Source organism: Microbacterium sp. RURRCA19A, from assembly GCF_900156455.1.
In the GTDB taxonomy this organism is placed as follows: Bacteria; Actinomycetota; Actinomycetes; order Actinomycetales; family Microbacteriaceae; genus Microbacterium.
In genome coordinates, this window is the sequence record NZ_FTNQ01000004.1 from 113,560 (window position 1) to 227,380 (window position 113,821).

109 protein-coding genes, 1 tRNA gene, 1 other RNA gene and 1 pseudogene (1 of these 112 cut by a window edge) are annotated in these 113,821 nt (G+C 71.8%); 71 read left to right on the plus strand and 41 right to left on the minus strand.

Features of this window, described 5'->3' with window-relative positions:
* The first annotated feature begins 55 nt into the window (after nt 1-55).
* The 4 genes from BW982_RS14835 to BW982_RS14850 all read left to right on the plus strand — a co-directional run bounded on the left by BW982_RS14835 (nt 56) and on the right by BW982_RS14850 (nt 3,099).
* A complete protein-coding gene (locus BW982_RS14835; protein WP_076494561.1) occupies nt 56-448 on the plus strand; it encodes a TOBE domain-containing protein in 393 nt (130 codons plus the stop codon).
* Nucleotides 449-527: 79 nt separating this feature from the next.
* A complete protein-coding gene (gene modA, locus BW982_RS14840) occupies nt 528-1,289 on the plus strand; it encodes a molybdate ABC transporter substrate-binding protein (RefSeq protein WP_076494563.1) in 762 nt (253 codons plus the stop codon).
* Nucleotides 1,286-2,068 carry a molybdate ABC transporter permease subunit gene (gene modB / locus BW982_RS14845; RefSeq protein ID WP_076494565.1) on the plus strand — a complete coding sequence of 261 codons (783 nt, stop codon included), beginning with the start codon at nt 1,286-1,288 and terminating at the stop codon, nt 2,066-2,068. Before modA ends, modB begins: the two co-directional genes overlap by 4 nt.
* A complete protein-coding gene (locus tag BW982_RS14850; protein WP_254845615.1) occupies nt 2,065-3,099 on the plus strand; it encodes an ABC transporter ATP-binding protein in 1,035 nt (344 codons plus the stop codon). The genes modB and BW982_RS14850 overlap by 4 nt, the downstream gene beginning before the upstream one ends.
* Before the next feature lie 6 nt (nt 3,100-3,105).
* Here BW982_RS14850 and cydC read toward each other — a convergent pair whose 3' ends face one another.
* From cydC to BW982_RS14870, 4 genes are read right to left on the minus strand one after another with little or no spacing between them, the layout of a single operon-like run.
* Nucleotides 3,106-4,770, minus strand: coding sequence for a thiol reductant ABC exporter subunit CydC (cydC, locus tag BW982_RS14855; RefSeq protein ID WP_076494810.1), 1,665 nt, complete (start codon nt 4,768-4,770; stop codon nt 3,106-3,108).
* Nucleotides 4,771-4,802: 32 nt separating this feature from the next.
* Nucleotides 4,803-6,428: a thiol reductant ABC exporter subunit CydD gene (gene cydD, locus BW982_RS14860; protein ID WP_076494567.1), complete on the minus strand. Its 1,626-nt coding sequence runs from the start codon at nt 6,426-6,428 to the stop codon at nt 4,803-4,805.
* Nucleotides 6,425-7,456: a cytochrome d ubiquinol oxidase subunit II gene (cydB, locus tag BW982_RS14865; protein ID WP_076494569.1), complete on the minus strand. Its 1,032-nt coding sequence runs from the start codon at nt 7,454-7,456 to the stop codon at nt 6,425-6,427. The genes cydD and cydB overlap by 4 nt, the downstream gene beginning before the upstream one ends.
* 10 nt (nt 7,457-7,466) lie before the next feature.
* Nucleotides 7,467-8,909, minus strand: a complete 1,443-nt coding sequence (locus BW982_RS14870) for a cytochrome ubiquinol oxidase subunit I (protein WP_076494570.1) — start codon at nt 8,907-8,909, stop codon at nt 7,467-7,469.
* A gap of 133 nt (nt 8,910-9,042) precedes the next feature.
* Here BW982_RS14870 and BW982_RS14875 point away from each other — a divergent pair, with 133 nt between their 5' ends.
* The 3 genes from BW982_RS14875 (at nt 9,043) to BW982_RS14885 (ending at nt 10,462) form a co-directional block, all read left to right on the plus strand.
* Entirely contained in the window at nt 9,043-9,594 is a 552-nt protein-coding gene (locus BW982_RS14875; RefSeq protein WP_076494572.1) for a PadR family transcriptional regulator, read from the plus strand.
* Nucleotides 9,595-9,693: 99 nt separating this feature from the next.
* Complete coding sequence (locus tag BW982_RS14880) at nt 9,694-9,933, plus strand: hypothetical protein (RefSeq protein WP_139327486.1); 240 nt, start codon at nt 9,694-9,696, stop codon at nt 9,931-9,933.
* Nucleotides 9,934-10,102: 169 nt separating this feature from the next.
* Nucleotides 10,103-10,462: a hypothetical protein gene (locus BW982_RS14885; RefSeq protein ID WP_254845616.1), complete on the plus strand. Its 360-nt coding sequence runs from the start codon at nt 10,103-10,105 to the stop codon at nt 10,460-10,462.
* On the opposite strand, the gene BW982_RS14890 is transcribed toward BW982_RS14885, so the two are convergent.
* Nucleotides 10,443-11,150, minus strand: a complete 708-nt coding sequence (locus BW982_RS14890) for an ABC transporter ATP-binding protein (protein ID WP_076494576.1) — start codon at nt 11,148-11,150, stop codon at nt 10,443-10,445. The two genes, BW982_RS14885 and BW982_RS14890, sit on opposite strands and share 20 nt — an antisense overlap.
* Complete coding sequence (locus BW982_RS14895) at nt 11,147-12,223, minus strand: ABC transporter permease (protein ID WP_076494812.1); 1,077 nt, start codon at nt 12,221-12,223, stop codon at nt 11,147-11,149. The genes BW982_RS14890 and BW982_RS14895 overlap by 4 nt, the downstream gene beginning before the upstream one ends.
* Before the next feature lie 144 nt (nt 12,224-12,367).
* On the opposite strand from BW982_RS14895, the gene BW982_RS14900 reads away from it, so the two are divergent.
* The 5 genes from BW982_RS14900 (at nt 12,368) to BW982_RS14920 (ending at nt 16,420) form a co-directional block, all read left to right on the plus strand.
* Complete coding sequence (locus BW982_RS14900) at nt 12,368-13,531, plus strand: sensor histidine kinase (RefSeq protein ID WP_076494577.1); 1,164 nt, start codon at nt 12,368-12,370, stop codon at nt 13,529-13,531.
* Nucleotides 13,528-14,148, plus strand: a complete 621-nt coding sequence (locus BW982_RS14905; protein WP_076494579.1) for a response regulator — start codon at nt 13,528-13,530, stop codon at nt 14,146-14,148. Before BW982_RS14900 ends, BW982_RS14905 begins: the two co-directional genes overlap by 4 nt.
* 22 nt (nt 14,149-14,170) lie before the next feature.
* Complete coding sequence (locus BW982_RS14910) at nt 14,171-14,674, plus strand: bifunctional nuclease family protein (protein ID WP_076494580.1); 504 nt, start codon at nt 14,171-14,173, stop codon at nt 14,672-14,674.
* A gap of 77 nt (nt 14,675-14,751) precedes the next feature.
* Nucleotides 14,752-15,813, plus strand: coding sequence for a phosphogluconate dehydrogenase (NAD(+)-dependent, decarboxylating) (gene gnd / locus BW982_RS14915; protein ID WP_076494582.1), 1,062 nt, complete (start codon nt 14,752-14,754; stop codon nt 15,811-15,813).
* Nucleotides 15,814-15,856: 43 nt separating this feature from the next.
* Nucleotides 15,857-16,420: a ribonuclease H family protein gene (locus BW982_RS14920; RefSeq protein WP_076494583.1), complete on the plus strand. Its 564-nt coding sequence runs from the start codon at nt 15,857-15,859 to the stop codon at nt 16,418-16,420.
* Nucleotides 16,421-16,459: 39 nt separating this feature from the next.
* On the opposite strand, the gene BW982_RS14925 is transcribed toward BW982_RS14920, so the two are convergent.
* On the minus strand, nt 16,460-17,767 hold the full coding sequence (locus BW982_RS14925) for an HNH endonuclease signature motif containing protein (RefSeq protein WP_076494584.1): 1,308 nt from the start codon (nt 17,765-17,767) through the stop codon (nt 16,460-16,462).
* Nucleotides 17,768-17,857: 90 nt separating this feature from the next.
* On the opposite strand from BW982_RS14925, the gene BW982_RS14930 reads away from it, so the two are divergent.
* Entirely contained in the window at nt 17,858-18,382 is a 525-nt protein-coding gene (locus tag BW982_RS14930) for a hypothetical protein (protein ID WP_076494585.1), read from the plus strand.
* 63 nt (nt 18,383-18,445) lie between these two features.
* On the opposite strand, the gene BW982_RS14935 is transcribed toward BW982_RS14930, so the two are convergent.
* From BW982_RS14935 to BW982_RS14950, 4 genes are all read right to left on the minus strand, one after another.
* Entirely contained in the window at nt 18,446-19,174 is a 729-nt protein-coding gene (locus BW982_RS14935; RefSeq protein ID WP_076494587.1) for a hypothetical protein, read from the minus strand.
* Nucleotides 19,171-20,067: an ABC transporter ATP-binding protein gene (locus tag BW982_RS14940; RefSeq protein ID WP_076494589.1), complete on the minus strand. Its 897-nt coding sequence runs from the start codon at nt 20,065-20,067 to the stop codon at nt 19,171-19,173. Before BW982_RS14940 ends, BW982_RS14935 begins: the two co-directional genes overlap by 4 nt.
* Nucleotides 20,064-20,426: a GntR family transcriptional regulator gene (locus BW982_RS14945; RefSeq protein ID WP_076494591.1), complete on the minus strand. Its 363-nt coding sequence runs from the start codon at nt 20,424-20,426 to the stop codon at nt 20,064-20,066. The genes BW982_RS14940 and BW982_RS14945 overlap by 4 nt, the downstream gene beginning before the upstream one ends.
* 72 nt (nt 20,427-20,498) lie before the next feature.
* On the minus strand, nt 20,499-21,170 hold the full coding sequence (locus BW982_RS14950; RefSeq protein WP_175611120.1) for a nucleoside/nucleotide kinase family protein: 672 nt from the start codon (nt 21,168-21,170) through the stop codon (nt 20,499-20,501).
* A 149-nt stretch (nt 21,171-21,319) separates the two neighbouring features.
* Between BW982_RS14950 and yiaA the strand changes: the two genes are divergently transcribed.
* Complete coding sequence (gene yiaA, locus BW982_RS14955; RefSeq protein ID WP_076494595.1) at nt 21,320-21,784, plus strand: inner membrane protein YiaA; 465 nt, start codon at nt 21,320-21,322, stop codon at nt 21,782-21,784.
* Nucleotides 21,785-21,845: 61 nt separating this feature from the next.
* Here the strand turns inward: yiaA and BW982_RS14960 are convergent, their stop codons facing one another.
* Nucleotides 21,846-22,880 (minus strand): LLM class flavin-dependent oxidoreductase, encoded by a 1,035-nt coding sequence (locus tag BW982_RS14960; RefSeq protein WP_076494597.1) that lies wholly within the window; start codon nt 22,878-22,880, stop codon nt 21,846-21,848.
* Between the two features lie 87 nt (nt 22,881-22,967).
* On the opposite strand from BW982_RS14960, the gene BW982_RS14965 reads away from it, so the two are divergent.
* The 3 genes from BW982_RS14965 (at nt 22,968) to BW982_RS14975 (ending at nt 26,756) form a co-directional block, all read left to right on the plus strand.
* On the plus strand, nt 22,968-23,732 hold the full coding sequence (locus tag BW982_RS14965; protein ID WP_076494600.1) for a hypothetical protein: 765 nt from the start codon (nt 22,968-22,970) through the stop codon (nt 23,730-23,732).
* Between the two features lie 44 nt (nt 23,733-23,776).
* On the plus strand, nt 23,777-26,308 hold the full coding sequence (locus BW982_RS14970) for a DEAD/DEAH box helicase (protein WP_076494602.1): 2,532 nt from the start codon (nt 23,777-23,779) through the stop codon (nt 26,306-26,308).
* A 115-nt stretch (nt 26,309-26,423) separates the two neighbouring features.
* The gene (locus tag BW982_RS14975; protein WP_139327487.1) at nt 26,424-26,756 is read left to right on the plus strand and encodes a hypothetical protein; all 333 of its coding nucleotides are present in this window, start codon (nt 26,424-26,426) and stop codon (nt 26,754-26,756) included.
* Between the two features lie 63 nt (nt 26,757-26,819).
* Here the strand turns inward: BW982_RS14975 and BW982_RS14980 are convergent, their stop codons facing one another.
* Nucleotides 26,820-27,380: a Dps family protein gene (locus tag BW982_RS14980; RefSeq protein ID WP_076494606.1), complete on the minus strand. Its 561-nt coding sequence runs from the start codon at nt 27,378-27,380 to the stop codon at nt 26,820-26,822.
* Between the two features lie 165 nt (nt 27,381-27,545).
* Here BW982_RS14980 and BW982_RS14985 point away from each other — a divergent pair, with 165 nt between their 5' ends.
* Nucleotides 27,546-29,369, plus strand: coding sequence for a glycoside hydrolase family 15 protein (locus BW982_RS14985; protein ID WP_076494608.1), 1,824 nt, complete (start codon nt 27,546-27,548; stop codon nt 29,367-29,369).
* 53 nt (nt 29,370-29,422) lie between these two features.
* Nucleotides 29,423-30,316 carry an SDR family oxidoreductase gene (locus BW982_RS14990; protein ID WP_076494610.1) on the plus strand — a complete coding sequence of 298 codons (894 nt, stop codon included), beginning with the start codon at nt 29,423-29,425 and terminating at the stop codon, nt 30,314-30,316.
* A 101-nt stretch (nt 30,317-30,417) separates the two neighbouring features.
* On the opposite strand, the gene BW982_RS14995 is transcribed toward BW982_RS14990, so the two are convergent.
* Nucleotides 30,418-30,879 carry a GNAT family N-acetyltransferase gene (locus BW982_RS14995; RefSeq protein WP_076494612.1) on the minus strand — a complete coding sequence of 154 codons (462 nt, stop codon included), beginning with the start codon at nt 30,877-30,879 and terminating at the stop codon, nt 30,418-30,420.
* A gap of 119 nt (nt 30,880-30,998) precedes the next feature.
* On the opposite strand from BW982_RS14995, the gene BW982_RS15000 reads away from it, so the two are divergent.
* Together BW982_RS15000 and BW982_RS15005 are read left to right on the plus strand one after the other, a co-directional pair.
* On the plus strand, nt 30,999-31,400 hold the full coding sequence (locus tag BW982_RS15000; RefSeq protein ID WP_076494614.1) for a hypothetical protein: 402 nt from the start codon (nt 30,999-31,001) through the stop codon (nt 31,398-31,400).
* Nucleotides 31,401-31,436: 36 nt separating this feature from the next.
* A complete protein-coding gene (locus BW982_RS15005) occupies nt 31,437-31,931 on the plus strand; it encodes a helix-turn-helix domain-containing protein (protein ID WP_139327488.1) in 495 nt (164 codons plus the stop codon).
* A gap of 1 nt (nt 31,932) precedes the next feature.
* On the opposite strand, the gene BW982_RS15010 is transcribed toward BW982_RS15005, so the two are convergent.
* A complete protein-coding gene (locus BW982_RS15010) occupies nt 31,933-32,193 on the minus strand; it encodes a hypothetical protein (RefSeq protein ID WP_076494618.1) in 261 nt (86 codons plus the stop codon).
* A gap of 141 nt (nt 32,194-32,334) precedes the next feature.
* On the opposite strand from BW982_RS15010, the gene BW982_RS18300 reads away from it, so the two are divergent.
* Complete coding sequence (locus BW982_RS18300) at nt 32,335-32,493, plus strand: hypothetical protein (RefSeq protein WP_139340730.1); 159 nt, start codon at nt 32,335-32,337, stop codon at nt 32,491-32,493.
* Nucleotides 32,494-32,507: 14 nt separating this feature from the next.
* On the opposite strand, the gene BW982_RS15015 is transcribed toward BW982_RS18300, so the two are convergent.
* Complete coding sequence (locus tag BW982_RS15015) at nt 32,508-33,527, minus strand: epimerase (protein ID WP_076494620.1); 1,020 nt, start codon at nt 33,525-33,527, stop codon at nt 32,508-32,510.
* A gap of 54 nt (nt 33,528-33,581) precedes the next feature.
* Here BW982_RS15015 and BW982_RS15020 point away from each other — a divergent pair, with 54 nt between their 5' ends.
* From BW982_RS15020 to BW982_RS15045, 6 genes are all read left to right on the plus strand, one after another.
* Nucleotides 33,582-34,178: a hypothetical protein gene (locus tag BW982_RS15020; protein ID WP_076494622.1), complete on the plus strand. Its 597-nt coding sequence runs from the start codon at nt 33,582-33,584 to the stop codon at nt 34,176-34,178.
* Nucleotides 34,179-34,429: 251 nt separating this feature from the next.
* A complete protein-coding gene (locus BW982_RS15025; RefSeq protein ID WP_076494623.1) occupies nt 34,430-34,987 on the plus strand; it encodes a copper resistance CopC family protein in 558 nt (185 codons plus the stop codon).
* A gap of 10 nt (nt 34,988-34,997) precedes the next feature.
* Complete coding sequence (locus BW982_RS15030) at nt 34,998-35,531, plus strand: copper chaperone PCu(A)C (protein ID WP_076494625.1); 534 nt, start codon at nt 34,998-35,000, stop codon at nt 35,529-35,531.
* Complete coding sequence (locus BW982_RS15035) at nt 35,531-36,754, plus strand: Dyp-type peroxidase (RefSeq protein WP_076494627.1); 1,224 nt, start codon at nt 35,531-35,533, stop codon at nt 36,752-36,754. The genes BW982_RS15030 and BW982_RS15035 overlap by 1 nt, the downstream gene beginning before the upstream one ends.
* A complete protein-coding gene (locus tag BW982_RS15040) occupies nt 36,751-38,175 on the plus strand; it encodes a PepSY-associated TM helix domain-containing protein (RefSeq protein ID WP_076494629.1) in 1,425 nt (474 codons plus the stop codon). Before BW982_RS15035 ends, BW982_RS15040 begins: the two co-directional genes overlap by 4 nt.
* Nucleotides 38,176-38,261: 86 nt before the next feature.
* Nucleotides 38,262-39,254: an aldo/keto reductase gene (locus BW982_RS15045; RefSeq protein ID WP_076494631.1), complete on the plus strand. Its 993-nt coding sequence runs from the start codon at nt 38,262-38,264 to the stop codon at nt 39,252-39,254.
* Between the two features lie 69 nt (nt 39,255-39,323).
* On the opposite strand, the gene BW982_RS15050 is transcribed toward BW982_RS15045, so the two are convergent.
* From BW982_RS15050 to BW982_RS15065, 4 genes and pseudogenes are all read right to left on the minus strand, one after another.
* The gene (locus tag BW982_RS15050; protein ID WP_076494633.1) at nt 39,324-39,776 is read right to left on the minus strand and encodes an SRPBCC family protein; all 453 of its coding nucleotides are present in this window, start codon (nt 39,774-39,776) and stop codon (nt 39,324-39,326) included.
* Nucleotides 39,777-39,877: 101 nt separating this feature from the next.
* Nucleotides 39,878-41,083, minus strand: a complete 1,206-nt coding sequence (locus tag BW982_RS15055; protein WP_076494635.1) for an NAD(P)/FAD-dependent oxidoreductase — start codon at nt 41,081-41,083, stop codon at nt 39,878-39,880.
* Between the two features lie 67 nt (nt 41,084-41,150).
* Nucleotides 41,151-41,477: a DUF7882 family protein gene (locus BW982_RS15060; RefSeq protein ID WP_076494637.1), complete on the minus strand. Its 327-nt coding sequence runs from the start codon at nt 41,475-41,477 to the stop codon at nt 41,151-41,153.
* 124 nt (nt 41,478-41,601) lie between these two features.
* Nucleotides 41,602-41,760: pseudogene (locus BW982_RS15065) on the minus strand (helix-turn-helix domain-containing protein); the annotation flags it as partial.
* 288 nt (nt 41,761-42,048) lie between these two features.
* Here BW982_RS15065 and BW982_RS15070 point away from each other — a divergent pair.
* Genes BW982_RS15070 through BW982_RS15080 form a run of 3 tightly spaced genes read left to right on the plus strand, consistent with a single transcriptional unit; the run spans nt 42,049 to nt 43,814 of the window.
* Nucleotides 42,049-42,396 carry a sugar ABC transporter ATPase gene (locus tag BW982_RS15070; RefSeq protein WP_076494639.1) on the plus strand — a complete coding sequence of 116 codons (348 nt, stop codon included), beginning with the start codon at nt 42,049-42,051 and terminating at the stop codon, nt 42,394-42,396.
* Between the two features lie 52 nt (nt 42,397-42,448).
* Nucleotides 42,449-43,258, plus strand: coding sequence for an alpha/beta fold hydrolase (locus BW982_RS15075; protein WP_076494641.1), 810 nt, complete (start codon nt 42,449-42,451; stop codon nt 43,256-43,258).
* Complete coding sequence (locus BW982_RS15080) at nt 43,239-43,814, plus strand: TetR/AcrR family transcriptional regulator (RefSeq protein ID WP_076494643.1); 576 nt, start codon at nt 43,239-43,241, stop codon at nt 43,812-43,814. The genes BW982_RS15075 and BW982_RS15080 overlap by 20 nt, the downstream gene beginning before the upstream one ends.
* Nucleotides 43,815-43,861: 47 nt before the next feature.
* Here BW982_RS15080 and BW982_RS15085 read toward each other — a convergent pair whose 3' ends face one another.
* Complete coding sequence (locus BW982_RS15085) at nt 43,862-44,317, minus strand: Hsp20/alpha crystallin family protein (RefSeq protein WP_076494646.1); 456 nt, start codon at nt 44,315-44,317, stop codon at nt 43,862-43,864.
* A 167-nt stretch (nt 44,318-44,484) separates the two neighbouring features.
* Here BW982_RS15085 and BW982_RS15090 point away from each other — a divergent pair, with 167 nt between their 5' ends.
* Entirely contained in the window at nt 44,485-45,312 is an 828-nt protein-coding gene (locus BW982_RS15090; RefSeq protein ID WP_083696736.1) for a UbiA family prenyltransferase, read from the plus strand.
* Here BW982_RS15090 and BW982_RS15095 read toward each other — a convergent pair.
* The 4 genes from BW982_RS15095 to BW982_RS15110 form a co-directional block, all read right to left on the minus strand.
* Complete coding sequence (locus BW982_RS15095; RefSeq protein WP_076494648.1) at nt 45,305-46,438, minus strand: FAD-dependent oxidoreductase; 1,134 nt, start codon at nt 46,436-46,438, stop codon at nt 45,305-45,307. The two genes, BW982_RS15090 and BW982_RS15095, sit on opposite strands and share 8 nt — an antisense overlap.
* Nucleotides 46,431-47,150: a methyltransferase domain-containing protein gene (locus BW982_RS15100; RefSeq protein ID WP_076494650.1), complete on the minus strand. Its 720-nt coding sequence runs from the start codon at nt 47,148-47,150 to the stop codon at nt 46,431-46,433. Before BW982_RS15100 ends, BW982_RS15095 begins: the two co-directional genes overlap by 8 nt.
* Nucleotides 47,147-48,241 (minus strand): type III polyketide synthase, encoded by a 1,095-nt coding sequence (locus BW982_RS15105; RefSeq protein ID WP_076494652.1) that lies wholly within the window; start codon nt 48,239-48,241, stop codon nt 47,147-47,149. Before BW982_RS15105 ends, BW982_RS15100 begins: the two co-directional genes overlap by 4 nt.
* Before the next feature lie 134 nt (nt 48,242-48,375).
* The gene (locus BW982_RS15110; protein WP_076494654.1) at nt 48,376-49,572 is read right to left on the minus strand and encodes a glycosyltransferase; all 1,197 of its coding nucleotides are present in this window, start codon (nt 49,570-49,572) and stop codon (nt 48,376-48,378) included.
* 204 nt (nt 49,573-49,776) lie between these two features.
* Between BW982_RS15110 and BW982_RS15115 the strand changes: the two genes are divergently transcribed.
* Nucleotides 49,777-50,223: a MarR family transcriptional regulator gene (locus BW982_RS15115; RefSeq protein ID WP_076494657.1), complete on the plus strand. Its 447-nt coding sequence runs from the start codon at nt 49,777-49,779 to the stop codon at nt 50,221-50,223.
* 39 nt (nt 50,224-50,262) lie between these two features.
* On the opposite strand, the gene BW982_RS15120 is transcribed toward BW982_RS15115, so the two are convergent.
* Nucleotides 50,263-50,607: a hypothetical protein gene (locus BW982_RS15120; protein WP_076494660.1), complete on the minus strand. Its 345-nt coding sequence runs from the start codon at nt 50,605-50,607 to the stop codon at nt 50,263-50,265.
* 165 nt (nt 50,608-50,772) lie between these two features.
* Here BW982_RS15120 and BW982_RS15125 point away from each other — a divergent pair, with 165 nt between their 5' ends.
* Nucleotides 50,773-51,708, plus strand: a complete 936-nt coding sequence (locus tag BW982_RS15125) for a helix-turn-helix transcriptional regulator (RefSeq protein ID WP_139327489.1) — start codon at nt 50,773-50,775, stop codon at nt 51,706-51,708.
* A 12-nt stretch (nt 51,709-51,720) separates the two neighbouring features.
* On the opposite strand, the gene BW982_RS15130 is transcribed toward BW982_RS15125, so the two are convergent.
* Entirely contained in the window at nt 51,721-53,211 is a 1,491-nt protein-coding gene (locus tag BW982_RS15130; protein WP_076494665.1) for a SulP family inorganic anion transporter, read from the minus strand.
* Between the two features lie 93 nt (nt 53,212-53,304).
* Here BW982_RS15130 and BW982_RS15135 point away from each other — a divergent pair, with 93 nt between their 5' ends.
* Entirely contained in the window at nt 53,305-53,676 is a 372-nt protein-coding gene (locus BW982_RS15135; protein ID WP_076494668.1) for a MerR family transcriptional regulator, read from the plus strand.
* A gap of 73 nt (nt 53,677-53,749) precedes the next feature.
* The gene (locus BW982_RS15140; RefSeq protein WP_076494670.1) at nt 53,750-53,989 is read left to right on the plus strand and encodes a GNAT family N-acetyltransferase; all 240 of its coding nucleotides are present in this window, start codon (nt 53,750-53,752) and stop codon (nt 53,987-53,989) included.
* Between the two features lie 134 nt (nt 53,990-54,123).
* Here the strand turns inward: BW982_RS15140 and BW982_RS15145 are convergent, their stop codons facing one another.
* On the minus strand, nt 54,124-54,888 hold the full coding sequence (locus BW982_RS15145) for a FadR/GntR family transcriptional regulator (RefSeq protein ID WP_083696738.1): 765 nt from the start codon (nt 54,886-54,888) through the stop codon (nt 54,124-54,126).
* A 56-nt stretch (nt 54,889-54,944) separates the two neighbouring features.
* Between BW982_RS15145 and BW982_RS15150 the strand changes: the two genes are divergently transcribed.
* The 5 genes from BW982_RS15150 (at nt 54,945) to BW982_RS15170 (ending at nt 58,796) form a co-directional block, all read left to right on the plus strand.
* Nucleotides 54,945-55,835 carry a proline iminopeptidase-family hydrolase gene (locus tag BW982_RS15150; protein ID WP_076494672.1) on the plus strand — a complete coding sequence of 297 codons (891 nt, stop codon included), beginning with the start codon at nt 54,945-54,947 and terminating at the stop codon, nt 55,833-55,835.
* Nucleotides 55,836-55,880: 45 nt separating this feature from the next.
* A complete protein-coding gene (locus BW982_RS15155; protein WP_076494674.1) occupies nt 55,881-57,305 on the plus strand; it encodes an APC family permease in 1,425 nt (474 codons plus the stop codon).
* Complete coding sequence (locus tag BW982_RS15160) at nt 57,302-58,270, plus strand: acetamidase/formamidase family protein (RefSeq protein WP_076494676.1); 969 nt, start codon at nt 57,302-57,304, stop codon at nt 58,268-58,270. The genes BW982_RS15155 and BW982_RS15160 overlap by 4 nt, the downstream gene beginning before the upstream one ends.
* An 11-nt stretch (nt 58,271-58,281) precedes the next feature.
* A tRNA-Ser gene (locus tag BW982_RS15165) sits at nt 58,282-58,373 on the plus strand.
* Between the two features lie 63 nt (nt 58,374-58,436).
* The gene (locus BW982_RS15170) at nt 58,437-58,796 is read left to right on the plus strand and encodes a hypothetical protein (protein ID WP_139327490.1); all 360 of its coding nucleotides are present in this window, start codon (nt 58,437-58,439) and stop codon (nt 58,794-58,796) included.
* A gap of 13 nt (nt 58,797-58,809) precedes the next feature.
* Here the strand turns inward: BW982_RS15170 and BW982_RS15175 are convergent, their stop codons facing one another.
* Genes BW982_RS15175 through BW982_RS15185 form a run of 3 tightly spaced genes read right to left on the minus strand, consistent with a single transcriptional unit; the run spans nt 58,810 to nt 63,272 of the window.
* A complete protein-coding gene (locus tag BW982_RS15175) occupies nt 58,810-61,116 on the minus strand; it encodes a transglutaminase TgpA family protein (RefSeq protein WP_076494681.1) in 2,307 nt (768 codons plus the stop codon).
* Nucleotides 61,103-62,350 carry a DUF58 domain-containing protein gene (locus tag BW982_RS15180; RefSeq protein WP_076494820.1) on the minus strand — a complete coding sequence of 416 codons (1,248 nt, stop codon included), beginning with the start codon at nt 62,348-62,350 and terminating at the stop codon, nt 61,103-61,105. The genes BW982_RS15175 and BW982_RS15180 overlap by 14 nt, the downstream gene beginning before the upstream one ends.
* Nucleotides 62,351-62,357: 7 nt before the next feature.
* Nucleotides 62,358-63,272, minus strand: a complete 915-nt coding sequence (locus BW982_RS15185) for an AAA family ATPase (protein WP_254845622.1) — start codon at nt 63,270-63,272, stop codon at nt 62,358-62,360.
* A 345-nt stretch (nt 63,273-63,617) separates the two neighbouring features.
* Between BW982_RS15185 and BW982_RS15190 the strand changes: the two genes are divergently transcribed.
* The 6 genes from BW982_RS15190 to BW982_RS15215 all read left to right on the plus strand — a co-directional run bounded on the left by BW982_RS15190 (nt 63,618) and on the right by BW982_RS15215 (nt 72,252).
* Nucleotides 63,618-64,526, plus strand: a complete 909-nt coding sequence (locus BW982_RS15190) for an ROK family protein (protein ID WP_076494683.1) — start codon at nt 63,618-63,620, stop codon at nt 64,524-64,526.
* A 60-nt stretch (nt 64,527-64,586) separates the two neighbouring features.
* Complete coding sequence (locus tag BW982_RS15195; protein ID WP_366515020.1) at nt 64,587-65,810, plus strand: ROK family transcriptional regulator; 1,224 nt, start codon at nt 64,587-64,589, stop codon at nt 65,808-65,810.
* 127 nt (nt 65,811-65,937) lie between these two features.
* Nucleotides 65,938-67,299: an extracellular solute-binding protein gene (locus tag BW982_RS15200; protein WP_076494687.1), complete on the plus strand. Its 1,362-nt coding sequence runs from the start codon at nt 65,938-65,940 to the stop codon at nt 67,297-67,299.
* A gap of 2 nt (nt 67,300-67,301) precedes the next feature.
* Entirely contained in the window at nt 67,302-68,234 is a 933-nt protein-coding gene (locus BW982_RS15205) for a carbohydrate ABC transporter permease (RefSeq protein ID WP_076494689.1), read from the plus strand.
* A gap of 61 nt (nt 68,235-68,295) precedes the next feature.
* Nucleotides 68,296-69,198, plus strand: coding sequence for a carbohydrate ABC transporter permease (locus tag BW982_RS15210; RefSeq protein WP_076494691.1), 903 nt, complete (start codon nt 68,296-68,298; stop codon nt 69,196-69,198).
* Nucleotides 69,199-69,225: 27 nt separating this feature from the next.
* Nucleotides 69,226-72,252 carry an alpha-mannosidase gene (locus tag BW982_RS15215; protein ID WP_076494693.1) on the plus strand — a complete coding sequence of 1,009 codons (3,027 nt, stop codon included), beginning with the start codon at nt 69,226-69,228 and terminating at the stop codon, nt 72,250-72,252.
* A gap of 123 nt (nt 72,253-72,375) precedes the next feature.
* Here BW982_RS15215 and BW982_RS15220 read toward each other — a convergent pair whose 3' ends face one another.
* Genes BW982_RS15220 through BW982_RS15230 form a run of 3 tightly spaced genes read right to left on the minus strand, consistent with a single transcriptional unit; the run spans nt 72,376 to nt 76,392 of the window.
* A complete protein-coding gene (locus BW982_RS15220) occupies nt 72,376-72,870 on the minus strand; it encodes a hypothetical protein (protein WP_139327491.1) in 495 nt (164 codons plus the stop codon).
* Between the two features lie 4 nt (nt 72,871-72,874).
* On the minus strand, nt 72,875-74,881 hold the full coding sequence (locus tag BW982_RS15225; protein WP_076494697.1) for a primary-amine oxidase: 2,007 nt from the start codon (nt 74,879-74,881) through the stop codon (nt 72,875-72,877).
* Between the two features lie 35 nt (nt 74,882-74,916).
* Nucleotides 74,917-76,392, minus strand: coding sequence for an APC family permease (locus tag BW982_RS15230; RefSeq protein ID WP_076494699.1), 1,476 nt, complete (start codon nt 76,390-76,392; stop codon nt 74,917-74,919).
* 204 nt (nt 76,393-76,596) lie between these two features.
* On the opposite strand from BW982_RS15230, the gene BW982_RS15235 reads away from it, so the two are divergent.
* Complete coding sequence (locus BW982_RS15235) at nt 76,597-78,081, plus strand: APC family permease (protein ID WP_076494701.1); 1,485 nt, start codon at nt 76,597-76,599, stop codon at nt 78,079-78,081.
* The gene (locus tag BW982_RS15240) at nt 78,074-78,763 is read left to right on the plus strand and encodes a helix-turn-helix domain-containing protein (protein WP_076494703.1); all 690 of its coding nucleotides are present in this window, start codon (nt 78,074-78,076) and stop codon (nt 78,761-78,763) included. Before BW982_RS15235 ends, BW982_RS15240 begins: the two co-directional genes overlap by 8 nt.
* A gap of 6 nt (nt 78,764-78,769) precedes the next feature.
* On the opposite strand, the gene BW982_RS15245 is transcribed toward BW982_RS15240, so the two are convergent.
* Nucleotides 78,770-79,753 (minus strand): PDR/VanB family oxidoreductase, encoded by a 984-nt coding sequence (locus BW982_RS15245; RefSeq protein ID WP_076494705.1) that lies wholly within the window; start codon nt 79,751-79,753, stop codon nt 78,770-78,772.
* Nucleotides 79,753-80,832 (minus strand): aromatic ring-hydroxylating dioxygenase subunit alpha, encoded by a 1,080-nt coding sequence (locus BW982_RS15250; RefSeq protein WP_076494824.1) that lies wholly within the window; start codon nt 80,830-80,832, stop codon nt 79,753-79,755. Before BW982_RS15250 ends, BW982_RS15245 begins: the two co-directional genes overlap by 1 nt.
* A gap of 101 nt (nt 80,833-80,933) precedes the next feature.
* On the opposite strand from BW982_RS15250, the gene BW982_RS15255 reads away from it, so the two are divergent.
* Entirely contained in the window at nt 80,934-81,530 is a 597-nt protein-coding gene (locus BW982_RS15255; protein ID WP_076494707.1) for a PadR family transcriptional regulator, read from the plus strand.
* Here BW982_RS15255 and BW982_RS15260 read toward each other — a convergent pair.
* The 4 genes from BW982_RS15260 to BW982_RS15275 form a co-directional block, all read right to left on the minus strand.
* Nucleotides 81,527-83,059, minus strand: a complete 1,533-nt coding sequence (locus BW982_RS15260; RefSeq protein ID WP_076494709.1) for an acyl-CoA synthetase — start codon at nt 83,057-83,059, stop codon at nt 81,527-81,529. The two genes, BW982_RS15255 and BW982_RS15260, sit on opposite strands and share 4 nt — an antisense overlap.
* Before the next feature lie 106 nt (nt 83,060-83,165).
* Nucleotides 83,166-83,618 carry a MaoC family dehydratase gene (locus BW982_RS15265; RefSeq protein WP_076494711.1) on the minus strand — a complete coding sequence of 151 codons (453 nt, stop codon included), beginning with the start codon at nt 83,616-83,618 and terminating at the stop codon, nt 83,166-83,168.
* Nucleotides 83,619-83,651: 33 nt separating this feature from the next.
* Complete coding sequence (locus tag BW982_RS15270) at nt 83,652-84,530, minus strand: amidohydrolase family protein (RefSeq protein ID WP_076494713.1); 879 nt, start codon at nt 84,528-84,530, stop codon at nt 83,652-83,654.
* 4 nt (nt 84,531-84,534) lie between these two features.
* Entirely contained in the window at nt 84,535-85,473 is a 939-nt protein-coding gene (locus BW982_RS15275; RefSeq protein ID WP_076494715.1) for an SDR family NAD(P)-dependent oxidoreductase, read from the minus strand.
* Between the two features lie 75 nt (nt 85,474-85,548).
* Here BW982_RS15275 and BW982_RS15280 point away from each other — a divergent pair, with 75 nt between their 5' ends.
* Both BW982_RS15280 and ffs read left to right on the plus strand, forming a co-directional pair.
* The gene (locus BW982_RS15280; RefSeq protein ID WP_076494717.1) at nt 85,549-85,995 is read left to right on the plus strand and encodes a MarR family winged helix-turn-helix transcriptional regulator; all 447 of its coding nucleotides are present in this window, start codon (nt 85,549-85,551) and stop codon (nt 85,993-85,995) included.
* Nucleotides 85,996-86,048: 53 nt separating this feature from the next.
* An RNA gene (gene ffs / locus BW982_RS15285) (signal recognition particle sRNA small type) lies at nt 86,049-86,145 on the plus strand.
* 26 nt (nt 86,146-86,171) lie between these two features.
* Here the strand turns inward: ffs and BW982_RS15290 are convergent.
* Nucleotides 86,172-86,846 (minus strand): NUDIX domain-containing protein, encoded by a 675-nt coding sequence (locus BW982_RS15290; protein WP_076494719.1) that lies wholly within the window; start codon nt 86,844-86,846, stop codon nt 86,172-86,174.
* Between the two features lie 85 nt (nt 86,847-86,931).
* Here BW982_RS15290 and pta point away from each other — a divergent pair, with 85 nt between their 5' ends.
* The 19 genes from pta to BW982_RS15390 all read left to right on the plus strand — a co-directional run.
* Complete coding sequence (gene pta, locus BW982_RS15295; protein WP_076494721.1) at nt 86,932-89,067, plus strand: phosphate acetyltransferase; 2,136 nt, start codon at nt 86,932-86,934, stop codon at nt 89,065-89,067.
* Entirely contained in the window at nt 89,064-90,296 is a 1,233-nt protein-coding gene (locus BW982_RS15300) for an acetate/propionate family kinase (RefSeq protein WP_076494723.1), read from the plus strand. Before pta ends, BW982_RS15300 begins: the two co-directional genes overlap by 4 nt.
* A gap of 86 nt (nt 90,297-90,382) precedes the next feature.
* Nucleotides 90,383-91,117, plus strand: coding sequence for an HAD family hydrolase (locus BW982_RS15305; RefSeq protein WP_076494725.1), 735 nt, complete (start codon nt 90,383-90,385; stop codon nt 91,115-91,117).
* A 55-nt stretch (nt 91,118-91,172) separates the two neighbouring features.
* A complete protein-coding gene (locus tag BW982_RS15310) occupies nt 91,173-93,701 on the plus strand; it encodes a glycoside hydrolase family 65 protein (protein WP_076494727.1) in 2,529 nt (842 codons plus the stop codon).
* A 240-nt stretch (nt 93,702-93,941) separates the two neighbouring features.
* Complete coding sequence (locus tag BW982_RS15320; RefSeq protein WP_076494731.1) at nt 93,942-96,683, plus strand: DNA polymerase III subunit gamma and tau; 2,742 nt, start codon at nt 93,942-93,944, stop codon at nt 96,681-96,683.
* The gene (gene recR / locus BW982_RS15325; RefSeq protein ID WP_076494733.1) at nt 96,683-97,276 is read left to right on the plus strand and encodes a recombination mediator RecR; all 594 of its coding nucleotides are present in this window, start codon (nt 96,683-96,685) and stop codon (nt 97,274-97,276) included. Before BW982_RS15320 ends, recR begins: the two co-directional genes overlap by 1 nt.
* Nucleotides 97,277-97,460: 184 nt before the next feature.
* Nucleotides 97,461-97,997: a hypothetical protein gene (locus tag BW982_RS15330; protein WP_139327492.1), complete on the plus strand. Its 537-nt coding sequence runs from the start codon at nt 97,461-97,463 to the stop codon at nt 97,995-97,997.
* Complete coding sequence (locus BW982_RS15335; protein WP_076494737.1) at nt 97,994-99,634, plus strand: protein kinase domain-containing protein; 1,641 nt, start codon at nt 97,994-97,996, stop codon at nt 99,632-99,634. Before BW982_RS15330 ends, BW982_RS15335 begins: the two co-directional genes overlap by 4 nt.
* A gap of 241 nt (nt 99,635-99,875) precedes the next feature.
* A complete protein-coding gene (gene pstC / locus BW982_RS15340; RefSeq protein WP_076494739.1) occupies nt 99,876-100,895 on the plus strand; it encodes a phosphate ABC transporter permease subunit PstC in 1,020 nt (339 codons plus the stop codon).
* Nucleotides 100,895-102,235 carry a phosphate ABC transporter permease PstA gene (gene pstA / locus BW982_RS15345; protein ID WP_076494741.1) on the plus strand — a complete coding sequence of 447 codons (1,341 nt, stop codon included), beginning with the start codon at nt 100,895-100,897 and terminating at the stop codon, nt 102,233-102,235. Before pstC ends, pstA begins: the two co-directional genes overlap by 1 nt.
* A complete protein-coding gene (gene pstS / locus BW982_RS15350; protein ID WP_076494743.1) occupies nt 102,232-103,839 on the plus strand; it encodes a phosphate ABC transporter substrate-binding protein PstS in 1,608 nt (535 codons plus the stop codon). The genes pstA and pstS overlap by 4 nt, the downstream gene beginning before the upstream one ends.
* A gap of 137 nt (nt 103,840-103,976) precedes the next feature.
* Nucleotides 103,977-106,607 (plus strand): hypothetical protein, encoded by a 2,631-nt coding sequence (locus tag BW982_RS15355; protein WP_076494745.1) that lies wholly within the window; start codon nt 103,977-103,979, stop codon nt 106,605-106,607.
* Nucleotides 106,608-106,669: 62 nt separating this feature from the next.
* Nucleotides 106,670-107,836, plus strand: coding sequence for a hypothetical protein (locus tag BW982_RS15360; protein WP_076494747.1), 1,167 nt, complete (start codon nt 106,670-106,672; stop codon nt 107,834-107,836).
* 32 nt (nt 107,837-107,868) lie between these two features.
* On the plus strand, nt 107,869-109,464 hold the full coding sequence (locus BW982_RS15365; RefSeq protein ID WP_076494749.1) for an Ig domain-containing protein: 1,596 nt from the start codon (nt 107,869-107,871) through the stop codon (nt 109,462-109,464).
* Between the two features lie 170 nt (nt 109,465-109,634).
* Complete coding sequence (locus tag BW982_RS15370) at nt 109,635-110,741, plus strand: hypothetical protein (protein ID WP_076494751.1); 1,107 nt, start codon at nt 109,635-109,637, stop codon at nt 110,739-110,741.
* Nucleotides 110,738-111,511, plus strand: coding sequence for a hypothetical protein (locus tag BW982_RS15375; RefSeq protein ID WP_139327493.1), 774 nt, complete (start codon nt 110,738-110,740; stop codon nt 111,509-111,511). Before BW982_RS15370 ends, BW982_RS15375 begins: the two co-directional genes overlap by 4 nt.
* The gene (locus tag BW982_RS15380; protein WP_254845618.1) at nt 111,508-112,464 is read left to right on the plus strand and encodes a sortase; all 957 of its coding nucleotides are present in this window, start codon (nt 111,508-111,510) and stop codon (nt 112,462-112,464) included. The genes BW982_RS15375 and BW982_RS15380 overlap by 4 nt, the downstream gene beginning before the upstream one ends.
* Nucleotides 112,465-112,946: 482 nt before the next feature.
* Nucleotides 112,947-113,711: a phosphate ABC transporter ATP-binding protein gene (locus BW982_RS15385; RefSeq protein WP_303046690.1), complete on the plus strand. Its 765-nt coding sequence runs from the start codon at nt 112,947-112,949 to the stop codon at nt 113,709-113,711.
* A gap of 10 nt (nt 113,712-113,721) precedes the next feature.
* Nucleotides 113,722-113,821 carry the 5' end (the start) of an LmeA family phospholipid-binding protein gene (locus BW982_RS15390; RefSeq protein ID WP_076494755.1) on the plus strand. The gene runs 722 nt beyond the window's last position, so the window shows 100 of its 822 coding nt (coding positions 1-100); it begins with the start codon at nt 113,722-113,724; the stop codon falls past the right edge of the window.

The window sequence follows — 113,821 nt, forward strand, 5'->3', positions numbered from 1 at the left end:
AGCCTAGGCGAGCGGGGAGTGGGGTGGGCCGCCGCCGGGGCGCTAGCGTCGAGCCATGACCACCACCTTCCGGATCGCGCAGGCCGCGGGGCTGCTCGGCGTCAGCGACGACACCGTGCGGCGCTGGATCGACCAGGGCCTCTTGCCCACGACGGGGGCGTCGCCGGTCGAGATCCCGGGCGCGGCGCTCGCGGAGCGCGCCGTCGCGCTCGCCGCCGAACCCGACGATCCGACCGGGGTCGCGTCGAGCGCGCGCAATCGCTTCGTCGGCATCGTGACGCGGGTGCGCATCGACGGCGTCATGGCGCAGGTCGACCTCCAGTGCGGTCCGCACCGGGTCGTGTCGCTCATGTCGGCGGAGGCCGCCGAAGACCTCGCGCTCGAGCCGGGTGCGCTCGCCGTGGCGTCCGTGAAGGCGACGGTGGTCACCGTCGATACTCCGCGCTAGCGACACCGTGGCCTCCCGTGATCCGCAGATGCGGAATACTGGATGCCGCGGGCCGTCGGTTCCGCGGAAAGGACCCCCGATGCGTCGTCCCCTCGCTGTGCTCGCACTCCTGTCCGCCGTGAGCCTGGCCGCGGCCGGGTGCGCCTCGTCCGCGCCGACCCCCGCGGCATCCGAGGACCCCGTCTCGGGAAGCATCGAGGTCTACGCCGCGGCGTCGCTGCAGCGCTCGTTCGACGAGATCGCCACCGCGTTCGAGGCCGCGCATCCCGGTGTCACCGTGCAGGCCGTGTACGACGGGTCCAGTACGCTCGCCACCCAGATCGGCGAGGGCGCGCCCGCGGACGTGTTCGCCTCGGCCGACGAGAAGAACATGGCGAAGGTGGCCGCGCAGGCACCGGACCCGCAGATCTTCGCGGGGAACACCCTCGTCATCGCGGTACCGGCCGGTAATCCCGGAAAGGTTCAGGGGCTCGCGGACCTCGCCCGGGTGACCACCGTGCTGTGCGCCCCCGAGGTCCCGTGCGGCGCGGCATCGGCGACGCTCCTGTCGAACGCGGGTGTCTCCGTGACCCCCGCCAGCTCTGAGCAGAACGTCACCGCGGTGCTGACCAAGGTCGCCGCGGGGGAGGCGGATGCCGGTCTCGTCTACGCCACCGACGCGGTGGGTCGCGACGACGTGGAGTCGGTCGTCCCCGTCGGCGCCGACGCGGTGGTCAACCGCTACCCGATCGCGGCGCTCACGGACGCTCCGAATCCCGCCGCGGCCGCCGCGTTCGTCGCCTTCGTGCTCTCGGCGGACGGGCAGAAGATCCTCGCCGACGCGGGATTCCGGGCTCCGTGAGAGGGGCGGGCTATGTTCCCCGCTGGCTGATCGTGCCGGCGGTGGTCGGGTTGCTCTTCCTCCTCGTGCCGCTCACCGCGCTCGTCGCGCGGGTGGAGTGGTCCACGCTCCTCACCGACGTCACCTCGCCCGCGGCGCTGCAGGCGCTCGGCCTGTCGCTGGCGACCGGTGCGGCGGCCACCGTGGCCTGCGCGGTGGCCGGCATCCCCCTGGCCCTGGTGATCGCGCGCGCCTCGCCGCGGACCGCGGCGCTGCTCCGCGCGCTCGTGACGGTTCCGCTCGTGCTCCCGCCGATGGTCGGCGGCGTCGCGCTGCTGTACCTCTTCGGCCGCAACGGCTGGTTGGGCGGTCTCGGTCTGCCGTTCACGACGGCCGCCGTCGTGCTGGCGCAGGTCTTCGTGGCGCTGCCGTTCCTCGTCCTCGCCGTGGAGGGGGCGCTGCGCAGCACCGGCGTCGATCTCGAACGGACCGCGGCCTCCCTCGGAGCCGGCCGGGCGACCATCCTCCGCCGCATCACCCTGCCGCTCGCCGCGCCCGGCATCGTCGCCGGCGTCGTGCTGTGCTTCGCCCGCGCGATCGGCGAGTTCGGCGCCACCGCGCTGTTCGCCGGCAACCGGCCCGGCGTCACGCAGACGATGCCGCTCGCCATCTACACGGCGTTCAACGGCGGCGGTGTCGCGCAGGGCACGGCCGTGGCGCTGGCTCTGCTCCTCCTGGTGACGGCGATCGCGGTGCTGCTGCTCGTCCGCGGGTGGCGACCGGCCGTGGGGGCGGCGTGAGCGCGGCGCTGTCGGCGCACATCGTCGTGCGGCGACGGGCGTTCCTCGTGGACGTCGCGTTCGATCTCGCCCCGGGTGAGACGCTCGCGATCATGGGCCGCAGCGGCGCGGGGAAATCCACCGTGCTCGAGGCCCTCGCGGGACTCCAGCCGCTCGACGGCGGTGAGATCTCGCTCGACGATCGGGTGATCGACCGCGCCGCGCGCCCGCGCGTGCGCACCGATCCGATGCACCGCGGTCTCGTGCTGCTGGGCCAGGACGCACGGCTCTTCCCCCACCTCTCAGTGCGGGAGAACGTGGCCTTCGGCCCCCGCGCGGCCGGCGTCGACGCCGTCGACGCCCGATCCGAGGCCGACGCGTGGCTCCGGCGCGTGGGGCTCCCGGGGGTCGGCGACCGTCGGCCGTCCGAGCTCTCCGGTGGTGAGCAGCAGCGTGTGGCGGTGGCCCGCGCGCTCGCCGCCCGGCCGCGCGCGGTCCTGCTGGACGAGCCTCTCGTCGCGTTGGACGCCGTGACCGCGGCCGAGATCCGCGCGATGCTGCGCGAGGCGTTGGACGGCGTGACGGCCGTCGCCGTGACCCACGACGCCGTCGACGCCGCGGTCCTCGCGGACCGTCTGCTGATCGTGGAGGCGGGCCGGGCGACGCAACGCGGACCCGTCCGCGAAGTGCTCGAGGCGCCGGCGACCGATCTGGCCGCCCGCATCGCCGGGCTCGAGCGGGTCGTGGGCGTCGCGTCGCGCGGTCACTGGCAGTCGGACGGGTGGTGTCTGCGATCGACCGAGCCGTTCGACGGCCCCGACGGCTCCGCGCTCGCGGCGGTCTTCCGCGCGGCGCACGTGCGGCTCGGCGACGGTCCGAACGGGTGGGATGCGGTCGTGCGGCACCACGAGGCGACGGCGACGGGCGTCCGCGTCGTCACCGACCGCGGAGCGGCGGAGGTTCCGACCGCCGACGCGGCGCGGCTCCTGCCGGGCGCACCCGTCCGGCTGTCCGTCGAGCCCGGGCACGTGCGGTTCGTCGCGGCGTCCTGAACCGGGTCAGCCCGCGACGACCCGCCCGCTCTCCAGCCGCACGGTGCGGTCGACGAGCTCGTCCGGAACGTCGACGTGCGACACGAGCACGACGGCCCGCCCGCGGTCGCGCTCGCCGCCGACAGCGCCGAGCAGGTCGCGCAGCAGCGCGTCGGATGCCGCCGGGTCGACGCCCGCGGTCGGCTCATCGAGCACGAGCACCGGGAAGCCGCGCAACAGCGCGCGCGCCAGGGCGAGCCTCTGCGCCTGGCCGCCCGAGACGAGCCCGCCGCGGTCGCCGACGGGGGCGTCGAGGCCGCCCCGCTCGCGCACCCAGGCGTCGAGACCGACGCGGCTGAGCACCTCGGTCAGGTCGTCGTCGCCGGCATCCTCGCGCGCGAACAGCAGGTTCTGACGCACCGATTCGTCGAAGAGGTACGGCGTCTGCTCGACCAGCCCGATGGTGCGACGGAGGTCGTCGCCCGCGAGGGTCCGCGCCTCGACGCCGCCGATCGTGAATTCGCCGTCGTAGTCGAGGAAGCGCGCGAGGACGTGCGCCAGCGTCGTCTTCCCCGCGCCGCTCGGACCCGTGACGAGGACGCGTTCGCCGGCTGCGACGCGGAGCGTGACGTCGGTGATGCGCCCGGTGTCGTCGAGGCCCGCGTCGGATCTCGCCGGCCAGTGCGCCCGCACGTCGCGCAGCTCGATGCCGTCGCCGAGCGCGGGCGCTGTGCCCGTCGCGACGGGTTCGTCGCGGGGGAGTCCTTCGGGGATCTCCGCCGGGACGGCGTCGGCGATGCGCTCGGCCGCCGCGCGCACCTGACGCCAGGAGGCCAGGGCCAGCGGCACCGGTCCGAACACCTCGAACACCGCCATCGGCAGCAGCACCACCACGGCGAGGCCGGGGCCGGAGAGCGTTCCGGCCGCGACACCGGGCGCGGCGACCGCGAGCGCGCACAGGGACGCGAGGCCCGCGAGCACCGACACGGTCCCCGACGTGAGTCCCTGGGCGGCTCCGCGGCGAACGACCGCGCGGCGCAGGGCCCGGTCGGCGTCGCGCACCCGCGCCTGCGCGGCGTCCAGCGCGCCGTACGCGGTGAGCACGTCGAGGTTGGTCAGGAGGTCGTGGACCGCGTCGGCGAGGACGGCACGCAGCGGCGCGATCGCCCGCTCCGCGCGGGCGCCGGCCGCCCATCCCGCGGCCACCGACACCGCGAACGCCGCGACCAGGCAGGCCAGCAGGACCAGCGCCGCGGGCCACGACACGAACGCCGTGAACACGACGGCCGCGAGCGAGGTGAGCGCGGCGACCGAGAGCGGCAGCACGACGCGCAGCGGGAGGTTCTGCAGCTCTTCGACGTCGTCGACGACGCTGGAGAGCAGCCCGCCCCGCCGCGCGCGGCCCAGCCCGTCGGGCGCCAGCGGCACGAGTTCGCGCACCAGATCCGCGCGGACGACCGCGAGTCGCTCGAGGGCGGCGTCGTGGCCGGTGAGGCGTTCGAGATAGCGGAACACGCCCCGCGAGAGGGCGAACGCGCGTACACCGACGACCGCGACCGAGAGGTACATGACGAGAGGCTGCTCCGCGGCCCGGGCGATGAGCCACGCGCTCGTCGCCAGCAGGGCCACGGCGCTTCCCGCGGTACCGAACCCCGACAGGACCGCCGGGGCGAACCGCCGCCGCGAGGGCATCGCGGAGGCGAGGATGCCGCGGACCCGCCCGTTCACGCGAGCACCCCCAGGTCGACCACGCGGTCGGCGATCTCCCGCGCGGACGGCCGGTGCGACACCAGCAGCACGCCGGCGCCGGCGTCTGCCTCGGCGCGGAGGGTCTGCCACACGCGTGCTTCGGTATCGGCATCCAGTGCGCTCGAGGGTTCGTCGAGGACGAGGATCCGCGCCCCGGCGGTGCGGGAGCGGTAGAGCGCGCGCGCGACGGCGACGCGCTGCGCCTGCCCACCCGACAGCCCCGCCCCTCCCGCGCCGAGCGGCGTCGCGGGGTCGAGGTCGGCGGCTCCGGCGTCGACGAGGGCCTCCGCGATCGCGAGGGGGTCGGCGTCGGATCCGAGCGCGACGTTCTCCGCCACGGTTCCCGAGACGAGTCCGGGCCGTTGTCCGGCCCACGCGACCGCGGCGCGGGCGTGATGCACCGCGCGTCCGTCCAGGAGCACCTCCCCGTCGTGATCGGCGTAGCCGAGGATCGCGGCGACCACGCTCGATTTCCCCACCCCGCTCGGGCCCGTCATCAGCACGACCGCGCCCGGCTCCACGCGCAGCGAGACGCTCGGCATCCGGTGGACGCCGCGCTCCACGCGGACATCGCGCAGCTCGAGCGTCGTTCCCATCCGGGCGGCGGTGCCCTCGGACACCGGCGCGGTGCGGGCGGCATCCAGGGCGTCGAAGATCTCCTCGGTGGCGGCGACGCCCTCCGACGCGGCGTGGAACTGCACGCCGACCTGGCGCAGCGGCAGGTACGCCTCGGGCGCGAGCAGCAGCACGAACAGGCCCACGAGCAGAGTCAGGTCGCCGGAGAGGAGGCGGAAGCCGATCGTCACCGCGATGATCGCGACCGAGATGGATGCCAGGAACTCCAGCGCGAAACCGGACAGGAACGACACGCGCAGCACGGTCATCGTCTCGCGCTTGTAGTCGCGCGTCACCCGTTCGACCGTGTCCGCGGCACGGTGCTCGCGGCCGAAGGCCTTGAGCGTCCCGAGGCCTTCGACGGTGTCGGCGAACCGGGCGGCGAGACGCCCGAGGGTGCCGTACTGCTTCTTCTGCACGCTGCGGGTCGCCAGACCGATCAGCACCATGAACAGGGGGATGAGGGGGATCGTCAGCACGACCGTGAGACCCGACAGGGGGTCGGCGAGCGTGATCGCGCCGATGAGGATCGGGGTCGTGATCGCGGTGGCGACCAACTGCGGGAGGTAGCGGCCGAAGTACGCGTCGAGCGCTTCGAGACCGTGCCCGGCGGTCACCGACAGCGACGCGGCGTTGCGGCGGGCGAGCCACCCCGGCCCGAGCGTCGCGACGGCGGCGACGAGGCGTTCGCGCAGCTGGAGCGAGGCGGCCGCGGCGCCCCGGGCGGACACCCGCTCGGATGCCGCGATCAGGAGGCCCCGCACGACCACGAGGGCGACGGCCGCGGCGACGTACCCGGTCAGCTCGCCGAACGGGCGACCGTCGACGGCGCCGACGAGGGCCGACGTGAGCGACCAGGCGAAGCCGACGACGACCCCCGTCTGGGCGAGGACGATCGCCGCGCTCACCGCGAAGAAGCCGCGGGAGGCGGACGCGTATCGCACCAGTCGGGGGTCGACCGGGCGCACCCGGGTCGTGTCGGTCAATGCGCCACCAGGGCTGCCTTCTCGATGCGGGCGCGGGTGACGCGCTTGCGGAACACCCAGTAGGTCCACCCCTGGTAGGCCAGGACGAGGGGAAGGAAGATCAGCGCCGCCCAGCTCATGATCGTCAGGGTGTAGTCGGTGCTGGAGGCGTTCTCGATCGTCAGGCCCGACCCCGGCTCGAGGGTCGAGGGCATGACGTTCGGGAAGAGGGCGAAGAACAGCGCCCCCACGGCGGTGACGATCGTGATCGCGCCGAGCGTGAAGGCCGTTCCCTCACGGTCGCGCAGGTTCGCCACCCACGAGCCGATGAGCGCGAGCGCGGCGATCCCGGAGAGGGCGACGACGCCGAGGAGCAACGGGGCCTGGTTGTTCGCGGCCTGGATGATCGTCCAGACCAGGAACAGGGCGGCGGCGACGATCGTGGCGAGCCCGGACTTCTTCGCGAGGGAGCGAGCGTCCGTGCGCACCTGACCGTCGGTCTTCAGCGCCACGAAGTAGACGCCGTGCGTGAAGAACAGCAGCAGCGTGACGACACCGCCCAGGAGGCCGTACGGGTTCAGCAGCGTCAACAGGGTGCCCACGTACTCGTGGTCGGCATCCAGCGGAACCCCCTGAACGATGTTCGCGAACGCCACGCCCCAGAGGAACGCGGGGACGGCCGAGCCGATCACGATCATCCGGTCGAAGCCGCGCTTCCACTTCAGCGAGTCGCGCTGGTGGCGGTACTCGAACGAGACTCCGCGGGCGATGAGCGCCAGCAGGATCAGCAGCAGCGGCAGGTAGAACCCGCTGAACAGCGTGGCGTACCACTCGGGGAACGAGGCGAACAGTGCGGCGCCCGCCACGATCACCCAGGTCTCGTTGAGGTCCCACACGGGGCCGATGGTGTTGATGATCTGCCGTCGGGCGATGTCGTCCTTGCCGAGGAACGGAAGCGACATGCCGACGCCGAAGTCGAACCCGTCGAGGACGAAGTACCCGATGAAGAGGAATCCGACGATCCAGAACCAGAGGTATGCGAGGTCCATGACTGTGCTCCTAGTAGACGGTCGTCGGGGTGTTCTCGACGGTGTCGGGTTCGTTCGGGGCGTTCGGGTCGGGCAGCGGGTCCGGACCCTTCTGCGCGTACTTCTTGATGAGTCCGAACTCGACGACCGCGAGGGAGGCGTAGACCACGGTGAAGGCCACGAGCGAGATCAGCACGCTCCAGCCGGGGACGCTGGGGGAGACGCCGTCCTGCGTGAGCATCAGGCCGAACACGATCCAGGGCTGGCGGCCCATCTCGGTGAAGACCCAGCCGACGAGGCTGCCGAGCATCGGCAGCGGCGCCGCCCAGATCGCCACGCGCCACATCCACTGGGCGACGGGGCGCTTGGCCTTCTTCCGCGTGACCCAGAGGCCGACGACGCTGATGAGGGTCGCGAGACCGCCGAGGGCGATCATCCAGCGGAAGGCCCAGTAGGTCACCCACAGGACGGGGGCGAAGTTGCCGTCGACCTGGTCGGCGAACTGCGGGAACATCTGCTGGCTGTACATCGTGTTCAGGTCGTTGATGCCCTCGACGCAGCCGTCCAGCGAGTGCGTGGACAGGATGCTGAGGAGGAACGGCACCCGGATGGAGAACAGCTCGCTCGTTCCGTCCGGCGTTCCGAGCGTGAAGATCGAGAACGAGGCGTTCGCGCCGCACACGGTGTTGAAGGTCGCCTCCGCCGCGGCCATCTTCATGGGCTGCGTGGCCACCATCACCAGGCTCAGCTGGTCGCCTGCGATGGCGACGAGGACGAACGACACGACGGTCGACCAGAGGCCGAAGCGCAGGGGGGCGCGCATCATCTCGACGTTGCGGCCGCGGGCGAGGTGCCAGGCGGACACCGACACGACGATCATGGCGGCGAACATCCAGCCCGAGAAGATCGTGTGGGGGAAGGCCGCGAGCGCCACCGGGTTGGTCAGGAGCTTGCCGAAGTCGACGAGCTCGGCCCGGTTGCCGTCCGCGGACATCTGGTACCCGACCGGGTTCTGCATGAACGCGTTCGCGGCGATGATGAAGTAGGCCGACAGGGTCGCGCCGAGCGTCGCCAGCCAGATGCTGGCCAGGTGCAGGCCGCGCGGGAGCTTGTCCCACCCGAAGATCCACAGACCGATGAAGGTCGCCTCGAGGAAGAAGGCGAGCAGTCCCTCGAACGCGAGCGGGGCGCCGAAGACGTCGCCCACGAACCGGGAGTAGGCCGACCAGTTCATTCCGAACTGGAACTCCTGCACGATTCCGGTCACGACGCCCATGGCGAAGTTGATCAGGAAGATCTTGCCGAAGAACCGGGTCAGGTGCAGCCACTTCACGTCGCCCGTGCGGTACCAGACGGTCTGGAAGATCGCCACGACCAGCGACATCCCGAGCGTCAGCGGCACGAAGAGGAAGTGGTACAGAGTGGTCAGTCCGAACTGCCACCGAGCGAGCATGAGGGGGTCGAGCCACTCCACGGGATGTCTCCGATCGACGATCTTCTCTGTGGTCTGACCACAGGCTACTCCCGCGTCACGACGCGGAAAACCGGGTGATTCGGTATCGAACGATATACTCGGAACAGCATTTCGCGGTGGGTCGGAGGTCCCTATGACGGTGCGCCAGAGCCTGCTAGTGATCCTCGATCGCGGTGACTGCTACGGCTCGCAGCTGCGCGCGGAGTACCTGCGTCGCACCGGTGTCGCGGTGAACGTCGGCCAGGTGTACACGACCCTCGAACGGCTCGAGCGCGACGGCCTCGTCGAGCACCGCGGCGCCGACGACGACGGCCGCGTGCTGTGGGGCACGACCGCCGCCGGCCGTTCCGAGGCGCGGGCATGGCTGCGAACCGCGACGATCGCCGAGCGACGCGACGAGGTCGTCCTGCGCATCGCGCTCGCGCTCACCCTCCCCGGCGCCGACGTCGCCGGCATCATCGACGCCCAGCGCGCCGCCGTGCGCGAGGCGCTGTCGAGCGCCGAACCCGAGGACGAGAACCTGGATGCCGTGACCCGGGCGATCGTGTCGGCCGCGCGTCGATCGCGGCTCGAGGCCGATCTGCGCTTCCTGGACGAGGCCGAACGTCTGGCATCCGCGGCCGCCCCGTTCGATCTTTCGCACGAGCGCCCGCGTCGCGGACGACCCGTCCGCAGCGCGCCCTGACCGGTATCGCCGCCGCGTCGATTGTCAACCCCGGAACGGGGTCGCGCCGTTCGACGCAGTCTGGGAGCACCCCGCTAGGCGCAAGGAGCTCTCATGGTCATGGATATTCCACTCAGTCGTCCGGGGCAGCCGAAGGCGGCCACCGAGATCCCGTGGACACGCATCGATCTCGACCTGTACGAGGTCGCGTGCGACGGTCTGATCGTCGGATACGTAGAAGTCGTCGGCGCGATCTTCGTCGCTCTCCGGGGCACGAGGTACGACCGTGCGGTGGAGGTCGCGCAGCACGTGACCTTCCACGCGGCGGTCGACACCGTCCTCCGCGGAGCCGGTCGATGATCCCCCGCGGATAGCACCGTCGTCGGAAGAGTCAACCCCCTCGGCCGCGGGCGACATCTGACACACGGTGAGGTGACCATGACCGACGACCCCCTCCCCACCGGACCGCACCGTCCCGTGCGCATCGCGTCCCTGCCCCCGCTGCGCGCGCAGGGACGAGAATCGAAGGGTGACGCGAACACTGGCCGCTCTGCCCGGCGCGGCTCGGCGGTTGTGCCTGAGCCGCCGAAAGGGCGAGATCTGCACGCGTGAGAAGGGGCACCGCGGCCTCCACCACCGCCGCGGCGGCTCGCTGCTGTGGAACGACCTGCAGGCCGACCCGCCGGAGTGCCCCGGCACCGGATCGGCGGCCGAGGCGGCTCCGACGTTGGAGGACGGGTTTCCCGACGGGCGCGCGGTGTGCCCCGTCTGCTGGGTCTTCGTCCCCCTCGACGACGGGGCGCTGACTCCGCACGACACCTGGCGCGGCGACCCGACGCGCGCGGAGGCCGACCGGCGCCGGGAGTGGTTCAACGCGTTCGGCTGGTGACGTCGGACTCGAGAACCCTGGCGCGACCGTCGATCACCTCGACGGTCTCGTCGAGCGCGTCGCTGTGGACGAGGTCGTGGGTGACCAGCAGCGTCGCCGTCTGCCGCTCGCGCGTGAGCCGCGACAGGAGATCCATGATCGCCGCCCCGCGCTCCCGGTCCAGCGCGCTCGTCGGCTCGTCGACGAGCAGCACGCGCGGCTCGTGCACGAGCGCGCGGGCGATCGCGACGCGCTGTCGCTGACCGCCGGAGAGCTGCGCCGGCCGACGGTCCGCCTGGGCGCCGAGGCCGACGGCATCCAGCAGTTCGTCCACCCGGGAGCGCACCGCCGCCCGGCGGGACCGCGACCCACGTCCGCCGAGTTCGCCCATCACGCGCAACTGCTCGCGGGCGGTCAGGGCCGGCAACAGCTGCGGCTGCTGGAACACGATCCCGATCCGCTCGCGCCGGAGCGCGGTCGCCTCGGCGCGCGTGAGTGCCGTGGCATCCGTTCCGTCGATGACCACGCGCCCCGAGTCGGGCCGGATCAGCGTCGCGGCGAGGGCGAGCAGGCTCGACTTCCCCGAGCCGGAGGGGCCCGTGATGCCGGTCACGAGGCCGGGCCGCCCGTGCAGGGAGACGTGGTCGACCGCGGTGACGCGGCTGTCGCCGTCAGGATAGGTGAGGGTGACGTCGTCGAGCAGGATCATCGTGTGCTCCCGAGAGCGGTGAGAGGGTCGGACTTCGTGACGGTGCGCAGCGACACGGCCGCGCCGAGGAGGCCCAGGGCGATCATCGCGAGGGCGGGAGCGAGTGTCGTGAGCGGGTTCAGGACGAAGGGGAGCGCGCCGCCGGCCAGCGCGCCGAGGGCGGCCGTGAGACCGATCCCGACGCCGACCCCCACGACGAGCACGACGATCGCCTGACCCAGCGCGTCCCGCACGAGGGCGCCCGTTCCGGCTCCCAGAGCCTTCAGCACCGCGATGTCGCCCGCCCGCTGCATCGTCCAGACCGTGAAGAAGGCGCCGACGACCAGCGCGGAGACCCCGAAGAGCATCGCGATCATCAGGGCCAGCGACCCGATCTCGGAGCGGAACGTCGGCAGCGCCGTCAGGCTCGCGAGCGGGATCGTCGCCGTCGTGCGCGTCTCCGCGGCGACCGCCGACCAGTCGGGGGTGCCGGTCACGGCGAGCACGGTGGGGTCCCCCGACCCGCCGAGCTTGGCATCCAGTGCCGTCCATGCGGATGCCGTGAGCACCACCACCGGCGTGTGGCTGTACCAGGAGTCTGCGCCGACGGAGGCCACGCGGTACATCGACCCGGCCACCGTGATCTCATCGCCGGTCGTGGCTCCGAGGGCGCTCGCCGCGCCCGCCGACAGCCCGATGCCGCTGTCGTCCGGCGGTGCGAGGTCGGTGAGGGCGGTCGACCCGGCGCCGGCGTCGAGCCCGAGCACCGCGACGCCGTCGCTGCCGCTCGGTCCCTCGGCGCGTCCCTGCACGATGCCGATCGGTGTGACGTGATCCACCCCGGATGCCGTGCGCCACGCGGCGATCGTGACGTCGTCGAAGGCGGAGTCCGCGAACGTGGGCGCCGCGGTCCCGTCGGCGTGCAGGACGAGCCGGTCGCCGGGGAGCTGCAGGACCGCGGACACGTTCTGCGCCGCCAGACCTCCGGTGAGGCCCGAGAGGAACCCGACCAGCAGGGTGATGAGCGCCACGACCGCCCCGATGAGGGCGAATCGCCCGCGGGCGAACCGCAGATCCCGCCATGCGACGTACACGTCGCCTCCTTCCGTCCGGCGGATCTCGCCGGTGTCTCCACCCTCCTCGGAACGCGTCGGCCGGTCATCGGCGGCGAGGGCGAACTCCCTCTCCACCTTTCGGATGATCCGCGGGGGGCACGGCGTCCGTACGCTGGAACGGACATGCCGCACCGCACCTTGGCCCCCGTGTTCACCGGGCTGCGCGCGGGAGTCCACGCGCTCTTCGCCGGGCTCCTCGCGCTCGTCGTCGTCCGCGTCGTCTGGACGGGGGGCTCGCCGTGGGCCCTCGCGCTCGTCGCGCTGCTGGCCGCGGTGTACCTCGCGGGGCTGTGGCTGGCGCGCCGCGGGCGGTCGGCCGGCGGCATCGCCTGGGTGTGCGCGTTGACGCTCGTGTGGGCGCCGTTGATGTGGCTCGTGCCCGAGGCCGCGTACCTCGTCTTCCCGTTGTTCTTCCTCTATCTGCATCTGCTCCCGCGGTGGGTCGGGCCTGCGGCGGTGATCGCTGCGACCGGGCTGGCGATCGCGGCGTTCGCGGTCCACGGCGGCCTGACGGTCGGCGGTGTGGTCGGCCCGGTCGTCGGAGCCGGAGTGGCCCTGCTCATCGGTCTGGGGTACGGCGCGCTCCAGCGCCGCAGCGTCGAGAGGGAGGCGCTCGTGGCCGAACTCCTCGCGACGCGCGACCGCCTCGCCGCGACCGAGCGCGAACAGGGAGTCCTGGCCGAGCGGGCACGCCTCGCGCGCGAGATCCACGACACCGTGGCCCAGGGGCTGTCGAGCATCCAGATGCTCCTGCACGCAGCGGAACGGGCGGATGCCACGGGCCCCGGCATCGCGCACATCCGGCTGGCGCGACAGACCGCCGCCGACGGCCTCGCCGAGACGCGCCGGTTCATCCGCGAGCTCGCGCCGCCGACGCTGGATCGGGGACTGGGCCCCGCTCTGCAGCGGTGGGCCGAGGGGTGGGCGCAGCGCGAGGGCGTCGACGTCGAGATCTCGACCCCGGGCGATGTGTCGCTGCCCATGGACGCGCAGGCGGCGCTGCTGCGCATCGCGCAGGGCGCCCTGGCCAACGTCTCTCAGCACGCCGACGCGACGCGCGTCCGCGTCGACCTCGCGCAAGACGGCGGCGACGTCCGGCTGACGATCGCCGACGACGGCCGCGGGTTCGACCCGGCGCGCGCCGAGGAGACGGCCTCCGGGACGGACTCGTTCGGGTTGCGCGCGATGCGCGAGCGCGTCGAACAGCTCGAGGGGGATCTGTCGGTCGTCAGCGCCGCGGGTGCCGGCACGGTGGTCGCGGTCACCCTGCGGGGGACCGCCTCATGATCCGGGTCGTGATCGCCGACGATCATCCGGTGGTCCGCGCCGGGGTCCGGGCGCTGCTCGAGGCCGAGGCGGACATCGAGGTCGTCGGGGAGGCATCCACTCCCGACGCGGCGGTCGCCCTGGCCGCCGACCTCTCGCCGGAGCTGGTGCTCATGGACCTGCAGTTCGGTGAACGGGCCGCCGGGGCCGAGGCCACGCGCCGCGTCCGCGCCCTGGCGGCGCCGCCCTACGTCCTCGTGCTCACCAACTACGACACCGACGGCGACATCCTCGGCGCCGTCGAGGCCGGAGCCAGCGGGTACCTCCTGAAAGACGCGCCGCCGCACGAGCTGCTCGCGGGCGTCCGCGCCGCCGCCGCCGGGCAGAGCGCCCTGGCCCCCGCGATCGCCGGACGCCTGCTGGCACGACTGCGCGAGCCCCGGGTGAGCCTGTCGGCACGGGAGATCGAGGTGCTGCGGCTCGTCGCCCGCGGAGCGTCCAACGCCGACGTCGCGGCGCGCCTCCACATCACCGACGCGACGGTGAAGTCGCATCTGGCCCACGTGTTCTCCAAGCTCGGGGTGTCCTCGCGCACCGCGGCGGTGTCGGCCGCCCGCGCCCTGGGGATCGTGCGCTGACCCCGCCGGGTACCCTGGCGTCATGGTCCCGGTTCGCGTGCTCGGCGTGGCCCTGGATTCCGCCCAGCAGCACGTCATACTCCTCGCGCCGCTCCCCGGTGCCGGAACCGAGGAGGGGATCGTCCTGCCGGTGTGGATCGGGCCGCAGGAGGCGATGTCGATCCTCGTCGCGACGGAGGGGGCCGTGACGCCCCGCCCGCTCTCGCACGATCTGATGGTCGTGATGCTGCGGGGGCTGTCGGCATCCGTCGATCGGATCGCGGTGACGCGCCTGTTCGAGGGCACGTTCTACGCCGAGATCCACCTCCGGACGCCGCGGGGCCCGCTCGTCATCGACGCGAGACCGTCGGATGCCATCGCCCTCGCCGCCCGCACCGACGCGCCCATCGCGGTCGCCGAGGCGGTTCTCGCCGAGGCGGGCGTGCCCGAGGGGGCGGTCGAGTTCGACGCGCGCGGCGACGACGACCGCGTCGAGGAGTTCCGGAAGTTCCTCGACGACGTCGACCCCGACGACTTCCAGGGCTGAGCCGGCCACGTCGGTCGCGCACGCTCCTAGACTCGAAGTGCCGCCCGTCGCGGCGGATTCAGACGAATGGGGTACGGATGCAACTCGCCATGGTCGGACTCGGACGGATGGGCGCCAACATCGTCCGCAGACTCATGAAGGACGGCCACGACTGCGTGGTCTACGACGTGAACCAGGATGCCGTGGCGGCGCTGGCCGCGGAGGGCGCGACCGGGGCGACGAGCATCGCCGACCTCGCCTCGAAGCTGCAGAAGCCCCGCGCCGTGTGGCTGATGATCCCCGCCGGCCTCACCGGCTCCGTCGTGGACCAGGTCGCCGAGGTGCTCGAAGCGGGCGACATCATCATCGACGGCGGCAACTCGAACTACCGCGACGACGTCCGCCGGGCCGCGAAGCTCCAGGACACCGGCATCCACTACGTCGACATCGGCACGTCGGGTGGCGTCTTCGGCCTCGAGCGCGGCTACTGCCTCATGGTCGGCGGACACGACGAGGCCGTCGCCCACCTCGAGCCCGTTCTGCGCACGATCGCCCCCGGACCCGGTGACATCGAGCGCACGCCCGGCCGCACGGGGGACTACACCCCCGAGGAGCGCGGCTATCTGCACTGCGGCCCGTCGGGTGCCGGGCACTTCGTGAAGATGGTCCACAACGGCATCGAGTACGGCATCATGGCCGCGCTCGCCGAGGGACTCAACGTCCTCAACAACGCCGACGCGGGGCTCAAACAGGGCGAGCACTCCGCCGAGGTCGCCCCGCTGGAAGAGCCGGAGTTCTACCAGTTCGACATCGACACGGCCAAGGTGTCCGAGCTGTGGCGCCGCGGATCGGTGATCTCGTCGTGGCTGCTCGACCTCACGGCCGCGGCGCTCGCGCAGAACCCGACGCTGGACGGTCTCGCCGGCCGCGTCTCCGACTCGGGTGAGGGACGCTGGACCGTCAAGGCCGCCGTCGACACCGGCGTGCCGGTGCCCGTGCTCGCCTCCTCGCTGTTCGAGCGCTTCGCCTCGCGCGGTGAGGACCACTTCGCGAACCAGGTGCTCTCCGCGATGCGCCTGCAGTTCGGCGGGCACCAGGAACTCCCCGCGGGCGACGTGCTCGAAGCGGGCGGGAAGAAGGCCGACAGCAGCGCGAGCTGACGCGTGCGCCGGTCGGGGGTCCGCGGTCGGGGAGACTAGAGGGATGAGTTCTCCCGCGCCCGCGTCCTCCGATCGGTATGTCGTCGCCACCGACGGCGCGTGCAAGGGCAATCCCGGTCCCGCCGGGTGGGCCTGGGTCGGTGAGGACGGGCACTGGGCGGCCGGGTCCATCCCCGAGGGCACCAACAACATCGGCGAACTGCTGGGGCTGCTGCACGCGATCACGGATCACGCTGACGTCCGCGAACTCGTCGTGCAGGCCGACTCGAAGTACGCGATCGACACGTACTCGTCGTGGATGGACGGGCACCGCCGCCGCGGCTGGGTGACCTCGGCCAAGAAGCCGGTCGCCAACCGCGGCATCCTCGAGGCGCTCATCGCCGCCCGTGACGCGCGGCGCGCCGCCGGGCTTCCCGACGTCGTGCTCGAGCACGTCCGCGGACACAGTGGCCACGTGCTGAACTCGTGGGCCGACGAGCGCGCCGTGCGGGCGTCGCAGCACGCGGCGAAGGGCGAGGAGCTCATCTGGACGTCGCTGCGCGGCCTGGACCGCCTCGAGGTGGCGTCGGCCCCGCCGCGCTCGGCCGCGGACCGCAACGGGCGCTGACCCCGACGGGCGCTGACCCGTTCCGAGGGAGGGCGCCGATCAGAACGGCGGGGGATCTGGTTCGGGGACGAAGGCGACGTATCTCTCCGGGCGGTCGCTGACGGTGCGCCCGAGCGGACTCGTCCATTCGATGCTCCCGTCGGGACCCTGTCGGGCGGTCCACGCGGTCTCGGTCTTCAGCGTGTGATGGCGGGTGCACAGGCAGGCGAGGTTGGTGCGGGCGGTCGGCCCGCCCCGGGCATGGTCCTCGCTGTGGTCGATCTCGCACGCGCGCGCCGGCCGCCGGCATCCGGGAAACCGGCAGTGCACGTCGCGCGCCCGAACGAAGCGCTGGATCGCGGGGGAGGGGCGGTAGCGGTCGACCGCGAGCACGGCGCCCGTGACGGGGTGGGTGATGACCCGGTCCCACGCGGGCGGAGCCCCCGCGAGAAGGCGGCGTGCGGTGTCGGCGTCGATCGGGCTCTGCCCGTCGATCGAGGCCCCGCGGTCGCTCGCCCCGGCGGCGGTGAGGGCCGGGACGACGACCGAGACGTGCGCCCGGATCGCGCCGAGGCCGCCCGCGAGAGTCTCGGCGGTGGGGTCGATCGCGGGCTGCCCGGTGAGGACGAGGTCGCACAGCAGGTCGGCGCGGATCTGGTCGGTCGTGCGACGGTCGTCCACGTCATCTGGCCCGTCGCCCGCGCTCTCCAGCTGAGGAACGGAGCGGATCGCCCGCGCCTGCCGCGTGAGGCGGTCGTACATCGCGCGGACCTTCGCCGCCCCGTCGAGCACGCCGAGCCGGGCCATGCCGTCGACGTCGTCGTCGATCCAGACGCGGCGCTGCTGCTCGGCGTGCGCGAACCGCTCGCTGATCGACACCGGATGGAGCTCCTCGGCCACGGCGCGGGCGAAGGCCCGGGTGCCCGCCACCGTGTCGGTCGCTGCCCGCTCGATCACGCGGGACTCGAACGCCTCCCGCGCGACCGGGTCGTCGAGCTCGACGCCCACGTCGCGGATGACGGCGGCATGCCGCGCGCTGATCCGTGCCTCGGTCAGCGCCTGCAGCGTCGCGGGGAAGTCGTCGACCAGCTGCAGGGCCTCGCCGAGACGGCGTTGGACGGTGCGGTCGTTCCAGCGGAGGGCCACGCCGATCTCGGCCGCGATCGACCGCAGTGCCATCTCGCGTTCCTGCACCGCGCGCGGGCGGTGCTTCGATCGCTCGAGCGCGACCCGCATCGCCGCGGCGAACTGCACGGTGCGGGCGGCCTCGAGCTCGGCCAGCGCCCGTTCGCTCTCGACGAGCGCGGCGACGGCGTCGGTGAGGACGGCATCCTCCCGATCGTCGAAGACGGGCGGTCGATCTGGCATGCACACATGCTGCCACGAACCTCCGACATCGCGCGGCGACTATCCACAGGCGATCGCCTACCGTGGAGGCATCCCCCACGGAAGGCCCCCATGAGTGAGACCCGACCGGAATTCGCCCTCGTCGCGGCGGTCGCCCGCGCGCACGAGCGGGGGTTCGACGGCATCCGGATCGTCGCGAACTTCTACGCCACCGGGCACTGGCGGTGTCGCGTCACCGTGCCGGAACCCGGTCAGGACGACGAACAGAACGTCCTCGTCGCCTACTCCAGCGCCGGCGGGTGGGACCTGTTCGGCGACGGCCGCACCGACGAGACCGTGGATGCCATCGCCGATCGCCTCATCGATCTCGCGCGACCGTTCCCCTCGGCATCCGTCCCCGACCCCGCGTACGCGGACTGGCTGCGGGAGCTGCGCCGTCGCACGGGCGGGGGAGCGTTCGTCATGTTCGAAGACGCGTACACGCGGGAGCACATGTGGCGGCAGCGCGGTCTCGTGAAGCTGATCTACGCGGATGCGGATGCGGCGCGTCACGACAGGGAACGCCCGGGGGTGGGCGCCGTCGACGAGAACGGCTGGACGCTCGACGGCACCATGCCCGTGCCGCCGCCGCGCTGAGCGCCGTTACGCGCGTTCCCCCGGCCGCGGCCGAGACCGCGCGGGCGGGGGAACGCGACACGTTCAGCGCACCGACGCGCGGCGGAGGAACAGGTACTGCGCGAGGACGGCGAGCACGATCACGACGCCCGCCGCCAGGGCGATCCACCACGGCTGGAAGAGGGCGGCGAGGGGGATCAGGAAGATCGCGACGATGCCGAGGGAGATCACGCTGACCGCGGCGAGGGTCATCGGCCCGAGTGCCCCGAACCGCACCCACGACGCGGCGAAGGCGCCACCGACGGACAGGACGAACAGTGTCCCGAGGAAAGCGGTCACGGCGAGCTGGAGCGGGTTCCCGGCTCCCAGGATCCAGACGTCGGTCATGTAGATGTCGAAGAACCAGTGCCCCGTCGCCAGCTCGATCGCGAGCAGCACCAGCAGCATCGCGGTGACGTACAGCGACAGCACGACGTGGGTCAGCACCGTTCCCGCGACGAACGCGCGACGCGTGCTCCCCAGCGACAGCGCGAGGGGGAACGTGAGTGACACGGTCTGCACGCCCAACCAGCCGAAGAAACCGGGGAGGGCCCAGAAGATCGCGGCGTTGCTCCGGCTGTTCTGCACCCACTCGTCGCTGCCGGGCACGGATCCGACGCGCCAGAAGATGATCGCGATGATCACCGTCAGCGCGAACACGACGAGCATGATGCCGGGCGGCGTGCGCAGCAGCAGTGCGCGCTGCGAGAAGTGCAGACGGAGGACGTCGGTCGGTGCGGCGCCCCGTCGGGGAGCAGTGGTGAGGGCGGTCATGCGAGTGTTCCTTCCCGGGAGTCGCGCTCGACGCCGTAGGCGGCCACGAGGTCTTGCAGAGTGGCGGGGCTGAGCTGTGCGCCGGCGCGCGCCGCGCGGGTGCGCAGCTCTTCGTCGGCGCGCGTCTCGAGCACCAGCGACGACAGGCCGCCGACCACGCGCCGCTGCAGCACGGAGTGACCCGCGGCGATCTCGTCGACCGCCGCCGTCGTGCCGCTGAGGGTGACGGCGCTGCCGCGGAGATCATCGGCCGTAGCGGTGCGCACCAGGCGTCCCTCGTCGACGATGACGACGTGTTCGAGGAGCGGCTCCATCTCGTCGATGAGGTGGGTCGACACGAGGATGGTCCGCGGGTGCTCGAGGTAGTCCTGCATGAGGGTGTCGTAGAAGAAGCGGCGGGCCGTGGCATCCAATCCGAGATACGGCTCGTCGAAGATCGTCAGCGGTGCGCGGGACGAGAGCCCCAGCACGATGCCGAGCGAGGAGGCCTGTCCGCGCGACAGCTTCTTGATGGCGGTCTTGCGCGGCAGGCGGAAGCCGTGGACGAGGTGCTCGGCGACGCCGGCGTCCCACCCAGCGTGGAAGTGCGGGGCCACTTCGAGCACCTGCCGCAGAGTGAAGTCGTCGGGGTAGCGCTGGTTGTCGCGGACGAAGCTGATCGAGGACATCGTGGCGGCGTCCTCGAACGGATCGGTGCCGAAGACCTGCACCGAGCCGGTCGAGGGTCGGTCGTGGCCCGCGATGATCGACATGAGGGTCGTCTTCCCGGCGCCGTTGCGGCCGAGGAGTCCCGTGATGGCGTTCGCGGGGATGTCGAGAGTGACGTCGTCCAGGGCCTGTGCGCGCCGGAAGCGGCGCGACACCCCCGAGAGGCGGACGGCGGGCTGCGTCATGAGGACGCCCCTTCCTGGTCGATGATGCGGTGGATGTCGGTGAGGTCGAGGCCGAGGGAACGTGCTTCGGCGAGGAGAGGCGCGACGAAGTCGGCCCGGAAAGCCGTGGTCCGCTCGTCGCGGAGGCGCTGGTGGGCGCCCTCGCTGACGAACATGCCGAGTCCGCGACGCTTGTGCAGGATGCCGCGGTCGACGAGGAGGCCGAGACCTTTGCCGACGGTGGCGGGGTTGATGCGGTGGAACGCCGCCAACTCGTTCGTGGACGGTACTTGCGTGCCCTCCGGGTAGCTGCCGGCCAGTACGCCGTCGGCGATGGACTCGGCGATCTGGATGAAGATCGGCTTGCCGTCGTCGAGCATCGGGCTCCTTTGGTTCGTTACTTGAGTAATGAACCTAGGGGGTGGCGTTGCTCCTGTCAAGCCGACAGCGACTCAGTCGACGACGGCCCCCGTCTCGCCCGACACCACCAGCGCCGCCCGCTCGCGGGTCGCCTCGATCAGCGCGGCGTTGGCCCCGTCGACGCCGCGCGCCCAGTCCATCGCCACAGCGAGGCTGCGCCCGTGCCGCGTATGGCGGTGCACGAGCCGGGTCTCGCGGACCGCGCTCGGTGCCGCGCAGAACCACACCTCATCGAGCGCGCCGCGCACGCGCGCCCACGGGCCGTCGTCGACCAGCAGATAGTTGCCCTCCACGACGACGATGCGCGTCGCGGGCTCCACGGCGATCTCGCCGGCCACGCCCTCGTCGACCTCGCGCCGGAAGCCCGGGGCGAACACCGTGTGCTCCGTCTCGGTGCGGATCCGGTCCAGGAGTGCGAGGAACCCCCAGCCGTCGAACGTGTCGATCGCTCCCTTGCGATCGCGTCGGCCGAGGCGGTCGAGCGTGGCGTTGGCCAGGTGGAAGCCGTCCATGGGCACGGCCGACGCCGTCCCGGGATGCCGGGCATTCAGCTCCGCGACGATCGCCGTCGCCAATGTGGTCTTTCCGCTTCCCGGGCTCCCGGCGATCCCGAGCAGGAATCGGGGCGAATCGGATGCCGCCCCCTCGACGCGGTCAGCGAGCGCGACGATGGCCGCGGAGGGAGGTGAATCGGAGGCGGTCACCAGCCGAACCTAGCGGGCCGCGGGCGAAAACCGGATGCCCCGTGACGACGTCGAGCGGATATATGAAGTGAATCGCATGCGACTGCCGCTACCTTCCTCCACACGCATATGCCTCGTCCGCGGGGCTCGAGAGGAAGGTTGGACCAAAGATGGATCAGCAGACGCACCTCGAGATCGGTCGGCCGACGGCCGCGTTCGTCGGGGCTTCGTGGGTCGCTCTCGGACTGGGCGCATCCGTGTACTTCATCGGTCTGTGGAACGCGCAGATGCAGCTCGCCGAGAAGGGTTACTTCCTCGCGATCTTCCTCCTCGGACTGTTCGCCGCCATCTCCGTGCAGAAGGCCGTTCGCGATCGCGCCGAAGACGTTCCCGTGACCGGAGCGTACCTGGGCGTCGCATGGGGCATGCTGCTCGCGTCGCTCGCGCTGATGGCGGTCGGCCTGTGGAACGCCGATCTCCTGCTGTCGGAGAAGGGCTTCTACGGCATCGGCTTCGCCATGAGCCTGTTCGCCGTCGTGGCCGTGCAGAAGAACGTCCGCGACGTCGCGGCGTATCGGACGCTGCATCCCGACCCTCCGCTGCCGATCGAACGCAGCGGTTTCGTCGGCGGCTGAGCGGCCCGACGGACCACGGAGCCCCGGATGCCTGGCATCCGGGGCTCCGTGGTCGAAATGGTCAGACGGTCGCGAGGGTCGACTGCCAGCCGAGGGCCGGCGCGACGTGCTGCGCGAAGTTCTCGACCAGGCGCAGGTTGAACTCGACACCCATCTGCGAAGGGATCGTGAGCATCAGCGTGTCGGCGCTCATCACCGCGGCGTCGTTCTGCAGCTGTTCGATGAGCACGTCCGGCTCTGCCGCGTACGTCTTGCCGAAGGTCGAGCGCATGCCGTCGATCACACCGATCTGATCGGAGCCGGCCGAGCCGCCGAAGTACAGGCGGTCCTCGTCGCTGACGATGGGGAAGATGCTGCGGCTCACCGACGTCCGCGGCTCGCCCGCGTGGCCGGCGTCCTTCCACGCGGCCCGGAACGCGTCGAGCTGTCGAGCCTGCAGGATGTCGAACGGCGTCCCGTCCGCCTCGGTGAGCAGCGTCGACGACATCAGGTTCACGCCCGTACGTCCGGCCCACTCGGCGGTCGCGGTCGTGCCGGCACCCCACCAGATGCGCGTGCGCAGCCCCGGGGAGTGCGGCTCGATGCGCTGAAGACCGGTGCCGCCGCCGAAGGGACTCATCGGGTCGCGCTCGGCGAGTCCTTCCCCGTCGATCGCGCGCAGGAACAGGTCGAAGTGGTCACGCGCGATGTCGGCGCCGCGCGGATCCTCGGACCCGATGTAGCCGAACGCCTCGTACCCGCGCAGGACGGTCTCGGGTGACCCGCGGCTCACGCCGAGGGCGAGTCGGTTCCCACTGATGAGATCGACGGATGCCGCCTCCTCGGCGAGCATGAGCGGGTTCTCGTAGCGCATGTCGATCACACCGGTGCCCACCTCGATGCGCGATGTACGTGCGGCGATGGCGGCGAGCAGCGGCATCGGGGCCGCCTGCTGCCGGGCGAAGTGGTGGACGCGGAACGAGACGCCGTTCACGCCGAGATCGTCCATGCCCTGGGCGAGGTCGATCGCCTGCAGCATCGAATCGCCGGCGGAGAGGTGGTGGCCGCCGCCGAGGGGGCCGTAATGCCCGAAGGAGAGGGTGCCGAAGGAACGCATGACGTGTGCAACGCGGCATCCCCGTGTCTATTCCCGCGAATGGAGAATCCGGCCCCGGCCCGTCCGGGCTGTGGCACGATGCAGGGCATGGATGCCGAGCTGCGGGGGGAGCTGGCGGAACTGCGCGCGCGGGCGTACGGGCCGGACGCCGATCTCTCCGCCGATCCTGCCGCCCTGGGGCGTCTGCAGGAGCTCGAGGACCTCGAGCGCCGCGATCGAGGGGAGTCCTCGACGCCGGTGGTGCCGATGAACCCGCCGACGGCCCCATCCGACGATCCGCTCGTCGCCGAGGAGGGGGAACCCGACCTCGACGAGCCGACGGAGCGTGCGACCCGTCGCCCGGTCGTGCGGCGCGCGCGCACGCTGTGGCTGTGGGCGGGCTCGCTCGCCGCCGTGGCCGCCATCGCCAGCGCCGCGTCGATCGCGGCGACGACCTTCGTGCCCGTCGCGCGGACCGCGGGCGTTGCGCAGGTGGCCACGCTCCAGGCCGACCCGGCCGCCGACACCGCGCCGGTCCGGAGCATGGGTTTCGCATCCGACGACGTGTCGGCCTACGCCGACTTCTACGGCCTCACCACGTACGTGGGTCCGTCGCAGATCGATGCGGCGGGTACCCGTGCGGAGTGCGTCCTCCTCGTGGAGACCGCGACGATAGCGACGATGGACGACGGCAACGTGTTCCAGGGAGGGTTCCGGTACGGCGGGTGCGGCGCGGGAGCCTTCCCGGCCACCGTCGAGTTCGTGGTGACGCCCGACCTGCCGGACGTCTTCCGAGCGAGGTTCCCCGTCGGCAGCTCGGTCCAGTTCGTGCGGGACGGCGACCGGGTGGGGGTGTTCTCCGACGCGGAATGAGCTCCGCTGACCGGCCGGTCGGCGGGGGATGAGAGGGTGGAGCGGTGACTTCGCTCCTCGACCACGTGCCCGCAGGCAGCGACCCGGATGCCGCCTACCTCGGGTTCGTGGAGTGGGCGAACGGCCGCGGGCTCACTCTCTACCCCGCCCAGGACGAGGCGATCATCGAGATCGTCTCCGGCGCGAACGTGATCCTGTCGACCCCGACGGGGACGGGGAAGTCCCTCGTCGCCGTCGCCGCGCACGCGGCATCCCTCGCCCGGGGCGGCCGCAGCTACTACACCGCCCCGATCAAAGCGCTCGTGAGCGAGAAGTTCTTCGCCCTCGTCGACATCTTCGGCGCCGAGAACGTCGGCATGGTCACGGGTGATTCCTCGGTCAACTCCGACGCCCCGATCATCTGCTGCACGGCCGAGATCCTCGCGAACCTCGCCCTGCGGCAGGGCCCGGATGCCGAGGTGGACCAGGTCGTCATGGACGAGTTCCACTACTACGGCGAGCCCGACCGCGGCTGGGCGTGGCAGGTACCCCTGCTGCTGCTGAACCGGGCGCAGTTCATCCTCATGTCGGCGACCCTCGGCGACGTCGAGGACATCGCCGACGACCTCTCGCGCCGCACCGGTCGCCCGACCGCGCGCGTCACCGGCGTCGAACGCCCCGTCCCCCTGCACTTCGAGTACGCGCGCACGCCGGTGCACGAGACGGTGCAGGAGCTGCTCGACACGAAGCAGTCGCCGATCTACGTCGTGCACTTCTCGCAGGCCGCGGCCATGGAGCGCGCGCAGGCGCTGTCGTCCATTCGCATCATCGGTCGCGAGCAGCGGGACGAGATCGCCGAGGCGATCGGCGGCTTCCGCTTCACGACCGGCTTCGGTAAGACGCTCTCGCGGTACGTCCGCGCGGGCATCGGCGTCCACCACGCCGGCATGCTGCCGCGCTATCGGCGCCTGGTCGAGACGCTCGCGCAGCGCGGGCTGCTGCGCGTCATCTGCGGAACCGACACGCTCGGTGTGGGGATCAACGTGCCGATCCGCACGGTCCTCATGACCGCGCTGACCAAGTACGACGGCACGCGCATGCGCCAGCTGTCGGCGCGCGAGTTCCACCAGATCGCGGGGCGCGCGGGCCGGGCCGGCTACGACACCGCGGGCACGGTGGTCGTCATGGCCCCCGACCATGAGATCGAGAACGCCGCGCAGATCCTCAAGGCCGGCGACGACCTGAAGAAGCAGAAGAAGATCGTGCGCAAGAAGGCGCCGCAGGGCTTCGTCAACTGGACCGAGCAGAGCTACGACCGTCTCGTCGCGGCGGAGCCCGAGCCGCTCGTGCCGCAGATGAAGCTCACCGCCGCGATGCTGATCAACGTCATCGCGCGGGGCGGCGACGTCTTCGGCAACGTCCGATCGCTGGTGTTCGACAACCACGAGCCGCGCGCCCGCCAGTACGAGCTCGCGCGGCGGGCGATCGCGATCTTCCGCACCCTCGTGCAGGCCGGTGTGGTCGAGGCCGGAGCCGATGGCATCCGTCTGACCGTCGACCTGCAGCCGAACTTCGCCCTCAACCAGCCGCTGTCGCCGTTCGCGCTGGCCGCCATCGAGATGCTCGATCCCGAGGTCGAGCTGGGCAGGGGACCGGATGCCGCGCCCCCGGCCTCGTCGGTGGGCACCGGGCATTACGCGCTCGACGTCGTCAGCGTCATCGAGGCCACCCTCGACGACCCCCGCCCGATCCTGTCGCAGCAGCAGTTCCGCGCCCGCGGCGAGGCCGTCGCGGCGATGAAGCGGGAGGGCATCGAGTACGACGAGCGCATGGAGATGCTCGAGGAGATCACCTGGCCGAAGCCGCTGGACGAGTTGCTCGCGCAGGCCTACGAGGTGTTCGCGTCGAGCCAGCCGTGGATCCGCGACTTCGAGCTGTCGCCCAAGTCCGTCGTCCGCGACATGTTCGAGCGGGCCTGCTCGTTCGGGGAGTACGTGTCGCTGTATCAGCTCGCGCGCAGCGAGGGGCTGGTGCTGCGGTACCTCAGCGACGCGTATCGTGCCATCCGCCAGACCGTGCCGTCCGACGCGCAGACGCCCGACCTGCTCGACCTCATCGCCTGGCTGGGCGAGCTCGTGCGGCAGGTGGACTCGAGCCTCGTCGACGAGTGGGAGCAGCTGATCAACCCGGCCGACGATCCATCCGCCCCAGTCGTGCCGCCGGCCCCGCCGTCGATCCTCACGAACCGCCGCGCGTTCATCGTGCTCGTGCGCAACGAGATGTTCCGCCGGGTGCAGCTGGCCGCGCTGCAGCGCGACGACGAGCTCGTCGAGCTGGATCCGGATGCCGACTGGCCCGACGTCCTCGACCGCTACTTCGAGGAGCACGACGCGATCGGCACGGGTGGCGCCGCGCGGTCGTCGGCGTACGTCGACATCGACGAGTCGGCCGCCGCCGAGGGCGTGTGGCGTGTCGAGCAGACCATAGACGACCCCGCCGGCGATCACGACTGGCGAATCCGCGCCGAGGTGGATCTCGCCGCCTCCGAGGAGGAGGGGACCGCTGTCGTCCGCGTCACCGAGGTGCTGCGGCTCTGACGGCTCCTCCACAACGCGGGATTCGGGTGAAGTTCGGCGCGAATGGCATGTGCGCATGACTCGCCGTCGTACGAGTGACGTACATTCGACGCATCCACCTCAGGAAGGACCGCCCGTGAACCTCGACACCGTGCAAGCGCTCGTCGCCCTCGCCGCGTTCTTCCTCACGTTCGCGGCCGCCAATCTGGGCGGGGTGAAGTGGATGCTGGTCCGGCTGGAACAGCGGACGGACGAGCGTTTCGACCGCGTGGATCGGCGCTTGGACCGGCTGGAGGCGAGCACCGACGAGCGATTCACGGAGGTCGACCGGCGATTCACGGAGGTCGACCGGCGATTCGCGGAGGTCGACCGGCGATTCGCGGAGCTCGGTGCGACCCTCACGGACATGAAGATCGCCCTGGCCCGGATCGAAGGTCCGCACCCGCCCTTCCTCATCGCCCGCGGCTGATCCCCGCGGAAACGACGGATGCCGAGGCCCCGCGGCCCCGGCATCCGGTGTTCGCGATCGCGACTACGACTTGCGCGCGACGCGGTTCTCCGCGCTGACCATCCACGAGAGCTGCTCGAGGCGCTCGAGGATCCCGTGCAGGATGTCGGCGCTGGTGGGGTCTTCGTCATCGACATCGTCGTGGACGTCGCGGACCGTACCCACGGTCGCGTCCAGGCGCTCGGTGATGAGGTCGACGACCTCGGCCGTGTCGACCTCGCCCTGGGGGAACTCGGGCAGGGTCGTCGTCTCGGCGATGGTGTCGCTGCGGCCGTCGGGCAGCGCGTGCAGCGACCGCATGCGTTCGGCGACGGTGTCGCTGAACTCGCGAGCGGCGTCGATGATCTCGTCGAGCTGCAGGTGGGTGTCGCGGAAGTTCTTGCCGACGACGTTCCAGTGCGCCTGCTTGCCCTGGATCGACAGCTCGATGAGGTCGACGAGGACGGCCTGCAGGCTGTCGGTGAGCTTCTCCGAGGCCTGGAAGCCCTTCTCGGCGTTCTGCTCGTCGGTGGTCTCAGGGCCGCTGCCGCCGCGGGCCGGGCGACGGCGGTTCTTGGTCGGGGCGTCCTTCGTGGTGGGGGACATGCGCGTTCCTTTCACTCGCGGTCGTCCTCGACGTTAGGTCGCGCCGGCGGCAGTCGACCGGGGGTTGCGAGGAGGGCCGCGCGGCGGTACCGCCGACCCGTACCCGCTCCGACCGGGATCGACAACCCCCGCGATAGGGGCAGGGGCGGTTCCTAGCGTGGGACCGTGCCCGCGACCCCACCCTCCACGACCCCGCCCTCGCCGTCCCGTCCGCTGCGCGACTACGCCGCGATCGGCGACGGGCGGACGGTCGCGTTGATCGGGCTCGACGGCTCGGTCGACTGGCTGCCGCTTCCGAATCTTCACTCGCGCCCGGTGTTCGCCCGTCTCGTCGACGAGTCCGCGGGCGGGTGCATCGCGCTGGCTCCGATCGGGGACTACACGGTGACACGCCGCTACGTCGCCCGCACGAATGTCCTCGAGACCACGTTCACCACCGCGAGCGGAGTCGCGAAGCTCACGGATGCCATGGTGACCGGCATCGCCGGACGACTGCCGTGGGCCGAGCTCGCGCGTCGTGTGGAGGGCGTGAAGGGCGAGGTCGAGTTCGCCTGGTGCGTGCAGCCCGGCACGATGCTCCGCTCGGCGGCCCCGTGGACCGAGCGCATCGACGGGTTCTCGATCATGCGGGTCGGCGACGTCTCGCTCGCCGTGGTGGGCCACGAGCACGGCATCCACGGGGAACCCGACGAACGCAGCGAGAGCATCTCGGGCACATTCACGACTGGGAAGGGCTCGCGCCATCTCCTCGTGATCGCCGCGACCGAGGGGGAGCCGCTGCGCATCCCCGACGCGCTGAACGTGGACCGCGGCATCGACCGCACGATCGCCGGCTGGACCCTGTGGTCGGACGAGTTCTCGTACGACGGTCCCTGGGCGGACGACGTCCAGCGCAGCGCGCTCGCCCTGAAGCTGCTCCTGTTCAGCCCCACCGGCGCGATCGCCGCCGCCGCCACCACATCGCTCCCCGAGAACCCGCGCGGGGGCAAGAACTGGGACTACCGCTTCGCCTGGGTGCGCGACCTCGCCTACACCGCGCACGCCTGGGTCGGATTCGGTCTGCGCGAGGAGACCCACGCCGCGCTGTCGTGGATGCTGCGCACGATCCGCGCCAACGGTCCCGAGGTGCAGGTGATGTACACGCTCGACGGCGCCGCCGAGATCGGCCTGGAGAAGCACGAGGTCCCGGGGTGGAACGGCATCCCGCCGGTCGTCACCGGCAACCCGGCCCAGGGCCAGCTTCAGCTCGGTGTGTACGGCGATCTCATCGCGATCTGCCGCACCTACGTCGAGGCCGGAAACCGTCTCGACATCCCGACCGGGCGGCTCCTCGCCGACGTCGCGGACCGCACGTGCGACCTGTGGCGACGCGCGGACTCGGGGATGTGGGAGCTGCCCGAGATCGAGCACTACACGTCGTCGAAGATGGGCTGCTGGAAGGCGCTCGACGATGCGCAATGGCTCGCGGACGGTGGGCACATCCCGGACAACGGCGACCGCTGGCGCGTGGAGCGCGACCGCATCCACGCCTGGGTCGAGGAGAACTGCTGGTCGGAGACGCTGCAGGCGTACACGCTGCGCCCCGGTTCCGACGACCTCGACGCCTCGGTGCTCCTGCACGCCCCCACCGGTTTCGACCGGGGCGAGCGCATGTCGAGAACCGTGGATGCCATCACCGAACGCCTCGGCACCGACGACCACCTGGTGTATCGCTACACCGGCATGGACCAGGAGGAGCACACGTTCGTCGCGTGCGCGTTCTGGCGCGCCACCGCCCTGGCCTGCGTCGGTCGCCACGCCGAGGCGATCGAGGCGATGGATGCGCTCGTCGCACAGGCCAACGATGTCGGCATGTACTCGGAGATGATCGCCGAGGACGACGGGGCCTTCTGGGGCAACCTTCCGCAGGCGCTCAGTCATCTCGCGCTCATCAACGCCGCCCTCGTCATCCGCGAGGTGGTCGACGAGGCCGACCTCGGCAACCGCTGACCTTCCCCCGCCGCGGCGGCCCACGCTTCGGCATCCCCCTGAAAGGACTCGCCATGACCAGTCAGTACACCTTCACCGATCCCGCGAAGCTCTACGCCGACATCGAGCCGTCGAAGCAGCACCAGTCCGAGCCCGGCCTGGATGCCGAGATGTCGCCCCGGGCCGCGCTCGGCGAGGACACCTACGTCGGCAGCGGCCGACTCGAGGGCCGCAAAGCCCTCATCACGGGCGCCGACTCCGGTATCGGTGCGGCGACCGCGATCGCCTTCGCCCGGGAGGGGGCTTCGGTGGCGATGTCGTACCTGCCCGAGGAGAAGGAGGATGCCGATCGCATCGCCGGTATCCTGCGCGAGGCCGGTGCGACCGTCGTGCAGATCCCCGGCGATCTCCGCGACCCCGAGTACTGCCGCGCGCTCGTCGCGCAGGCGGTCGCGGAACTCGGCGGCCTCGACATCGTCGTGAACAACGGCGGCAAGCAGCTGTTCAACGAGGACCTCACGACCCTCACCGACGAGCAGTTCGACGCCACGTTCAAGACGAACGTCTACGCGATGTTCTGGATCACCAAGGCGGCGCTGCCGCACCTGCCGGCCGGGTCCGCGATCATCAACACGACGTCGATCCAGGCGTACTCCCCGTCCGCGATCCTCGTCGACTACGCCTCGACGAAGGCGACGATCAACGCGTTCACGAAGGCTCTCGGTCAGCAGCTGGCACCGAAGGGCATCCGGGTCAACGCCGTCGCCCCGGGCCCGATCTGGACCCCGCTGCAGGTGTCGGACGGCCAGCCCCAGGAGAAGGTCGCCGAGTTCGGCGAGGAGACGCCCCTCGGCCGTATGGGGCAGCCCGCCGAGCTCGCCCCGGCGTACGTCTACCTGGCATCCGCGGAATCGAGCTACGTCATCGGCGAGACGCTGAACGTCAACGGCGGGATGCCGACCCCGTGAGCCCCCGGCCCGGTCCGGGCCGCTGAGTGTCCAAGACACGCGGACGAGCCGCCGTGGCATCCGCGTGTCTTGGACGCTGAACCGGGGGAACGACGCGCGCGTCAGGTCAGGGGCTTGCGGTAGAAGATCTCTCCGTCGGCGGTGGTCTCGGTGCGGTGGTAGCCCTCGCGCTCGTAGAGGCGCTGGTTGGCTTCGCTCAGGCCACCCGTGAACAGCTCGGCCTCGGTGGCGCCGGCCCGACGGCCGCGCTCCTCGACCGCGGCGAGCAGTGCGGAGCCCAGTCCGCCGCCCTGCTGATCTGGGGCGATGGCGAGCCGGCCGATCAGCAGCAGCTCGCCGTCCCGCCGCGCGCGGACGGCGCCCACGATCCGCTCGCCCTGGAGAGCCACGCAACCGAGGTTCTCCACGAGCTCGGCCTCGAGCTCTTCGAGCGTCTGAGTGAGCGGCGGCATGTCGGGGTCGCCGTAGATGAGGGCTTCCCCGGCGAAGGCGGCGCGCTGGATCGTCAGGACCTCTCCGGCGTCGTCAGTGTGGATGTCACGGATCACGGGCGAGTCGGTCACGGTCTCGATTCCTTTGCGGTGGGTGAACTATCGGTGCCGGTGTGAGAATGCCGGGTCGTGCGGGAGGTTAACTACTATGGCGGTGGCGCAGTCGAGCGGGAGCGAGGTGCCGCACGTCCATGAGCAGCGACTACTTCGACGAGCGCATGCGCACGGCCGAACCCGCCGAGGCCCTCGCCTGGCTGCAGACGCAGTACGGGCGGGTCGATCTGCGGGCCGACGACGGCGCGATCGGGGAGCGCGCCGTCGGTGACTGCGGCTTCGCCCTGCGCCGACTCCTGTGGGACTGTCGCGCCGAGGTGGTGTACGGCGCCGACCGCTTCTTCTTCGCCACCTCCACCCCGGGCTACACCTGGCGCATCGGATCGGCGACGGGGGAGTTCAGCGTCGAGCCGGGCGTCATCCAGCCGGGCGACGAGATGGTGGGCAACGCCCACGGCACCGCCGTCGAGATGGTCGCTTTCGACCCGGCGCATCTGACCGAGGCCGCGCGCACGATCTACGGGGACGACACCCTCTAGGTGCGTTTCGCCGGCAGGGGACCGGTGTCGTCGCGGATGAGGGACTACTGGCTCGCCACCCTGCGCTGGTCGTTCACGCAGGTCCCCCTCCTCGGCGAACCCCTCGTGCGCGCCCATGTCCATCGGGCGCTCGTCTCCGCCACTCTCGAGGCGTTCCCGCTGGTCGGCGATCCGAGGGAGCGCCGGGCGTCGGCGCTCGAGCAGGCCGCCATCTACGCCGCGGCGACCAGCTGGATGGACGACCACGCCTCTCTGCCGGTCACCGCCGACGACGCGGCGCGGGCGGCGGGGACGTCGGCCGCAGGGCTCCGCCGTGCGTTCGCGGCGAACGGGCACCTCGCCTCGACTCCCGAGGAGTACCTCGCGCAGGCCCGCGTCAGCGCCGCGCACGCCGACCTGGTCGCCGCCGATCCGACGCGGACGACGCTCGCCGAGATCGCCCTGCGGTGGGGGTTCGCGGATCTCGCCGGATTCGCGTCCATCTACCGCGCCGCGTACGGCACGGATCCCCGGGCGACCCTCGAGCGCTGACTCAACGATCGCGGTCGGTGTACTCGCCCGGACGTCCGGTGTCCTCGCGCGACTCGTCGCCCGAGGGGAGCTGCACGTCCGTGTAGGACCCCGCCTCGTCCGAACGCGGACGGGCGTCGGTGCCGTCGGCGCGCTGACTGTCGACGTATTCACCGGGAGCGTCGAGGTTGCTTCCTGCCTCCTCGCCGTCCGGCAGCTGGACTTCGGTGTACTCGCCCTCGTCGGGTCCGGTGCCGTGTCCGGTGGTGTCGCGATCGCCCATGATGCGCCTTTCTCGTGGTGACGGAACCGAGGCTAGACCGCGCGCCCTCCGCCCACCGGGTGCTTGACACGCGCGTGCCCCGGCCTCCGCCGTCTGTCAAGGGAGAGCGGCGATCCGCACCGCAGGACCAGAGTGGATGCCATGCCAGCTCTCGCCATCCTCCTCATCGTCGTCGGTCTCGTCTTCCTGTTCCTCGGCATCTTCGTCGAGGCCGTGAAGTTCCTGCTCTGGATCGGGATCATCATCCTCATCGTCGGCGTCATCGCCGCCCTGCTGCGCTTCGTGCGCCGCAACACCTGACCGATCGTCTCTTCTCAGTTCGAGAAGAGGTCGCGGGCCCGGGGCCGGCGCACGGATGCCACCGCGTCCAGCGCCGGCCCCAGCTCGTCGTAGGCGAAGGCGAAGCCCGCGCGCGTCAGCACGGCGGGCTCGGCCCACCGACTCTTCAGCACCAACTCGGGCTCGTTGCGGAGGATCGCCATGGCGGGGTCGAGCATCCAGCGGTACGCCGGGAGGCCCACGGGCATCCCCGCGACGCGGCGCACCTCGCGCATCAGGGTGCGGTTGTCGCTCACGCCGGGTGCGGCGAGGTTCACCGGCCCCGAGATGTCGTCACGGTCGCGCAGGAAGCGGACGGATGCCACGACATCGTCGATGTGGATCCAACTGAAGCGCTGGCGTCCCCGCGTGCGGTGCCACGACGACCACACAGGTCCGCTCGGCCGCGCCCCGATCCCGCGATAGCGGCGGTGGGGGAACCACCAGCTGTCGATCTGGGGACCGCCGAGACCCAGTCGCCCCAGCGCGAAGAGCATGCGTGTCGCCGGCCCGTCGCCGAGGACGATCGCCATGCGGAGGGCGACACGGCGGGTGGCGGGGAGGTCGCCGTCGAAGAACGCCCGCTCCCAGCTCGTCGCCACGTCCACGGAGAACCCGTCGCCGATCACGCCGTCGATCTCGTCGTTGCCGCTCTCGGTCTCATGGCGGTAGATGGTGGCGGTCGAGGCGTTCATCCACACGCGTGGGGGGTGTGCGGCATCCCGGACCGCCCGGTGGAGCGCGCGCGTCGTGTCGACCCGGGACCGCAGGATCTCGTCGCGATTCGCGGCCGTGTAGCGGCACGACACGATGCGCCCGGCGAGGTTCACGAGCACGTCGGCGCCGTCGATCACCCGCGCGATCCCGACCGGGTCCGCCCAGGTCGCGGTGCCGGTGCGGCCGATCGTGGCGACGTCGTAGCCGTCCTCGCGGAACGCCGCCACGAGTGCCTGACCGACGAAACCGCTCGCGCCGGCGATCACGACGCGGCGCGGGGTGCCCGGGGAGCTCGTCATCCGGCCAGCCTAGGGGTGGCGGGAGGGCCTCCGCCCGGCTGACACAATGGGGGCATGCGACGACAGGACCGGGGCACGCGCGTCGTGCGCGGGGCGGTCGCCGCGACCGTGGCGACGTTCGTCGCCCTCCTGTCCCACCTCACCGCCGGCGGGGCGGTGCCCGGGATCTTCGGGATCGTCGTGCCGCTCGCCCTCTCCTTCGTCGTGTGCGTCGCCTTCGCCGGACGCCGTCCCTCGCTCCTGCGGCTCGGGCCGGCGGTCGCGCTCAGCCAGGTGCTCTTCCACGCCCTCTTCGTCCTCGGCACCTACGACACGGGGCGTGCGACGCACGTCCACGGTGTCGCGACCGTGCTGGACGGCCCTGCCGGCCCCCTCGTGACCGCGGATGCCACGATGGGCGGCTGGCACCTCGTCGCCGCCGCGGTGACCACCCTGGCCCTGCACCGGGGTGAGACCACCGTGGCGCTGCTCCGGCTGCTCGCGGACCGCCTCGTGCTCTGGCTGCGTGCCCGTGCCGCGATCATCGCCACCGGCCCGGCTCCGGTTCCGCTGCGCCGTGTCCACGTCGTCCTGATCGAGGTCGTCCGCCCGATCTCGCTGCTGCTCACCGCCTCCCTCCGGCGACGCGGGCCACCCCTCTTCGCGCTCTGACGCCCCGCTCCCCGTCCCGAGGGGAGCGACGCCGCTGACCCTGCGCCTCGCGGGGCGGTCGGTGAGGCGCGAGCAGAGCTTCACGTCTCCGACATCCACCGGGGCCGTCGCGCGCAGCGCGCGGGCTCCCGCGTCCGCGTCCGAGCGGGCGCGGGTCCGCACGGCCCTCGGCGTCCACGTCCGGCGCGCTCTCGTGCGCTTCCGCGCGGACGCCGTTCGACGGATGCTCCGGCATCCCGAAAGAGGTTCCCATGCATCGCCTCCGCGTCGTCGCGGCGGGGATCGCCGTGGCCGCCGTCGCCGTCCTGGCGTCGGTCGTCCCGGCATCCGCCCACGACGAACTGCTCTCCAGCTCACCCTCCACGGGTGAGCGCCTGCCCAGCGCTCCCGATGAGATCTCGCTGAGGTTCTCCGCCGACGTCATGGACGTCGGTGCACAGGTGATCGTCGCCGACGGCGACGGCACCGACTGGGTGGCGGCCGACCCGGTCGTGGCATCCGGGACCGTCTCGGTGCTCCTCCAGGGAGGGATGCCGGTCGCCGGGTACGAGGTGCGCTGGCGCGTCGTCTCCGTCGACGGCCACCCCATCTCGGGGGTCATCCCGTTCACCGTCGGCGACGCCGCGCCCCTGGAACGGATCGCGGCCTCGACCGCGCCGTCTCCGGAGGCGGCTCCCGCCTCCACCGACGACGCCGGGATTCCCCGCGTCGTCGTCATCGCCGCGATCGGGGCGGGCCTCGCGCTCGCCGTGTTCCTCGCGGTCACTCTTCTCCTCCGTCGCCGCGGCCCCCGCGGCGGCCACTCCTGAAAGGTTCCCCATGTCCGTTCGCACCACCTCCCTCCTGCGTCTGAGCGCCCTCGCCCTCGCCGCGACCGTCGCCCTCTCCGGATGCGCGTCGACCGCACCCGCACCCGCCGTGCCCGCGGCCGACTCCTTCTCGACCACCGATGTCTGGGTCAAGGCGGCCGACGCCGGGATGAGCGCGGGGTTCGGCGAGCTCCGCAACGACGGCGACACCGATCTCACGGTCGTGTCGGCCACGAGCCCCTCGACCTCGGCCATGGAACTGCACGAGACCGTGCAGAACGAGTCCGGGCAGATGGTCATGCGCCCGGTCGAGGGCGGGTTCGTCATTCCCGCCCACGGCGCGATCACCCTCGAGCCCGGCGGTGACCACCTCATGTTCATGGACGTCACCACTCCGTTGCGCGTCGGCGACGAGACCACGATCACCCTGACGTTCTCGGACGATTCCACGGCCGAGATCACCGCACCCGTGAAGGAGTTCGCCGGCGCGAACGAGAACTACGAGGGCGACATGGACATGGGGTCCTCGGAGTCGGGTCACTGATGGCATCCCGCGATCGATCCGCCCCGGGGGATCGCGGCCTCGGCCGGCGGGGGTTCCTCCTCGGGGGAGCCGTCGCCGGCGCGGGGGCCGTCGCCGCGATCGGCATCGACGCCGCCGTCTCGGCCGGAGCGATGGATGCCACGGTCTCGACGCCGCTGAACGGCGACGTCGTCGTGCCGTTCCACGGCGCGCACCAGGCGGGCATCGACACCGACGCGCAGGCGCACGCGTCGCTCGTCGCGCTCGATCTGCGCGCCGACACCGACCGCGATGCCCTGAGACGGCTCATGCGCCTGCTCACCGACGATGCCGTTCGGCTGACGCGGGGTCAGGGCGCGCTGGCGGACACCGAACCGGAGCTGGCCGTGTCGCCCGCGCGTCTGACGGTGACATTCGGGTTCGGCCCGGGACTCGTCGCGCGCGCGGGCGCCGCGGCGCCCGCGTGGCTCACGCCGCTGCCCGCCTTCGCGATCGACCGGCTCCGGCCCGAGTACGGCGACGGCGACCTGCTGCTGCAGATCGCCGCGGACGACCCGGTCACCGTGGCCCACGCCACGCGCATGCTGCTCAAGGACGCGCGCGCGTTCGCCGCGCCCCGCTGGGTGCAGCAGGGTTTCCGCCGCGCGCACGGCACGACACGGCCGGGGACCACGATGCGGAACCTGTTCGGCCAGGTCGACGGCACCGCCAACCCGCAGCCCGGGACGACCGGGTTCGACGAGGTCGTGTGGTCGCGCGAGGGCTGGATGGCCGGCGGGACGGGGATGGTGGTGCGGCGGATCGCGATGGACCTGGACAAATGGGATCGCCTGGACCGTCCCGGCCGTGACCAGGCGGTGGGGCGCTTCCAATCCTCGGGCGCTCCTCTCACCGGGTCGGACGAGTTCGACGAACCCGACTTCGCGGCAAAGGATGCCATCGGCTTCCCCGTGATCCCCGAGTTCTCGCACGTGCGGCGCTCGCGGTCCGACGACACCGCGCAGCGCATCTTCCGCCGCGGGTACAACTACGACGACGCGCCCCCGACCGGCACGGTCTCGGACGCGGGACTGCTGTTCGTCTCGTTCCAGGCCGACATCGATCGGCAGTTCGTCCCCCTCCAGCGTCGGCTCGACGAGCTCGACCTGCTCAACGAATGGACGACCCCGATCGGGTCGGCCGTGTTCGCTGTTCCGCCCGGCTGTGCCGAAGGCGGCTTCATCGGAGAAGGAATCCTGTCATGACCACCACCGACGCCGATCGCGCTCCCGCGCCCGCGGCATCCGACCCCTCGCCGCCCCGCACCCGGAAGGACTGGTTCACGGCGCTCCTGCGGCGCCTGCACTTCTTCGCCGGGGTGCTGGTGGGGCCGTTCATCCTCGTCGCGGCGCTGAGCGGCGCGTTGTACGCGATCACGCCGACACTCGATCGGATCGTCTACGCGCACGAGCTGACCGCGCCCTCGACGGCCGCCCCGCTTCCGCTGGCCGACCAGATCGTCGCCGCCGAACGGTATGTCGGCGGTGACGTGAGCCCCGTCGCCGTGCGGCCCGCGCCCGAGCCGGGCACGACGACGCGAGTCATGTTCGCCGACCCGTCCCTCGGCGAGAGCGAGACGCGCGCGGTCTTCGTCGACCCCGGCTCGGCCGAGATCCGCGGCGACCTCACCGCCTACGGCACGAGCGGCGCGCTGCCCGTGCGGACCTGGGTGAGCGACCTGCATCGGACCCTCCATCTCGGGGAGCCCGGACGCTGGTACAGCGAGCTCGCGGCATCCTGGCTCGGGATCGTCGCCCTCGCCGGACTCGGCCTGTGGGTCGGACGGATGCGGCGTGCCCGCCGCGGCCGCGCCGACCTCGTCCGCCCGAACCGTTCGCACACGGGCTACCGCGGCCTGTTCGGCTGGCACGCGTCGATCGGGGTGTGGGTGGTGCTCGGGGCCGTGTTCCTCTCGGCCACGGGCATCACCTGGTCGGCGTTCGCGGGGGCGAACGTCGCCGACCTGCGGGCGGCGGTCGGCGGGGGGACTCCCGCGCTGTCCACCTCACTCGAGGGGGAGGCCGGTGCCGGCGGCGAGCACGCGCATCACGGCGCGGTGACGGCGGCCCCCACCGGTGCGGCGAACCCAGCGACGTTCGACGCGGTGCTCGCGATCGCGCAGCGCATCAACGTCAACACAGGTCAGGTCGAGATCAAGCCCCCGTCCGCCGCCGGGAAGGCGTGGGTCGTGCAGGAGATCCAGCGCAGCTTCCCGACCGAAGTGGATGCCGTCGCCATCGACGGATCCACGATGCAGGTGACCGACCGCATCGACTTCGCGGCCTTCCCGCTGCTCGCCAAGCTCTCCCGCTGGGGGATCGACACGCACATGGGGTCGATGTTCGGACTCGCGAACCAGCTCGTGCTGTTCGTCCTCGCCCTGGGCATCGCGGCGCTCGTCGTGCTGGGGTACGCGATGTGGTGGAGGCGCCGGCCGACGAGCGGCGTCGCGGCCCCTCCCGCGCGCGGAGCGCTGCGCGGCGCGCCCTGGTGGGGGATCGGGCTGGTGCTCCTCGCGGCGGTGGGGCTCGGCATCCTCCTGCCGTTCGTGGGCTACACCCTCGCCGTGTTCGTCGTCCTCGACATCCTGATCGGGCTCCTGCGGCGGCGGGCAGCGGTCCGGTGAAGCGGGCCCGGGGTCGGGCGGGTTCCGCTCGGCCCCGGTGTCGGAGGGGCTGGATAGGCTCGGGGAGACCCCCGAAAGGAACCGCAATGCAGCAGCGTCCCCTCTCCCGCACCGGCCGCGATGTCTCCGCGATCGGCCTCGGCACCTGGCAGCTCGGGCCCGACTGGGGCGGGGTGAGCGAGGACGCGGCCATGGAGGTGCTCGGGGCCTCCGCCGACGCCGGTGTCACGCTCTTCGACACCGCCGACGTGTACGGCGACGGGCGGTCCGAGGAGCTGATCGGCGCTTTCCTGCAGAAGACGGATGCCACCGGCATCACGGTGGCGACCAAGATGGGGCGCCGCGCCGACCAGGTGCCCGAGAACTACACGATGGAGAACTTCCGCGCGTGGACCGACCGGTCGCGTCGGCTCCTCGCGCAGGACACCCTCGACCTGGTGCAGCTGCACTGCCCGCCGTCGACCGTCATCGACGACGACGCCACCTACGATGCGCTCGACCAGCTCGTCGCCGAGGGCGTCATCGCCGCGTACGGGGTGTCGGTCGAGACGATGGACCAGGCGCTGTCGGCCCTCCGCCGTCCGAATCTGACGAACCTGCAGATCATCTTCAACCCGTTCCGCCTGAAGCCGCTCGACGAGGTGCTCCCGCTCGCGGCCGAGAAGGGGGTCGCGGTGTTCGCGCGGGTCCCGCTCGCGAGCGGTCTGCTGTCGGGGAAGTACACCGCCGAGACGACGTTCGACAAGGACGACCACCGCACCTACAACCGCAACGGCGAGGCGTTCGACAAGGGCGAGACGTTCTCGGGGGTTCCGTTCGGCGAGGGCGTCGCCGCGGCCGACGAACTGAAGGCCGCGCTGCCCGAAGGCGTGACGCTCCCCGCGGCGACGCTCGCGTGGATCGCCTCCCGGTCCGGTGTCACGTCGGTCATCCCGGGGGCGCGTTCGGCCGAACAGGCCGCCGCGAACGCTGCGGCGGCCGATCTCCTCGAGGGTGGATTCGACCTCGACGCGTTCGACGCGCTCGTGCGCGACGTCTACGACCGCCGCCTGCGTGCCGAGATCCACCCCCAGTGGTGAGGCACCCCTGACACGACGGATGCCGGATCCCCGCGGGGATCCGGCATCCGTGTTCCTGTGAGGAAGACGTCAGCTGACGTCGCCGCGCCAGGCGCCGGACTCGGCGCCGCGCGACTCGATGTACTCCTTGAAGTGCTCGAGGTCCTTCTTGACCGAGCGGTCGTCGGCGCCGAGCACGGCGCCCGCCTTCTCGAGGAGGCCCGTGGGCTCCCAGTCGATCTGCACCGTCATGCGCGTCTCGGCGTCGGAGAGACGGTGGAACGTGACGACACCGGCGTGGTTCTCGTCCCCACCCACGCTGTTCCACGCGACGCGCTCATCGGGGTGCTGCTCGGTGATCTCCGCGTCGAACTCGCGCTCCGCACCCGCGATCTTGACCTTCCAGTGCGTGAGCGTGTCGGTCTTCTGCGTGATGGACTCGACGAAGCTCATGAAGTGGGGGAACTCCTCGAACTGCGTCCACTGGTTGTAGGCGACGCGGACGGGAACGTCGACGTCGATGGTTTCGATGACCTGGGCCATGATGTCCTCTCTCGGTGATCCGGGGTGAAGGCCAGTCTTCGCGCGATTGCTCCCGCGGGCCCCCGGGGTTGAGGGATCGACGGATCTGGCCTATACGCCCCTCAGGCGCGGCCGCGCAGGATCAGGTTCCAGTAGACCCACGGCAGGATCCGTCGGTCGGCGATCCAGGTGGAGCGTCGCTCGCGCGACAGCGAGCGCCAGAACGGGATCGTCGGTCGCGGTCGCCCCCACCGATCGAACTCGGCGAACACGACCGTGCCGCGCGAGACGGTGAATGGGACGACGCTGTAGCCGTCGTACCGCGCGGTCGGCGTTCCGCCGCGGAGTGCCGCCCGCAGGTTCCGCGCGAGCACCTTCGCCTGCGGCCGGATCGCTCCCCCGGAGGGCCGGGTGGCGACGCGCGCGGCGTCGCCGAGAGACCACACGTCCGCGAAGCGGCGGTGCCGGAGTGTCTCGGGGTCGATGTCGACGAACCCGTGCGGGTCGTCGGGGTCCGCGAGTCCGCTCCCCGCGATCCACTCCGGTGCGCGCTGCGGCGGGACCGCGTGCAGCACGTCGTACGCGAGCGTCTCCTCGTCGTCGCCGTGACCTATGGTGAGCGTGCGGGAGCCGGCATCCACGCTCCGCACTTCCCGCGAGTACCGCACCTCCACGCCGTACGCGTCGAGCACGCGGCGGAGTTCGCGATCGACGTCCGGGATGCCGAACGGCACGGGGTCCGGCAGCACGAGGATCGCGCGGATGTCGTCGAGGACCCCGAGCGAGCGCCACCAGTCGCACGCGAGGTAGAGCGGCTTCTGCGCGGCGGCGCCGCACGAGGCCGGCTCGGGAGGCTGGGTGAAGACGACCGTGCCGCGGCGCAGGTCGCGCAGCGCGGGTGAGGCCTTCGCGGCGAGGGCGAGGTCGTAGTTCGACACGCCTTCGGGCGCGGCCATCGCCTCCGGGAGCCCCGGAATCGCGTCCCACGCGAGGCGCAGACCCGCCGCGACGATGAGCTGGTCGTAGTCGAGGTGACCGCCGGAGATGAGGTGCACGCGGTGCGCGGCCGGATCCACGGTGAAGACCTCGTCGCGCAGCCAGCGGACGCCCGGTGGGATGACATCGGCTTGCGGGCGCACCGCGCGCGAGGCGCGCGCCGTGCCGCCGGCGATGTGGGACTGCAGCGGGGCGTAGATGTGCGTCGTGCGCGGCTCGACCACCGTGATGTCACCGAGCCGGGCGCGCTCGAGGCGCCCGGCGATCGAGAGTCCGGCGTTGCCGCCCCCGATCACGACGATCCGGGGGTTCGCGGTGGGGGAGTCGGGCATGCGGCATCCTTCCGTCCCGGTGAGCACACCCCGATACGGCGCAGGCGGCGACCGGGTTGACAACGGGTCAGCCGATCGGCTCGGTGGCGAGCAGGTCCTCCGGCGGTTCGGGGATCACATAGAGGCCGGTGGGGGAGTTCGCCACCGTCATCAGGGCCTCCAACCACGCGCGGTTCAGCGCGGGAGGACGTCCGCCGTGGAACTTGAACACGATGCTCGCGCGCGGGTGCAGCCAGACGGACGTCCGTCCGCCCCCGGTGCTCACCTCGTCCTTCCACTGGAAGTAGAACGGCTCGCCGCGGCGCAGCTTGTTGCCGATGACCACCTGCAGGTGCGCGAGGAGCCGGTCCTCGAAATCGGTCCGCGTGGTTCCCTCGTACACGAACTTCCCCACGAAAGGTCCTCCTCGCCTCGAACCTCGTCACTGTGCCTGGTCGCGCGGCCGGTGGACGGCATCCCGCACCCTTCGCGCCATGCCGGCACCGGATGCGACATCGGATGCGCCCGCGCGACACCGGTCAGAACATGCGCGCGGTCTGGGCCGGATTGCGCCCGTACATGTCGCGGTAGAACCGGGCGAACCGCGACGGGCTGGAGAACCCCCACCGTCGGGCCACGTCGCTCACGTGATCGCCGCCGTGCAGGAGGTCGCGGTGCGCGGCGGTGAGTCGGACGGTCCGCCTCGTCGGCGCCGGTCGCGGTCACGGTGAGAACGTCCCCCATGTCACCCTCCTCCGCGGCGATCGGTCCGCGGCATCCGGGATATCTTGCCCCCGCGGTGAGGAGGGACGTCCTCGTGGGACGGGGCGCGCGAGGCTTCGGCCTCGGAGCGAAACCGGCGGGGGTCGCGTCGGTCGCCGACGCTGTCAAGGGGGCGGGAGGGGTGACGGGTGGGCGGTGGGATGGGGGAGTCGTCGAGCCGACGACGCGTGCGGTCCCGCACGGACGACCGAAAGGATCCCCCCATGAGCGACGTCTCGTCCGACCCTGGCATCCCCGTCGCCCCCGACGGCGTGACGGATGCGCAGCCGCTGCGCGACGGCGACACCTCCATCGAGTCCGATCCCGCGCTCGACCCCGCTCAGGCGGAGTGGGATGCCACCACCGCTCTCGACGAGGGTGCCGACCCCGCCGACCTCGACCCGGCGACCGCGACGGGCGCCGACCCGGCCGAGATCCCCGCCGTCGACGACGACATCCCGCCCGCGGACGTGCACCCGGAGTCGACCGGCACCGACTCTCAGGGCGAAGACCCGGGCGTGGTCGAGCTCGGCGAGGAAGGACAGGGCGACCTCGCACCCGAGGATCTCTGAGACTCGCGATCCCGCGCTTGCACTCTCTGGCTAATGGGCGTAGCTTATGGCTATGGACATTAGCCAACTTCAGGTGGACGGCGGTCGACTGGCCGTCGAGGTGCGCGGAACGGGACCCCTCGTGGTGTGCTCGCCCGCGATGGGCGACGAGCGCGACGCGTTCGGACCGTTGGCCGATCGACTGGTCGCCCGCGGCTACCGCGTGGCGCTCGTCGATCTGCGCGGACACGGCGACAGCGACACGACCTTCGTCGAGTACGGCGACCAGGCGACGGCAGGCGACCTGGTCGCTGTCGTCGAAGCGCTCGGCGGCCAGCCGGCCGTCCTCGCCGGGGCCTCGATGAGCGCCGGCGCCGCGATCATCGCGGCCGGATCGCGACCGGATCTCGTGTCCGGCCTCGTGCTCCTCGGGCCGTTCGCCCGCAACGGCAACCCCGCCATGAGCGCCCTCCTGCGTCTCCTGCTCGCCCGCCCGTGGGGTCCCGCGGTGTGGCGCGGCTACTCCGCGTCGCTGTGGCCGGGACTCGGCGCCGGCGCCCGCGAGCGCGCGGCGCACCTGTCGCGGCGGCTGGCGCGGCCCGGACGGTGGGCGGCTTTCGCCCGCACGACGCGTGTCGATCACTCGGTCGTCGCGCCGTTCCTCCCGCGGGTGACGGCCCGTTCGCTTGTCGTGATGGGCGCGGCCGACCCGGACTGGAAGGACCCGGCCGCCGAAGCCGCGTGGCTCGCCGGCGAACTCTCCGCCGAGGTGCAGATCGTCCCCGGTGTCGGCCACGCGCCGATGCTCGAGGCGCCCGACCTCGTCGCCGATCGCGTCTCGTCGTTCCTCGCGGAGGTGAGCGGTGCCGCGGGCCGGGCTTGACGCCGAGGTCGTGGTGCGTCGCGCCACCGAACTCGTGGATGCCGAAGGTGTGGCATCCCTGTCTCTGGCACGCGTCGCGACGGCGCTCGGGGTGGCCGCGCCGAGCCTGTACAAGCATGTCGGCGGGCTCGGCGATCTGACGGACCGCGTCGCGCTCGCCGCCACCCGGGCGTTCGGTTCGGCGCTCGCGCAGTCGTCCCGCGGGCTGTCGTCGCGCGACGCGCTCGAGTCGCTCGCGTCCGCGTACCGCGGGTTCGCACGAGAGCGTCCGGGCATGTACGCGCTGGCCCAGCGCGGGGGCACCGGCCCCGAGTGGGAGGACGCCGCCGCCGCCCTCGTCGAGGAGATCACGCGCGCGCTCGCCGGTTACGGCGCGGGGGCGGCCGACGTGCATCGTATCCGTTACGTGCGCTCCGCTCTGCACGGGTTCACCGATCTCGAGCGGGTCGGCGGCTTCCGTCAGTCGGCGTCGGTCGACGAGACGTTCGCCCGGCTCGTGGACGCCCTGGATGCCGAGCTCTCCCGGCCGACGGGGGAGGATCGCGCCGCGGAGTGAGTGCGTGCCGAAGAGGGGGTGACCCAACGGCCACCCCCTCCGGATGTTCACTGCTCGATCGGCTGCGGGGTGCTCTCGTGGGCCTGGATCAGGTCGTTCCCGTCGTCGGTCGCGACTGCGATCCGACGCGGCTTGGCCTTCTCGCTCACCGGGATCGTGACCGACAGCACGCCGTTGCGGTACGCGGCGCTGATCCGCTCGGTGTCGATGCCCTGGCCGAGGTTCAGCTGGCGGACGAACGAGGCGGTCTCGCGCTCGCGGGTGATCCACTTGACGTCGTCGCCCGAGGCGAGCGTGCGCTCGGCGCGGATGGTGAGCAGCTGACCGTCGACGTCGATGTCGACCGAGCCGGGGTCGACGCCCGGGAGGTCGGCGTTCAGGACGTAGTGGTCGCCGTCGCGGTACAGGTCCATCGGCATGCGGCGCGGACCACCGCCGCGGCGGGCGTCGAGGAGCGTGGACGCGAGGCGGTCGAGGTCGCGGAAGGGGTCGTAAGTGGCCATGGTCGTTCTCCTTTTCGATCGGTCCGGATGCGGCATCCGGAGAATTTTCAGAAGTTGAGTGCATCGCGCTCAACTTGATGTCAGATTAGCACTCTCCTGTCGAGAGTGCCAAGACATCGGTCGTCTGACCCGACCCCTCCCTCGGGGAGAGGCGGTACCGTCATCCCGTGCCCCCCGTCCCCGTGAAGCCGCCGCTCGTGCGGGCGCTCTGGGGCGCGACGCATCCCGGGCCCACGCTCGTCGTCACGACGCTGTCGCTCGCGCTCGGCATCGCCGCCGGTCTCGATCCCGGGCGGCTGATCCTCTTGGTCATCGCCGTCTTCGCCGGGCAGGTCTCCGTCGGGCTCTCGAACGACGCGATCGACGCGGCCCGCGATGTCGCTGTCGGGCGCACCGACAAGCCGATCGCCCGCGGAGCGGTGACCCCGGAGAGCGCGCTCGGCGTGGCCGTGGCCTCCCTCGTCGTGGGCCTGGCGCTTTCAGTACCGCTCGGGCCGGGGTTCGTCGCCGCCCACGCGATCGCGCTCGCCTCGGCCTGGGCCTACAACGCGGGGCTGAAGTCGACCCCTGTATCGATCGCGCCGTTCCTGCTGAGCTTCGGGCTCTTCCCGTCGTTCGCGACCCTCGCGTCGCCGGGACCGGCGCTCGCCGCGCCGTGGGCGTCCGTAGCGGGGGCGGCGCTCGGTGCGGCCGTGCACCTCACGAACGTCGTCCGCGATCTCGATGACGACCGCGCCACGGGGGTGCGCGGACTGCCGCACCGCCTCGGTGCCCGAGTCAGCGTGGTCGCCGCCGCAGCGGGCATCGTCCTGGGCGCCGTCGCCGTCTTCGCCGGATCGGGCGGGGGTGTCGTCGGAGCCGTCTTCTTCGCGGCGGCCGTGCTCGTCGCGGCGGCGACGATCACGCTCGCCCTGTGGCGTCCACCGGGGCGCGCGGTGTTCCGGCTGACGATGTTCGCGGCGCTCCTGCTGGCCGCACAGCTCATCGTCACGTGACGCGGTCGGCCGTCCGCGCGGCGGCGTCGAAGTCCATCGCGTAGGCGCGCGTGAACGCCGCCGCCCCCGGGCCGCGGAGCACGGTGCGCAGTGCGAACGACCGTGCGGCGTGTCCGCGGGTCGAGGCACCGCGTCCCAGCATCGTGTTCAGGAACGCCAGGCGCGCGGCGTGCCGTGCCGAAGCGAGCCGCCCGCGTTCCCACGCGGCCCACCCGTCCGGCTCGTCCCCGTGCAGCCACTCGGCCAGCAGCGGCGACAGCGTCAGGGCGTCCAGGAGCCCGAGATTCATGCCCTGCCCGCCGATCGGACTGACCTCGTGCGCCGCATCGCCGACGACGATCACGCGCCCGCGCCGCAGCGCGGGAGCCACCGCCCGCCGCACGCGGAACGTCGACGCGGCCGACGTGTCCACGTCGAGACCCACGCGATCGGCGAGGGCCGCGCGCAGGAAGTCGGCGGCATCCGGAACATCCGACGTGCCCGCCCAGGCGACGAGGCGCCGCCGCCCGCCCGGCAGCGGGAACGACTCGACGACCCCCTCGCGCTCGAGGTGGACGAGCGCCGTCGCATCGCCGGGGGCGGCGACGTCGACCATCGCGTATCGATCGGGGTAGTGCCGCGTGCGCACGGCTCCGCGCCGATACACGAGCTCGCGCCCCGCCCATCCGGATGCCACGACGACGACCTTCGCGCGGCGTTCGACCTCGCCGTCCGGTCCGGCTCCCCGCACCCTCACCGAAACGCCGTCCTGACGGAGCCCGGTCACCCGCACGCCCCGCTCCACGGGCGGCGCGAGGCGGGTGAGCACGTCCACGGTGTCGGCCTGCGGCAGCGCCGCAACGTACGGATGCCGCGCGCGCAGCCGATCGAAGCGGATCGCCGCAAGCACTTTCCCGTCCGCCCGCGCCTCCCCGCGGCGGATCCTGACCGCACGCGCGAGGAGCGCATCGGTCGCCCCGGAGAACTCCAGGTGCGCGAGGGAGGGAGAGTGGATGCCGATCGCCCGCGTGCCGGCATCCGGTTCGCTCCGTCGCTCGAGGATCGCCACGTCGACGCCGCGGGCGCGCAGGTCGGCGCCGAGCGCGAGCCCGACGGGCCCCGCCCCCACGATCAGCACGTCAGCCACGGTCGGCCGTGCCCTCGGTGATCGCGAGCACGCGGAACGGTGCGGGAGTCACGACCCTCCACGGGGCGCCCAGCGCCCGGGCGAGTTCGTCCGCCCGGTAGCTGCGTCGGATCGATCGGAGGCCGTCGGTGCGCAGGAACGTGCCCGGCGCGAGCGGAGTCACCCCGGCGGCGTACAGGCCGTACGCGAGGCGGCTCCGGGCGATGTCGGCGTGCAGCACGGCGGACCGCGCCAGGGCTCGCGAGTCGTCCGTGAACTCCCGCAGCTGCGCGCTGTCGAGGTGGTGCAGCACGTGGTTCGACAGCACGAGGTCGAACCGCTCCCCGTCGGCGATCAGCTCCGCCGAGCCGCGCGACACGAACCTCACCCCGGGCCGCTCCCGCTCCCGGGCCGCCTCGAGCGCCCGGGGATCCGGATCCGCGCCCACCCACTCGACGTCGAGCCCGTCACGGGTAGCGAGCCCCGCGAGACGCGCCACGACATCGCCACCGCCGCACCCGAGGTCGAGCACGCGGGCCGGCCGCCCGAGTGCCCGAAGCCGCGGTCGAACGTGCGCGCGATACACGCCGCCCCACCCCGACACCGCGCGGTTCACGAGGTCGAACCGGCGATAGGTCGCCGCGAGGACACGCGGGTCGCATCCGGGGTCGTCCATCAGCTCGACGAGCGCCGTGTCGCGTCGCGCGAGCCCGCGCCACACCCCGCCGCTCACGCCGTCGGTCGGCGCAGCACGAGGCGCGCCGCCTCCACCGTCAGTCCCGGACCGAAGGCCAGCGCGGCGACGCGGTCGCCGTCGGCGCGCGCCGCGTCGGCGAGCAGATCGCGCAGGATGAACAGCAGCGTGGCGCTCGACATGTTGCCGTGCGCCCGCAGCACCTCGCGCGAGGGCGCGAGGGCCGTGGCATCCAGGTTCAGGGCCGATTCGACCCGGTCGAGGATGCTCCGACCGCCAGGATGCACGGCCCACGCGTCGACCTCGGCGAGGTCGCCGAGCACGTCGGCCGCGATCGCCGCGATCTCGCGCCCGATGATGCGCGGCACCTCGGGCGTGAGGGTCATCTCGAAGCCCGAATCGCCCACGGTCCAGGACATGTCCTTCTCGCCGTCGTCGGTGACGAACGTCGCGAAGCCCTCCAGGTCGAGTCCCGGACGCTCGACGTCCGCCGCGGCCACGATCGCCGCCGCAGCGCCGTCGGCGAACACCGACGCGGCGACGATCTGGTCGGGATGCGACGACGTCTGCCAGTGCAGTGAGCACAGTTCCGCGGCCGCGACGAGCACGACGGCGGCGGGGTCGGCCGCGACGATCCGCGCCGCGAGGCGCAGGGCCGGAATCGCGGCCGCGCACCCGATGAAGCCGAGGTGGTACCGCTCGACGGAGGGGGACAGGCCGAGGTCGCGCACGAGGAGGTAGTCCGGCCCCGGTGCGAACATGCCCGTGCACGACACCGTGACCACGTGGGTCACGGCCTCGCGACCGAATCCCGAGCCGTCCACCGCGGACGCGGCGGCCTCGGCGAACAGGGCCGGCGCGGTCCGGCGGTACTCGTCGTTGCGGGCGCCCGTGGGCGGCATCGTCAGCTCGCCGTCCGACAGCGCCGCGAGGCCGTCGGCCGCACCCCCGGCCAGCTGCGGCAGCACCGTGTGGCGGGTGTCGATCGCCGCGGCGTCGAACGCGGCACCCACCAGACGCTGGCTGCGGCGATCGAATCCGGGCTGGGCGGCGAAGAGGTCGCGCAGCGCCGACTGGGTCACACGGGTGCGGGGCAGAGCCGTGCCGATCGAGAGGATGCTCGCGGTCATGACTCACTGTAGACACGGTCGCGGGCACCCGCGGCGGGGATGGTGCCGCCGCGACCCGCCGTCTATGGTGCCGAACCTCGGACGGAGGGTCGCGCGGGCGTCGGTCCTGTCCCCGGGGCCCAGACGAGCGGGTGTCAGGCCGCGAGCACCTCGGGCAGCACGAGCTCCTCGATCGCGCCGCGGTAGTCGGCGACCATGCGTCGACGGTCCAGGCGCGCGCGGGCCGAGATCGCCGCCGACCTCAACTCGATGCGGCGGGTCAGGGCCTCCTGCCAGGTGGCCGCGATCGCGTCGGCGTCGCGCGGGGTCACGAGCCCGAACCCCGCGACGACCCGGGCGGCGTCCCCGACGTCGGTGGTGATCGGGATCGCTCCGGAGGCCGCGCCCTCGGCGAGGCACAGCGGCGAGGCCTCGCCGAACGCGCTGGTGAGCGCGACGACGTCGGCGATCCGGTAGAGCGCGGGCATGTCCTCCCGCAGCCCGAGCGCGTGCAGGGCGACACCCGCGTCCAGTCCGGCGTCGGCGACGAGTGCCGCGAACCCGGGGTTGGCGAACGTCATGCCCGACCCGCACAGCACGTAGTGCGCGCCCGGGTGGCGCCGCGAGTGCCGGGCCACGGCATCCAGGAAGAGGCCCGGGTCCTTCATCGCGTCGAACCGCGCCGCGAGCATCACCACCGGCGCCGTCTCGGGGATGCCGCGGGATTCCCGGATGCGGCGACGCTCGGCGCGGGTGCCGGGACGGAACCGGCGCGCGTCGATCCCGTTGTCGATCACCCAGGCGTGCGTCGTCGACACGCCCGCGCGCGTGTAGGCCATCGAGGTCGATTCCGCGCACGAGATGGTGGCGGATACCGCACCCGACGCGCCCGCCTCGACGAGCCACCCCAGGGCGGGTCCGGAGTGCGTCGGGTCCGAGCGGTGCAGGCAGGCGGCCGTGGGGCGGTCGGGCAGCATCCCCGCCCGTTCGAGAGCGATGATCAGGCTCAGCGGCTGCTCCTTCAGGGACAGCACGATGTCGGCATCCGCGATGAGGGACGCCGCGTGCGCGAGCTCGGCCCGGCTGAAGGAGTCCGGAGTGATCGGCTGGTCGCCGGCGATGCGGTCGAAGGTGTCGATGCGCACCCCCGCGCCGCGGAGGGTGCGGAAGCGGGTGTCGTCGTGCGCGTGCTGCAGCGAGGCGTCCCGGCGGGCCGCGGCCGTCAGGGAGAGGACGCGATGGTCCTGCCCTCCGCCGCTGTGGAGCCCCGCGACGACGTCGGAATGGAGGATACGGGCTCCTCCGGCGAAGAATCCCTCGTACAGGGACAGCACGCGAACGGGTCGGTTCATCGCTATCGCTTTCCGTGGACGGGCGCCGCCGGGCGGAGCCGAATCGATCACCGCGATTGCGGTTTCCCCATGCTGAGGGTTCGACCCCGGGTCGCGGGTTACGCCGTGAAGACCATTGCGTGAACGCGTGGGCCGACGGACGCGGCGCAACGCACCGACCCCGGCGTCCGCGCACCGGGCATCGCACCGGTACGATCGGGGGTCGTGCAGAATTCCACGGACGCGTCGACGACTTCGGACCTCGCGCGCGCGCTCCTGGCCTACGACGACGCACGTCGTGCCGCGACCGCGGAGGCGCGGCGCGCCCTCTCGCTCAACGAGCTCGACGCGAAGGCCCTCATCTTCGTCGCCGAGAATCCCGGGGCTCGGCCCTCGCACGTGCGCGACCACCTCGGCATCACCTCCGCCGGGGTGACGACGCTCATCGACCGTCTCGTCCAGCGCGGAGCCGTCCGTCGCGACCTCGATGACGAGGATCGCCGCGTCAACCACATCACCGCGACGGTGGACCTGACCTCGCCGCCGTGGTGTTCGCTGCGCGGCTTCGACAACGCGGTGGAAGCCGCGATCGCGGAGATGGACCCCGCGGAAGCGGAGCGGGTCGCCGCCGCCTTGCGGACCCTCACGGCCGCCGGCGCGGCGGCCGGCTGACGCACGGCGTGCGCTCGACCTCCCGCCCGGTTCCGCGGCTCAGGTTCGGGCGTTGACGAAGGCTTCGGCTCGACCCTGCAGGAACGTGCACAGGGCCGACAGCATCGCCAGCTCGCCGGAGAGCGCGAGGACGCGGGCCGAGCCGAGCGGCGCGGCGTTCTCGCGCGGCTCGAAGGTCACCGCCCATCCGGTCGCCCCGGGCTCGGTCTCGGGGGCCACGTAGAAGGTCGTCGAGACGCTCCGCAAGCGCGCGGCGATGAGGCCGGTATCGGAGTCTCCGTCGCCGTCCTGCGGGATCACCCGGAGGATCCCGGCGTCGTCGTACCCGAGGGTGCGGAAGTCGTCGATCCACGACTGCAGCGTGGCGATGGTGCGGTAGGGCATGGGGCGTCCCGTCGGTGAGTGCGCAGCGGGGGCGGCGACCCTCCGATTATCGGGCCCGACACGCGAGCGCGCATCCCGCACGGCGTGGGAACGGTTCCATCGCACAGTTCGCGTGCACACGCAACGGTCTATCCGGTTTCGGCAGCGAGAACTTAGGAAGTGCCGGTGGAGCATACGCATGTCGAGACCAGGGATGCCACCACGGTGGAGGAGATGTGGCAGACGGTGGTACCCGGAGCCCGCATCGCCCGCGCCGACGGCATCCAGCCCGCTTTCGTCTTCCACGGTGCCGCCGAGCCCGGCTTCGGGCTCTGCGACTACACCGTGGGATCGACGATGGTCATCGAGTCGGATCCGGGCGACCAGATGGTCGTCGGACGGATCGCGGGTCCGCGCATCCGCGCGACCTACCGACGCGAACGCATCGACACGACCGTGCCGTTCGTGGTCATGGATCGCCCGATCGAGATCGCGTTCACCGGCCGGATCGCCGGAACCGCGGTGTCCTTCGCCCGAGAGGACGTGGACGAGGCCGCGCGCCGACTCTCGGGAGACGACACGTTGCGCGTGCGTCCCCTCGGGCACGCGCCGATGTCCGAGCAGCGCCTGCGGTACTGGACCCGGACGTGGGAGTACGGCCGGGATGTTCTGCTGCGCTCACCCGAGCGTGCGCCGCTGATCGAGCAGCAGGTGCGTTCTCTTCTCCTCGAGGCCTCGCTGTTGACGTTCCCATCGACCTTCACCGAGGCTCTGGCCTCGGGGCGACCGACCCGGATGCTGCCGGCTCCGGTGCGCCGGGCGAAGGCCTACATCGACGCGCACGCCACCGGGCCCATCGCCCTCGCCGACATCGCGGAGGCCGCGCGGCTCTCCCCGCGCGGGTTGCAGTACGCATTCCGCACCGCCACGGGGCGGACTCCCATGCAGTACGTCCGCCGTGTGCGCCTGGACGCGGCACGGGTCGAGCTGCGTGCCGCCGATCCCTCGATGGAGACGGTGGCGGCGATCGCGGCACGCTGGGGCTTCTCGAATCTCGGCAGGTTCGCCGCGATGTACCGCGTGGAGTTCGGCGAGACGCCCTCGACGACCCTGCGATCCTGAGGTCCGGGCGGGTCAGTGTCCGCCGAGCGTCCCGCTCAGACGGCCGTGGATCCGCGCGGTCGGCGCGTTCATCCCGATGATCTCGACCAACGTGCCCTCGCGGGCGTAGCGCGTCTGCACGGCGTCCAGCGCGGCCACGGTCGAGGCGTCCCACACGTGCGACTCCGAGAGGTCGATCACCACGTGGGCGGGGTCGTCGTGGTACGCGAAGCGGGTCGTGAGGTCATTGCTGGAGGCGAAGAACAGCTCCCCCTGGACGCGATAGCGGGCGACGTCGCCCTCGATGGTCCGGTGCACCTCCGTGACCCCCGCGACACGCCGGGCGAACAGCACGGCGGCCACGATCACGCCGATGCCGACCCCGATGGCGAGGTTGTGCGTCCACACCGTCACGGCCACCGTCGCCACCATCACGGTCGTCTCGCTCAACGGCATCCGTCGCAGGGAGGACGGGCGGATGCTGTGCCAGTCGAATGTGGCGACCGAGACGACGATCATCACCGCCACGAGCACCGCCATCGGGATGACGGCCACGACATCGCCGAAGACGATCACCAGGAGGAGGAGGAAGACGCCCGCGAGGAACGTCGAGATGCGCGTGCGCGCTCCCGAGGCCTTCACGTTGATCATCGTCTGCCCGATCATGGCGCACCCGCCCATGCCCCCGAACAGCCCGGAGAGGAGGTTCGCGGCGCCCTGCCCGAGGGACTCCCGCGTCTTCGACGACGGGGTGTCGGTGATCTCGTCGACGAGGGCCGCGGTCATCAGCGACTCCAGCAACCCGACCACCGCCATCGCCAGGGCGAACGGGAAGATGATCGCGAGGGTGTCGAGGCTGATCGGCACGTTCGGCAGGAGCAGCGTCGGCAGGCTCTCGGGCAGCGCACCCTGATCGCCGACGGTGGGAACCGAGATGCCGAACACGACCACGGCGCCCGTCAGCAGGACGATGGCGACGAGCGGTGCCGGCACCGCGCGGGTCAGGCGCGGGAGCAGATACATGATCAGCAGGCCCGCGGCCGTCAGGGGGTACACCGCCCACGGAACGCCGATGAGCTGCGGCACCTGCGCGATGAAGATCAGGATCGCCAGCGCGTTGACGAACCCGACCATCACGCTGCGCGGGATGTAGCGCATGAGCTTCGCGACGCCGAGGAGGCCGAGGATCACCTGCAGGATGCCGCCGAGGATCACCGTGGCGAGCAGATAGTCGACGCCGTGCTCGCGGGCGACCGGCGCGATGACGAGAGCGACCGCCCCCGTGGCGGCACTGATCATCGCCGGGCGTCCGCCGAGGAAGGAGATGGCGACCGCCATGACGAACGAGGAGAAGAGCCCGAGTCGCGGGTCGACGCCCGCGATGATCGAGAAGGCGATGGCCTCGGGGATGAGGGCGATCGCCACCACGAGCCCGGCGAGGACCTCGCGGGTCAGGAGGCGGGGGGAGCGCAGCGCCTGGAGGACGGTGGGCGCGGTGCGCGGGCGCGCGAGGACGTCGGTCACGGGGCCTCCGGGAGGGCGGGGAGAATGGGGAAGGGTCGCGAAGGCGACCATCGAACTCTACCGTAACGAGAGGGTTGCGGGATCGGGGATGCCATGAACGACGTGCGGCCGATGCAGATCGGCGAACTCGCCGAACGCACGGGACTGTCGATCCGCACCCTCCGGCATTACGACGAGATCGGCCTCCTGCGCCCGTCCGCGCGGTCCGAGGGCGGCTTCCGGCTCTACACCCCGCACGACGAGTCGCGCCTGCTGCTGATCCGCCGGATGAAGCCCCTGGGGTACTCGCTCGAGCAGATGGGGGAACTGCTCGCGGTCGTCGACGGCCTCGCGGATGCCCCGGCCGACGCCGTCCTCCGCGCGCGGCTGGAAGGCATCCGCGAAGAGGCGGTGGCGCGCCGCGACGCCCTGCGCCGTCAGGTCGACGCGGCCGACGAGTTCCTCGCGCAGCTGGCGGCGCGATGACGGACCGCGGCTTCGATCTGCGCAGGCACGGTCTGCACCTGACGGCCGCGCACCCCGACGACGCGGCCGACCTGTGGCCCTCACCGACGCCGAGCTCTGGCGCGGCATGACGACGCCGTGGCCGGAGTCGGTCGAGGCCTACGCCGTGCACCTCGAGCGGCAGAGGGCGACGCCGGGCACGTCCGCCTTCGTCGTGAGGGATGCCGAGACCGGCCGCCCGTGCGGATCCACCTCGTTATACGAATACGTGCCCGCGCAGCTCCGCGTCGAGATCGGTGCCACCTGGTACGCCCGTCACGCGCAGGGCGGCTGAGTCGAAGCCGCCGACTGCCGCGCACGCCGCCGCGACGGGAGGAGATCCGGCGAGGGGAGGATGCCGGGGCCTCGGGCGATCCTCCGCTCCCGGCATCTCCTCCCGTCGCAGAGCGCTCGCCGCCCCGGCTCGCGTCAGTCGCGCGCCGCCGCGGCCCGTTGCCGGGCGAACTCCCTGGCCTCGGCGAACAGCTCGAGGTCGATCTGCACGTGACGGCGGGCGAGCTCGGCGGCGTCGTCCGGGGTGGAGCGCACGATCGCCGCGACGATCGCGTCGTGCTCGCGCCCGGCGCGCGACTCCATGCGGCGATGGCTCTCGCGGTCGCCCCACGGGTGGGCGGGGGCGGACAGCGAGAGGTGGCGCTCGTGATCGAGCAGGATCTCCCGCAGCGCCGTATTGTGCGCCGCGTCGATGATCGACAGGTGCAGCAGGCTGTCCGCGCGCTGCTTGGCGTCGCCGGACTCCGCGGCGTGGAACGCGGCGAGGTTGTCCTGCATCGTCGTGATGTCGGCATCCGTCCGCCGCTCGGCCGCCAAGCGGGCCAGGGACGAATGCAGGAGCGAACTGGCGGTGCACGCGTCGACGAGGTCGTCCCAGCGCTCGGCGAACCAGCGGTCCACCCCCACGACCACCGACGCGGGCCACTCCTGCGCCACGAACGTGCCCCCGGCGCGCCCTCGGCGCTTCTCGATCAGGCCGCGCGCGGACAGCTCGTCGAGCGCGGCGCGGACGGTGGTGCGCCCGACTCCGAGGAGGGGGGAGAGGTCACGCTCGGGAGGGAGGCGCGTCCCGGGGAGGAACTCGCCGACGGCGACCGCGGTGATCAACCGCTCGGTCACGCGCTCCACGAGTGATGCGTCGTCGGTCTCGGCCATCAGCTCCCCGTCGATTTCTTTCATGTTAAATCCCGAGAAAAGGTTTGCCAACGAACCTTTACCGGGTCCACGATGACTCCATGCACCGCGAGATCACCGTTCCGTTCCACGACGGATTCACCTGGGCCCGTCTGACCGAACCCGCAGAGCCCACCGGCCGCGCGCCCCTGTTCGTGCTCCACGGCGGCCCCGGTATGGCGCACGACTACGTGAAGAACCTCGACGCCCTCGCCGAGATGACCGGACGCACCGTCGTGCACTACGACCAGATCGGGTGTGGACGCAGCTCGCACCACCCCGACGCTCCCGTCGAGCAGTGGGTGCCGCAGTTCTTCGTCGACGAGTTCCACAATCTGCGCGAAGCGCTCGGCTTCGACGAGTACCACGTGCTCGGGCAGTCCTGGGGTGGGATGCTCGGCGCCGAGATCGCCGTGCGGCGGCCGGAGGGGCTGCGGAGTCTCGAGATCTGCAACTCCCCGGCATCCATGCAGTTGTGGCTCGACGGCGCGGCCCGCCTGCGCTCGGAACTGCCCGCCGAGGCCCGCGCGGCCCTCGACCGCCATGAGGCCGACGGCACTCTCGACCACCCCGACTACGTGGATGCCACCCGTGTCTTCTACGAGCGTCACGTCTGCCGCATCACGCCCATGCCGCAGGACTTCGTCGACAGCGAGGCGCAGATGCTCGCCGACCCGACGGTGTACCACACGATGAACGGCCCCAATGAGTTCCACGTCGTCGGCACCGGCCGCGACTGGACCATCATCGATCGCCTCCCGCAGGTCGAGGTGCCCACGCTCGTCGTCGCGGGCGAGTTCGACGAAGCGACCCCCGAGACGTGGGCGCCGTTCGTCGAGCGCATCCCCGGTGCCCGCTCCCACGTCTTCGCGGGTGCGAGCCACTGCACCCACCTCGAGATGCCCGACGCGTTCCGCGCCGTCATCGCCGACTTCCTCGCTCCGCTTCCCTGACCCGCCGCACCCCGTTACGCTCCACCGCACCCGAACAGGAGTCCCATGTCCGACACCGCTCCCGGAGCCCAGCAGTCGCTGGAGTCCTTCGGCTACAAGCAGGAGCTCAAGCGCTCCATGTCCACCCTCGACCTGGTCGTCTACGGCCTGGTCTTCATGGTCCCGATCGCCCCGTGGGCGATCTTCGGCGTCGTCTACAACGCCGCCAGCGGCATGGTGCCGCTGGTCTACATCACCGGTGTCGTGGCGATGATCTTCACCGCCCTCGCCTACGCCCAGATGTCGAAGGCGTTCCCGATCGCCGGTTCCGTGTTCTCGTACGTCGGTCGTGGCATTCACCCCACCGTGGGCTTCTTCGCCGGGTGGGCGATCCTGCTCGACTACCTGCTCGTACCGACCCTGCTGTACGTGTTCGCCGCGTCCTCCATGGCGGGGATCTTCCCTGATGTGCCGCAGTGGATCTGGGCGGTGGCGTTCGTGATCGTCAACACCGTCATCAACGTCCTCGGCATCGGGTCGATCAAGCTCGCGAACCGCGTCATGCTCGGCATCCAGCTCGCGTTCGTCGTCATCTTCGTCGTGATCGCGATGGTCGCGCTCTCTTCCGGCACGATCCCCGGCGCCGAGTTCACGATCACCCCGGTGTGGGATGCCGACAAGGTCAACCCCGCGCTCATCGCCACCGCGCTCTCGATCGCGGTGCTGAGCTTCCTCGGCTTCGACGGCATCTCCACGATGGCCGAGGAGTCCACGGGTGACCGCAAGTCGGGCGGCCGCGCCATGATCATCGCGCTGCTCGTCGTGGCGGTGCTCTTCATCGCCCAGACGTGGTTCGCCAGCGCGCTCGCCGCCGGCACGATCGCGTTCTCGGACGACGACGTCAACAACGCCTTCTTCCTCCTCGTCGCCCAGGCGGCGGGCTCGGGCTGGGCGACCGCGTTCCTCGCCGTCAACGTCATCGCGGTCGGCATCGCCAACGCCGTCGCAGCCCAGGCGGCGACCTCGCGCCTGCTGTACTCGATGAGCCGCGACCGGCGCCTCCCGGCGTTCCTGTCGAAGGTCAACTCGCGGCAGGTGCCCCTCGCGGCGATCCTCGTCGTCAGCGCGATCTCGCTCGTGCTGGTGCTGTTCTTCGTCGGCCAGATCGCGGTGATCTCGTCGCTGGTGAACTTCGGCGCGCTGCTCGGCTTCATGCTCCTGCACGTGTCGGTGGCGGTGTACTACCTCGGCAGGAAGAAGTCGAAGAACTACCTCCTCCACCTCGTCGTGCCGCTGATCGGGTTCCTGATCATCGGCTACGTGCTGCTCAACGCCGACATCACCGCCAAGATCGGCGGCATCCTGTGGCTCGTCGTCGGCGGGATCGTGTACTTCGTCTTCGCCCGCAAGTACGGTGTGACCCCCGCTCCCGCACCCGAGCACGCCGCCTCGACCGCCGGTGAGGGCGGCGCGGAGGTGTCGTCGCGATGACCACGGAGCACCGCCTCGGCAAGGAGCTCGGGCGTCCGGGGCACAGCGCCGACGTGCCCCCGGTGCTGCGGATCGCGCCGGGCACCGGGGAGCGCATCGCGTTCCAGACCGACGACGCGGTGTACCGCGAGCTCCACGAGCATGGCGACCTCGCGCGGCTCCAGGCTCCTCTGAACCCGGTGACCGGTCCGGTGTACGTCGAGGGTGCCCGGCCCGGCGACGCCCTGGCGGTGACGATCCACGAGATTCGGCTGACCGACACCGGGTGGGCGATGAGCCTGCCCGGTGTCGGGGCTCTGCGCGAGCGCATGCCCGACCGCGTCGTGACCCGCCGCATCCCGATCGACGCCGACGGCGTGCACCTGACGGATGCCGTGACCGTCGCGCCCCGGCCGATGGTCGGCTGCATCGGCACGGCGCCGGCGTCGGGCGTGGCATCCACGGTCATGCCCGCCCACGCGATCGGCGGCAACATGGACGTCACCGACATCGCCCCCGGCGCCACGGTGTACCTGCCCGTCGAGGTCGAGGGCGCGCTGCTCGCGATCGGCGACGTGCACGCGATCATGGCGCGCGGCGAGTCGTCGTTCGTGGCGATCGAGGCCGAGGGCACGGTGGTCGTCTCCGTCGACGTCGTTCCGGGTCTGGCCCTGCGGGCCCCGCGCATCGCGACCGCCGACGAGTGGATCTTCGTCGGCCTGGGCGCCACGGTGCAGGAGAGCGTCCGCCGCGGATACGAGGACGCCTTCGACGCCTTCGTCGAGCGGGGATGGGATGCCATGGACGCCTACACCGTGATGAGCGCGCTCGCTCACTCCGAGCTCGGCGGACCGACCGGGGCCGTCGACCCCGACCCGCTGCACCCGTTCGACGCGATCGGCGCGGTCACCCTCCACCGGGTGCCGCGCGCGCTGCTCGACGGGGAGCCGTCGCCCGCGGCGGGGGACGGTGCCGCCGCCGTGTAAGATCGTCTGTTGGAAGTGTGTCCGAGCGGCCTAAGGAGCATGGCTGGAATCCATGTAGGCGGGGTAACTCGCCTCGCAGGTTCAAATCCTGTCACTTCCGCCAGACGGGAGCCCCGTCCGAACGAGAGTTCGGGCGGGGCTTCCCCGTTCGGGGGTGAGGCAACACGTGACCGTCCGCATCGCAGATCGACGGCGACGACTCGGGCGAGCCCTGGGGGTGCTGCCGGGGGTCGTTCTGCATCTCCTGGCGTCCGTGGCGGCGTGGACGTTCGTTCAGGTGAACGGGCTGATGGTCGCGGGATGCGGATCTGACCGGTCCTGCGACTTCGTCCTCACGGATGCCGCCGTCAACGGGGTCCAGCCCGCGCTCATCGTGGTGTGGGCGATCACCACCGCCCTGGCGATCGCGCGCCCGCTCGCGTGGGGGCGCAGCCCGTGGCCCGTGCTCGGCGCCGGAATCGGCGTCTCCGCGGTCCTCACCGTCGCCGCATACATGGTGCTCCGCGCCGGGGCCGGGGTTTTCTGAGCGCGCCTTCGGCTCAGCCGACCCTCTCCGGCACCTCGACCGGCGAGGGCTCGCCGCGCAGCGCGAGGGACCGGGGGAGGACCACGGCGAGCGTCCGGCGCCCGATCGGCGCCCCCGCCCACAGGCGCGCGCGGACGCGGGCGACGGCCTCGGTCAGCGCCGAACCGTCCCCGGAGCGGCCGCCGTCCTCGGCGTAGACGGCGTGCTCCAGCGCGTCGCGCAGGACCGTGATGTCGTCGGCATCCACGCCGTGCTCATCGATGAGGCGAGAGGCGAACGCGCGGGGCGACTCGGCGTCGGGCGCACGGATGCCGAGGTCCACGGCCTGCGCGCGGATCTCCGCCCAGGCGGCCACCGCGTCGCCCGCGCGGATGAGTGCCGTGCGCGACCGGCGCCGCCACGCCCGCACCGAGCCCGGCGCGGCCAGCAGGACGAGGAGCACGACGCCGCCGACGGTGAGCAGCAGACCGGTCGGATTCTGGGCGCTGGACGCCCCCGAACCGGCGGACGTCGATCCGGGACCGTCCTGGTCGCCGAGCTGCGGAGCGTCGGTGCGGGTCGCGCCGGGGGTGGCGGCATCCTGCTGCTCGGGTGTGGTCGCCGAACCCGACTGGCCGCCGGTGTTGCCGGAGGCGAAGTTCGTCGGCACGCCGAGGCTGTTGGTCGGTTCGAACGGCACCCAGCCGACGCCGCGGAAGTACACCTCGGGCCACGCGTGCAGCTGACTCGACGTCACGGTGTAATCGGCTTGACCGGTCTGCTCGACCGAGCCCGACCGTGTGCCCGGGAGGTAGCCGACGACGATCCGCGAGGGCATGTCGAGCGTGCGCGCCATGACCGCGAACGCGGAGGCGAAGTGCACGCAGTAGCCCGTGCGTTCCTGGAGGAAACGTGCCACGGCGTCGATGCCCGCCCCGTCGAATCCGGCCTCGACGGGAGCGTCCAACGAGTAGCGGAACTGGCTGCTGCGGAACCACGACTGCAGTGCGATCAGTGCGTCGTACGGCGACTGCGCTCCGGCCGTGACCGAGCGCGCCGTGTCACCGATGATCGCGGGGACGTCGGCGGGGAGGGCGCGGACGGCGTCGCCGAGCTCGGCCCCGCCGACCGGCCGCGAACGGATCTGCTCGAGAGTGGGTCGCGGGACGAGCGCGCGCACCTCGTAGTCCTGGTTCCGCGACGACCCCGAGCGCGACACGATCGTGCGGTTGGCCGGCATCCCCAACCAGTCGCCCTCGAGGCCGGTGACGGTGGATGCCGGGTACGGCACCGGAAGCCACGGGCTGTCGAGTTCGCCGACCTTCACGCTCGTCGTCCAGTCGGCGACGGCGATGTCGCCGTCGACCTGCACGGGATCGAACACCGGCGCGTCCCCGCCGGGGACGCCGACGGTGTCGCCCGAGTCGGGCTGCCACACCGCCCCGTCGAACTGCGACAGCGTGACGGCGCGAAGGTAGGGCGCCGACGGTGCCGTGGTGGTGAACGTCAGCACGTCGATGTCGCGCGGCTGGCGCAGATCGTTGCCGAGCTCGAGGTTCGGGTTGATGGTCGTGCCGAAGCCCGCGCCCGTGCCCGAGGCGAAACGCAGAGCCGGCTGGGGGAGGAGCGGGACCGCAACGAGAGTCACCATCACCGACACGGCCGCGATCCCGATCGCGGTCGCCGACGCGCCCCACGCCCGCGAACCGCTCCGGCGGGCAGCGGGAGCGCCGCGCGTGCGGGAGCGGACATCCATGCGCAGGAGGAACAGCACGGTGGCGGCCAGGGCGAGCACGGCCGGTACGTCGACGTCGGCGGGGATCGCGATCGTCGGGATGAGCGACACCGCGACCAGTCCGACCCCGGCCAGGAGCGGCATCCGCGCGGTGAGGACCACGTGGTCGAGCACGACCGCGAGGCCGGTCACCGCGGCCACGAGCACGAACGCGAGGCCCAGGGCGGGGACGACGGGGGCGACGCCGAGCCGGATCTCCTCCGACGCGCCGGCGAACAGCGTCGGCACCGAGGCGAGCGTCGCGGGCGTCGGGATGACGCCGAGCAACGCCGTGGTGCGACCGAAGACCGCGGTCAGGAACACGACTCCGACGACGAGTTCGACCACGGTGGCGACGAGGGCGGGGGCGCGCGAGAACCGCACGGCGAGACCGCACCCGAGCACGAGGGCCGCCCCGGCGAGGGCGCCGACCGTCCACGCGCCGGGTGCGATGACGGAGAGAACCGGCAGCAGAGCCGCGGCGATACCGGCGAACACCCCGAGTGAGAGCAGGGCCAGATCGCGCCGCCGCCGCTCGGGGCGGCCGCCGGCCTCAGGCGCCGACACGGGCGTCCTCCGGTCGTGTCGCCTCTTCCCACGCGCGGGCGACGTCGCCTCCGGGGGTGAGCGACGTGGCGTGCCATCCGGTCGTGGTGCGGAGATCGCCGGCGGGGCCGACGTCGGAAACGGCCAGCAGGATCGCGAGCGGCGAGCGCGGGGCCGCTGCCCGGAGGGAGAGGAGGTCGTCCGGCTCCACGCGCCCGGTCACGACGACGACCGGGCCGAGCATGGCGGATGCCGCCGCGGGGACGATGCGGCGTGACGGGCCGTCCGCGCGGGCGTGCAGCGTCGCGAACGAGGCCGCGAGGCCGCGGGCCTCGGCGTCCTCTCCGCCGTCGACGGGGTCGGCCAGGAGCGCGCCGTCGCTGTCGATCACGTCGACGGTGTAGCCCTCGTGCACGAGCCGGGCGACCGCCGAGACACACGCGGAGACCGCGGTCTCGAAGGCGCGGTCGCGGCCCGGTCCCTCGGCGGCCGCCGGTGACCACCGTGCGAGCGCGCGGTCGAGCACGACCGTCGCGGCGGGGCTCGACTCCTGCTCCTCCTGGCGGACCATGAGGGTGTCGCGGTGGGCGGTCGCCCGCCAGTGGATGCGCCGCATCGAGTCGCCCGGGGCGTACGGGCGGGCGACGAGGTTGTCCGCGCCCTGGCCGAGATGCAGGGCGGAACTCTGCCGCGTCCCGCCGGCCTCCCCGGTCGAGGAGGGGAGCGGCGCGAGCTCGACGATCGTGGGTGCCACGGTCACCTCGGTCGCGCGGCCGACGGCGAAACGACGCCGGATCAGCCCGAACGGGTCGGTCGTGGACACCCGCAGCGGCCCGACCGAATGGATGCCGCGCACCGCGCCGCGCACCTCGTACCGCAGCCGCACGGGGGTGCCCGTGCGCCGCAGGGTGGACGCCGCGGCGGGGAACGCGCCCTCCGCACGGCCGTCCAGACCCGCAGGCAGCGCGTCCGACCAGCGGCCCGGGAGCGTCGGAAGCGCGGTGCTCACCCGCACCGACAGCTCCACCTCGGAGATCCCGCCGACCTCGACCACCTCGGGCGCGGCGGACCGGACGACCTCCCCGGTCGCGCGGACCGCCAGCGCGCTCGCCGCCGAGCACATCACGAGCGCCAGCATCAGCACGCCGAAGTACAGCAGCTCGGGGATCGCCGCGCGCTGCGCGACGATGAGGGCGATCACCGCGAGGGCGAGCGCTCCGGTGCCCCGCAGGGTCAGCGGCCAGCGCCCCCTCACGGCGCTCTCACGCCCGCTGCGCGAGCGGGACGCGCACGCTCGCCGCGATCCGCTCCAGCGCGTCGGCCACGACCACGGCCCCCGCACGACCGCCCGCGGCCGAGCGGTTCGCGATGACGCGGTGCGCGAAGACGGGGCTCAGGAGCGCGGTGAGGTCGTCCGGGATGACGTACCCGCGGCCGTCGAGCGCCGCCCGCACCTTCGCCGCGCGGACCAGCTGCAGCGTCGCGCGGGGGCTCGCCCCGAGTCGGATGTCGGGGTGGCTGCGGGTGGCCTGCGCCAGGGCGACGGCGTACTCCTCGAGAGCCGGGGCGACATGCACCCCGCGCGCCCAGGCGATCATCGCGGTGACCTGGGGGGCCGAGACCACGGGGGTGAGCGCGTCGAGCGGGTTGACCGCATCGCGCTGGCGCAGCATGAGCGTCTCGGCGGCGGCGTCCGGGTACCCCATCGAGATCCGCAGCAGGAAGCGATCGCGCTGCGCCTCGGGGAGGGCGTACGTGCCCTCCATCTCGAGCGGGTTCTGCGTGGCGACGACCAGGAAGGGGGAGGGGAGCACGTGCGTGCGTCCGTCGACCGTGACCTGCCGTTCCTCCATGGCCTCGAGCAGCGAGGACTGCGTCTTCGGCGACGAACGGTTGATCTCGTCGGCGATCACGATGTGGGCGAAGACGGCACCCGCGGTGAACTCGAAACGCCGCTCGACCGGATTGAAGACCGATACGCCGGTGATGTCGCCGGGCAGGAGGTCGGGCGTGAACTGGATGCGGCGCACATCGGCGTCGATCGTGGCGGCCAGGGCCCGCGCGAGCATGGTCTTGCCCACGCCCGGGACGTCCTCGATGAGCAGATGCCCCTCGGCGAGAAGTGCGATGAGGGCGCTGCGCACGGCGTCCGGCTTGCCGTCGATGACGCGCGACATCGACGCCACGATGCGCTCGGTGAGCCGGGCGAAGGAGGCGGCGTCCAACGGTTCGTCGGATTCCGTGCGCAGTGGCTGGAGGTCGGGGCGGCGCAGCCGCGGGGCCGCCTCGGGCGTCACCGTATCGTCCATGGCATCCCTCGTGTCGCATCGCGGCGGAGGAGCGTCTCGGGCCGCCGTGACCTGATCGTAACCTGCGTGAACCCGTCCCGGGCCGGAATGCGGCAGGTGCTCAGGTGCGTGCACGCGTCATCGTGGCCCTAGGATCGGGCATCGTCGCCCGCACCGCTCGGGCGCACCCGCCCGCATCGTCCGGGCGATGTCGCCCGAACCGAGGAGCCCGCGATGTCCCCTGCCGCCCCCGTACTCGCCGTCGACATCGGCGGCACCAAGGTGGATGCCGCCGTCGTCACCGCCGCGGGCGAGGTGGTGCGCGCGAGCGTCGCACGCCGACCCACCGGTCGCGACACCAGCCGCGAGGGGATCGCGGCGAACATCCGCGCGGCGGCGGAGGAGGCGCTCGCCGCCGTCCCCGAGCTGCGCGTCGGCGCCATCGGCGTGGGCAGTGCCGGACCCGTGGACCTGCCCGCGCGCTCGGTGTCGCCCCTCAATCTCCCGCAGGCCGCGGGGCTCCCGATCGACGAGGTGCTGGCGGGTCTCGTCGACGGTCCGATCTCGCTCGCCCTCGACGGCACCTGCATCGCGCTCGCCGAGCACTGGCGCGGCGCGCTCGTCGGCACGCAGAACGCGATGGCCATCGTGGTCTCCACGGGTGTCGGCGGCGGGCTCATCCTCGGCGGCCGTCCGATCTCGGGCGCCTCGGGCAACGCGGGGCACCTGGGCCAGACGTTCGTGCGGACCGTGGAGGGAGACGCGGCGGCCGCGACGCTTGAGTCGGTGGCCGCGGGTCCCGGCTCGGTCGCGTGGGCGCGCACCCAGGGCTGGGTCGGCGAGACGGGACTCGATCTCGCCGCCGCGTACCGCGAGGGCGATGCCGTCGCCGTCGCCGCGGTCCGTCGCTCCGCGAGTGCGGTGGGGCAGGCCATCGCCGCCGCCGCGACCCTGTGCGATCTGGAGGCCGTGGCGATCGCCGGCGGCTTCTCGCACGTGGCCGACGACTACGTCGATCTGGTCGCCGCGGCCGCCGCCGCGGCATCCGTCCACGCCTACGCGCGACGCTGCCGCGTGGTGCCCTCGGGTCTCGATGGCGACGGGCCGTTGCTCGGCGCCGCCGCCCTCGCCCTCGGGGCGTGACCGGCCGGGCGAGGGGCGGCGGCGTAATCTGAGCACGGGCCCGCGTCGCGGACCGACGGAATCGAGAGCGGGGATGCCATGCGGACGGGCTCCAATCTGCCCGCGGTGGGCGAGTACAACCAGACCCTCGTGCTCGATCTGATCCGCCGTTCGCCGGAAGGGCTCAGCCGCGTCGAGCTGTCCGCCCGGACGGGTCTGTCCGCCCAGACCCTCAGCAACGTCACCCGGCGTCTGGCCGAAGAGGGCCTCATCGCCGAGGCCGGGAAAGTCATCTCCGGCCCGGGCAAGCCCCGCACGCTCCTGAAGCTCGAGCCGCGCTCGCGCTTCGCCGTCGGCGTGCACCTCGACCCCGTGGTCGACACCGTGGTCGTGGTCGACATGGCCGGCCACGTGGTCGCCCACGAGGAGATCGCGCCGCAGGGCGAGGTCCCCGCCGCCCAATTGGTCGCTGCCGTGGCGACAGCCGTGGACGACATCCTCGCGCGCGCGGGGATCGACCGCACCCTCGTGCTGGGGGTCGGGGTGGCCGCCCCCGGTCCCTTCGATCCCCGCGGCGGGCGTCTGCTCGATCCGCCCCTGCTCCCGGCCTGGCACCACGTGAACGTCCGGGACGATCTCGGCGCCGCCACGGGCCTGCCCGTCATCGTCGAGAAGGATGTCACCGCCGCGATGGTCGGCGAGCTGTGGTTCGACCGCTCGGATGCCCTGAGCGACGCGATGTTCCTGTACTACGGCGCCGGTGTGGGCCTCGGGGTGGCGATCGCCGGGGCTCCGGTCCGCGGTCGTACGGGAAACGCCGGCGGCATCGCCCACATCGTCGTCGACCCGCTCGGGCCGGTGTGCGGCTGCGGGTCGCGCGGGTGCCTCGGTGTGTCGATCGAGCCTCGCACGCTCTTCGCGGAGGCGGGCTACGACCCCGCGACCGGGGGCGATTCCCGCCGCGAGGTGGACCGCCTCGTCCGGGATGCCGCGGCCGGACGCCCGGAGACGGTCGCGGTGCTGCGCCGCGCGGGGGAGCGGATCGCGCGCGCGCTGGTCGTGGCCAACAACCTGCTCGACGTCGACGAGGTGATCCTGGGCGGTCCGGTCTGGGAGCGTCTCGCCGGCATCCTGGGCGACGCCGTCAGCGCGCGCGTCGCCGCCGACCCGGCCTCCACCGCCACCCGCGCGATCGAGGTCCGTCGCTCGCTCGTGGGCGCCGACGTCGCCGCGGTCGGTGCCGCCTGTCTCATGCTCGACGGAGCCTTCGCCGCGCGCCCCGCGCGGATGATGATCGCGCTCTGACGCGGGTCCTCTCCCCGGCGTTGCGGATTCGTTACCCCGGGTTCGGAAGAAGGACTTGCCGCTTTAGTCCATTTGATTTATAAAAGATCTCGGCGACGAGATGTCCCACCCGAGCAAGGGAGCTTCCATGAAGAAATCGACGACGATTGCCGGCGGTCTCATGACCGCCGCAGCGCTGACCGTCGCTCTGGCCGGCTGCGCCGGCGGGGGCGGCAGCAGCGCAGACGCGAACACGATCCGTGTCGCGTACCAGACCACCGCCACGTTCAACCAGATGCAGACGCTGATGGAGAACGCCAAGAAGCAGTTCGAGGCCAGCCACGAAGGTGTGACGGTCGAGCTCGTTCCCATCCAGGCCGAGGGGCCGGACTACTACACGAAGCTCGCGCTGATGAACAAGTCGGCCAGCACCGCCCCCGACGTGCAGTACGAAGACACGTTCAAGATCCAGTCCGACGCCGCGGCCGGCTACCTCCTGCCGCTCGACGACTACCTCGCGAAGTGGGACGACTGGTCGCAGTTCGCCGAAGGCGCCAAGCAGGCCGGCCTCGGCCCCGACGGCAAGACCTACGGAGTCTCGCTCGGCACCGACACCCGCGGCCTCTGGTACAACAAGGACCTCTTCGCCAAGGCCGGCATCCCCGTGCCGTGGCAGCCCAAGACCTGGGCCGACATCCTCTCCGCCGCCGAGAAGGTCAAGGCCGCCGACCCCGACGTGATCCCGATCAACGTCTACTCGGGCAAGACCGCCGGTGAGGCGGCCTCCATGCAGGGCCTGGAGATGCTCCTGTACGGCACCGACGACACCCTCTACGACACCTCGTCGAAGAAGTGGGTCGTGGGCAGCCAGGGCTTCAAGGACTCGCTGAAGTTCATCTCCGACGTCTACCAGGGCGGTCTCGGACCGTCGCTGCAGCAGGCGCTCGACCCGAACATCTTCACCAGCGTCACCGCGGACTGGCTGCCCTCGAGCAAGCTGGCCATCGCGCTCGACGGCTCGTGGCAGTCCGCCGCCTGGATCGACGGCGGCACCGCCCCGTGGCCCCAGTGGAGTGACACCCTCGGCATCGCCGCCATGCCGACCCAGAAGGGTCAGGCGCCCGGCACGACGAGCATGTCCGGCGGCTGGACCCTCGCCCTCGGCAAGAACACCAAGAACGCCGACCTGGCGTGGGAGTTCCTCACCACCGCGGTGAACAAGGAGAACGCCACCTCGTACGACATCGACAACAGCCAGATCGCCGTCCGTGCGGACGTGGCCAAGTCGACCGAGTACCTCGGCGCCAACCCGAGCTTCGAGACCTTCTCGAGCTTCGTCGACACCACCCACTTCCGTCCCGCCACTGAGGACTACGACAAGATCTCCAACCAGATCCAGGTCGCGATGGAAGCGGTCATGACCGGCCAGTCCAGCGTCGACGACGCGGCAGCCGCCTACGACCAGGCCGTCATCGGCATCGTCGGCGAAGAGAACACCCAGAAGGGCTGATCATGACCGCCCCGGCCATCACCGGGGCGACCGGCCCCGGCCGGAGGTCGCGCGCCACCACGCGCGGCCTCCGGTCGTCGGTCCGGGCGCTCCCGCTGCTCCCCGCCGCCCTGCTGCTGGCGGTCTTCCTGCTCGGCCCGATCCTGGTGTCGCTGTGGGGCTCCCTCACCAACGCCACGCTCTCGGGCTCGACCGCCGTCGACTCGCAGTTCGTCGGCTTCCAGAACTACACCCAGCTGTTCGCCTCGCCCGACTTCCCGGTCGCGGTGATCAACACGATCGTCTTCGTGTTCTTCTCCGCCGTCGTCGGGCAGAACGTCCTCGGTCTCGCCCTTGCGCTCATGATGCGCTCGGGCAACCGCATCGTCACCGCCGTCGTCGGAACGATCGTGGTGACCGCGTGGGTGCTCCCCGAGATCGTCGCGGCCTTCGCCGCCTACGCGTTCTTCCGCGACAACGGCACCCTCAACGCCGTCCTCGGCGTCTTCGGCCTCGAGCCGGTGAGCTGGCTGTTCACGATGCCGGTGCTCATGGTGATCTTCGCCAACATCTGGCGCGGCACGGCGTTCTCGATGATGGTGTACTCCGCCGCGCTGTCCGACGTGCCGCCCGAGATCACCGAGGCGGCCGAGGTCGACGGGGCCAGCGGCATCAAGCGGCTCATGCTCGTCACCATCCCGATGATCCGCTCGACCATCGGCACGAACTCGATGATCGTGACGTTGCAGACCCTCTCGGTCTTCACGCTCATCTTCGTCATGACCGGCGGCGGCCCGGGCACCAAGAGCACGACGCTGCCGATCCTCGCGTACCAGCAGGGCCTGAAGTTCGGCGAGCTGGGCTACGGCACCGCGATCGCCACGATCATGCTCCTCATCGGCGCGGTCTTCTCGTTCTTCTACGTCCGCGCGCTGCGCGAGGAGGTCTCGTCGTGAACTCCCTCCTATATGTCTCCGTCCTCTTCTCCGTCCGCGCGCTGCGCGAGGAGGTCTCGTCATGACCACCACCACCCTCCCCGAGGTCGTGGGCACCCGCGCGCGGCGTGCCCCGAAGCGCACGAAGACCTCCCTCTCATCGCCCCGCACCCGTGCCCTGCGCGTCATCTCGAACACGCTGCTCATCGTCATCGGCATCCTGTTCGTCGTCCCGCTGGTGTGGCTCGTCACGGCGTCGCTCGACGCGCAGCCGACGCTCGCGATCAAGATGCCCGAGGTCATCACCCTCGACAACTTCGCCGCGGTGATGAAGCCCGACCTGCTGTTCCTGCCGCTGTGGAACAGCGTGCTGCTCGCGGGCGGCACGGCGATCGCCACCGTCGTGCTCGCCTCGCTCGCGGCCTACCCGCTGTCGCGCTACAAGATGCGCGTCGGAAAGCCCTTCCTCTACGCGGTGCTGTTCGGCACGTGCCTTCCGATCACCGCGATCATGGTGCCGGTCTACAGCCTGTTCGTGCAGCTGAACCTCATCGACTCGATCGGGGGGACCATCCTGTTCCTCACCGCGAGCGCCCTGCCGATCGCCATCTGGATGATGAAGAACTTCATGGACGGGGTGCCCGTCGAGCTGGAGCACGCGGCCTGGATGGACGGCGCGGGATCCCTGCGCACGCTCGTGCAGATCGTGCTGCCGCTCATGCGCCCGGGGATCGCGGTGGTGTTCATCTTCACTTTCATCCAGGCATGGGGGAACTTCTTCGTCCCCTTCGTGCTGCTGCTCAGCCCCGACTACCAGCCGGCCGCGGTCAGCATCTTCAACTTCTTCGGCTCGTTCGGAGCGGTGGCCTACGGCCAGCTCGCGGCCTACTCGATCGTCTACTCCCTTCCGGTCCTCGGCCTGTACGTCCTCGTGCAGCGCGGGCTCGGCGGCCCGTCGGCTCTCGCCGGCGCGGTCAAGGGCTGACCCGTCCCCCCAGACAAGGAACTCCTCATGCACGACCGCACCGCGCTCATCGAGATGCGCATCGACCGCTTCGTCCGCGAGCGTCTCGCCCCCGCCGTCTATCGCGCCCGCCAGCCCCTCGACATCTCGGCCTGGGAGGCCCCGGGCGAGCCCGTGACCTTCGCCGAGGCCGCCGCCGCCGAGTACCGTCCCTTCGCCGTCGGGACGCCGTGGGGCCGGGCATGGGGGACCACCTGGTTCGCCGTGTCGGGGGAGATCCCGGCCGCGTGGCGCGACGCCGACGGCGCGCTGCCCGACGGCACCGTCGCCGAGCTCGTCATCGACCTCGGCTTCACCGCCGGGCAGAGCGGCTTCCAGTGCGAGGCCCTCGTGTGGAACCGCCAGGGTGCGCCGATCAAGGGCGTGTCTCCGTTCAACAACGCCACCTCCGCGGCCCTCGACGCCGACGGCCGCGTCGACGTGCTCGTCGAGGCGGCGTCGAACCCCGACGTCGGCAGCCTCTTCACCTTCGAGCCGACGCACCTGGGCGACCCCGCCACCGCCGGAGACGCTCCTCTCTATACGCTCCGCGACATGTCGATCGGTCTGCGCGACCTCGCGGTGTGGGAACTGCTGGCGGACTTCCGTCTGCTGCGCGGCCTCATCGATGAACTCGACGCGACCTCGGCCCGCCGGGCGACGCTGGTGGAGGCGATGGATGCCGCGATCGACGCCGTCGACCCGCACGATGTCGCGGGAACGGCCCAGGCCGGCCGCGACGTGCTCGCTCCGCTGCTCGCGGCGCCCGCGGCATCCAGTGCCCACGTCCTCCACGCCGTGGGGCACGCGCACATCGACTCGGCCTGGCTGTGGCCGGTGCGGGAGACGGCGCGGAAGGTCTCGCGCACCTTCTCGAACGTGCTGTCGCTCATGGACGAGGACCCCGAGTTCGTCTTCACCAGCTCGTCGGCGCAGCAGTTCGCGTGGATGAAGCAGCACTACCCGGCGCTCTGGGAGCGCCTGAAGGAGCGCGTCGCGGAGGGGCGCTTCGTGCCCGTGGGCGGCATGTGGGTCGAGTCCGACACCAACATGGTCGGCGGCGAGGCGATGGCCCGCCAGTTCCTCGAGGGCAAGACCTTCTTCCAGGAAGAGTTCGGCATCGACACCGAGGAGGTGTGGCTGCCCGACTCGTTCGGCTACAGCGGAGCGCTGCCGCAGATCATGAAGGCCGCCGGAGCCCGCTGGTTCCTGACGCAAAAGATCTCGTGGAACGAGACCAACCGCATCCCGCACCACACCTTCCAGTGGGAGGGCATCGACGGCTCGCGCATCTTCACGCACTTCCCGCCCGTCGACAAGTACAACTCCGAGGTCACCGCGGCCGACCTCGCGCACGCCGAGCGCAACTTCGCCGACAAGGGCCGCGCGCGGACGTCCCTCCTGCCGTACGGCTTCGGCGACGGCGGCGGCGGCCCCACGCGCGAGATGACCGCGACGATCGCCCGCGCGCACTCGCTCGAGGGTGCGCCGATCGTGAAGCACTCCACGCCGCGGGAGTTCTTCGAGACCGCCGAGGCCGAATACGCCGACCCGGCCGTGTGGGCGGGGGAGCTGTACCTGGAGTTCCACCGCGGCACCTACACCAGCCAGCTGCGCACGAAGCAGGGCAACCGCCGCAGCGAACACCTGCTCCGCGAAGCCGAGCTGTGGGCCGCGACCGCCGCCGTCCGCACGGGCGCCGCGTACCCCGCGGAGGCGTTCCGGCGCCTCTGGCAGCTCGTGCTGCTGCAGCAGTTCCACGACATCCTCCCCGGCACCTCCATCGCCTGGGTGCACCGGGATGCCGAGCGCAACTACGCCGCGATCGCGACCGAGCTCGAGCAGATCATCGCCGACGCCCTGCGCGCGCTCGCGGGGGAGGGCGACCGCACGCTCGTGGCCAACGCCGCCCCGCACACCCGCTCCGGTGCCCCGGCCCTCGGGATCGCGGCGGCTCCGGCCGTCCGCGACGTCGCCCCGCGCGCGGAGGGGGCGGGCTTCGTGCTCGACAACGGCGTCGTCCACGCCGTGATCGACGCCCGGGGTCTGATCATCTCGCTCGTCGAGGTGGCATCCGGTCGCGAGATCGTCCCCGAGGGGCAGGCCGCCGGCCTGTTCCAGCTGTTCCGCGACACACCCACCCAGTGGGACGCGTGGGACATCGACGAGACCTACCGCCGCCACGTCACCCCGCTCGACGCCGCGCGGGCGGTGCGCATCGACGGCGACGCGGTCGTGGTCGAGCGGACCTTCGGCGACTCGCACCTGACCACCCGCATCGCGCTCGCCGCGGGCGCGCGCACGGTGCGCCTGTCGATCGACGTCGACTGGCACGAGCAGCAGCAGCTGCTCAAGCTCGCCGTGCCCGTCGACGTGCACACCGACCGGGCGGCATCCGAGATCCAGTTCGGCCACATCACGCGTCCGACCCACACGAACACCTCGTGGGATGCCGCGCGCTTCGAGACCGCGGCCCATCGCTGGGTCCGTGTCGCCGAGCCCGGCTTCGGTGTCGCCGTGACGAACGACTCGACCTACGGCCACGACATCACCCGCCACGCGCGCGAGGCCGGCGGCACGTACTCGCTCGTCCGGTTGTCGATCATCCGCGGCGCACTGTTCCCCGACCCGCAGCAGGACCAGGGCGCGCACCACCTCGAGGTGGGCATCGTCGTCGGCGCCGAGGTCGAGGACGCCGTCGTCGAGGGCTACCGCACCAACCTGCCGCTGCGTGTGATCGAGGGGGCGGGTGCGGAGGAGGTCGCCCCGCTGGTGACCGTCGACGACGAGGGGGTCGTCGTCGAGGCGGTCAAGCTCGCGCACGACGGCTCCGGTGACGTGATCGTGCGGCTGTACGAGGCGCGGGGTCGTCGCGCCCGCGCGCGGGTGGCGGTCGGATTCGCCGCCTCCGGCGCGGTCGAGACCGACCTGCTCGAGCGACCGGTCGCGGCCGCCGCGGTCGTGGATGCCGACGACACGACGGTGGAGCTGGCCCTGCGCCCGTTCCAGCTCGTGACGCTGCGCTTCACCCGCTGAGCGCGTCGGGCCGGCTGAGCGTGCGGGCCCCGGGAGGAGATTCGGGAACGGGAGGACGAATTCTGCGGATTCGTCCTCCCGTTCCCGAATCTCCTCCGCTCACGGGGGTGTTCCCGGCTGCGGTCACACCATCGCCACCGCCATGAGGCCCACGGACACCGCCATCGCGCCGATCTGCGCGCGGTCCAGGCGCGCCGGCATCCGCCGCATCGCGGTGACCGACAGCACGCCGTAGCCGATCGCCGCCGCCGCGAGCAGGGGCGCCGGTGAGAGCCCGTGCGCGTGGTCCGAGGCCGTCGCGTGTCCGCTCATCGCGAGCTGCAACCCGGCCATGACGACCATGCCGAGCGTCGTGTGCAGCGTCATCAGCGCCGGCACCCGCGGCGCACGCCGCTGGCGCGGACGGCGCCAGATCGCCAGACCCAGTGCCGCCGCGAGCAGCAGCGCGGTCCAGTACACCGGGGCGACGACACCGAACGCGGCGGCATCCACCATCGCCAACAGCATGACCGCCGCCGCCACGACCTCGGGCGGCCGCACCCGCGCGCGATCGGCGGCCAGACAGCACGTTCCGATCGCGGCGGGGGCGACCGCCCACAGGTGGAGGATCTCGCTCATCGGTTCAACAGTGGTGCGCGCCGTCGTGTGCGTCGTGCCCGTGCGCGCCGAGACCATGATCCTGCGCGCCGGTCGCCGGAGCGCAGTGCGTGTTCGCCGGTGCGGGGACGTTCAGCACGGGGCTGCGCTCGAAGAAGTTGTACGGCTTGAGCGTGAACTTGGCGTAGTCCATGGGCATGACCGGCCAGTCCTCGTTGCGCGGGAAGTGCGTGAGGCCGAACGTATGCCACAGCACGACGTCCTCGCCCACGAGCGGCTCGTCGCCGGAGATGAAGTCCGGGATGCCGGCCCCGCCGGGGTGCTGGTTCACGAAGTCGCCGGCGGCGTAGCGCTCGGCCGGGTCGTACTTGGTGACGAAGAGGTTCTTCGTCGCGAACGCCGCGCGCGCGGCGATCGACGAGGCCTCGTCGGCGAGGAGCACGGGCGTCTCGGTCGGGAAGAGCACGTACGAGGTCGCCTGCCCGCGCTCGGTGGTCTTCTCGGTCGAGGCGATCTGCCACACCCGGTTGACCGCGCCGTCGGCGACGCGGCCCGACACCTTCTCCGACGCGATGGGCGTGACCTTCTTCGTGAAGGCGTTGCCGGCGGGATTGGTGGCCGAGATCGGCAGTCGCACCGCGTCGATCTCGTTGACGACGTTCGCGACGCCGTCCACCGTCATGTCGAGCCGCGCCGAGAAGAGGTGCTGGTGGTACGGCGCCCCCAGCCCCGGTGCGACCTCCGACGCGAAGGGGTAGCCCTCGCCCGGGTACGCAGAGGTGAAGAGGATGCCGGTCAGCTTGGCCTCGCACTCGATGGTGCCGTCGAGGGAGAGGTACCAGTAGAAGCCGTAGTCGTAGTTGCCGACCGTGGTGAAGAACGAGATCACGAGACGCCGGGAACGGCGGACCTCGCTCGACCCGGTGAAGATGTCGGTGTGCTTCCACAGGGAGCCGAAGTCCTCCTCGTGCATGCACACCGCGTTGCGGATGGTGCGCGGCATCCCGTTCTCGTCCGACAGCACGGCGTCGACGTAGGTGATGTCGCCGACGCAGTCGCATCCGAGTTCGAGCTCGTTCGTGTAGCGGCCGAAGAGGTACTCGCCGGTGTCGAAGTAGTTCTGCCAGAAGCGGTTCGGTGCGGGGTCGGCGTAGGGCACCACCATCTCGCTGATGGAGCCGCGGTACATCACCGGGCGGCCGGCGAACGAGAGCTGACGGAGGATGAGTCCCTCGCGGGTGTCGAAGCCGATGCGCAGGTCCCACTCGCCCCACGTGACGTGCTCGTCGTCGACGGTGAAGCTCGACCCCTCGGGCTGGGTGATGACGATGGGCTTCAGCCCCTCCAGCGGCGGTCCCTGCAGCTCGGGGTCGTCGAAGTTGCCGTGCGTCTCGGGCACCGTGAAGCCCGGGGTGTCGACGATCTCGATGATCCGGCGGTCGGCGACGTCGATGTAGGCGGTGAGGCCGTCGACCGGGTGCGCCCACGGGTGGTCGGCGGGGTGGTCCTGCCGGAACGCGAAGGTGCGCAGGATGCGACGGCCCACCTCGTTCTCGTAGCCGTAGTGCCCGGCCGACAGGGGCACGAGCACCACGTTCTCGGTCGTGAGGCCGCGGGCGGCGAGGGCGGCCACCCAGGCCTCGTCCTCGTTCGCGATGACGCCGACCTCTTCGAACTCGGCATCCAGGATCGGCAGCTGCCCGTCGGATCCGTCGAGCTCGGTGGAACGGAGCACCGTGCCGGTCGCGAGCGACACGACGAGGTCGAGGGAGTGCGCGGTGCGCAGGTTCAACAGCTGCACGCGGGCGCGGCGCTCGGGGGCCGGTGCTTCGCCGCGTTCCCACGCCAGGACCTCGCCCTTCGGCGCTTCCTCGAGGCCGACGTAGGCGAAGCGGGTCGCCTCGTCGACACCGTCGAGGCCGGCGACGATCGTGCGGACCGCGGTGATCTCCGCGGGGGTCAGGGAACCGAGCGGGTGGGCGGGGGCCTCCGGCGCGGTGTAGGCGGAGACGGTGGGATCGGTGAGGGTCATGGTGTCTTCCTGATGGAGCGGGTGGCGGACGGGGATCAACCGGCGATGGCGTCGGTGAGCTTGGCGTAGGCGGCGGGGCGACGGCGACGGATCCACGCTGCCTGGACGTAGCCGAACAGCGGCACGACCACGACCAGGGCGAGGAGGGCCCAGGTCACCGCGCCGAACGTCGGTGCGCCGTCGCCGTCGACGTCGCCGACCATCACGGGGAAGTACGCCACGATCACGACGGCGGACACCGCGAGCCCGGCGAACCCGAGGGCGGGCGCGATCACGGTGTTCCACGGCTGGCGGTCCGCGCGGTTGCGGGCGAAGTAGACGATCACGGCGATCGAGGTGACGGCCATGAGCGCCACGATCGCGACGGTCGCGACCCCGGAGAGCCACGTGAACACCTGCAGCAGCGGGTCGAGTCCGAGGACGGCGAAGACGGCGAGCAGGATGCCGGCGGTGACCGTCTGCACCAGCGACGACGCGTGCGGTGACAGGTGACGGGCGTGCACGCCGGACAGGCGCTCGGGCAGCACGCCCGCGGTCGACATCGCGTGCTGGTAGCGGGTGAGGACGTTGTGGAACGACAGGACGCACGCGAACATCGATGTCAGCAGCAGCACGTTCACGAGCACCTCACCGACGGTGCCGAGGTAGATCGCGACGGTGCGGAGCATGAGCGTCGCGGGGTTCTCGGCCGCCGCCGCCAGGATGCCGTTCGGGCCCCACGCCATGATCAGGCCCCAGGTCGCGAGGGTGTAGAAGATGCCGATGCCGATGACCGCGCCGTAGGTCGCGCGCGGGATCGTGCGGTCGGGGTCGCGAGCCTCGTCGCGGAAGATCGCGGTGGCCTCGAACCCGATGAACGCGGCGATCGCGAACATCAGACCGACCCCCGGCGACCCGCTGAAGACGTTGGCCGGCTCGAACGGGGCGAGGCTCAGGCCCTCGGGTCCGCCGTTGACGACGACGGCCGCGACGAGCACGAGCACGATCGCGACCTCGGCGACCAGCAGCACGCCGAGCACCTTGCTGGAGAGGTCGATGTGGCGATAGCCCAGGATGCCGACGAGCCCCACCGTGGCGAGTGCGTACAGCCACCACGCCAGGTCGGGTCCGCCGATCGACACGACGGTGATCTCGAGGAGGTAGCCGATGTAGCCGTACACCGCGACCTGGATCGTCGTGTACGTCAGCATGGCGGTCCACGCGGCGGCGAGACCGGACGGTCGGCCCAGGCCGTACCCGATGTAGGTGAAGAACGCGCCCGGCCGCGGCACATGACGCGTCATCGCGGCCAGACCCACGGCGAACAGGAGCAGGATGACGGCGCTGACGGCGTAGAGGGTCGGGTAGCCGACGCCGTTGCCGATCAGGATGCCGAGGGGACCGGCGCCGCCGACGACGGTGAGCGGCGAGGCGGCGGCGACGACCATGAAGATGATCGCCGTGACGCCGAGGGAGCCGCGGAGGGTCCGCGGGGTCGCGGCGGCGGCCCCCTTCGATTCGAGCTGGGTCATGTCGGAGCCTTTCGGAGGTCGGGTGTGCGTCCGAGGATCCTCCCGGCGCGTTGCCTCGCGATGTGATCGGCGTGAAAGTGCCGGGACACCGACTGAGACACCGTGGCTGGGGGTGTCTCAGTGGCGGATACGCGCGCGAAACATCGGTGTCGCGCCGAGGCAACGGCCGGGGCGTACGGTCGCACCGAGTCCACGGGGAGCACCATGACCGCACTTGCCCGCGCCATCGCCCGGCCCACGCCCGTCGCCGGCTTCGGCGCGCGTTCGCCCCTGCACGGACTGGAACGCCGCAGCATCGGCATCGTCGACCTCGCAGCCCAGTCCGTCGCCGCCGTCGCGCCCGCGGCGGCCGCGACCACGGTCGTCCTGCTGGTCGCGGGGGTCGCGCCGGGGGCTGCGGTGGCCGCGATCGTCGCCGCCGGGGTGCTCAGCTTCGCCGTCGCCCGCACCGTGTCGCAGTTCGCCCGCCGCTTCGCCGCCGCCGGCGGACTGTACACCTACACCGCTCGCGGATTGGGGGAGCGAGCGGGGCTGGTCGCCGGTGCGGCGATCGTGATCGGCTACGCGGCGATCGCGATGTTCGCGCTCCTCGGGGGCGCCTACTACCTGGGCTACCTGCTCGGGGCGGCGTGGCCCGGCCTCGACCGCGGCACGACGGTGACGGTGTCGCTCCTGGGCGAGGTCGCGTTCGTCGCCGCGGTCCTCGTCTCCGGCATCCGCCTGTCGGCGCGGGTGGCGCTCGTGGTCGAGGCGATCTCGGTCGCGCTCATCGTCGCGCTGCTGTCCGTGCTCCTCGCGCTCATCGGCCCGGCCGACGTCATCGCGACCCTCGCGCCCGGCCCCGTGGACCCGGTCGCGCTCGCCGCGGGGGCGGTGGTCGCGCTCACCGCGTTCGTGGGGTTCGAGTCCGCCGCGACCCTCGGGGTGGAATCGGTGGCACCGCTGCGCAACGTCCCCCGGGCGATCACGGGTACCGTCGTGATCAGCGGGGGCGTGTACGTCCTGGCGGCCGTGACCCAGGCATCGGGCTTCCACGCCCTGGGCCTCGACCTCGCGGCCAGCGCATCGCCGGTCAACGATCTCGCGGGTGCGTACGGACTGGGGCCGTGGGGCGTGGCCGCCGACATCGGGATCACGGCATCCTTCCTCGCGTGCGCGATCGGTACGGTGACGGCGCTCGTGCGCGTGCTGTTCGCGATGAGTCGCGACGGCGTGCTGCCCGCGGGCCTGGGACGCACCCACCGGCGGCTGCGCACGCCGATCACGGCGATCGCGGCGGCGCTGCCCGTGGTCGGGGGCGTCCCGCTCATCCTCGCGCTCGCGGGCGTCGATGCGCGCGAGGCGATGCAGGCGACGCTCGCCGTCGGGGCGACCGGCTACATCGTCGCGTACGTGCTGGTGTGCGTCGCGGCGCCGGTGTTCCTCCGGCGGATCGGGGAGCTGACCGCGGGCCCGGCGGTCGTCGCGGGCGTCTCCGCGGTGGCGCTCACCGCGGCGCTGGTGGCGTTCCTCGTCGTCGGGACCGACGCCGTCGCCCTGGCGTCGGTCGCGGCGGCGACCCTGCTCGCCGGCGCGGGGATCGCGATCGTCGCGGCGCGCCCGCGGTCGCGGCCGATCGGCGCGTACGACGAACCCGTGGCCGCCCAGGTGCTCGGCGGCGTCGCACCGCCCGGGCGGACCGATGCCTGAGCCGCCGGGACTGGCCGCGCGGCAGCCGGGAGCCGTCCGCTCAGCGCTGGCGGTGCTGGAGGCCGTGGCGCACCTCGGTGCCGGGGTGAGCGCGCAGCGCATCTCCACGGAACTGGGTCTCCCGCGCGCGACCACGTACCGGCTCCTGAACCTCCTCGTCGAGGACGAGTTCCTCGTCCGCACCCCCGACCTCTCCGGCTTCGCGCTGGGCGCCCGCGTCGCGCAATTGGCCGGGGTCACGGCCCCACCCGCGCGCCTGCCCGCGGCCGCGCGAGCGCTTCTCGCCGACGCGCGGCGCGCCGTGCGCGGGGGCGTGCACGTGGTGCTGTTCGTGGACGGACGTGTCGTCGTCCTCGACGCGGATCCGGACTTCCCGCTCAGCGACGCGGACCGGCTGGTCCGCGAACCCGCCCGCTACGCCCTCGGTCGGATGCTGCTGGTCGCCGAGGGGCGGGTGCCGGACGGCGCGATCGCCGCCGACGTGCGCCGATTCGGCGTCACGCGGCAGTGCGGCGAGATCCTCCCGACGACCGGATGCCTCGCCCTCCCTCTCCGCGACGATCGGGGGGTCACGGTCGGCGCGGTCGGGTTCTCCGGCGCGCGTCACCGCGTCGACGACCCGTCCGAGGTCATCGGTGCGCTGGAACCGGCCGTGCGCGCCCTCGCCCCGCTGGTGGTGTGACCCGCCTCACGTGGGCAGGATCGTGACGACGCCCGTGGCACCCGCGGGCGCGACCACGCGAGAGACGCAGCAGCACATCTTCGTCCGCGCGTCCCGCTGCCGTTCGCTGTAGAACACGTCGCGGTGGTCGATGTCGCCGTCGAGTCCGGCGACGCGGACTTCGCACAGCCCGCACTCGCCCTTCCTGCAGTCGTACATCATGTCGGCTCCGGCGGCTTCGAGCGCCTCGAGCATCGACTGGTGGGGTGGGACGACGGTCTCGAGACCGAGCGAGGGGATGCGGACGGTGAACGGCTGCGGGTCGTGCCACCCGCTGTTGCCGAACGTCTCGCTGCGCAGGTCGGCCGGCGGCAGTCCCGCCTCGATCCAGGCCCGCCGCACGGCATCCATCAGTCGGATCGGCCCGCAGACGTACATCTCGGTGCCGGGCTCGACGGATGCCACGAGGTCGGGCACCGAGACCGATGTGCCCTCGTCGCGGACGTGCACCGCGAGCCGGTCGCCGTGACGTTCGCCGAGGTCGTCGAGGTAGGCCATGAGCGGGCGGCTGCGGCCGAGGTAGAGGAGCCGGTAGTCGGCGCGCGTGGTGCGCAGGCGTTCCGCCATGCCGTGCAGGGCCGTGATCCCGATGCCGCCCGCGACCAGCACGTACCGCCGCGCGCCGAGGCGCAGGGGGAAGTCGTTGAGCGGTTGCGTGACCTCGATCCGGTCGCCGGGGCGGAGGGCGTTCATGACGGCGGCGCCGCCGCGGCTGACGGGGGAGGTTGAGACGCTGAGCGCCACGCGCGCGCCGTCGGGCGAGGCATCCACGATCGAATACGAGCGCCGTTCGATCTTCCCGGCGATCGGCACGCGCACGTCGAGGTGCGCGCCGGGCTCCACCCGGACCGGGGAGTCGACGTCGATCTCGATGCGTCGGATCTCGGGCGTGAGGTCGCGGGCGGCGGCGACCGTGCCGCCCTGCCACACCTCGCGGTGCGCGACGGCCATCAGCCCACCGTCACGGGGGTGCGTTCGCGGCCCTCGGCGGCCAGCATCCGTTCCAGCAGCCGCCGCACCCACATGCCCCCGGCATCGATGTTCAGGCTGTAGAACTCGTAATCGGGGTTGGCGTCGATGGCGGCCTGCTGGGCGGTCAACATCGCCTCGTCCTCGCCGAACACGCCGTGGACGCCCTCCCGCAGCTGCGTGGTGATGAGCTGGCTGTCGAGGCGGTAGTTGCGCTGGAACGACCAGAAGTAGTGGCTCGTGCGGTCGGTCTCGGGCGTGATGGTGTTCATGACGTAGCCGTTCACACCCTGCGAGCGGTCGCCCTCGGGTGCCCCGGTGCCCGCGGCGGCGACCCCCACGTCGATGCAGATCGTCGACGGCGCCTCGTAGTGGATGATCTGCCAACGGTCCACGCGGCCGGTGAAGCCGGGGAACTTGTCGCGCATGTTCTTGAGCCAGAACGGCGGCGGCTCGATGTCGCGCATCCACCGTTCCACCGTGACGGTCGTCTCGGTGTGGGTCGTGACGAACTCGGACTCGCTGAGCTCCTTCTGGCCGATGCTGCTGGAGTGGACGAACTCCTCGTGCGTGAGGTCCATGAGGTTGTCGAGGATGAGCTGGTAGTTGCACGGGGCGTGGATCGTCAGTCCGTCGCCGGTCCACTCTGGGTGCGTCATCTGGTGCATGTCGGGGATGAGATCGGGATCGGCCAGCGCCGCGTCGCCGACCCACACCCACACGTACCGGTAGCGGTCGACGACGGGGAACGAGGGCACCAGGGCGCTGGGGTTGATCGTCTCCTGCGCGGGCATCGAGGTGCACCGGCCGCGGGGATCGTAGGTGATGCCGTGGTACGGGCAGCGGATGTCGCCGGGCCCGACCAGCGTGCCCTGCGACAGCGGGGCGAGGCGGTGCCAGCACGCGTCGGCCAGGGCCACGGCCGTGCCGTCTTCGGTGCGGTAGAGCGCGAGCGGGCGTCCCGCGACGGTGCGCGCGAGAGGGCGCTTGCGCGTGACCTCGTGGTCCCACGCGGCCACGTACCAGGCGTTCCGGGGGTAGTCGAGCAGCTTGGCCGCCATCGTCTCGGTCACGGGACCTCCTCGTCCTCAATATCTATCTACATAGGTATTGCGAGGAAGATATCGTGGGCGGACGCCGCGACGCAAGAGGGGAGTCCGCGATGAGCCTGCGCTACGCGCTGCTGGCCCTGCTGACCGCGCAGCCGATGACCGGGTACGACCTCGCGAAGGCGTTCCACGGGTCGGTCGGGCACGTCTGGCACGCCCCCGATTCGCAGATCTACCCCGAGCTCAAGCGCATGGTCGCGGACGGCCTGCTCCGCGACGAACCGGTCCCGTGGGGCGCAGCCACCACCAAGACGCAGTACACGATCACCGACGAGGGTGTGGACGACCTCCGCCGCTGGATGGAGCAGCCGGTCGCCTACGGCGCCGACCGCGACCCCGCGCTCCTGCGTGCCGCCTACTTCGAGTGGGCCGACCCGGACGCCGCCCGCGCGCGGCTGCGCGAACACATCGCGCACTACCGTGTGCGCCGCGGGCTGTGGCAGGCGCAGCTCGACGCGATCCGCGAACGGACGCACCCGATCGTCGCGCGCCGCCTCGAGACCGACACGCGGCACTCCCCCGAGGCGATCGTGGCGTTCAAGGTGTTCGCGTACGAGGGGTTCGTGGCGCGCGCCGACCACGAGATCGCGTGGGCCGAGCGCGGCCTCGCCCTCGTCGACGCCCTCGAGGGGTCCGCGGTCGCCGACTAGGGCGCCGACAACAGCCGCGCGCGCAGGTCCGCTTTGCGCACCTTGCCCGACGCCGTGCGCGGGAGGTCGTCCACGACGGTCACGGTCTTCGGGATCTTGTACCTCGCGATCCGGCCGGAGAGTTCCGCGCGGACGCTCTCGGTGTCGACCGACACCCCCTCGGCCACCGTCACGAGGGCGATCGGCACCTCCCCCCACTTCTCGTCCGGGATGCCGATCACCGCGACGCCGGTGATCCCCGGGATGCCGAGGATCAGGCCCTCCACCTCGGCGGGGTAGATATTCTCGCCTCCGGAGATGATGAGGTCCTTCAGCCGGTCGGCGATGTAGAGGTAGCCGTCCTCGTCGAGATAGCCGAGGTCGCCGGAGCGGAACCAGCCGTCCAGGGCGAACGCGGCGGTCGTCGCCTCGGGCTGCCCGTGGTAGCCGGCGAACACGTTCGGGCCGCGCACCTGGATCTCGCCGACCGCGCGGGCGGGAGCCGGCATCCCGTCCTCTCCGACGACCCGGACGTCGGTGAAGAAGTGCGGCAGGCCGACGCTCCCGGCCTTCGCGCGGGTCATCCCGGCGGACAGGCTCGTGGCGCCGGGGGACGTCTCGGTCATCCCGTAGCCCTGCGTGAACGACAGTCCGCGGGCCTCGTACGCCTCGCGGATCCGCGGAGGTACCGCCGATCCGCCGCACGTGAGCGTGCGCAGGCTCGACACGTCGGTGCGGGACCACTCGGGATGGTCCGCCATGAGCTGGTAGGTCGTGGGAACGCCCGAGACCACGGTGACGCCGTGGCGCTCGATGAGATCGAGCGCGCGTCCGGCTTCGAACCCGTTCTCGAGCACCACGGTCGCGCCCTTGAGCAGCGCGGGGAGCGCCCCCATGCCCAGCGAGGCGACGTGGAAGAGCGGCGAGATCATGAGCGACACGTCGGAGGAGACGAGGTCGTAGTCGATGATCGTGTTCATCGACACCCACGTGAGGTTGCCGTGCGTGAGGACCGCCCCCTTGGCGCGACCCGTGGTGCCCGAGGTGTAGACGAGCGCGGCGGGGTCGTCGAGGCCGACGGGCGCGGGCGGCGGCGCGGAGACCGCGCGCTCGAGGAGCCGCGCGAAGCCCGGCTCGCCGTCGCGGCCCGAGGATCCCGTGGCGATCACTCGTGCGACGGGCGAGGTCGACACCGCCGCGGCCACGCGATCCGCGAACGACGCGTCGTGCACGAGCACGCGAGCGCCGGAGTCGGCGAGCACGTGTGCGATCTCGGGGGCGGCGAGGCGCGTGTTCACGGGTACGAACACGGCACCGAGGTGGGCCGCGCCGAACAGCGTGACGAGGAACTCGGGCGAGTTCTCGCCGAGGTAGGCGACGCGGTCGCCGCGGGCGACGCCGTGGTCGGCGAAGACGGCGGCGGCCCGCTCGACGGCGGTGGCCAGCTCGGCGTAGCTGAGGCGCCGGTCGTCGCCGAAGATCAGGGCGGTCTTGTCGGGGTGCTTGAGGCGGCGGCGGGGGAGCCAGGCGCCGAGTCCGGGTGTGCTCATGGGTCTCTTCGTCGAGGGAGGGGCGCTGCGGTGCGCACCCGAGCGGGGAGGGATGCCGGGGAGGCGGGTCCGGCGGGCGCGAGGTCGGATCCGCGCCCGCCGGGTGTCAGGCGTAGAAACGGTACAGGCCGCGGGCGACGACGGCGGGCTTGTCGCCGCCTTCGACCTCGACGGTCTGGTCGACGGCGAGCTGATAGCCGCCGCGCACCTCCGTCACCTCGGCGACGACGGCGTTCATCCGGACGCGCGCGCCCACTTTCACCGGCGAGACGAACCGCACCTTGTCGAGGCCGTAGTTGACCTTCGTCGTCACCCCGGTGACGTCGAGCAGCTCGGTCCAGAACTTCACCGTCAGCGACAGGCTGAGGTAGCCGTGCGCGATGGCGCCGCCGAAGGGGCCGTCCTTCGCGCGCTCGGGGTCGGTGTGGATCCACTGGTGGTCGTCGGTCGCGTCCGCGAACACGTCGACGCGGTCCTGCGTGATCTCCAGGTAGTCGGACCAGCCGAGATCCGTGCCGGCGAGTCCGGCGATGTCGGCGTAGGCGACGGTCGTGGTCATGGTGTTCTCCTTTTCGAGAGAGTCGGGGGAGTCTTACAGGCCGAGCAGGCGTGCGGCGTTGTCGCGGAGGATGCCGGGGAGGCGTTCCGGCTTGAGCGCCGTCTGCTCGACATCGCGCAGCCACCGGTCGGGAGTGAGGAGCGGGAAGTCGCTGCCGAACAGGATCCGCTCGCGCAGGAACGCGTTAGCGGCCCGCACGAGCTGATCCGGGAAGTACTTCGGGCTCCAGCCCGACAGGTCGATCCACGTGTTGTGCTTGTGGGTCGCCACGGAGATCGCTTCGTCCTGCCACGGCACGGAAGGGTGCGCCATGACGATGTTCAGCGCCGGGAAGTCCGCGGCGACCCCGTCGAGCAGCATCGGGTTCGACAGGGCCAGACGGAATCCCCGCCCGCCCGGCATCCCGGCGCCGATCCCCGTCTGCCCGGTATGGAAGAGGGCGACGACGCCGGCGGCCTCGATCGCGGCGTACAGCGGGTAGTACCGCTCGTCGCTCGGGTCGAAGCCCTGCACCGTCGGGTGGAACTTGAAGCCGAGGACTCCCGAGTCCTCGATCAGCCGGCGGGCGCGGTCCACGGCGTCCGGGCGCCGGGGATCCACCGACCCGAACGGGATGAGGACGTCCGCGTGGCGTGCGGCCCCGGCCGCGATCTCCGCGCTCGAGATCGGCGCGTGCCCGAGCTGCGTCTCGGCGTCGACGGTGAACACCACGGCCGCCATCCGGCGCTCTCGGTAGTACGCGGCGATGTGGTCGAGGTCGGGTCGGGGGCCGTCGGTCGAGAAGTAGCGGCTGGCCGCCGCGGTGAGGTCGTCTGGGAGGGAGGAGTGGTCGTGGCCGTCGATCTCGACGTGCACGTGTATGTCGATCGCGGTGAGGGCCTCGACGTCGATGGCGGGCTCGTAGCGGGTCACGCGGTCACCGCACCGGGTCGCGCCGCAGCTCGTCGGGGAGGGCGGGGAACGTCTCGCCGACGCTCTGCAGCGGGCCGACCGCGGCGTCGAAGTCGTCCGCGAGCGCCTCGGCGCTCCACCCGCCGTCGCGGTAGGCGGTGGCGGCGGGCTCGGGGTGGGTCCACAGCTGCAGCCGGTCGCCGCCGACGCCGATGGCCTGTCCGGTGACCGCGCCGGCGGCATCCGAGGCGAGGTGGGCGATGAGGCCGGCGACGTCGTCGGAGGTGCCGAAGCCGAGGTCGTGGCGGAAGAACGCAGGCATGGGCTCGCCCGCCGCGTCGGCCTCGACGGCGGCGGCGAAGTACGGCACGGTCGCGGTCATCGCGGTCGCGGCGACGGGGATCACCGCGTTGGCGGTGATCCCCGCCTTCCGGAGTTCGAGGGCCCACGTGCGCACCATGCCGACGATTCCGGCCTTGGCCGCGGCGTAGTTGGTCTGGCCGAAGTTGCCGCGTTGACCGGTGGGCGAGCCGATGCAGATGATCCGGCCGGGGACGCCGTTCTCGCGCATCCAGGTCGCCGCCTCCCGCACGCACGTGAACGTGCCGCGCAGGTGCACGCCGATGACGGTGTCGAAGTCGTCGTCGCTCATCTTCCACAGGACCGTGTCGCGCAGGACCCCGGCATTGGTGACGAGGATGTCGATCTTCCCGAACGTCTCGACCGCGGTGCGCACGAGCTCCTGCGCGGTGGCGGTGGGGCCGACCGGGGCGACGACCGCGACCGCACGGCCGCCGTCGGCCTCGATCGTGGCGACGGCCTCGGCGGCGGTCGCGGCGTCGACGTCGTTGACGACGACGGCCGCGCCGTGGCGGGCGAGTTCGCGGGCGTAGGCGAGGCCGAGGCCGCGGCCCGAGCCGGTGACGACGGCGACCTTGCCGTCGAGGAGGGGTGCGCTGGTCATGGGAGTCCTTCCGTCGCACTCTTTCTAAACTCAATCGTTGAGAAAGTCAATGATTGCGATTGCTAGGATTCTGCTGTGACGCCGAAGACCCCGACCGACGAGACCGTGCGCCTCGACGACGACCTGAGCTTCCTCATGGCGCGCGCGAACGCGCTCTCGATCGCCTCCGGCAACGCCGCCCTCGCGCCCTTCGGACTCAAGGTGCGGTCGTACTCGGTGCTCGCGCTCGCCGCGGGGGAGGCCCGCCCGTCGCAGCGCGAGGTGTCCGAACACCTCCGGCTCGATCCCAGCCAGGTCGTCGCCCTCGTCGACGACCTGCAGCGCCGCGGGCTCGTGTCCCGCGAAGCCGACCCCCGCGACCGGCGCGCGAACGTCGTGGTCGTCACGGACGAGGGGCGCGCCCTCCTCGCCGAGGCGCGCCCGGCGATCCTCGCCGCCGAACGGGCGTTGCACGCGGGGCTCGACGACGAGGAACGCGGTCATCTCGCGGCGTTGCTCCGGCGCGTCGCGTTCCCCGGCTGATCGGTCGTCGACCCCGTCCGGCATGCACCGCCGCGCACGTCGGGTAGACTGTTCCCAGCTCTCCGCGCGGCGGTATCCAGGCCAACTCCCCCAGGACGGAAACGTAGCAAGGGTAACCAGGCTCTGCCGGGTGCGCGGAGAGTCTTTTCATGTCCGGGGGGACCCCGACCTCGGCCTCAGAGCCGTGCGAACGGTCCGTCGATCACCGCCCACTGCAGCAGCATGATGGTCTTCGCATCCTGGATCTCGCCGTCGCGGATCATCCGCAGGGCGACGTCGATGTCGTACTCGAGGATCTCGATCTCCTCGCCCTCCTCGGCCAGGCCGCCGCGATCGCCCTCGCGGCTCGCGCCGTCGTACGCGGCGGCGAAGAAATGCAGACGCTCGGTCACCGACCCCGGGCTCATGTACACCTCGAAGACCGGTTCGACCTCGGCCACACGCAGCCCCGTCTCCTCCTCGGCCTCACGGCGGATCGCGGTGACGGGGTCGTCGTCGTCGAGCAGCCCGGCGGCGGTCTCGATGAGCATGCCGTCCGGGTGGTCGTTCACGTACACCGGGTAGCGGAACTGCCGCGTGAGCAGCACGGTCCGGCGCTCGGGGTCGTAGAGCAGGATCGTCGCGCCGTTTCCGCGGTCGTACGTCTCGCGCTTCTGGGAGGTCCACTCGCCGTCGTCGCCGAGGTAGCGGAAGGTCGTCGCGCGCAGGACGTGCCAGCCCGCCGCCAGCAGCTCGACATCGGTCACCTCGACGCGCGGGTTGCGGTCGAGGTCGCGTCCGGTGAGGTGCAGACCGGTACGTCCGCGGTGGTCAGGGACGGTGGTGCCGGGGCGATCCGGGGGAGTGCTCACGAGGGCAGCCTACGGCGCGCGTCGGATCCCTCGACAGCGAGGCAACCCCGACGGGATGTCACCCGCCCCGCCTAGGCTGGATGCCGTGACGCAGAGCATCTACATCACGTCGGCCGAGGGGCACTCGGGCAAATCCACGGTGGCTCTGGGCGTCCTCGACGCCTTGAGCCGCGTGACCCCGCGCGTCGGCGTCTTCCGACCGATCGCGCGCTCGACCGCCGAGCGCGACTACGTGCTCGAGATGCTGCTCGATCACGACGGCGTCGACCTCGCGTACGACGACTGCGTGGGCGTCACGTACGACGACGTCCGCGACGATGCCGACGCCGCGCTGGGTCGCATCGTCGAGCGGTACAAAGCCGTCGAGGCGCAGTGCGACGCGGTGGTCGTCATCGGCAGCGACTACACCGACGTCGGCAGCCCCGCCGAGCTCGCGTACAACGCGCGCATCGCCGCGAACCTCGGCGCTCCCGTGCTCCTCGTCCTCGGCGGGCGGGCGCAGCAGGGGCAGGGCGAGACTCTCGGTCTCTCGGTCGCGCGCACCGCGCAGGAGGTGGGGCAGATCGCGGCGCTCACCATGCCCGAGCTGCTCCATGAGCGCGCCGAGGTGTTCGCCGTCATCGTCAACCGCGCCGATCCCGACGCCCTCGAGGAGGTCGTGGCATCCGTCCGGCGCGTCGTCGACGCCGCGCCGACCCCGACGGGCCGCACCGTGCCGGTGTGGGCGCTGCCCGAAGACAGGTTCCTCATCGCCCCCTCCATGCGGGGCGTGCTGCGCTCGGTCGAGGGCGAGCTGATCAAGGGCGACCCCGAATTGCTCACGCGCGAGGTGCTGGGCGTGGTGGTCGCGGGCATGTCGATGGTCAACGTGCTGCCGCGCCTGATGGAGTCGGCGGTCATCGTCATCCCCGCCGACCGCACCGAGGTGCTGTTGGCGACCCTGCTGGCCAACGCCTCGGGCACCTTCCCCTCACTGGCCGGTGTCGTCCTCAACGGCGGGTTCGAGCTGCCCGACACGATCGTGCGCCTCATCGACGGCCTCGGTTCGTCGCTGCCGATCATCGCCACCGATCTCGGCACGTACGACACCGCGGTGCGCATCATGAACACGCGTGGTCGCCTCGCCGCCGACTCGCAGCGCCGGTACGACACCGCCTTGGCGATGTTCGAGCGCCACGTCGACACCAACCTGCTCACGCGCGAACTCGGCGTCGCCCGCCCGAGCGTCGTCACGCCGCTGATGTTCGAGTACGGCCTCGTGGACCGTGCGCGCGGCGATCGGCGCCGCATCGTGCTGCCCGAGGGAGGCGACGACCGCGTGCTGCGCGCCGCCGCGACCGTCCTGGCGCGCGGCATCGCCGACCTCACGATCCTCGGCGAGCCGCTTGAGGTGCGTGGGCGCGCGATCGAGCTGGGCATCGACATCCGCGACGCCGAGGTGCTCAGCCCCTTCGACGCCGTCCACGTCGACAAGTTCGCCACCGAGTACGCGCGGCTCCGTGCCCATAAGGGCGTCACGTACGCCCAGGCCGCCGACACGGTCACCGACGTGTCGTACTTCGGCACGCTCATGGTCCACCTGGGCCTGGCCGACGGCATGGTCTCGGGTGCCGCGCACACCACGGCGCACACGATCCGTCCGGCGTTCGAGATCATCAAGACCGCACCCGGCGTGTCGGTGGTGTCGAGCGTGTTCCTCATGGCGCTCGCCGACCGCGTCCTCGTCTACGGCGACTGCGCCGTGATCCCCGACCCCACGAGCGAGCAGCTGGCCGACATCGCGATCTCGTCCGCCGCGACCGCCGAGCAGTTCGGCATCGAGCCGCGTGTGGCGATGCTGTCGTACTCGACGGGGGAGTCGGGCACGGGCGCCGACGTCGAGAAGGTGCGCACCGCGACCGCGCTGGTGCGCGAGCGCGCCCCCGAGCTGCTCGTCGAGGGCCCGATCCAGTACGACGCCGCGGCCGATGCCGCCGTGGCCCAGGCCAAGATGCCCGGGTCCGAGGTGGCGGGACGCGCGACGGTGTTCGTCTTCCCCGACCTCAACACCGGCAACAACACCTACAAGGCGGTGCAGCGCTCGGCGGGTGCCGTCGCGATCGGCCCGGTCCTGCAGGGCCTGAACAAGCCCATCAACGATCTGTCGCGCGGCGCACTCGTCGACGACATCGTCAACACGATCGCGATCACCGCGATCCAGGCCCAGGGGAGCGCCTCGTGAGTGTCGTCCTGGTCGTCAACAGCGGGTCGTCGTCGTTCAAGTACCAGCTGCTCGACATGGAGCACGAGCGCGTCCTCGCCTCGGGGCTGGTCGAGCGCATCGGCGAGGGCGTCGGCGTCGCCACGCACACGGTCGCGGCGGCGGCCCTGAGCCCCGAGGGCGGCCCGGCGCCGACGGTCGTGGATGCCACCTCCACCATCGAACGTGAGATCCCCGACCACACGGCGGGGTTCGCCGTCATGCTCGAGGCGTTCGCGGTCCACGGGCCGTCGCTCGAGGAGCGAGCGCCGGTCGCCGTCGGACACCGCGTGGTCCACGGCGGGGCGCGCTTCTTCGAACCGACGCTCGTGACCCCGCTCGTCGAGATCAACATCGACGAGCTGTCGGTCCTGGCGCCCCTCCACAACCCGGCGAACCTCGCCGGCATCGTCGCGGCGAAGAAGGCGTTTCCGGGCGTGCCCCACGTCGCGGTGTTCGACACCGCGTTCCACCAGACGCTCGCCCCCGCCGCCTACACGTACGCGATCGACCGCGAACTGGCCGAGACGCACCGCATCCGCCGGTACGGCTTCCACGGCACGAGCCACAAGTTCGTGAGCGAATCGGCGGCGGCCTTCCTCGATCGCCCCCTCGCCGATCTGCGGCAGATCGTGTTCCACCTCGGCAACGGCGCGTCCGTCACGGCGATCGAGGGCGGCCGATCGGTCGAGACCTCGATGGGTCTCACCCCGCTCGAGGGGCTCGTCATGGGCACGCGCTCCGGAGACCTCGACCCCGCGGTGCTGCTGCAACTCGCCCGCCGCGCCGATCTCTCGATCGCCGACCTCGACACGCTGCTGAACAAGCGGTCGGGCCTCGTCGGCCTCGCCGGAGTGTCCGACATGCGCGACCTCACCGCGCGGTGCGACGCCGGCGACCCCGACGCGCAGCTCGCGTTCGACGTCTACATCCATCGCCTCCGCGCGTACGCGGGTGCGTATCTCGCGCAGCTCGGCGGCGTCGACGTCATCTCCTTCACCGCCGGCGTGGGGGAGAACGCCGCGCGGGTGCGCGCCGAGGCCGTGGCCACGCTGGGCTTCGCGGGGGTCGAGCTCGACGCCGAGCGCAACGAGACGCGGGGGCGTGGCATCCGTCGGATCTCGTCGGATGCGTCGCGCGTCGAGGTTCTCGTCGTGCCGACGAACGAAGAGCTCGAGATCGCCCGCCAGACCCTGTCGGTCGCGTCCTGACCCCGCGGCCTCCCCACCCCGCCACTACGCTGGGAGTGCGGCGCACCGCCGTGACCGCGCGTCCCGTCCTGCGATCTGGAGCAACCGTGACCGACAGCCGCGACCTGCCCGACCTCTCCTCCTACGATGCCGTCCTGTTCGACCTCGACGGCGTGCTCACCCCCACCGCCGAAGTGCACATGCGGGCGTGGAAAGAGATGTTCGACGAGCTGTTCGTGGCCTGGGACATCCAGCCGCCGTACACCGATCGCGACTACTTCGACCACGTCGACGGGAAGAAGCGCTACGACGGCGTGGCGAGCCTGCTGCGCAGCCGGGACGTCGAGGTGCCGTGGGGCGACCCGTCCGACGACCCGTCGCTCGACACCGTGTGCGGCGTCGGCAACCGCAAGAACCTCGTGTTCTCGCGCATCCTCCGCGCCGAGGGCATCGCGCCCTACCCGGGGTCGGTCGCGCTGCTGGACGTGCTGCAGGCCGCCGGTATCCCGATCGCCGTGGTGTCCAGCTCGAAGAACGCCGTCGAGGTCCTCGAGGCCGCGGGGATCCGCGACCGTTTCCCCGTCGTGATGGACGGCGTCGTGGCCGAGCGCGACCACCTGGCATCCAAGCCCGCCCCCGACGTGTTCGCCGAGGCCGCCCGCATGCTGCGCGTCGACCCGGCCCGTTCGGCCGCCGTCGAGGACGCCACCAGCGGCGTCGCCTCGGCCTCCGCCGCCGGGTTCGGACTCGTCGTCGGCGTCGACCGCGGCGTCGGCGCCGAGCACCTCGTCGCCGCGGGGGCCGACGTGGTCGTCGACGACCTCCAGGCGTTCGTAGACTGAGCCGTCGCCCCGCGCGACGCACCCGAAGCCCGGCACCTGCGGAAGGCATGCCCCGATGATCGATCGCGATCGTTTCCCCGTCGACGAATGGCGCCTCGTCGAGACCGAGTTCTCGGTCGACGACACGGGCGTGACAGAGACCCTCTTCGCCGTCGGCAACGGCTATCTGGGGCTGCGCGGCAACTCCATCGAGGGGCGTTTCGCCCACGAGCAGGGCACGTTCATCAACGGGTTCCACGAGACCTTCCCGATCCGCCACGCGGAGCAGGCCTACGGCTTCGCCGAGGTCGGGCAGACCATCATCAACGCCCCGGATGCCAAGGTGATGCGCGTCTATGTCGACGACGAGCCGCTCTCCCTCGACGTCGCCGACGTGCGCGACTACGAGCGCGTGCTCGACCTGCGGCAGGGCATCCTCCGCCGGAGCCTGCTGTGGGTGACGCCCTCGGGCAAGGAGGTGCGCATCGAGGACGAGCGCTTCGTCTCCTTCGATGAGAAGCACCTCGTCGTGCTGCGTCTGACCGTCACCGTGCTGAACTCCGACGCACCCGTCACGGTGGCGTGCCAGCTGCTGAACCGCCAGGACGGCGAGGGGATCTACGGCGGGTCGCCGATGGCATCCAAGACGGCCGGCTTCGACCCGCGCAAGACCGAGAAGCTCACCGACCGCGTGCTCCAGCCGCGGGAGTACTGGCAGGACGGCGATCGGTCCGCGCTGTCGTACGAGGCCACCGAATCGGGCATGACGATCGCGGTCGTCGCCGACCACGAGGTCGACACCGCGAACACCTACGAATCGCGGCACCTCGTCGAGCCGGACATCGCCAAGAACGTCTTCCGGGTGGATGCGCGGGCCGGCGTCCCGACGACGATCACCAAGTTGGTCAGCTACCACACTTCGCGCGGCGTGCCCGCGGGCGAGCTCGTCGACCGCTGCCGCCGCACGCTGGACCGGGCGCGCGAGGTCGGCGTCGCCACGCTCGTGGAGCGTCAGATCGACTGGTTCGCGGCGTTCTGGGAGCGCTCGGACGTCCGCATCGGCGGCCAGGCCGACCTGCAGCAGGCCACCCGTTGGTGCCTGTTCCAGCTCGCGCAGGCCGCCGCCCGCGCCGACGGCCAGGGGGTGCCCGCGAAGGGTGTCACGGGGTCGGGCTACAGCGGCCACTACTTCTGGGACACCGAGGTCTACGTCCTCCCGTTCCTGGCGTACACGACGCCGCAGTGGGCGCGGAACGCCCTGCGCATGCGGTACCTGATGCTTCCCGCGGCGCGAAAGCGCGCGCACCAGCTCAACGAGGCCGGCGCCCTGTTCCCGTGGCGCACGATCAACGGCGAGGAGGCCTCGGCCTACTACGCCGCCGGCACGGCGCAGTACCACATCAACGCCGACGTCTCCTTCGCGCTGGCGAAGTACGTCCGCGCCACCGGCGACGAGGAGTTCCTCGCGCGCGAGGGGGTGGACATCGCGGTCGACACCGCGCGGTTGTGGTCGACGCTCGGGTTCTGGCGGTCGAGCGACGGCGACGGCGACGGTGAGGACTCGTTCCACATCCACGGCGTGACGGGTCCCGACGAGTACACGACGGTCGTCAACGACAACCTGTTCACCAACGTCATGGCGCGCTTCAACCTGCGCTTCGCCGCCCGCACCGTGCGCGACCTCGCCGAGAACGACCCCGAGGCGTACGGCCACATGGCCGACCGCATGAACCTCGACCCCTCCGAGCCCGACCGCTGGGAGAAGGCCGCCGAGGCGATGCACATCCCGTTCAGCCCGGCCCTCGGCATCCATCCCCAGGATGCGGTGTTCCTGGAGCGCGAGATCTGGGACCTCGAGAACACGCCGCCCGATCAGCGGCCGCTGCTGCTGCACTTCCACCCGCTCGTGATCTACCGGTACCAGGTGCTCAAGCAGGCCGACGTCGTGCTCGCGCTGTTCCTGCAGGGCAATCACTTCACGGATGCCGAGAAGCTCGCCGACTTCGAGTACTACGACCCGCTCACCACCGGCGACTCGACGCTGTCGGCCGTCGTCCAGTCGATCCTCGCGGCCGAGGTCGGCTACCAGGACCTCGCCCTCGAGTACTTCCGCCAGGCCGCGTTCGTCGACCTCGGCGACCTGCACCACAACGCCGCCGACGGGGTGCACGTCGCCTCGGCGGGTGGCGTGTGGACGGCGCTGGTGAGCGGCTTCGGCGGCATGCGCGACCACTTCGGACGGTTGACGTTCGACCCGCGTCTGCCGGCGGACTGGCCCGAGCTGTCGTACGTGCTGCACTGGCACGGCACCCGACTGAACGTGACCTTGACCGCGACCGCGCTCACGCTGCGCGCCGGTGACGAGGGCGGGCCGGTCGACTTCGCGGTGCGCGGGGTGGACTACACCGTCGCCCCCGGCGAGAGCGTGCGGGTCGCGCTGCACGGCCAGGGTCCGCTCCTCCCGGGACGCCCGTCGATCCGGCAGCTCGAGGGGTCGGTGCGCGAGGACGGCACGCTGCTGTCGGCATCCGTGCCGATCGTGACCGCGACGATCCCGCTCGTCTCGAGCGACGATGAGCCCGTGGCCGTCGGCCTCGACGCCTGAGTCCCCTCGTCGACGCGGCGGCGCCTTCGGGGCGTCGCCGCGTTCGGCGTTTGTCGGGGTGTTGCCGCTCCCGGGCGCCGGTCGCGAGCGGAGGAGATTCGGGGAGGGGAGGATGCCAGGGGCCGTTGCCGTCCTCCCTTCCCGGATTCTCCTCCGCTCGGTGGTGCGGAACGGCGTCTGGACCCTCGGGCGGGGGAGGGCGACGGGGGCGATGTCGGTGGCACGCCGTAGGCTGGAGGAGTGACGACAGCCCTGTACCGCCGCTACCGCCCGCAGGCATTCGGCGAGATGATCGGGCAGTCGCAGGTGACCGAGCCGCTGATGACGGCCCTCCGCGGCGACCGCGTGGGCCACGCCTACCTGTTCTCGGGTCCGCGCGGCTGCGGCAAGACGACCTCGGCGCGCATTCTCGCGCGCTGCCTCAACTGCGCCGAGGGTCCTACCGACACTCCGTGCGGCGTCTGCGACAGCTGCGTCGAGCTCGGCCGTGGCGGCGGCGGATCCCTCGACGTCGTCGAGATCGACGCCGCCAGCCACAACGGCGTCGACGACGCCCGCGACCTCCGCGAGCGGGCGATCTTCGCCCCGGCCCGCGATCGGTTCAAGATCTTCATCCTCGACGAGGCGCACATGGTGACGCAGCAGGGCTTCAACGCCCTGCTCAAGCTCGTCGAAGAGCCGCCCGCGCATGTGAAGTTCATCTTCGCCACGACCGAGCCCGAGAAGGTGCTCGGCACCATCCGCTCCCGCACGCATCACTACCCGTTCCGGCTCGTGCCGCCGGCGGCGATGCTCGAGTACGTGCAGGAGCTGTGCCAGAGCGAGGGCGTCGCGGTCGAGGCGGGCGTCCTGCCGCTGGTCGTGCGCGCCGGCGGCGGTTCGCCGCGCGACACGCTGTCGCTGCTCGATCAGCTCATCGCCGGTTCGGATCGGGATGCCGACGGCCACATCCTCGTGAACTACGAGCGCGCCGTGGCGCTGCTGGGCTACACGCACTCCGAGCTCCTCGACGAGGTCGTCGACGCGTTCGCGGCCCTCGACGGCGCCGGAGCCTTCGCCGCGGTCGACCGTGTGGTGCAGACCGGGCAGGACCCCCGCCGGTTCGTCGACGACCTGCTCGAGCGCCTGCGCGACCTCATCGTCGTCGCGGCCACGGGTGCCGGCGCCTCCGCGGTGCTCCGCGGCGTCCCCGACGACGAACTCGAGCGCATGGCGCGTCAGGCCACGGCGTTCGGCGTCGCCCGGCTGTCGCGCACCGCCGATCTCGTCGTGGCGGCCCTCGACGAGATGACCGGGGCCACCTCGCCCCGGCTGCAGCTCGAGCTCCTCGTCGCCCGAGTGCTGACGCACGCGGGTGTGTCGCAGGGCACGTCCCCCGCGGCCGCTTCGGCGCACGCCGCCGAGCACGCTGCCCCGGCTCCGGCGCGCACGCCCGCCCCGACTTCCGCTCCCGCGGCCGCTCTCGCTGCGGCCCCGGGTGTGGCGTCCCCGGGTATCGCGGCGCCGGGTGTCGCATCGCCGAGCGTTGCCGCGCCGGGTGTGGCGGCGCCGGGTGTCGGGTCCGTGGGCGTCGCGTCACCGGGTGTCGCATCGCCGAGCGTTGCCGCGCCGGGCCGGGCCGCGCCTCCCGTGGCCGCCCCGACTCCCGCCACGGCGCAGCCGGTCGCGGCGCCTCCTGTCTCCGAGCCGAGCGCTCCGACGACGCCGGCGGCCGCCCCGGTGACGACCGCCGCACCCTCGTCCGCCCCCACCGCGGCCGAACCGGTCCGGCCTGCGGTTGCGGCCACCGAGCCCACCGCGCCGTCCGACGACGACGTCCCGCCGCCGTTCGACGACGACGATGCCCCGCCGCCGTTCGACGACGTCGAGCCCGAGCACGCGGCGACCGCCGCACCGAGAGCCGCTGTCGCACCCGGTGGCGCCCCCAGCGGCACGGCGCCCGCCGCGCCCGCGCCGGTCCCGGCGCCCGCCGACCCGCACCCGTTCGACACCGCGCCGACGCCCGACGCCGATGCCCCGGCACCCGACGCCGCGGCACGGGGCGAGGGCGACGACTCCTCGCCGCTCGATCCCGCGGCGCCGACGCCCCCGGCGGTCCCGGTCGGTCCGCTCGAGCTGTCGCACGTGCGTGACGCGTGGCCCGAAGTGCTCGGCCAGCTCGAGGCCCTCAGCCGCGCGTCCTGGCTCGTCGTGTCCACGGCGTCCGTCCTCGCCTTCGACGAGGACGTCCTCACCCTGGGCTTCCGCACGGGCGCCGATCTGACCTCGTTCAAGACCCGCACGCCCGACGGAGGCGCCAGCGAAGACCTGCGCCGCGCCATCCAGTCGGTCCTCGGCATCCGGGTGAAGTACCTCGCCCGCCTCGAGGGCGACGGTGGCTCCGGTGGGCAGGGCGGCTCCCCGCGCGGCCCGGGCGCCGGACCCGCCGACGACGCCCGAGCCACGTCCCCGGCTCCGGCGTCACGCTCGGCGGCGTCGTACGCGTCCGCTTCCGTCACCGACTGGGCCGTCGCGCCGATCCCGGGCGCTCCCGTGAGCACGGGCTCCGGCCCCGTTACTGCGGCCCCCGCGTCGGCGGCCGGCACGTCCGCACCCGCCGCACGCACGGTCGCCGCGGCGCCCTCCGCCGCCCCGGCGGCCGCGGGCACCGCCCCCGCGAGCACCGCTCTCGCGGTCGACGACGAGCCCGAGGAGGCCGCCGTCCGACCGGCCCCGCGCATCGCTCCGCCGCCCTTCGAGGGCGCCGTGCTGCGCTCCTCCGACGTCGCCCCCTCGGTGCCCGCGCCCGAGGAGGTCGACGACGACGACGTGATCCCGCCGCCCGACGACGAGGCCGACCTCCCCGTTCCGCCGGTGATCGTGCCGCGCATGGCGCCGTTGCGCGGGGGAGTGCAGCGCTACGGAGAGGCCGTGGTCCGACAGATGCTCGGTGCGAACTACGTCCGTGACGAACCCTACGAGCCCCCGACGAGGTTCAGCTGATGTACGACGGCATCGTCCAAGACCTCATCGACGAATTCGGCCGCCTCCCCGGGATCGGTCCGAAGTCCGCGCAGCGCATCGCGTTCCACATCCTGCAGTCGCCGACGTTCGACGTGTCCCGACTGTCGCAGCTCCTCGGTGAAGTGCGCGAGAAGGTGCGCTTCTGCGAGATCTGCGGCAACGTCTCCGAGCAGGACCGCTGCTCCATCTGCCGCGACCCGCGCCGCAACCCCGCCCTCATCTGCGTCGTCGAAGATGCGAAGGACGTCGCCGCGATCGAACGCACGCGCGAGTTCCGGGGGCTTTACCACGTGCTGGGCGGGGCGATCAGTCCCATCGCGGGAATCGGCCCCGACGACCTGCGCATCACCCAGCTCATGCAGCGGCTCGCCGACGGCTCGGTGCAGGAGGTGATCCTCGCCACGAACCCGAACCTCGAGGGCGAGGCCACGGCCACCTACCTCAGCCGCCTGCTCCACACGCTCGAGATCCGCGTGACGCGGCTGGCATCCGGTCTGCCCGTCGGCGGCGACCTCGAGTACGCCGACGAGGTCACCCTCGGCCGAGCGTTCGAGGGACGCCGCACGCTGTAACGCCCCGCACGCTGCTGGGCGAATTCATGGTGATCTGAGGGTGATCTCCGAGCGTTGAACCGCCGTGTACCGCCCGTTCATCCCCCGATGGATCTGCGGATACCGGGCGCCGCCATTTTCTTGCCTACGGACTGCAGCACGGGTGCCCGACCCCGAGCTCTGCGGACGTCAGACAGGGGTGCCCGTGAGCGAGACGCTCTCCGATCGCGCAACGCGGCGCGCACGGATCGTGTTCGACACGTTCCGTTCGATCCACGACCCCCGCCTGGCGGCGTGGCTGTTGTTCCGCTCGCATCTCCTGCCCGAGTGGTCGATCACGGCCGGCAGCCTCAGCGAGAGCACACCCGAGGCCGCCCTCACGCCGCTCGGGGTGTTCGGCGTGTGGCGGCTGCTGGCGACCAACAATCGCGAGCTCGCGCGCTGCGCCCGCATCTTCGTCTCCCCCCGTGCGGCGTTCGACGCCGTCGTCGCCGAGCAGGCCCGCGTCGACGAGATGACCGTCACCGCCGTCCGCGGTCCGCAGTCGACCACCCACGGGTGGGTCATCCGTCGGGGTGACCGGCCGGTCCTGACCGCGGCGCGCTGGTACGAATCCGCGAGCGAAGCCGCCGCGGCGGGGCGCGCCGCGGGCGCCGCGCTGGCCACCGCGACCATCGCGCAGGGCGTGAGCATCGGTACCGCGTCGGGACGCCGCGCCCGCGTCGGCATGAACGCTCCGTGACCGCGGCATCCGGACTCATCGCCGGTCGGTTCCGCCTGGAGGGACTGCTGGGTTCCGGGGGGACGGCGTCGGTGTTCGCCGCGACCGACACGGTCCTGGACCGCCCCGTCGCCATCAAGCTGCTGCACCCGCACCTGTCGGAGAGCGAGCCGCTGCGCGCGGCGTTCCTCGACGAGGCACGGCGGACGGCCGCCGTCGCGCATCCCGGGATCGTCGAGGTCGTCGACATGGGGACGTTCCGGGACGGCGAGGTGACGATCGCCTGGATCGCCCAGGAGCTGCTCGAGGGGACGACCCTCGCCGAGCACGTCCTGGCCCACGGTCCGCTCGGCGCGGCCGCGACGCGGCGCGTGGGCGACATGATCCTCGCCGCCCTGGACGCCGCGCACGCGGGCGGCCTCGTCCACCGCGACGTGTCTCCCGCGAACGTCCTCGTCCGGTTCGAGGGGGCGACGCCGGTGCGCGCGACCCTGCTCGATTTCGGGCTCGCGGATGCCGCCGGGCGGACGACGCGCGGCGACGACGTCCTGCGCAGTTCCGCGTCGGCCGCGGCCGGGGTCGTCGGCAACGCGCAGTACGCCTCGCCGGAACAGCTGCGCGGAGAGGCGGTGGGCGTCGCCGGCGACCTCTACCAGGTCGGAGGGCTGCTGTACTTCGCGCTCACCGGCCGGGCTCCGTTCGAGGGCGGGGACCGGGATGCCGTCGTCCGGGCGCAACTGCACGCTCCGCCCCCGGTGGCCTCGGTGCGGGCGCGCGGGGTGTCGCCCGCGCTCGATCGGGTGCTCGTGCGCGCGCTGCTGAAAGACCCGGCGGATCGGTTCGCCGACGCCGCCGAGATGCGCGCGGCGCTGCAGGCTGCGGCCCCCGCCCCGGCACCCGTCGCGGCGACGCGGGTGCTGCGCCCGGCGCCGGTGGTCACGGTGCCGGGCGTCGAGGACACCGCCCCTGCTCCCGCGGCCCCCGGCCGGTCCCGCGATTCCCGCGGCGGTGGGGTGACCGCGGGAATCGTCGTCGCCGTCCTCGCCCTGGTCGCCGTGGCGGTCCCGCTCATGGCCTCGGCCGGTCGCTCCGAGCCCGCGGCCGCGCCGCCGACGTCGGCGACTCCCGCCGCGAGCAGCGATCCCGCCGCCACGCCGCGCCCGAGCGCGACGCCCACCGCGGAGGTCGCGGTCGTCCCCGACCTCGGCGCGCTCCAGGACACGCTCGCCGCGATCGAGGCCGCGGGCCTCGTCGCGGGTCCCGTGATCTCGCAGAACTCGCCGCTCGCCGCCGGGACGGTGCTGTCGGCCGATCCCGCCGCCGGCACCACGGTGCCGCGCGGCTCGACGGTCCACCTGGTCGTGGCATCCGGGACGAACGCCGTCCCCCCGATCGACGGGTGGGCCACCGCGGACGCCGATGCCGCCGTGCGGGCCGCGGGGTTCCTGTCGGAGGAGGTGCCGACCGTGTCGGACCGTCCTCCCGGGACCGTGATCGGCTCGACACCGGCCCCCGGAGCCTCCGCGCCGGTCGGTTCGACGGTACGTCTGCTCGTGTCCAGCGGTCGCCCCGCGGCGCCCACCCCCACGCCGACCCCGACGAGCACCCCGGTCCGGACCCCGACCCCCACACCCACCCCGACGGCGGAGGCCCCCTGATGCCCGCCGGGTACCGGCATCCCTCGTTCACCTCCCGGCCAGGCGGTGTGGGCGGTCGCTCCCGGCGGCGTTCACGGCCCGGATCTAGCGTCGGGCGTGCCGGCGTCCCGAGCCGGTACGAGGGACAACGGGCGCCTCGCGTCGCCGGTCGTCCGGACACCGCCCCGAGGCCGTACCCGCCCCGCGGGACACCGGTGCGGTGCCTCTGCACGACCTGCCTGACGCGACCGACGGAGAGCGCATGACGGACACGACCACGGAGGTCCTCCCTCCTCGATCCGAGCCACGGGCTCCGGTCCGACGCTCGCTGAAGAGCCGCCCGGTGCAGGCGGACCGCGTCTTCCGGGGCGCGGCCTACTCCGCCGGCTCGATCACCGTCGCGATCATGCTCGCGGTAGGCATCTTCCTCAGCATCCGCGCGGGTGACGCGCTGAGCGTCGCGGGCCCCTCGTTCCTCACGACCCAGGACTGGTCGCCCGAGACGGGGAGCTTCGGCGTCGCGGCGGTGCTGTTCGGCACGGTCACGATCGCCCTCATCGCGATGGCGGTCTCCGTGCCGCTCGCGATGGGCACGGCGCTGCTGATCAGCGAGATCGTGCCGGTGCGCGCCCGGTCGCTCCTCATCACGATGGTCGACCTCATGGCCGCCGTCCCCAGTGTCGTGTTCGGCCTGTGGGGCGTGTTCTTCCTGCAGTCGGGCGTGATCCCGGTCGCGCAGTGGATCTCCACGTATTTCTCGTGGATCCCGATCTTCGCGGTCACCGACCCGTCGGGGGCACGTCTGACGGAGGCGGGCGCGTTCACGTCCTCCGCGTTCATCGCCGGGATCGTGGTGGCGCTCATGGTCGTGCCGACCCAGACGTCGGTCATGCGCGAAGCGTTCTCGCAGGCTCCGCTGGGAGAGCGCGAGGGCGCGCTCGCGCTCGGGTCCACGCGGTGGGGCATGATCACGTCCGTCGTTCTGCCGTTCGGTCGCGGCGGCATCATCGGCGGCACGATGCTGGGCCTCGGCCGTGCCCTCGGCGAGACGATCGCGGTCGTGATGATCATCTCGCCGATCTTCACGATCAACCCGCAGGTGCTGAAGACCGGCACGAACTCGGTGTCCGCGCTCATCGCGCTGCGGTACGGCGAGGCGAGCCAGTTCGGCCTGTCCGCGCTGATGGCGGCGGGGCTCGTGCTGTTCATCATCACGCTCATCGTCAACTTCACCGCGTCCACCATCGTCGCGCGCAGCCGGTCCGGAGCGGAGAGCAACTGATGGCCATCATCACGCCCGAGGCGCCCCCGTCGCGGCCGGACGACGACGAATCCGGCCGTTCCCGCACCGTGATCCCGGCCCGGCGGGGGACCGTCGGCGAACGGCGCGACCTGCGGACGGTGCCTTTCGGCGATCGGTTCGATCTCATCGGCAGCGCCGCGGCGGGTATCGCGCTGTCCAGTCTGATGTTCGGCTGGCTCACGCCGATGACGGGCGTCGTCGGCTGGATCGTGCTGTCCTTCATCGGGTTCCTCGGCATCTACGCCGTGATGACGGCGATGCGCGCGGACCGGCTCGCGATCAGCGAACGCATCATGACGGCGCTGTTCTACTCGGCGGGCGTGATCCTTCTCGGCGCCCTCGCGTTCGTCGTGTGCTTCACGCTCGTGCGGGGCTCCTCGGCGTTGATCCACCCCAACTTCTTCGTCGAGACGATGAAGCTGGCCGGGCCGCTCGACCCCCTCACGATGGGCGGCATCGCGCACGCGATCGTGGGGACCCTCATCCAGATCAGCATCGCGCTGATCATCACCATCCCGCTCGGCGTGACCACCGCGGTCTTCCTCAACGAGATCGGCGGTCCCTTCGCCCGCTTCGTGCGGACGATCTCGGATGCCATGACGGCGCTGCCCTCGATCGTGGCGGGCTTGTTCGTCTACGCCGCCGTGGTGACCCTCATCACCAATCAGCGCTCCGGGTTCGCGGCATCCCTCGCCATCAGCGTGATGATGCTGCCCATCATCATCCGCGCGTCCGACGTCGTCCTGAGGCTCGTGCCCAACAACCTGCGCGAGGCCTCCTACGCGCTGGGGACGAGCCGGTGGAAGACCGTGTGGAGCGTCGTCCTGCCGACCTCGCGCTCGGGCCTGGTGACCGCGGTGATCCTCGGCACGGCCCGCGGCATCGGTGAGACGTCTCCGGTGCTTCTGACCTCCGGCGTGACGGCCGAGATGAACCTGAACCCCTTCTCGGGGCCGATGATCTCGTTGCCGCTGCAGGTGTTCGACTTCGTCAAGTCGCCCGAGCCGAACATGATCGCCCGCGGCTTCGGCGCCGCCGCGACCCTCGTGCTGCTCGTGCTGACGCTGTTCATCATCGCCCGCCTGATCGGCGGCCGCGGCCCCGGTCAGCTCTCCGACCGCCAGCGTCGCGCGGCGGCCGTCGCGTCGGCCCGTGACCTGCAGCGGATCAGCGGGGGAGAGAACCTCCCGCCCACGACCCGCGCCGCGCGGAAGGTCCGCCCGCCCAAGGGCAAGCCCCCCACCGATCTCGAGTGGCGGCTCGCCGAGCGCGCCCTCCGCAAACGAACCGCCCCACCCTCCGAGGAGAACCCGTCGTGAAATCCCGTCCCCGCTGGGCCCGCCTCGCCGCGGTGCTCACGGCCGTCTCCCTCGTCGCGCTGATCCCGCTGCCGGCGCACGCCGACGGGTACGTCCCGATCTCCGGCTCGGGTTCGACGTGGTCGCAGAACGCGCTCGACCAGTGGCGCAAGAACGTCGCGAGCAACTACGGCATGACCGTGAACTACTCCGGCACGGGTTCCAGCGCCGGTCGCACCGACTTCCGCAACAGCACGGTCGACTTCGCGATCAGCGAGATCCCCTTCCAGGACAACCCCGAGGACGGGTCGGCGCCCGAGACGACCTTCAGCGACGGCACGCCGCTGCAGGGCCGGTTCGCGTACATGCCGATCGTCGCCGGTGGCACGTCCCTGATGTACAACCTCAAGATCGGCGGCAAGCGCGTCACCAACCTCCGCCTGTCCGGCGAGGTGATCGCCAAGATCTTCAGCGGGCAGATCTCCAAGTGGAACGATCCCGCGATCCAGGCCGACAATCCCGCTCTCGCCATGCCCGACCGCGGCATCACGCCGGTCTACCGCTCCGACGGTTCCGGGACGAGCGCTCAGTTCACCCTCTGGATGTCGAAGCAGTTCGGCAACATCTGGACCCAGGGCATGCGGTCGCAGTTCCCGCAGGTCAATGCCTCGTTCAAGGGGCAGAACGGCTCGCTCGGCGTCGCGGGGTACGTCAGCCAGGACTACGGCGAGGGTGCCATCACCTACGTCGAGTACTCGTACGCGATGAAGTCGGGCTTCCCGGTGGTCAAGGTGCTCAACAAGGCGGGGTACTTCGTCGAGCCGACCTACCAGTCCGTCGCCGTGGCGCTGATGTCGGCGGCCATCAATCCGGATCTCACGCAGAACCTCGACGGCGTGTACAACAGCGGCGATCCCCGCGCCTACCCGATGTCGAGCTACTCGTACATGATCGTCCCGACGCAGACGAACAAGCTGTTCACGGCGGAGAAGGGCAAGACCCTCAGCCGGTTCGCGAACTACATGCTGTGCGAGGGGCAGCAGCAGGCGTCCGCGCTCGGCTATTCGCCCCTGCCGATGAACCTTGTGCAGGCGGGCTCCGAGGTGCTGAAGGCCATCCCCGGCACCGAGGGTCCGGTGGACTTCAACAAGTGCAACAACCCCACGTTCAAGCCGGGTGACTCACCCGCGAACAATCAGCTCGCCGCATCCGCCCCCAATCCGCCGGACTGCGACAAGCAGGGCGCGACGCAGTGCGTGGAGGGCACCGGCGGCGCGCAGGAGGCGACACCCGCGACCGGCTCGGGCGGCGTGTCCGGCGGGGCGAACAGCGCCGCCGGAGCGGCGGGTGCCGGCGCGGCGGCCGGGGCGGCCGGCGCGGCCGCGGGCAGCGCCGATGCGGCGGCCGGGACCGCGTCGGAACCGGTGTACGACGCGAACGGTGTCCTGGTGTCCGGGGGAGGGGCGGCGGCGAACGCGGCCGTGTCCTCACCGTTCACGCTGGCCGACGACGTGTGGGGGCCACCCCAGTACATGATGCTCGTCGCCGCGCTGCTCGTGGTGGCGGCGATCGTCATTCCCCCCGTGGTCTCGCGGCGGTCCGGCGCGCGCGCCCCCCGTCGGTGACTCCGGCGCTCGCAGCGTTCGCGTCTGGAGCACACCGCATCGGCATCTCGTTGTGGGCACGTTCATCCCGACGTCACCCGCGCACTTTTAGCTCATCGAAGGTGTCCAGCCACCCGCAGATCCAAAGGACTTCACCCGTGTCTGACTTCCGTGAGCGCAGCGACGCCGAGGGCTCCGCGACGCCGTCGCGACGCCGCCGCCGTGTCGGCCGCGCGCAGAGCGACGCAGCGACCCGGAGCGCTCGGCGCGCCGTCCTGCCCCTCGCGGCGGGGCTCGTCGCCGGGGTGACGGTGTTCGCGCTGGTGTCCGGCGGCATCGTGACGGGCGGGCAGTCCGCCGCCGCCGCATCCTCGTCCGAGGTGACCGTGACGGCGAAGCAGCAGGATGCCGCGGTGGACACGGCCCCGATGCCGGACCTGTCCGTCACCGTGTCGCAGACGCGGGGGCTGGTCGCGCAGGGCATCCGTCTCGACTGGACCGGCGGCAAGAAGTCCACCGCACCTTCGGCCGGCGGCAACGGCGGCGAGAACTTCCTGCAGGTGTTCATGTGCTGGGGCGACGACCCCGCGAACGCGCAGCGCCCGGACCGGACGACGTGCCAGTACGGCGGGGCGGGCAGCGTCGGGGCGACCCGTGACGCCTACCGCAACTACGCCTCGATCGACGAGGTGCCCGCGGCCGACGTCGAGTACACCGCTCCCGGGTCCTTCATCTTCCCGCCCTACACCTCGATCCCGTTCATCGCGCGCGACGGCACCCGTGTCGACTCGATCAAGCGCGACGCGACGACCGGCAAGAAGACGATCGATTCGTCCGTCGACGTCAACGCCAACCAGTTCTTCACCTCCTACACGACCAACGAGATCCCCTGGGTCGGCTCGGGCGACGACGGGAAGGGGTCCGTCACGTTCGAGGTGCAGACGGCGGTCCAGTCCAACGGCCTGGGCTGCGGAAACCCCGTCACCACTTCGGGCGTCACGGTCGGCGCGTCGTGCTGGCTCGTCATCCTCCCGCGCGGGACGTCCGACAACGGGTCGACGAACATCACCCAGTCCGGCCTGTTCGCCGACTCCTGGCAGCACGCGCTGTCGGTGAAGCTGGACTTCGCCCCCGTCGGGACGGGATGCGCGATCGGTCAGACCGAGCGACAGGTGGCCGGCAGCGAGCTCGCCGCGCTCGCGGTCGCGTCGTGGCAGCCGGTGGTCTGCAACCAGAAGGGCGGGTCGGTCTACTCCCTCATCACCAGCGCCGAGGCCGATGCCCTGCTCGCGGCCTCCAAGAACGCCCAGGCGCCCCTCGCGCTCACCAGCTACGCGCTGTCGACCGAGGGCAAGGACCCTCTCACCTACGCCCCCGTCGCGCTCAGCGGGGTGGTCGTCTCGGTCGCGATCGACCGGCTGCCCAACCCGAACGACAAGACGGTCCCGCAGGAGTGGAAGGACAAGGCGCGCACTCCGTTCAGCCGCGTCAACCTCACGCCCCGGCTGCTCGCCAAGCTGCTCAGCTACTCGTACCGCTCGTCCATCCCGACCGGGGCGGACCAGAGCTACCTGACGGGGACGAACGAGTACAACATCACGCGCGATCCGGACTTCCTCGCCGTCAACGACCCCGAGTGGAAGGCCCAGGACCTGCAGGGCGCCGCCATCGCGGACGTCATCGTCCCGCAGGGGCGATCGGATGCCGCCCGCGCGGTGTGGAGGTACATCTCCTCCGATCGGGACGCGATGGATTTCCTGGCGAGCAAGCCGGACCCGTGGGGCATGGTCGTGAACCCGTGGTACTCCACGAACGCGGACGTGAACCCGACCAAGGTCGCCTTCTCGCTCGATCGGGACGACTTCCCCAAGGCCGACCCGGTGGAGGTCGTCCCGGCCAACCAGGCGCCCATCAACCTCGTGACCTGGCGCCCCTACGCCAACGACCTCTCCGCGATCGCGTACCTGACGCTGCGCGGAGACGGTCAGGGCCCCGGGCAGTGGGACCCGAACTCCATCCCGCCCAAGTACGGCAAGAACCCGCGCATGCTCCCGGGGAGCCAGCGTCTGCTCGGTCTGACCAGTGCGGCCGCCGCCGCGCGGTTCCAGGTGGTCACGGCGTCGCTGCGGAACCCCGCCGGCGAGTACACCACTCCGACCAGCGCCGCGATGCGCGCCGCCGCCGACGTCATGACGCCGGCCGGCGCGGGGGATCGCGTCGTCGCGTTCGATCCGACCTCGTCAGTGGCCGCCGGCGCACGGGACGCGTACCCGCTCACCATGCCGGTGTACGCGGCGACGAACGCCACCGCGACCGATCCCACCCTGCGCGCCGCGTACGCGGACCTCGTGCGGTTCGCGGTCGGGACCCAGGCCCAGACCCCCGGAACGGCGGTGGGAGAGCTGCCCGACGGCTACGTCGCGCTCCCGACGGCATGGATCGAACAGGCGAAGGAGGCGGCGGACGTCATGCAGAACGGCCCGAAGCCGGCGTCGTCCCCCGCGCCGTCGTCCGGTGGCTCCTACATCCCCTCGCAGCAGACCGCTGCGTCCGCGGGCAGCGCCTCGTCGAGCTCGTCCGGTGCGGCCTCCGCCCCCGTCGCCCCGGCGGCGGATGCCTCCCCGGCCGCCGCGACCGGCGCGTCCAGCGCCGCCCTCGCCGGGGGCAAGACCCCCGACGACCCCGACGGCGGTGCCATCGGCGCCGCCCTGCCCATCAGCGTGCTGGCCGGTCTCGCCAGCGCCGTCGGTGTGCCCCTGATCACCCGTCTGAGAAGACGGGTCACCTGAAGCCTGCACCAGCCGGCTTCTTCGCAGCACCCACCCTCTGCACCCGAAAAAGACAGGAAGAAATGAAGCTCAAGCGAATCGTCGCGTTCGGCGCGGCTGTTGGTGTCGCCCTTGCCGGCGCCGGCATGGCGTCGGCGGCCAACGCCGACCCGATCACCGACGGTTACTCGATCGTCGGCTCCGACACCCTGCAGGACGCCGTCAGCGCCCTCGCCAACGGCACCACCATCTCCGGCGCGTCGGTGAAGGTGTCCGGCAACGGCAAGTCGCTGGCATCCTGGGATGCCTTCACGCTCGGCGTCGCCGGCGGTGTCGGCAGCATCCAGACGAAGGCCTTCGGCCCCGTCTTCGACCGCCCGAACGGCTCGGGCGCCGGTCGCAACGCCCTCATCGCCTCCATCGGCGGTGTGAGCGGCTCGGCCTTCACCTACAACAGCGTCAACGTGAAGGACCAGGTCGACTTCGCCCGCAGCTCGTCGATCGGTGGCACCGCCGGCACGCTCCTGACCTACGTTCCGTTCGGCCAGGACGCCATCGGCTACGCCTTCAAGCTCGGCAACGCCACCGGCGGCGCCAACGCGGCGGCGGCGACCAACGCGATCAACGACCTGACGAAGGACCAGCTGACCAGCATCTACTCGGCGACCTCGGGCTCGTCGGCGAGTGCGGTCCTGTCCGGCACCGGCTTCACGCTCAAGCCGCTCGGCCTCCAGTCGAGCTCGGGCACGTGGACCACCTTCCTCGGCAAGATCGGCCTCAGCACCACCACGCTCGGTGCCGCGGTCGACACGCGCAACAACTCGATCCCCGAGAACGACGGTCGTGTCCTCACGCCCGGCGACAACGAGATCCAGATCATCCCGCTCTCCGTCGCCAACTACATCGGTCAGTCCAACGGCGCGGCGCGCATCAACACCTTCTCGGGTGTCTCGGTGGGTGCCATCGGTGGCGTGGCCGCCTTCACGGGCACCGCTCCGTCGCTCGTCCCCAGCACGAGCTACTACAACAGCGCCGACTGGGGCCGCACGGTCTACATCGTGGTCCCGACCGCCAAGATCACCTCGGACAACGCGGCGTACGACGCCGGTGTCGCCGCTCTGGTCAACTCCTCCTCCACCTCGAGCCTCACCTACTGGGGCGCCTCGGGCTCGCCGACCACGACGAAGGCCGTCAAGGCCAAGTTCGGTTTCGGCGCTCCCACCGGCACCGTCGTCACCCGCAACAACTGATCCCGACAAACGAGAAACGGACACGAACTCACATGAAGCTCTCGCTCGCGAAGCGCGGCATCCTCGGCCTCGGTGCCGTGGTGACCGCCGCCGCGCTGTCGATCGTCCCCGCCGCCACGGCGTCGGCCGCGATCGTCCCGACGGTGGGCTCCGCCCACCCGGTCTACCTGCTCTCGGACCTCGACGGCACCCAGATCCCCGCCGGCACGGTGCTCGGCTGGAACGACTCGGCGCTGTTCTCGCCGGACCCCAGCGATGAGGACTACAACAGCGTCTTCACGGTTCCGGAGAACACCGGCCAGGTCCGCAAGTTCCTCTCGCCGCGCGGCCAGGAGGCCAACGTCAACGCGTGGAACGCCTACGGCCCCCTGGGGCTGACGCCCAGCGGCATCCTGCTCCCGAACGCCATGCCCAGCGGCAACACCAGCGCCGGCCTCGGCTCGCCCTCGGGCAGCTCCGCGGTCGCGCAGGCCGGTGGCGACTACTCGCTCGGTATCGCGTTCTTCAACGGCAACCAGGTGCTCGAGGTCGACTTCGTCTACATCACGGTCACGGCCAACGCCAAGCCCGAGCTGGCGACCTGGACCTTCGCGACGCCGACCGCGCCCGCGACGGCTCCGTCGATCACCACCACGGCGCTGAACGCCGCGACGGTCGGCACCGCGTTCTCGCAGACGCTCGCCGCGACCGGCACCGCGCCGATCACCTGGTCGGTCAAGTCGGGGACGGCGCTTCCCGCCGGCCTCGCGCTCGACGCCTCCACCGGTGTCGTCTCGGGCACGCCCACCACGGCGGGCGCCTACAGCGTCACGATCGTCGCGAGCAACGGCACCGCGCCCGACGCCGAAGCGACCTTCAGCGGCACCGTCGCGGCTCCGGCCCCGACCGCCCCGACCAAGCCGGCCGGCTCGGACGCCCACAACGTGACGATCGCCGCCCCCGCCAAGGGCGACACGACCGTCACGGTTCCCGCCGGCATCGCCAACGCCAACAAGACCCTGACGGCGTGGGCCTGGTCCGACCCGACCAACCTCGGCACGGTGACGACCGACGCCGACGGCAACGCCGTCGTCGACATCACGAGCCTCCCCGCCGGTGACCACACCGTCGCCCTCACCCTCCCGGGTGACGGCACGTTCGCCGTCCAGGCGTGGGGCACGTTCACGAAGGTCTCCGCTGCCGGTGACACCCTCACCGACTCGGTCGACCTGACCGCCGCCGTGACCGCGAGCGACCTGTGGTCGCTCAACGCCGAGGCCACCAAGGTCGACTTCGGCAACGTCGCGCGCAACGCGAGCGTCACCAAGAAGCTCGGCAAGGTCACCGTCGTCGACGACCGCAACGTCCTCAAGGGCTGGAACCTCACCGCTGCGGTGAGCGACTTCACGAACGCCACGAACGACGTCATCCCGTCCTCCGCCCTCACCGTGGTGCCCGGCTTCTACGCCGGCTACACCCCGCTGGCCGGCATCACGACGGGGACCGGCTCGCAGCTGGCGACCTCGTCGGCGGTCTCGACGCTCACCTCTGGTGCGCTCTTCGACGCCGACCTCACCTTCCAGGCTCCGAAGGACGCCCAGACCGGTGACTACAAGTCGACGCTGACCATCACGCTCGCCTCCAAGTGAGCTGACGGTCGCTTCGACCCGCTGTAAGCCCGTGTGGGGGGATCGGTCTCCGATCTCCCCACACGGTGCGTTCGGTTCGCGGCCGCGCCGATACGCCTCCGATCCCCTCGGATCAGCCCTCGTTCACCCGCGCGACATGCCTACGTCGCCGCAGTCTGCGGAGATATACCGTGCTCTCCTTCACCTCGCGTCGCCGCCTCCCGGCTCTGGGCGTCGCACTGCTGGCCCTGGCGGCGACGCTGGCCCTCCTTCCGCCCTCGGCCCCCGCGCGGGCCGATGACGGCGATGCCGCCGCCACCCCCGCGACGGTCGGGGTCGCCACCCGTCCCGCCGGCGAGGACGGCCGCCCCGACGGCCGGTCGCGCTTCAGCTACACCGCGGATCCCGGCCAGTCGGTCACGGACCGCGTCCTCGTCGGCAACACCGGGACGCAGCGTCAGGACTTCACGGTCTTCGCCACCGACGCCTTCAACGGCGGCGACGGGGCGTTCTCGCTCCTCGCGACCGCCGACACCCCGACGTCCGTCGGCGCGTGGCTGCGCTTCGACGACGGCAGCGACCGCATCACGTTCTCGCTCGAGCCGAACGAGGTCCGGCTCCTGCCGTTCACGATCGTGTTCCCCGCGGACGCGACGCCCGGCGATCACGTCGGAGGCCTCGTGGCATCCGTCATCGAGGAGGGGCAGCAGGTCAGCGTCGACCGCCGCGTCGCCACCTCCATCTTCGCCCGCGTGTCCGGCGAGCTCCAGCCGGCGCTGAGCATCACGAGCTACGACGCGTCTTACCAGGGCGACTGGTGGAACCCGTTCAGCGGCAGCGTCACGCTGCACTACACCGTCTCCAACCCGGGCAATGTGGCGCTCGCCGCCAACCTCACGTCGGGGGTCGCGACCTGGTTCGGCCTCCCCGCGACGGGCCTGCAGGGCGGCAGCATCCCGGTCCTGCTCCCCGGCAACACCGCGACGTACGAGTTCACCGTCGGCGGTGTCGGGCAGTGGCTGTACCTCAACCCGTCGACCGTGCTGAACCCGTTCGTCGACTCGCCCGACAGTTCGCAGCAGCTGACCGTCTCGCCGATCACCCGCGACACGGTGACCTTCGCGGTGCCCTGGATGCTGCTGATCCTGCTCGCCCTAGCCGCGGCGATCTTCCTGCTGCTGCGCTGGCGCCGGCGCCGTGACGAAGAGCGCGCGCTGGAGTGGGTCGACTACATGGAGCGGGCGACGGCCGCCGAGGCCGAGGGTCTCGCCGCCGCCGCGAAGTCGGGATCGTCGTGAGGCCCAGTCGTGCGCTCGTGCCGCGGCTCGTCGTCGCCGCGGTGCTGCTGGCCTCGGTCGCGGGGGCGGCCGCCCCGGCGGTCGCGGCCGACGATGCGGATGCCGGTACCCCGCTGTCCGTGACGATCACCGACGGGTCCACGCCCACGCCGACCGCGAGCACGTCCACGGGATCCGGCGGTTCGACGGCGGGTTCGGGGCGGCCGGGTACCGGATCGGCGGTCGGAGGGTCGTCCGGGGGGACCACGTCCGGGGCGGGGAGCAGCGGCGGCGGGACGACGCAGCCCGAGACCAATCCCGCGGGCGAGGTGAGTGTCGCCGGCATGCTGTACGTCGGCGGCCTGAACGGATCCACCGCTCCGTCCGTGAATCCCGGCGACGGCACGGTCGATCTCTGGTTCACCGTCCGCAACGCCTCGAAGTCGGTCATCGACGCGACCGCGGAGTTCTCCCTCGACGGAGCCCTGTTCTCCAACCGACTCGACACCACCAGCGAGGTGGCGATCACGGCCCTCCACCCCGGTGAGACCCGCGTCGTCGCGGCGTCGCTGCACGGGGCCGGCCAGTGGACGCTGCTCACGGGCCACGTGACGCTGACCCCGCCGGAGTCGGTCGACGGCACCGCACTGGCGCCGGTCACGCGTGACGGGTTCTTCCTGCTGTTCCCGTGGCTGATCCTGTCGATCGTGGTGGTCCTCGCCGTCGCCTGGGCGATCGTCCGGGTCGTCCGCGACGCTCTGCCCCCGGTCCCCGTGGCGGCGACGACGTGACCCTCCAGGAAGATCGTGCCGCCGTGGCGCCCCCGCGTTCCCTCCCGCCGCGCCCGCCGAAGCCTCCGCGTCGTCCCCCGCGTCGCCGACCGCAGTACGCGCCCCTCACGCCCGTGCAGGTGTTCCTGCGGGGGACGCTCGTGTCGATCTCGGTCCTGATGCTGGTGTTCCTCGGCAACGTCCTGCTGGTCAGCCACATCACGCACTTCGCCTCGCAGCAGGAACTCCGCGACACTTTCCGCGCCCAGCTGTCGGCGGGGACCGCCCCGGTGAGCGAGGGCGATTTCGACGACCATCTGCTCGGCGACGGGGTGCCCGTCGCCCTGCTGTCGATCCCGCAGCTCGGCGTCGACGAGGTGGTGTCGGAGGGCACGACCTCGAGCGTCCTGATGCAGGGGCCCGGTCACCGCCGCGACACCGTGTTGCCGGGGCAGGCCGGTGTGAGCGTCATCATGGGCCGGAGCGCGGCGTTCGGCGGACCGTTCGGCGGCATCCAGACGCTCCAGCCGGGCGAGGGCTTCACCGTGCGCACGGGGCAGGGCGAGCAGACGTTCGAGGTGCTGGGCGTCCGCTACGCCGGGGATCCGACCCCGCCCGCACCGGTGCGCGGCGAGAGCCGCCTGATCCTCATGGCCGCGCGCGGGGCCCCGTACCTGCCGACCGGGGTCGTCTACGTGGATGCCAAGGCCACCGGTCCCGCGAAGGCCACCGGTGCTCGCCAGACGACGTCCCTGTCGCTGCCGCCGCAGGCCACGGCGATGGCGACGGATGCGACGACCGTGTGGGCGCTGGTCTTCGCGCTGCAGTTCCTCGTCGTCGCCGAGCTCGTGGCGGTGTGGGCGTACCGCCGCGTCGGGTGGCAGAAGACGTGGATCGTCTTCGCCCCCGTCCTGCTGCTGGCGAGCGTCTTCGTCTCGGACCAGCTGATCCGACTCCTTCCCAACCTCCTCTGAGCCGAAAGCCGAACATGACCGACCGCCGCGATCCCGATCCCGAGGGTGCTGCCGCCGCGCACGGCGATGCCGCCTCCGACCCGTTCATGACCGACGTGCTGAGCGCCGAGGACGTGGCCGTGCTGCAGGACCTGGACCCCTCTCCCGCCGGTGATCCCCCCGCGGGGACGGCTCCGGATGCCACCCGCGCGGGGCTGGGCATCTCGCACCGCCGGGCCCGCCGGGGCGCGCTCTTCGGCCGTCGTGGGTCGGAGGTGCCCGTCGCCGGTGCGGATGACGTCACGAGCGTGATCCCCGCCCCCGGGACGGCCGACGCGATCTCACCGGACGTCGGTGCGTACGCCACGACGTCCGCGGGCTACTCGGTGCCCGCCGCGTCCGTCCGGGCATCGACGGTGTCGCTTCTCGGCGGGGCGTCGGCGACATCCGAACGACTCGCCGCGGCCGAGCGCCGGCTGGCGGACACCCCGGAGCTGTCCGAGCTGGACGCGCACTCCATCTCGGCGTGGTTCGGCGACCACCAGGTGCTCCTCGACGTCTCGCTCACGATGCCGGCGGGTCAGGTCACCGCCCTCATCGGTCCGTCGGGGTGCGGCAAGTCGACGTTCCTGCGCATCCTCAACCGCATGCACGAGCTGGTGCCGTCGGCATCCCTCGCCGGTGAGGTGCGGCTGGACGGCGATGACATCTACGACCCGGGGCACCGCCTGATCGACGCGCGCAAGCACATCGGCATGGTCTTCCAGAAGCCGAACCCGTTCCCCGCCATGTCGATCTACGACAACGTCATCGCGGGGCTGAAGCTCACCGGCATGCGCGCATCGCGCGACGAGAAGGACTACCTCGTGGAGCGCTCGCTGACCTCGGCGGGCCTCTGGAAAGAGGTGAAGGATCGCCTGCGGGCGCCCGGCGGCGGTCTGTCCGGCGGGCAGCAGCAGCGCCTGTGCATCGCGCGATCGCTCGCGATCAAGCCCAAGGTGCTGCTGATGGACGAGCCGTGTTCCGCACTCGATCCGACCTCCACCCGCGTGATCGAGGAGACGATGGGGGAGCTGCAGAAGGAGCTGACGATCGTCATCGTCACGCACAACATGCAGCAGGCGCAGCGCGTGTCGCAGCAGTGCGCGTTCTTCCTGGCATCCCAGGGGCAGCCCGGTCACATCGTCGAGCACGGCGACACCGAGGCGATGTTCGATTCCCCGATCGACCCGCGGACCTACGACTACGTGAACGGCCGATTCGGATGAGGCAGCGCGCATGACCGTCGTCGCCGACCGGACCGACGTGCTGCCCGCCCCGCCGCCGGTCGAGCGTCCCGAGTCGGACGGGGCGCGCTGGGGTCTGCGAGCGGTCGTCC

Coding starts and splice junctions, on each gene's coding strand:
- BW982_RS14900 (WP_076494577.1), top strand. CDS start 12,368: ATGCCGCACCGCACCTTGGCCCCCGTGTTCACCGGGCTGCGCGCGGGA.
- BW982_RS14925 (WP_076494584.1), bottom strand. CDS start 17,767: ATGCCAGATCGACCGCCCGTCTTCGACGATCGGGAGGATGCCGTCCTC.
- BW982_RS14980 (WP_076494606.1), bottom strand. CDS start 27,380: ATGTCCCCCACCACGAAGGACGCCCCGACCAAGAACCGCCGTCGCCCG.
- BW982_RS15205 (WP_076494689.1), top strand. CDS start 67,302: ATGACCGCCCCGGCCATCACCGGGGCGACCGGCCCCGGCCGGAGGTCG.
- BW982_RS15015 (WP_076494620.1), bottom strand. CDS start 33,527: ATGACGAGCTCCCCGGGCACCCCGCGCCGCGTCGTGATCGCCGGCGCG.
- BW982_RS15145 (WP_083696738.1), bottom strand. CDS start 54,888: ATGAAAGAAATCGACGGGGAGCTGATGGCCGAGACCGACGACGCATCA.
- BW982_RS15215 (WP_076494693.1), top strand. CDS start 69,226: ATGCACGACCGCACCGCGCTCATCGAGATGCGCATCGACCGCTTCGTC.
- BW982_RS15265 (WP_076494711.1), bottom strand. CDS start 83,618: ATGACCACGACCGTCGCCTACGCCGACATCGCCGGACTCGCCGGCACG.
- BW982_RS14890 (WP_076494576.1), bottom strand. CDS start 11,150: ATGATCCTGCTCGACGACGTCACCCTCACCTATCCTGACGGCGACAGC.
- BW982_RS14880 (WP_139327486.1), top strand. CDS start 9,694: ATGGATATTCCACTCAGTCGTCCGGGGCAGCCGAAGGCGGCCACCGAG.
- BW982_RS15245 (WP_076494705.1), bottom strand. CDS start 79,753: ATGGCCGTCGCGCACCGCGAGGTGTGGCAGGGCGGCACGGTCGCCGCC.
- BW982_RS15220 (WP_139327491.1), bottom strand. CDS start 72,870: ATGAGCGAGATCCTCCACCTGTGGGCGGTCGCCCCCGCCGCGATCGGA.
- BW982_RS14945 (WP_076494591.1), bottom strand. CDS start 20,426: ATGCTCGACGACGGCAAGCCGATCTTCATCCAGATCGCCGAGTCCATC.
- BW982_RS15000 (WP_076494614.1), top strand. CDS start 30,999: ATGAGCAGCGACTACTTCGACGAGCGCATGCGCACGGCCGAACCCGCC.
- BW982_RS15360 (WP_076494747.1), top strand. CDS start 106,670: ATGAAGCTCAAGCGAATCGTCGCGTTCGGCGCGGCTGTTGGTGTCGCC.
- BW982_RS15085 (WP_076494646.1), bottom strand. CDS start 44,317: ATGGCCACTTACGACCCCTTCCGCGACCTCGACCGCCTCGCGTCCACG.
- BW982_RS15365 (WP_076494749.1), top strand. CDS start 107,869: ATGAAGCTCTCGCTCGCGAAGCGCGGCATCCTCGGCCTCGGTGCCGTG.
- BW982_RS15185 (WP_254845622.1), bottom strand. CDS start 63,272: ATGTCGCGCGTCATCGACGGCAAGCCGGACGCCGTGCGCAGCGCCCTC.
- BW982_RS15135 (WP_076494668.1), top strand. CDS start 53,305: ATGAACGACGTGCGGCCGATGCAGATCGGCGAACTCGCCGAACGCACG.
- BW982_RS14965 (WP_076494600.1), top strand. CDS start 22,968: ATGGATGCCGAGCTGCGGGGGGAGCTGGCGGAACTGCGCGCGCGGGCG.
- BW982_RS15230 (WP_076494699.1), bottom strand. CDS start 76,392: ATGACCCAGCTCGAATCGAAGGGGGCCGCCGCCGCGACCCCGCGGACC.
- BW982_RS15055 (WP_076494635.1), bottom strand. CDS start 41,083: ATGCCCGACTCCCCCACCGCGAACCCCCGGATCGTCGTGATCGGGGGC.
- BW982_RS15275 (WP_076494715.1), bottom strand. CDS start 85,473: ATGACCAGCGCACCCCTCCTCGACGGCAAGGTCGCCGTCGTCACCGGC.
- BW982_RS15210 (WP_076494691.1), top strand. CDS start 68,296: ATGACCACCACCACCCTCCCCGAGGTCGTGGGCACCCGCGCGCGGCGT.
- BW982_RS14875 (WP_076494572.1), top strand. CDS start 9,043: ATGACGGTGCGCCAGAGCCTGCTAGTGATCCTCGATCGCGGTGACTGC.
- BW982_RS15025 (WP_076494623.1), top strand. CDS start 34,430: ATGCATCGCCTCCGCGTCGTCGCGGCGGGGATCGCCGTGGCCGCCGTC.
- BW982_RS15040 (WP_076494629.1), top strand. CDS start 36,751: ATGACCACCACCGACGCCGATCGCGCTCCCGCGCCCGCGGCATCCGAC.
- BW982_RS15190 (WP_076494683.1), top strand. CDS start 63,618: ATGTCCCCTGCCGCCCCCGTACTCGCCGTCGACATCGGCGGCACCAAG.
- pstA (WP_076494741.1), top strand. CDS start 100,895: ATGGCCATCATCACGCCCGAGGCGCCCCCGTCGCGGCCGGACGACGAC.
- BW982_RS15160 (WP_076494676.1), top strand. CDS start 57,302: ATGACCACGGAGCACCGCCTCGGCAAGGAGCTCGGGCGTCCGGGGCAC.
- BW982_RS14960 (WP_076494597.1), bottom strand. CDS start 22,880: ATGCGTTCCTTCGGCACCCTCTCCTTCGGGCATTACGGCCCCCTCGGC.
- BW982_RS15110 (WP_076494654.1), bottom strand. CDS start 49,572: ATGAACCGACCCGTTCGCGTGCTGTCCCTGTACGAGGGATTCTTCGCC.
- BW982_RS15010 (WP_076494618.1), bottom strand. CDS start 32,193: ATGGGCGATCGCGACACCACCGGACACGGCACCGGACCCGACGAGGGC.
- yiaA (WP_076494595.1), top strand. CDS start 21,320: ATGGATCAGCAGACGCACCTCGAGATCGGTCGGCCGACGGCCGCGTTC.
- BW982_RS14935 (WP_076494587.1), bottom strand. CDS start 19,174: ATGACCGCCCTCACCACTGCTCCCCGACGGGGCGCCGCACCGACCGAC.
- BW982_RS15155 (WP_076494674.1), top strand. CDS start 55,881: ATGTCCGACACCGCTCCCGGAGCCCAGCAGTCGCTGGAGTCCTTCGGC.
- BW982_RS15050 (WP_076494633.1), bottom strand. CDS start 39,776: ATGGCCCAGGTCATCGAAACCATCGACGTCGACGTTCCCGTCCGCGTC.
- BW982_RS15075 (WP_076494641.1), top strand. CDS start 42,449: ATGGACATTAGCCAACTTCAGGTGGACGGCGGTCGACTGGCCGTCGAG.
- BW982_RS14920 (WP_076494583.1), top strand. CDS start 15,857: ATGAGTTCTCCCGCGCCCGCGTCCTCCGATCGGTATGTCGTCGCCACC.
- BW982_RS15105 (WP_076494652.1), bottom strand. CDS start 48,241: ATGACCGCGAGCATCCTCTCGATCGGCACGGCTCTGCCCCGCACCCGT.
- cydC (WP_076494810.1), bottom strand. CDS start 4,770: ATGCCCTCGCGGCGGCGGTTCGCCCCGGCGGTCCTGTCGGGGTTCGGT.
- pstC (WP_076494739.1), top strand. CDS start 99,876: ATGACGGACACGACCACGGAGGTCCTCCCTCCTCGATCCGAGCCACGG.
- gnd (WP_076494582.1), top strand. CDS start 14,752: ATGCAACTCGCCATGGTCGGACTCGGACGGATGGGCGCCAACATCGTC.
- BW982_RS14835 (WP_076494561.1), top strand. CDS start 56: ATGACCACCACCTTCCGGATCGCGCAGGCCGCGGGGCTGCTCGGCGTC.
- BW982_RS15030 (WP_076494625.1), top strand. CDS start 34,998: ATGTCCGTTCGCACCACCTCCCTCCTGCGTCTGAGCGCCCTCGCCCTC.
- BW982_RS14905 (WP_076494579.1), top strand. CDS start 13,528: ATGATCCGGGTCGTGATCGCCGACGATCATCCGGTGGTCCGCGCCGGG.
- BW982_RS14930 (WP_076494585.1), top strand. CDS start 17,858: ATGAGTGAGACCCGACCGGAATTCGCCCTCGTCGCGGCGGTCGCCCGC.
- BW982_RS15235 (WP_076494701.1), top strand. CDS start 76,597: ATGACCGCACTTGCCCGCGCCATCGCCCGGCCCACGCCCGTCGCCGGC.
- BW982_RS14910 (WP_076494580.1), top strand. CDS start 14,171: ATGGTCCCGGTTCGCGTGCTCGGCGTGGCCCTGGATTCCGCCCAGCAG.
- BW982_RS15240 (WP_076494703.1), top strand. CDS start 78,074: ATGCCTGAGCCGCCGGGACTGGCCGCGCGGCAGCCGGGAGCCGTCCGC.
- cydB (WP_076494569.1), bottom strand. CDS start 7,456: ATGGACCTCGCATACCTCTGGTTCTGGATCGTCGGATTCCTCTTCATC.
- BW982_RS18300 (WP_139340730.1), top strand. CDS start 32,335: ATGCCAGCTCTCGCCATCCTCCTCATCGTCGTCGGTCTCGTCTTCCTG.
- BW982_RS15070 (WP_076494639.1), top strand. CDS start 42,049: ATGAGCGACGTCTCGTCCGACCCTGGCATCCCCGTCGCCCCCGACGGC.
- BW982_RS15045 (WP_076494631.1), top strand. CDS start 38,262: ATGCAGCAGCGTCCCCTCTCCCGCACCGGCCGCGATGTCTCCGCGATC.
- BW982_RS15035 (WP_076494627.1), top strand. CDS start 35,531: ATGGCATCCCGCGATCGATCCGCCCCGGGGGATCGCGGCCTCGGCCGG.
- BW982_RS15005 (WP_139327488.1), top strand. CDS start 31,437: ATGAGGGACTACTGGCTCGCCACCCTGCGCTGGTCGTTCACGCAGGTC.
- BW982_RS15260 (WP_076494709.1), bottom strand. CDS start 83,059: ATGAGCACACCCGGACTCGGCGCCTGGCTCCCCCGCCGCCGCCTCAAG.
- BW982_RS15310 (WP_076494727.1), top strand. CDS start 91,173: ATGATCGATCGCGATCGTTTCCCCGTCGACGAATGGCGCCTCGTCGAG.
- BW982_RS15200 (WP_076494687.1), top strand. CDS start 65,938: ATGAAGAAATCGACGACGATTGCCGGCGGTCTCATGACCGCCGCAGCG.
- modA (WP_076494563.1), top strand. CDS start 528: ATGCGTCGTCCCCTCGCTGTGCTCGCACTCCTGTCCGCCGTGAGCCTG.
- recR (WP_076494733.1), top strand. CDS start 96,683: ATGTACGACGGCATCGTCCAAGACCTCATCGACGAATTCGGCCGCCTC.
- BW982_RS15255 (WP_076494707.1), top strand. CDS start 80,934: ATGAGCCTGCGCTACGCGCTGCTGGCCCTGCTGACCGCGCAGCCGATG.
- BW982_RS15020 (WP_076494622.1), top strand. CDS start 33,582: ATGCGACGACAGGACCGGGGCACGCGCGTCGTGCGCGGGGCGGTCGCC.
- BW982_RS15225 (WP_076494697.1), bottom strand. CDS start 74,881: ATGACCCTCACCGATCCCACCGTCTCCGCCTACACCGCGCCGGAGGCC.
- BW982_RS15120 (WP_076494660.1), bottom strand. CDS start 50,607: ATGCCCTACCGCACCATCGCCACGCTGCAGTCGTGGATCGACGACTTC.
- BW982_RS15150 (WP_076494672.1), top strand. CDS start 54,945: ATGCACCGCGAGATCACCGTTCCGTTCCACGACGGATTCACCTGGGCC.
- BW982_RS15250 (WP_076494824.1), bottom strand. CDS start 80,832: ATGGCGGCCAAGCTGCTCGACTACCCCCGGAACGCCTGGTACGTGGCC.
- BW982_RS14940 (WP_076494589.1), bottom strand. CDS start 20,067: ATGACGCAGCCCGCCGTCCGCCTCTCGGGGGTGTCGCGCCGCTTCCGG.
- BW982_RS14990 (WP_076494610.1), top strand. CDS start 29,423: ATGACCAGTCAGTACACCTTCACCGATCCCGCGAAGCTCTACGCCGAC.